General features: G+C 59.8%; 107 protein-coding genes and 1 pseudogene (2 of these 108 cut by a window edge). 60 read left to right on the top strand and 48 right to left on the bottom strand.

Annotated elements, in window-relative coordinates:
* On the bottom strand, positions 1–985 hold the 5' portion of the coding sequence (locus tag PSPTO_RS04070) for an aspartate aminotransferase family protein (protein WP_003383172.1). Its footprint begins 362 nt before the window's first position; 985 of the gene's 1,347 nt are visible here — the first part of the coding sequence; the start codon lies at positions 983–985; its stop codon lies off the left edge, out of view.
* A gap of 127 nt (positions 986–1,112) precedes the next feature.
* Here PSPTO_RS04070 and PSPTO_RS04065 point away from each other — a divergent pair, with 127 nt between their 5' ends.
* The 9 genes from PSPTO_RS04065 to PSPTO_RS04020 all read left to right on the top strand — a co-directional run bounded on the left by PSPTO_RS04065 (position 1,113) and on the right by PSPTO_RS04020 (position 11,567).
* Positions 1,113–2,033 carry a LysR family transcriptional regulator gene (locus PSPTO_RS04065; protein WP_007245546.1) on the top strand — a complete coding sequence of 307 codons (921 nt, stop codon included), beginning with the start codon at positions 1,113–1,115 and terminating at the stop codon, positions 2,031–2,033.
* Positions 2,034–2,218: 185 nt separating this feature from the next.
* Positions 2,219–3,616, top strand: a complete 1,398-nt coding sequence (locus PSPTO_RS04060) for a uracil-xanthine permease family protein (protein ID WP_011103273.1) — start codon at positions 2,219–2,221, stop codon at positions 3,614–3,616.
* 98 nt (positions 3,617–3,714) lie between these two features.
* Positions 3,715–4,371, top strand: a complete 657-nt coding sequence (locus tag PSPTO_RS04055; RefSeq protein ID WP_005770041.1) for a TetR/AcrR family transcriptional regulator — start codon at positions 3,715–3,717, stop codon at positions 4,369–4,371.
* A gap of 32 nt (positions 4,372–4,403) precedes the next feature.
* Positions 4,404–4,997 carry an IMPACT family protein gene (locus PSPTO_RS04050; RefSeq protein ID WP_007245544.1) on the top strand — a complete coding sequence of 198 codons (594 nt, stop codon included), beginning with the start codon at positions 4,404–4,406 and terminating at the stop codon, positions 4,995–4,997.
* 523 nt (positions 4,998–5,520) lie between these two features.
* Positions 5,521–7,074 (top strand): ABC transporter ATP-binding protein, encoded by a 1,554-nt coding sequence (locus PSPTO_RS04045; RefSeq protein ID WP_011103272.1) that lies wholly within the window; start codon positions 5,521–5,523, stop codon positions 7,072–7,074.
* Between the two features lie 11 nt (positions 7,075–7,085).
* Entirely contained in the window at positions 7,086–8,186 is a 1,101-nt protein-coding gene (locus PSPTO_RS04040) for an ABC transporter permease (RefSeq protein ID WP_007245542.1), read from the top strand.
* Positions 8,186–9,112 carry an ABC transporter permease gene (locus PSPTO_RS04035; protein ID WP_005770049.1) on the top strand — a complete coding sequence of 309 codons (927 nt, stop codon included), beginning with the start codon at positions 8,186–8,188 and terminating at the stop codon, positions 9,110–9,112. Before PSPTO_RS04040 ends, PSPTO_RS04035 begins: the two co-directional genes overlap by 1 nt.
* Positions 9,113–9,398: 286 nt before the next feature.
* Positions 9,399–10,088 carry an SDR family oxidoreductase gene (locus PSPTO_RS04025; RefSeq protein WP_046463381.1) on the top strand — a complete coding sequence of 230 codons (690 nt, stop codon included), beginning with the start codon at positions 9,399–9,401 and terminating at the stop codon, positions 10,086–10,088.
* 123 nt (positions 10,089–10,211) lie between these two features.
* Positions 10,212–11,567: an 8-oxoguanine deaminase gene (locus PSPTO_RS04020; protein WP_011103270.1), complete on the top strand. Its 1,356-nt coding sequence runs from the start codon at positions 10,212–10,214 to the stop codon at positions 11,565–11,567.
* A gap of 166 nt (positions 11,568–11,733) precedes the next feature.
* On the opposite strand, the gene PSPTO_RS04015 is transcribed toward PSPTO_RS04020, so the two are convergent.
* Positions 11,734–12,831, bottom strand: a complete 1,098-nt coding sequence (locus PSPTO_RS04015) for a calcium:proton antiporter (protein ID WP_007245540.1) — start codon at positions 12,829–12,831, stop codon at positions 11,734–11,736.
* Between the two features lie 246 nt (positions 12,832–13,077).
* Between PSPTO_RS04015 and PSPTO_RS04010 the strand changes: the two genes are divergently transcribed.
* From PSPTO_RS04010 to PSPTO_RS03980, 7 genes are all read left to right on the top strand, one after another.
* On the top strand, positions 13,078–13,998 hold the full coding sequence (locus tag PSPTO_RS04010; RefSeq protein WP_007245539.1) for a Fe(3+) dicitrate ABC transporter substrate-binding protein FecB: 921 nt from the start codon (positions 13,078–13,080) through the stop codon (positions 13,996–13,998).
* The gene (fecC, locus tag PSPTO_RS04005) at positions 13,999–14,988 is read left to right on the top strand and encodes an iron-dicitrate ABC transporter permease FecC (RefSeq protein WP_010202134.1); all 990 of its coding nucleotides are present in this window, start codon (positions 13,999–14,001) and stop codon (positions 14,986–14,988) included. It abuts the gene before it with no gap.
* Complete coding sequence (locus PSPTO_RS04000; RefSeq protein WP_011103269.1) at positions 14,985–15,953, top strand: iron chelate uptake ABC transporter family permease subunit; 969 nt, start codon at positions 14,985–14,987, stop codon at positions 15,951–15,953. The genes fecC and PSPTO_RS04000 overlap by 4 nt, the downstream gene beginning before the upstream one ends.
* A gap of 3 nt (positions 15,954–15,956) precedes the next feature.
* A complete protein-coding gene (gene fecE, locus PSPTO_RS03995) occupies positions 15,957–16,748 on the top strand; it encodes a Fe(3+) dicitrate ABC transporter ATP-binding protein FecE (protein WP_005770064.1) in 792 nt (263 codons plus the stop codon).
* Between the two features lie 229 nt (positions 16,749–16,977).
* Positions 16,978–18,072 carry a BMP family ABC transporter substrate-binding protein gene (locus tag PSPTO_RS03990; protein WP_005614499.1) on the top strand — a complete coding sequence of 365 codons (1,095 nt, stop codon included), beginning with the start codon at positions 16,978–16,980 and terminating at the stop codon, positions 18,070–18,072.
* A gap of 77 nt (positions 18,073–18,149) precedes the next feature.
* Positions 18,150–19,115: a 2-oxoglutarate and iron-dependent oxygenase domain-containing protein gene (locus tag PSPTO_RS03985; RefSeq protein ID WP_011103268.1), complete on the top strand. Its 966-nt coding sequence runs from the start codon at positions 18,150–18,152 to the stop codon at positions 19,113–19,115.
* A 78-nt stretch (positions 19,116–19,193) separates the two neighbouring features.
* Positions 19,194–20,147, top strand: a complete 954-nt coding sequence (locus tag PSPTO_RS03980) for an adenosine deaminase (RefSeq protein ID WP_005614495.1) — start codon at positions 19,194–19,196, stop codon at positions 20,145–20,147.
* A gap of 292 nt (positions 20,148–20,439) precedes the next feature.
* On the opposite strand, the gene PSPTO_RS03975 is transcribed toward PSPTO_RS03980, so the two are convergent.
* Both PSPTO_RS03975 and PSPTO_RS03970 read right to left on the bottom strand, forming a co-directional pair.
* Positions 20,440–21,132 (bottom strand): ArsR/SmtB family transcription factor, encoded by a 693-nt coding sequence (locus tag PSPTO_RS03975; RefSeq protein WP_005770069.1) that lies wholly within the window; start codon positions 21,130–21,132, stop codon positions 20,440–20,442.
* 436 nt (positions 21,133–21,568) lie between these two features.
* Positions 21,569–22,492 carry a LysR family transcriptional regulator gene (locus PSPTO_RS03970; protein WP_011103267.1) on the bottom strand — a complete coding sequence of 308 codons (924 nt, stop codon included), beginning with the start codon at positions 22,490–22,492 and terminating at the stop codon, positions 21,569–21,571.
* A 112-nt stretch (positions 22,493–22,604) separates the two neighbouring features.
* Between PSPTO_RS03970 and PSPTO_RS03965 the strand changes: the two genes are divergently transcribed.
* Positions 22,605–23,618 carry a zinc-binding alcohol dehydrogenase family protein gene (locus PSPTO_RS03965; protein ID WP_005770073.1) on the top strand — a complete coding sequence of 338 codons (1,014 nt, stop codon included), beginning with the start codon at positions 22,605–22,607 and terminating at the stop codon, positions 23,616–23,618.
* A 48-nt stretch (positions 23,619–23,666) separates the two neighbouring features.
* Here the strand turns inward: PSPTO_RS03965 and PSPTO_RS03960 are convergent, their stop codons facing one another.
* Entirely contained in the window at positions 23,667–24,863 is a 1,197-nt protein-coding gene (locus PSPTO_RS03960; protein ID WP_005770075.1) for a multidrug effflux MFS transporter, read from the bottom strand.
* Positions 24,864–25,009: 146 nt separating this feature from the next.
* Positions 25,010–25,207 carry a heavy-metal-associated domain-containing protein gene (locus tag PSPTO_RS03955; RefSeq protein WP_005770077.1) on the bottom strand — a complete coding sequence of 66 codons (198 nt, stop codon included), beginning with the start codon at positions 25,205–25,207 and terminating at the stop codon, positions 25,010–25,012.
* A gap of 146 nt (positions 25,208–25,353) precedes the next feature.
* On the opposite strand from PSPTO_RS03955, the gene PSPTO_RS03950 reads away from it, so the two are divergent.
* From PSPTO_RS03950 to cueR, 3 genes are all read left to right on the top strand, one after another.
* Positions 25,354–25,734: a hypothetical protein gene (locus tag PSPTO_RS03950; RefSeq protein ID WP_005770079.1), complete on the top strand. Its 381-nt coding sequence runs from the start codon at positions 25,354–25,356 to the stop codon at positions 25,732–25,734.
* A 69-nt stretch (positions 25,735–25,803) separates the two neighbouring features.
* Positions 25,804–28,002, top strand: coding sequence for a heavy metal translocating P-type ATPase (locus PSPTO_RS03945; RefSeq protein WP_005770081.1), 2,199 nt, complete (start codon positions 25,804–25,806; stop codon positions 28,000–28,002).
* The gene (gene cueR / locus PSPTO_RS03940; RefSeq protein ID WP_005770083.1) at positions 27,999–28,400 is read left to right on the top strand and encodes a Cu(I)-responsive transcriptional regulator; all 402 of its coding nucleotides are present in this window, start codon (positions 27,999–28,001) and stop codon (positions 28,398–28,400) included. The genes PSPTO_RS03945 and cueR overlap by 4 nt, the downstream gene beginning before the upstream one ends.
* A 119-nt stretch (positions 28,401–28,519) precedes the next feature.
* On the opposite strand, the gene PSPTO_RS03935 is transcribed toward cueR, so the two are convergent.
* Positions 28,520–29,416 (bottom strand): PA4780 family RIO1-like protein kinase, encoded by an 897-nt coding sequence (locus PSPTO_RS03935; RefSeq protein ID WP_005770085.1) that lies wholly within the window; start codon positions 29,414–29,416, stop codon positions 28,520–28,522.
* Positions 29,417–29,787: 371 nt separating this feature from the next.
* On the opposite strand from PSPTO_RS03935, the gene PSPTO_RS03930 reads away from it, so the two are divergent.
* Positions 29,788–30,888, top strand: coding sequence for a bile acid:sodium symporter family protein (locus PSPTO_RS03930; protein WP_046463386.1), 1,101 nt, complete (start codon positions 29,788–29,790; stop codon positions 30,886–30,888).
* 7 nt (positions 30,889–30,895) lie between these two features.
* Here PSPTO_RS03930 and PSPTO_RS03925 read toward each other — a convergent pair whose 3' ends face one another.
* From PSPTO_RS03925 to PSPTO_RS03915, 3 genes are all read right to left on the bottom strand, one after another.
* On the bottom strand, positions 30,896–32,293 hold the full coding sequence (locus tag PSPTO_RS03925; RefSeq protein ID WP_005770090.1) for a DUF726 domain-containing protein: 1,398 nt from the start codon (positions 32,291–32,293) through the stop codon (positions 30,896–30,898).
* 32 nt (positions 32,294–32,325) lie between these two features.
* Complete coding sequence (locus tag PSPTO_RS03920; protein WP_005614458.1) at positions 32,326–32,604, bottom strand: hypothetical protein; 279 nt, start codon at positions 32,602–32,604, stop codon at positions 32,326–32,328.
* A 132-nt stretch (positions 32,605–32,736) separates the two neighbouring features.
* Complete coding sequence (locus PSPTO_RS03915; protein WP_011103263.1) at positions 32,737–34,014, bottom strand: acetyl-CoA C-acetyltransferase; 1,278 nt, start codon at positions 34,012–34,014, stop codon at positions 32,737–32,739.
* Positions 34,015–34,122: 108 nt separating this feature from the next.
* On the opposite strand from PSPTO_RS03915, the gene PSPTO_RS03910 reads away from it, so the two are divergent.
* From PSPTO_RS03910 to PSPTO_RS03885, 6 genes are all read left to right on the top strand, one after another.
* A complete protein-coding gene (locus PSPTO_RS03910; RefSeq protein ID WP_011103262.1) occupies positions 34,123–35,478 on the top strand; it encodes a 3-oxoacyl-ACP reductase in 1,356 nt (451 codons plus the stop codon).
* Between the two features lie 30 nt (positions 35,479–35,508).
* Positions 35,509–36,366, top strand: a complete 858-nt coding sequence (locus tag PSPTO_RS03905; protein WP_011103261.1) for a MaoC family dehydratase — start codon at positions 35,509–35,511, stop codon at positions 36,364–36,366.
* 114 nt (positions 36,367–36,480) lie between these two features.
* Positions 36,481–36,786: a MazG-like family protein gene (locus PSPTO_RS03900; protein WP_005770099.1), complete on the top strand. Its 306-nt coding sequence runs from the start codon at positions 36,481–36,483 to the stop codon at positions 36,784–36,786.
* Positions 36,783–37,532, top strand: a complete 750-nt coding sequence (locus PSPTO_RS03895) for a methyltransferase domain-containing protein (protein ID WP_046463383.1) — start codon at positions 36,783–36,785, stop codon at positions 37,530–37,532. Before PSPTO_RS03900 ends, PSPTO_RS03895 begins: the two co-directional genes overlap by 4 nt.
* Positions 37,533–37,551: 19 nt before the next feature.
* Complete coding sequence (locus PSPTO_RS03890) at positions 37,552–38,190, top strand: DUF4136 domain-containing protein (RefSeq protein WP_011103259.1); 639 nt, start codon at positions 37,552–37,554, stop codon at positions 38,188–38,190.
* A 29-nt stretch (positions 38,191–38,219) separates the two neighbouring features.
* Positions 38,220–38,783, top strand: a complete 564-nt coding sequence (locus PSPTO_RS03885; RefSeq protein ID WP_011103258.1) for a DUF4136 domain-containing protein — start codon at positions 38,220–38,222, stop codon at positions 38,781–38,783.
* A 129-nt stretch (positions 38,784–38,912) separates the two neighbouring features.
* Here the strand turns inward: PSPTO_RS03885 and PSPTO_RS03880 are convergent, their stop codons facing one another.
* Genes PSPTO_RS03880 through PSPTO_RS03870 form a run of 3 tightly spaced genes read right to left on the bottom strand, consistent with a single transcriptional unit; the run spans position 38,913 to position 40,592 of the window.
* On the bottom strand, positions 38,913–39,503 hold the full coding sequence (locus tag PSPTO_RS03880) for an LON peptidase substrate-binding domain-containing protein (RefSeq protein ID WP_011103257.1): 591 nt from the start codon (positions 39,501–39,503) through the stop codon (positions 38,913–38,915).
* Between the two features lie 13 nt (positions 39,504–39,516).
* Complete coding sequence (locus PSPTO_RS03875) at positions 39,517–40,233, bottom strand: LrgB family protein (RefSeq protein WP_005770108.1); 717 nt, start codon at positions 40,231–40,233, stop codon at positions 39,517–39,519.
* Positions 40,230–40,592, bottom strand: coding sequence for a CidA/LrgA family protein (locus PSPTO_RS03870; RefSeq protein WP_005770109.1), 363 nt, complete (start codon positions 40,590–40,592; stop codon positions 40,230–40,232). The genes PSPTO_RS03875 and PSPTO_RS03870 overlap by 4 nt, the downstream gene beginning before the upstream one ends.
* Before the next feature lie 197 nt (positions 40,593–40,789).
* On the opposite strand from PSPTO_RS03870, the gene PSPTO_RS03865 reads away from it, so the two are divergent.
* From PSPTO_RS03865 to PSPTO_RS03855, 3 genes are all read left to right on the top strand, one after another.
* Positions 40,790–41,245, top strand: coding sequence for a MaoC family dehydratase (locus PSPTO_RS03865; RefSeq protein ID WP_005770111.1), 456 nt, complete (start codon positions 40,790–40,792; stop codon positions 41,243–41,245).
* Positions 41,246–41,385: 140 nt separating this feature from the next.
* The gene (locus PSPTO_RS03860) at positions 41,386–43,113 is read left to right on the top strand and encodes a C13 family peptidase (protein ID WP_005770114.1); all 1,728 of its coding nucleotides are present in this window, start codon (positions 41,386–41,388) and stop codon (positions 43,111–43,113) included.
* A gap of 27 nt (positions 43,114–43,140) precedes the next feature.
* Positions 43,141–43,782, top strand: a complete 642-nt coding sequence (locus PSPTO_RS03855) for an oxidoreductase (RefSeq protein WP_005770116.1) — start codon at positions 43,141–43,143, stop codon at positions 43,780–43,782.
* Positions 43,783–43,820: 38 nt separating this feature from the next.
* On the opposite strand, the gene PSPTO_RS03850 is transcribed toward PSPTO_RS03855, so the two are convergent.
* The 4 genes and pseudogenes from PSPTO_RS03850 to PSPTO_RS30625 all read right to left on the bottom strand — a co-directional run bounded on the left by PSPTO_RS03850 (position 43,821) and on the right by PSPTO_RS30625 (position 46,300).
* Positions 43,821–44,105: a YceK/YidQ family lipoprotein gene (locus tag PSPTO_RS03850; protein WP_005770118.1), complete on the bottom strand. Its 285-nt coding sequence runs from the start codon at positions 44,103–44,105 to the stop codon at positions 43,821–43,823.
* Positions 44,098–44,727, bottom strand: a complete 630-nt coding sequence (gene ubiX, locus PSPTO_RS03845; RefSeq protein ID WP_003379089.1) for a flavin prenyltransferase UbiX — start codon at positions 44,725–44,727, stop codon at positions 44,098–44,100. Before ubiX ends, PSPTO_RS03850 begins: the two co-directional genes overlap by 8 nt.
* On the bottom strand, positions 44,724–46,073 hold the full coding sequence (gene mpl, locus PSPTO_RS03840) for a UDP-N-acetylmuramate:L-alanyl-gamma-D-glutamyl-meso-diaminopimelate ligase (protein WP_005770120.1): 1,350 nt from the start codon (positions 46,071–46,073) through the stop codon (positions 44,724–44,726). Before mpl ends, ubiX begins: the two co-directional genes overlap by 4 nt.
* A gap of 28 nt (positions 46,074–46,101) precedes the next feature.
* Positions 46,102–46,300 (bottom strand): annotated as a pseudogene (locus PSPTO_RS30625) (hypothetical protein).
* Between PSPTO_RS30625 and PSPTO_RS03835 the strand changes: the two are divergent.
* From PSPTO_RS03835 to PSPTO_RS03800, 8 genes are all read left to right on the top strand, one after another.
* Entirely contained in the window at positions 46,299–47,819 is a 1,521-nt protein-coding gene (locus PSPTO_RS03835; RefSeq protein WP_011103256.1) for an acetaldehyde dehydrogenase ExaC, read from the top strand. The pseudogene PSPTO_RS30625 and the gene PSPTO_RS03835 overlap by 2 nt on opposite strands.
* A 295-nt stretch (positions 47,820–48,114) precedes the next feature.
* A complete protein-coding gene (locus tag PSPTO_RS03830; protein WP_011103255.1) occupies positions 48,115–49,509 on the top strand; it encodes an ethanolamine ammonia-lyase subunit EutB in 1,395 nt (464 codons plus the stop codon).
* On the top strand, positions 49,506–50,369 hold the full coding sequence (gene eutC / locus PSPTO_RS03825) for an ethanolamine ammonia-lyase subunit EutC (protein WP_005770129.1): 864 nt from the start codon (positions 49,506–49,508) through the stop codon (positions 50,367–50,369). Before PSPTO_RS03830 ends, eutC begins: the two co-directional genes overlap by 4 nt.
* 83 nt (positions 50,370–50,452) lie before the next feature.
* Complete coding sequence (locus tag PSPTO_RS03820; RefSeq protein ID WP_024667238.1) at positions 50,453–50,911, top strand: GNAT family N-acetyltransferase; 459 nt, start codon at positions 50,453–50,455, stop codon at positions 50,909–50,911.
* A gap of 192 nt (positions 50,912–51,103) precedes the next feature.
* The gene (locus PSPTO_RS03815) at positions 51,104–51,751 is read left to right on the top strand and encodes a DedA family protein (RefSeq protein ID WP_005770132.1); all 648 of its coding nucleotides are present in this window, start codon (positions 51,104–51,106) and stop codon (positions 51,749–51,751) included.
* Between the two features lie 3 nt (positions 51,752–51,754).
* Complete coding sequence (locus tag PSPTO_RS03810) at positions 51,755–52,564, top strand: zinc-dependent peptidase (protein ID WP_011103253.1); 810 nt, start codon at positions 51,755–51,757, stop codon at positions 52,562–52,564.
* A gap of 110 nt (positions 52,565–52,674) precedes the next feature.
* The gene (gene ppa / locus PSPTO_RS03805; protein WP_005614429.1) at positions 52,675–53,202 is read left to right on the top strand and encodes an inorganic diphosphatase; all 528 of its coding nucleotides are present in this window, start codon (positions 52,675–52,677) and stop codon (positions 53,200–53,202) included.
* A gap of 358 nt (positions 53,203–53,560) precedes the next feature.
* The gene (locus tag PSPTO_RS03800) at positions 53,561–54,292 is read left to right on the top strand and encodes a LexA family transcriptional regulator (RefSeq protein WP_005770134.1); all 732 of its coding nucleotides are present in this window, start codon (positions 53,561–53,563) and stop codon (positions 54,290–54,292) included.
* A gap of 295 nt (positions 54,293–54,587) precedes the next feature.
* Here PSPTO_RS03800 and PSPTO_RS03795 read toward each other — a convergent pair whose 3' ends face one another.
* From PSPTO_RS03795 to PSPTO_RS03790, 3 genes are read right to left on the bottom strand one after another with little or no spacing between them, the layout of a single operon-like run.
* Positions 54,588–54,869 carry a helix-turn-helix domain-containing protein gene (locus tag PSPTO_RS03795; protein ID WP_010201208.1) on the bottom strand — a complete coding sequence of 94 codons (282 nt, stop codon included), beginning with the start codon at positions 54,867–54,869 and terminating at the stop codon, positions 54,588–54,590.
* A complete protein-coding gene (locus tag PSPTO_RS29840; RefSeq protein WP_010201210.1) occupies positions 54,859–55,035 on the bottom strand; it encodes a hypothetical protein in 177 nt (58 codons plus the stop codon). The genes PSPTO_RS03795 and PSPTO_RS29840 overlap by 11 nt, the downstream gene beginning before the upstream one ends.
* On the bottom strand, positions 55,016–55,414 hold the full coding sequence (locus tag PSPTO_RS03790; RefSeq protein ID WP_011103252.1) for a hypothetical protein: 399 nt from the start codon (positions 55,412–55,414) through the stop codon (positions 55,016–55,018). Before PSPTO_RS03790 ends, PSPTO_RS29840 begins: the two co-directional genes overlap by 20 nt.
* Before the next feature lie 120 nt (positions 55,415–55,534).
* On the opposite strand from PSPTO_RS03790, the gene PSPTO_RS03785 reads away from it, so the two are divergent.
* Positions 55,535–55,777 carry a helix-turn-helix domain-containing protein gene (locus tag PSPTO_RS03785; protein ID WP_011103251.1) on the top strand — a complete coding sequence of 81 codons (243 nt, stop codon included), beginning with the start codon at positions 55,535–55,537 and terminating at the stop codon, positions 55,775–55,777.
* 23 nt (positions 55,778–55,800) lie between these two features.
* Positions 55,801–56,073, top strand: a complete 273-nt coding sequence (locus PSPTO_RS03780) for a helix-turn-helix domain-containing protein (RefSeq protein ID WP_007245505.1) — start codon at positions 55,801–55,803, stop codon at positions 56,071–56,073.
* Between the two features lie 22 nt (positions 56,074–56,095).
* Here the strand turns inward: PSPTO_RS03780 and PSPTO_RS03775 are convergent, their stop codons facing one another.
* From PSPTO_RS03775 to PSPTO_RS03720, 12 genes are all read right to left on the bottom strand, one after another.
* Positions 56,096–56,893, bottom strand: coding sequence for a hypothetical protein (locus tag PSPTO_RS03775; protein ID WP_011103250.1), 798 nt, complete (start codon positions 56,891–56,893; stop codon positions 56,096–56,098).
* A gap of 53 nt (positions 56,894–56,946) precedes the next feature.
* A complete protein-coding gene (locus PSPTO_RS03770) occupies positions 56,947–59,238 on the bottom strand; it encodes an autotransporter outer membrane beta-barrel domain-containing protein (RefSeq protein ID WP_011103249.1) in 2,292 nt (763 codons plus the stop codon).
* 178 nt (positions 59,239–59,416) lie between these two features.
* On the bottom strand, positions 59,417–60,460 hold the full coding sequence (locus PSPTO_RS03765) for a WavE lipopolysaccharide synthesis family protein (protein WP_005769052.1): 1,044 nt from the start codon (positions 60,458–60,460) through the stop codon (positions 59,417–59,419).
* A 53-nt stretch (positions 60,461–60,513) separates the two neighbouring features.
* A complete protein-coding gene (locus PSPTO_RS03760) occupies positions 60,514–61,119 on the bottom strand; it encodes a hypothetical protein (RefSeq protein WP_011103248.1) in 606 nt (201 codons plus the stop codon).
* Positions 61,116–62,891, bottom strand: a complete 1,776-nt coding sequence (locus tag PSPTO_RS03755; protein ID WP_011103247.1) for a hypothetical protein — start codon at positions 62,889–62,891, stop codon at positions 61,116–61,118. The genes PSPTO_RS03760 and PSPTO_RS03755 overlap by 4 nt, the downstream gene beginning before the upstream one ends.
* Before the next feature lie 3 nt (positions 62,892–62,894).
* On the bottom strand, positions 62,895–63,215 hold the full coding sequence (locus PSPTO_RS03750) for a hypothetical protein (protein ID WP_044391358.1): 321 nt from the start codon (positions 63,213–63,215) through the stop codon (positions 62,895–62,897).
* On the bottom strand, positions 63,212–63,943 hold the full coding sequence (locus PSPTO_RS03745) for a glycosyltransferase family 2 protein (RefSeq protein ID WP_005769045.1): 732 nt from the start codon (positions 63,941–63,943) through the stop codon (positions 63,212–63,214). Before PSPTO_RS03745 ends, PSPTO_RS03750 begins: the two co-directional genes overlap by 4 nt.
* Positions 63,940–64,578 carry an HAD family hydrolase gene (locus tag PSPTO_RS03740; protein ID WP_005769043.1) on the bottom strand — a complete coding sequence of 213 codons (639 nt, stop codon included), beginning with the start codon at positions 64,576–64,578 and terminating at the stop codon, positions 63,940–63,942. Before PSPTO_RS03740 ends, PSPTO_RS03745 begins: the two co-directional genes overlap by 4 nt.
* Positions 64,579–64,585: 7 nt before the next feature.
* Positions 64,586–65,200: a phosphatidylinositol-specific phospholipase C/glycerophosphodiester phosphodiesterase family protein gene (locus PSPTO_RS03735; protein ID WP_005769042.1), complete on the bottom strand. Its 615-nt coding sequence runs from the start codon at positions 65,198–65,200 to the stop codon at positions 64,586–64,588.
* Position 65,201: 1 nt separating this feature from the next.
* Positions 65,202–65,963 (bottom strand): glycosyltransferase family 2 protein, encoded by a 762-nt coding sequence (locus PSPTO_RS03730; protein WP_011103245.1) that lies wholly within the window; start codon positions 65,961–65,963, stop codon positions 65,202–65,204.
* An 81-nt stretch (positions 65,964–66,044) separates the two neighbouring features.
* A complete protein-coding gene (locus PSPTO_RS03725; RefSeq protein WP_007245496.1) occupies positions 66,045–66,749 on the bottom strand; it encodes an ABC transporter ATP-binding protein in 705 nt (234 codons plus the stop codon).
* Positions 66,746–67,522, bottom strand: coding sequence for an ABC transporter permease (locus PSPTO_RS03720; RefSeq protein WP_011103244.1), 777 nt, complete (start codon positions 67,520–67,522; stop codon positions 66,746–66,748). Before PSPTO_RS03720 ends, PSPTO_RS03725 begins: the two co-directional genes overlap by 4 nt.
* A 327-nt stretch (positions 67,523–67,849) precedes the next feature.
* On the opposite strand from PSPTO_RS03720, the gene yghU reads away from it, so the two are divergent.
* The 6 genes from yghU (at position 67,850) to dxs (ending at position 74,441) form a co-directional block, all read left to right on the top strand.
* Complete coding sequence (gene yghU / locus PSPTO_RS03715) at positions 67,850–68,692, top strand: glutathione-dependent disulfide-bond oxidoreductase (RefSeq protein ID WP_005769036.1); 843 nt, start codon at positions 67,850–67,852, stop codon at positions 68,690–68,692.
* Between the two features lie 201 nt (positions 68,693–68,893).
* On the top strand, positions 68,894–69,913 hold the full coding sequence (locus tag PSPTO_RS03710; RefSeq protein WP_011103242.1) for a PDDEXK nuclease domain-containing protein: 1,020 nt from the start codon (positions 68,894–68,896) through the stop codon (positions 69,911–69,913).
* Between the two features lie 69 nt (positions 69,914–69,982).
* Positions 69,983–71,149 carry a cystathionine beta-lyase gene (metC, locus tag PSPTO_RS03705; RefSeq protein WP_011103241.1) on the top strand — a complete coding sequence of 389 codons (1,167 nt, stop codon included), beginning with the start codon at positions 69,983–69,985 and terminating at the stop codon, positions 71,147–71,149.
* Between the two features lie 103 nt (positions 71,150–71,252).
* Positions 71,253–71,498 carry an exodeoxyribonuclease VII small subunit gene (locus PSPTO_RS03700; protein WP_003379121.1) on the top strand — a complete coding sequence of 82 codons (246 nt, stop codon included), beginning with the start codon at positions 71,253–71,255 and terminating at the stop codon, positions 71,496–71,498.
* Positions 71,495–72,382, top strand: a complete 888-nt coding sequence (locus PSPTO_RS03695; protein WP_007245492.1) for a (2E,6E)-farnesyl diphosphate synthase — start codon at positions 71,495–71,497, stop codon at positions 72,380–72,382. Before PSPTO_RS03700 ends, PSPTO_RS03695 begins: the two co-directional genes overlap by 4 nt.
* Before the next feature lie 163 nt (positions 72,383–72,545).
* Complete coding sequence (gene dxs, locus PSPTO_RS03690; protein ID WP_011103240.1) at positions 72,546–74,441, top strand: 1-deoxy-D-xylulose-5-phosphate synthase; 1,896 nt, start codon at positions 72,546–72,548, stop codon at positions 74,439–74,441.
* A gap of 368 nt (positions 74,442–74,809) precedes the next feature.
* Here dxs and PSPTO_RS03685 read toward each other — a convergent pair whose 3' ends face one another.
* The 9 genes from PSPTO_RS03685 to nrdR all read right to left on the bottom strand — a co-directional run bounded on the left by PSPTO_RS03685 (position 74,810) and on the right by nrdR (position 81,481).
* Positions 74,810–75,226, bottom strand: coding sequence for a hypothetical protein (locus PSPTO_RS03685; protein WP_005769026.1), 417 nt, complete (start codon positions 75,224–75,226; stop codon positions 74,810–74,812).
* The gene (gene ribA / locus PSPTO_RS03680; protein WP_003379129.1) at positions 75,223–75,840 is read right to left on the bottom strand and encodes a GTP cyclohydrolase II; all 618 of its coding nucleotides are present in this window, start codon (positions 75,838–75,840) and stop codon (positions 75,223–75,225) included. The genes PSPTO_RS03685 and ribA overlap by 4 nt, the downstream gene beginning before the upstream one ends.
* Positions 75,841–75,974: 134 nt before the next feature.
* A complete protein-coding gene (thiL, locus tag PSPTO_RS03675) occupies positions 75,975–76,940 on the bottom strand; it encodes a thiamine-phosphate kinase (RefSeq protein WP_011103239.1) in 966 nt (321 codons plus the stop codon).
* Positions 76,941–76,956: 16 nt separating this feature from the next.
* Positions 76,957–77,454 (bottom strand): transcription antitermination factor NusB, encoded by a 498-nt coding sequence (nusB, locus tag PSPTO_RS03670; RefSeq protein WP_011103238.1) that lies wholly within the window; start codon positions 77,452–77,454, stop codon positions 76,957–76,959.
* Positions 77,451–77,927, bottom strand: coding sequence for a 6,7-dimethyl-8-ribityllumazine synthase (ribE, locus tag PSPTO_RS03665; protein WP_002555427.1), 477 nt, complete (start codon positions 77,925–77,927; stop codon positions 77,451–77,453). Before ribE ends, nusB begins: the two co-directional genes overlap by 4 nt.
* Positions 77,928–78,055: 128 nt before the next feature.
* Complete coding sequence (gene ribBA / locus PSPTO_RS03660) at positions 78,056–79,147, bottom strand: bifunctional 3,4-dihydroxy-2-butanone-4-phosphate synthase/GTP cyclohydrolase II (RefSeq protein ID WP_011103237.1); 1,092 nt, start codon at positions 79,145–79,147, stop codon at positions 78,056–78,058.
* 17 nt (positions 79,148–79,164) lie between these two features.
* Positions 79,165–79,827: a riboflavin synthase gene (locus tag PSPTO_RS03655; RefSeq protein ID WP_011103236.1), complete on the bottom strand. Its 663-nt coding sequence runs from the start codon at positions 79,825–79,827 to the stop codon at positions 79,165–79,167.
* 47 nt (positions 79,828–79,874) lie between these two features.
* Positions 79,875–81,020 carry a bifunctional diaminohydroxyphosphoribosylaminopyrimidine deaminase/5-amino-6-(5-phosphoribosylamino)uracil reductase RibD gene (gene ribD / locus PSPTO_RS03650; protein WP_011103235.1) on the bottom strand — a complete coding sequence of 382 codons (1,146 nt, stop codon included), beginning with the start codon at positions 81,018–81,020 and terminating at the stop codon, positions 79,875–79,877.
* Complete coding sequence (gene nrdR, locus PSPTO_RS03645; RefSeq protein WP_003379141.1) at positions 81,017–81,481, bottom strand: transcriptional regulator NrdR; 465 nt, start codon at positions 81,479–81,481, stop codon at positions 81,017–81,019. The genes ribD and nrdR overlap by 4 nt, the downstream gene beginning before the upstream one ends.
* Positions 81,482–81,657: 176 nt before the next feature.
* Between nrdR and PSPTO_RS03640 the strand changes: the two genes are divergently transcribed.
* The 3 genes from PSPTO_RS03640 to trxA all read left to right on the top strand — a co-directional run bounded on the left by PSPTO_RS03640 (position 81,658) and on the right by trxA (position 83,802).
* On the top strand, positions 81,658–82,107 hold the full coding sequence (locus PSPTO_RS03640) for a lipoprotein (protein ID WP_003379143.1): 450 nt from the start codon (positions 81,658–81,660) through the stop codon (positions 82,105–82,107).
* Positions 82,104–82,757 (top strand): class I SAM-dependent methyltransferase, encoded by a 654-nt coding sequence (locus PSPTO_RS03635; protein ID WP_011103234.1) that lies wholly within the window; start codon positions 82,104–82,106, stop codon positions 82,755–82,757. The genes PSPTO_RS03640 and PSPTO_RS03635 overlap by 4 nt, the downstream gene beginning before the upstream one ends.
* Before the next feature lie 172 nt (positions 82,758–82,929).
* Positions 82,930–83,802: a thioredoxin gene (gene trxA, locus PSPTO_RS03630; RefSeq protein ID WP_003379146.1), complete on the top strand. Its 873-nt coding sequence runs from the start codon at positions 82,930–82,932 to the stop codon at positions 83,800–83,802.
* A 54-nt stretch (positions 83,803–83,856) separates the two neighbouring features.
* Here the strand turns inward: trxA and PSPTO_RS03625 are convergent, their stop codons facing one another.
* Both PSPTO_RS03625 and PSPTO_RS03620 read right to left on the bottom strand, forming a co-directional pair.
* Positions 83,857–84,213 (bottom strand): hypothetical protein, encoded by a 357-nt coding sequence (locus tag PSPTO_RS03625; RefSeq protein WP_005769010.1) that lies wholly within the window; start codon positions 84,211–84,213, stop codon positions 83,857–83,859.
* A 75-nt stretch (positions 84,214–84,288) separates the two neighbouring features.
* Positions 84,289–84,711: a nuclear transport factor 2 family protein gene (locus PSPTO_RS03620; protein ID WP_005614373.1), complete on the bottom strand. Its 423-nt coding sequence runs from the start codon at positions 84,709–84,711 to the stop codon at positions 84,289–84,291.
* Positions 84,712–85,014: 303 nt separating this feature from the next.
* On the opposite strand from PSPTO_RS03620, the gene PSPTO_RS03615 reads away from it, so the two are divergent.
* From PSPTO_RS03615 to PSPTO_RS03595, 5 genes are all read left to right on the top strand, one after another.
* A complete protein-coding gene (locus PSPTO_RS03615; protein WP_011103233.1) occupies positions 85,015–85,602 on the top strand; it encodes a DUF2796 domain-containing protein in 588 nt (195 codons plus the stop codon).
* 69 nt (positions 85,603–85,671) lie between these two features.
* The gene (locus tag PSPTO_RS03610) at positions 85,672–86,382 is read left to right on the top strand and encodes an ABC transporter ATP-binding protein (protein ID WP_005769006.1); all 711 of its coding nucleotides are present in this window, start codon (positions 85,672–85,674) and stop codon (positions 86,380–86,382) included.
* Between the two features lies 1 nt (position 86,383).
* On the top strand, positions 86,384–87,649 hold the full coding sequence (locus PSPTO_RS03605; protein ID WP_005769004.1) for an ABC transporter permease: 1,266 nt from the start codon (positions 86,384–86,386) through the stop codon (positions 87,647–87,649).
* A gap of 8 nt (positions 87,650–87,657) precedes the next feature.
* Complete coding sequence (locus PSPTO_RS03600) at positions 87,658–88,182, top strand: DUF3299 domain-containing protein (RefSeq protein WP_005769001.1); 525 nt, start codon at positions 87,658–87,660, stop codon at positions 88,180–88,182.
* 103 nt (positions 88,183–88,285) lie between these two features.
* Positions 88,286–88,972, top strand: coding sequence for an OmpW/AlkL family protein (locus PSPTO_RS03595; protein ID WP_005768999.1), 687 nt, complete (start codon positions 88,286–88,288; stop codon positions 88,970–88,972).
* Positions 88,973–89,142: 170 nt separating this feature from the next.
* Here PSPTO_RS03595 and PSPTO_RS03590 read toward each other — a convergent pair whose 3' ends face one another.
* The 3 genes from PSPTO_RS03590 to PSPTO_RS03580 form a co-directional block, all read right to left on the bottom strand.
* Positions 89,143–90,072 (bottom strand): NAD-dependent epimerase/dehydratase family protein, encoded by a 930-nt coding sequence (locus PSPTO_RS03590; protein WP_011103232.1) that lies wholly within the window; start codon positions 90,070–90,072, stop codon positions 89,143–89,145.
* Positions 90,065–90,949 carry a sugar nucleotide-binding protein gene (locus PSPTO_RS03585; RefSeq protein WP_032621927.1) on the bottom strand — a complete coding sequence of 295 codons (885 nt, stop codon included), beginning with the start codon at positions 90,947–90,949 and terminating at the stop codon, positions 90,065–90,067. The genes PSPTO_RS03590 and PSPTO_RS03585 overlap by 8 nt, the downstream gene beginning before the upstream one ends.
* 161 nt (positions 90,950–91,110) lie before the next feature.
* On the bottom strand, positions 91,111–93,414 hold the full coding sequence (locus PSPTO_RS03580; protein ID WP_005768994.1) for a mechanosensitive ion channel domain-containing protein: 2,304 nt from the start codon (positions 93,412–93,414) through the stop codon (positions 91,111–91,113).
* A gap of 255 nt (positions 93,415–93,669) precedes the next feature.
* Here PSPTO_RS03580 and PSPTO_RS03575 point away from each other — a divergent pair, with 255 nt between their 5' ends.
* Positions 93,670–94,488 carry an alpha/beta fold hydrolase gene (locus PSPTO_RS03575; protein ID WP_005768991.1) on the top strand — a complete coding sequence of 273 codons (819 nt, stop codon included), beginning with the start codon at positions 93,670–93,672 and terminating at the stop codon, positions 94,486–94,488.
* A 206-nt stretch (positions 94,489–94,694) separates the two neighbouring features.
* Here PSPTO_RS03575 and PSPTO_RS30620 read toward each other — a convergent pair whose 3' ends face one another.
* On the bottom strand, positions 94,695–95,189 hold the full coding sequence (locus PSPTO_RS30620) for a hypothetical protein (RefSeq protein ID WP_005768988.1): 495 nt from the start codon (positions 95,187–95,189) through the stop codon (positions 94,695–94,697).
* Here PSPTO_RS30620 and PSPTO_RS30615 point away from each other — a divergent pair.
* The 5 genes from PSPTO_RS30615 to PSPTO_RS03550 all read left to right on the top strand — a co-directional run bounded on the left by PSPTO_RS30615 (position 95,188) and on the right by PSPTO_RS03550 (position 99,263).
* A complete protein-coding gene (locus PSPTO_RS30615) occupies positions 95,188–95,460 on the top strand; it encodes an energy transducer TonB (RefSeq protein WP_310886642.1) in 273 nt (90 codons plus the stop codon). The genes PSPTO_RS30620 and PSPTO_RS30615 overlap by 2 nt on opposite strands.
* A 10-nt stretch (positions 95,461–95,470) precedes the next feature.
* Positions 95,471–96,163: a MotA/TolQ/ExbB proton channel family protein gene (locus PSPTO_RS03565; RefSeq protein ID WP_005768984.1), complete on the top strand. Its 693-nt coding sequence runs from the start codon at positions 95,471–95,473 to the stop codon at positions 96,161–96,163.
* A gap of 1 nt (position 96,164) precedes the next feature.
* A complete protein-coding gene (locus tag PSPTO_RS03560) occupies positions 96,165–96,569 on the top strand; it encodes an ExbD/TolR family protein (RefSeq protein ID WP_005768982.1) in 405 nt (134 codons plus the stop codon).
* A gap of 70 nt (positions 96,570–96,639) precedes the next feature.
* Positions 96,640–98,946 carry a TonB-dependent receptor gene (locus PSPTO_RS03555; RefSeq protein ID WP_011103229.1) on the top strand — a complete coding sequence of 769 codons (2,307 nt, stop codon included), beginning with the start codon at positions 96,640–96,642 and terminating at the stop codon, positions 98,944–98,946.
* 149 nt (positions 98,947–99,095) lie between these two features.
* Positions 99,096–99,263: a hypothetical protein gene (locus tag PSPTO_RS03550; RefSeq protein WP_162491836.1), complete on the top strand. Its 168-nt coding sequence runs from the start codon at positions 99,096–99,098 to the stop codon at positions 99,261–99,263.
* 41 nt (positions 99,264–99,304) lie between these two features.
* Here PSPTO_RS03550 and PSPTO_RS03545 read toward each other — a convergent pair whose 3' ends face one another.
* Positions 99,305–99,903, bottom strand: partial view of an IS66-like element ISPsy5 family transposase gene (locus tag PSPTO_RS03545; RefSeq protein ID WP_003409202.1) — the 3' end only. It continues 955 nt past the right edge of the window; only the last 599 of its 1,554 coding nucleotides appear in the window; its start codon lies off the right edge, out of view; its stop codon occupies positions 99,305–99,307.

Here is a 99,903-nt window from a genome sequence, read left to right as displayed (position 1 = left end):
AATAGGTATAACCGTGGGGGAATTCAACGGCGTAATCCGGCGTCGGTTGATTCATGAAGGTCTGGTAAATCTCGCTGCTGGCAATCACCGCGCCCATGGGTATCGCGCCGTTGGTGATTTGTTTGGCGATGCACATCAGGTCAGGTGTCACGCCGAAACTGTCAGCACCAAACATCGAGCCGGTGCGCCCGAAACCGGTGATGACTTCATCGAAGATCAGCAGAATATTATGTTGATCGCAAATCTCACGCAGCCGCTTGAGGTAGCCTTGCGGCGGAACGATCACGCCGGCAGAACCTGCCATCGGCTCTACGATGACTGCCGCAATGTTCGACGCATCGTGCAGTTCGATCAGTTTCAGCATTTCGTCGGCCAGCGCGATACCGCCTGCTTCAGGCATGCCCTTGGAGTACGCATTGCTGGCCAGCAGGGTATGCGGCAGGTGATCGACATCCATCAGTTGCCCGAACATCTTGCGGTTGCCGTTTACCCCACCCAGGCTGGTACCACCGACATTCACGCCATGATAGCCGCGCGCCCGACCGATCATCTTGGTCTTGGTCGCCTGCCCTTTCAGCCGCCAGTAGGCACGCACCATCTTCACTGCGGTATCTGCACACTCAGAGCCCGAGTTGGTATAGAACACGTGATTGAGATTGCCCGGCGTCAGTTCGGTAATCTTTTCTGCCAGTTGAAATGACAACGGATGCCCGAACTGAAAGCCCGGCGCGTAATCCAGCACGCCCAGTTGGCGGGAAACGGCTTCCTGAATTTCCTTGCGCGTATGCCCAGCGCCGCAGGTCCACAGACCGGAAAGCCCATCGTAGATCTTGCGGCCCTTGTCGTCTGTCAGATAGCTGCCATGCGCGGCGACGATCATGCGCGGATCGCTGTGGAAGTTGCGGTTCGCGGTGTAAGGCATCCAGTGAGCATCCAGCTTCAACTGACTTGTGACCGGCACATCAGACAATTCGAACATATTCATGGGAGCGAGCCTCGCAGGCGCTTGAGCTAACGGTGATTGCAGCCAAAGTGACACGCGGCTAAAGTTCATAAAACATGATTTTTATGATCTTTAGTTTGCAATTCGCTAAACAATGAGCAACTAAACAATGAGCATCCGCCGCTCCGACCCGTTGGCCCAGGTCAGTGATTTTGACATTCGCTTGCTGCGCATCTTCAAGAGCGTAGTCGAGGCTGGGGGCTTTTCAGCTGCAGAAAGTGCGCTTGGCATCGGCAGATCGGCGATCAGCCAGCAGATGAGCGATCTGGAACAACGCCTTGGTTTGCGTCTGTGTCAGCGGGGGCGAGCAGGGTTTTCACTGACCGATGAGGGGCGCGAGGTTTATCAGTCATCGCTGCAACTGCTCAGTGCGCTGGAGAGCTTTCGCACTGAGGTCAACGGCCTGCACCAGAACCTGCGCGGCGAGCTGAACATAGGCCTGACCGATAACCTCGTCACCCTCCCCCACATGCGCATAACCCATGCACTGTCGCGCCTTAAAGAACGTGGGCCTGGCGTGCATATCAATATCCGCATGATCGCGCCCGCCGAAGTCGAGCAAGGCGTACTCGACGGCGGCCTGCATGTTGGCGTGGTGCCGCAGGCCAGCGCGCTGCCGGGGCTGGAATATCATTCGTTGTACAGCGAGCGCTCGCTGCTTTATTGCGCGGTGGGTCATCCGTTGTTCTATGCAGAAAACACAATGCTCGACGACCAGCGTCTCGCGCTACAGGAAGCCGTTGCTCCAACCTTCCGCCTGCCGAACGATATTCAGGAGCACTACAAGGCATTGACATGCACCGCCAGTGCCTCCGACCGGGAAGGCATCGCGTTCCTCATTCTGACCGGGCGCTACATCGGCTATCTGCCGGATCATTACGCCAACGCCTGGGTGCAGGAAGGCAGGTTGCGCGCATTGAAACCGGACGCGAAATTTTACGACCTCAATCTGGTCACCGTCACCCGCAAAGGCCGACGCCCTCATTTGGTGCTCGAAGGCTTTCTGGAAGCGCTTGCTGCTACCCGATGACACATTCTTGCCAGCACCCGCCGTATTCGCCCGGTCAGGAGAGCAGCCTGAAAACGCTATCCGTCTGATATAGCAGGCAATAGAGGGGCTTACTGGGAAATAACCTGAGCAGGTGGACAGTTTTTTGCAGTGATCGTGAATACCAATGCGCCAGCACATGGCACTTCCCATTTCGAGACTTCGCCATGCAGCCCGAAACTTCTGACAACGACGACCTGATCTACGGCCTGAATGACCGTCCCAAACCGCTGACGGCCATACTGGCGGCATTCCAGCACGTGCTCGCCAGTTTCGTCGGGATAATCACGCCGCCGCTGATTATCGGATCAACCCTGGGGCTGACCGAATACCTGCCTTACCTGATCAGCATGGCGTTGATGGTGTCCGGCACCGGCACGTTCATTCAGGCGCGCAGGCCGTTCGGCATCGGTGCAGGCATGATCTGTCTGCAAGGCACCAGTTTTGCGTTTTTAGGCGCAGTGTTGTCGGCAGGCTTTCTGGTCAAGCAGCGCGGCGGTAGCCCGGAGGACATCATGGCGATGATCTTCGGCGTCTGCTTTTTCGGTGCACTGGTGCAGATAGTGCTCAGTCGTTGCATCGGTCAGTTGCGGCGTATCATCACCCCGCTGGTCACCGGGATCGTGATTACCCTGATCGGCGTGAGCCTGATCAAGGTCGGCGTGACTGACCTGGGTGGCGGCTTCAATGCACCGGACTTCGGCGCACCGCTGAACCTGGCGCTGGGGGTGTTCGTACTCGCAGTGATCATTGTGCTCAATCGCTCCAACACTCCATGGGTGCGCTTGTCGGCGATCATCATCGGCCTGGCTGTCGGCAGCCTGGCCGCATGGTTCAGCGGCAAGCTGATCCCGCAGCCGATTCACGATCTGCCGCTGATCAGCGTGCCAGTGCCGTTCCGCTTCGGTTTCAATTTTGACTGGACCGCTTTCCTGCCGGTCGCGCTGATTTATCTGATCAGCAGTATCGAAACCGTCGGCGACCTGACCGCCAACTGCATGCTGGCCCGCCAGCCGATCAGCGGGCCGAGCTATGTGGCGCGGCTCAAGGGTGGCGTGCTCGGCGACGGTGTGAGCTGCATGATTGCCGCGACTTTCAGTGCCTTTCCCAACACCACGTTCGCGCAGAACAACGGAGTGATTCAGTTGACCGGCGTTGCCAGCCGCTATGTCGGCCTGTACATCGGTGCCGTGCTGTTCATCCTCGGACTGTTTCCGCATATCGGCGCCATCGTCCAGCAGATCCCTAAACCGGTGCTGGGCGGCGCAACGCTGGTGATGTTCGGCAGCGTTGCGGCGGCAGGCGTTCGCATCCTCGCCCAGTCGCCACTGGATCGGCGTAGCATGCTGATCATCGCCACCTCATTTGGTGTCGGCCTGGGCATTGCGGCGCAGCCGGCGCTGCTGCATCAGATGCCCAAGTTGGTCCAGAACCTGTTCGATTCGGCAATCACCAGCGGCGGCATTACAGCCATTGTCATGTGCCTGCTGATTCCGGAGGGTAAAGTCGCCGTGACGACGACCCAGGCTGCGACGGAACGCAAACCCCTTGAACAACCACGATAGGTTTCCATAGCCGCACTTGCGAGATAGTCGCCGGTGCATTACCTATTCAGTCATCATCAGCTCAATCGTCGCGCCCTACGACCTGTCCGGAATAGCCCATGACCCTTGAAGTTCCAGCACACAGCGCCACCAAGCCTGCGAGCCGTATTCGTCAGAAGAACGAAGAAACGATCATCCAGGCCGCCGAAGACGAATTTGCCCGCCACGGTTTCAAGGGCACCAGCATGAACACCATTGCGCTGAAAGCCGGACTGCCGAAAGCCAACCTTCATTATTACTTCACCAACAAGCTGGGCCTGTATGTCGCGGTGCTGAGCAATATCATTGATTTGTGGGACAGCACGTTCAACAACCTCAGCGTCGACGACGACCCGGCAGAAGCGCTGGCCCGCTATATTCGCGCCAAGATGGAGTTCTCGCGCCGGCAACCGCAGGCATCACGAATCTTCGCCATGGAGATCATCAGCGGCGGCGAATGCATGAGCGAATATTTCAGCCAGGATTACCGCCTCTGGTTTCAGGGGCGGGCAGCGGTCTTTCAAGCCTGGATCGATGCCGGAAAGATGGACCCGGTCGATCCGGTGCACCTGATCTTTCTGCTGTGGGGCAGCACCCAGCACTATGCCGACTTCGCCTCGCAGATCTGTCGTGTCACCGGCCGCTCTCGCCTGACCCGGCAGGACATGGATCAGGCCAGCAACAATCTGATCCGGATCATCCTCAAAGGTTGTGGGCTGACACCGCCAGCCTTGTAGAATCGGCACCTTGACGCCAGCTGGACACACGCATGCCTTTTACCCTTGCCGGCCCTTGCGAATTTCGTGAAGAAATCCGCAAGAGCCGCTTCATCACCCTCGCCGCGCCCATCGCCAGCCCGGCCGACGCACAAGCGTTCATTGAGCAGCACAGCGACTTGAACGCCACCCACAATTGCTGGGCCTGGAAACTGGGCAGCCAGTACCGCAGCAACGACGATGGCGAACCGGGCGGCACAGCAGGCAGACCGATTCTGGCCGCCATCGAAGCGCAGGAATTCGATCAGGTGGTGGTACTGGTGATTCGCTGGTACGGCGGCATTCAACTGGGCACCGGCGGCCTGGCCCGCGCTTACGGCGGCGGCGCCAACAAATGCCTGCAGCAGGCCGAGCGTCTGCCGCTCATTCAGCGCGCTTCATTCCACCTCGAATGCAGTTTCAGTGAACTGACGCTGGTCAAGCTGCGCCTGGCGGAGCTGAACGGCCTGGTGGAAAACGAAGAATTCACCGCCAATGGTGTGCAAATGGCAATTGCCATCGGCCCTGAACATGTCGATACGCTACAACGGCAACTGGCCGATCTGAGTCGCGGCAGAATCCTTTTGCACAAGGCCGCAACGGAGTAGACAGCACAGCGGCAATTGCCCACATCTACTGTGCATCCGACTGTGGATAAGCTGAGCACACTCCACTGCGCGCCTTGCTGGACGCGGCTTTAAGAAGAATGATCATTTTTTGTACAATCTGTTGCGGAAACCGCAAAAACGGCGCAAAAACAGTCTGTTAGCGCGCTTTAGCACCTTTGGGCGCTAACCCGTGTGGCGTTATTCTTCACATTTCGGCTTGCGCACAGTAACTGTGGAATAACCTGTGGATAACAGGTGCAAGGTTCGCGCATCGGTTCACTGCATCTCCCTCGCCGCGCGCTGTACATTTTTTACTCAAATCAATAAGCCATGTTTTGCACCTTCGCGTTATCAGCGCGCCCCGAACTGGTGCTGAAATGGCAAAACCGACCCCCGCTGATGCGATCTGCAAAAGCACAAAATCCCCGTTCTGGCTTGATTCAGCGTATCGCGCCTGAAACCTGACCCATTGGCCAGGATTTTGCTTTATCCACAGGCGACCCACTTTGCCTCAGAGCCTTTCATGTCAAACCACGCGATACCTGCGCGTCTCCAGTTGCGCCATATCACCAAACGGTATCCCGGTTGCCTGGCCAACGATGCTGTCGACCTGACCATTCAGCCGGGCGAAATTCATGCCCTTCTGGGTGAGAACGGTGCTGGCAAAAGTACCCTGATGAAGATCATCTATGGCGTTACCCAGCCAGATGCCGGGTCGATCATCTGGCAAGGCCAGGCGCAGATCATGCGCAATCCGGCGCAGGCCAGAAGCCTGGGGATTGGCATGGTGTTCCAGCATTTCTCACTGTTCGAGACCTTGAGCGTGGCGCAGAACATTGCGCTGGCGATGGGCGCGGCAGCCGGCACGCCCAGGCAACTGGAGCCGCGTATTCGCGAGGTCTCGCAACGCTACGGCATGGCCGTGGAGCCCCAGCGTCTGGTGCACAGCCTGTCGATCGGCGAGCGGCAGAAAGTCGAAATCATTCGCTGCCTGATGCAGGACATTCACCTGTTGATTCTCGACGAACCCACCTCGGTCCTCACACCTCAGGAAGCCGAAGAACTGTTCGTCACCCTCCGGCATCTGGCCAGCGAAGGCTGCAGCATTCTGTTCATCAGCCATAAGCTGGGCGAAGTTCGCGCCTTGTGCCACAGCGCAACCGTGCTGCGTAACGGCAAGGTCTCCGGGCACTGTATTCCGGCCGAATGCTCCGATCTGGAGCTGGCACGATTGATGGTCGGCGATGCCGAGGGCCTGACCGCGCACTACGAAAAAGTCAGCGGCGGCGCGGCCTTTCTGCAAGTGGACAGACTGTCCTGGCACAACCCGGACCCGTTCGGCTGCTCCCTCAAAGACCTTAGCCTTGAGGTGTGCAGCGGCGAGATCGTCGGCATCGCGGGCGTGGCCGGTAACGGTCAGGATGAATTACTCGCGCTGCTGAGCGGCGAACAAACGCTGCCTCATGCGCAGGCGGCGACCCTGCGTTTCGCAAACACACCGGTCGGCCACCTGCGCCCGGATGCCCGCCGCAAGCGCGGTCTGGCGTTTGTCCCGGCCGAACGCCTGGGGCATGGCGCAGTGCCGGAATTGAGCCTGGCGGATAACGCCCTGCTCACCGCCTTCCAACAGGGGCTGGTGAGCAACGGCCTGATTCAACGCGGCAAGGCCCGTGCCCTGGCCGACGAAATCATTCGCCGCTTTGCCGTCAAGACGCCCGACGCACAGGCCCCGGCGCGCAGCCTGTCGGGCGGCAACCTGCAGAAATTCATTCTCGGTCGGGAAATTCTGCAAAACCCGAAGCTGCTGATCGCGGCGCACCCGACCTGGGGCGTGGACGTGGGGGCAGCAGCGGCGATCCACCGGGCGCTGATCGCCTTGCGCGATGCGGGGGCGGCGATTCTGGTGATTTCCGAGGACCTGGACGAGTTGTTCCAGATCAGCGACCGACTCGCTGCCTTGAGCGGCGGCCAGCTTTCCGACCTGATCCCCACTGAACAGACCAGCACCGTACAGATCGGCGGCTGGATGGCGGGACAGTTCGATCATTCTCAAACCCAGGCCCACACGCCGGGTTAACGGAGCAAAACATGCTGCTTTCTCTGGAACCGCGTGGCCAGCAATCGCGCGCCATGTTGTGGTGCTCGCCGCTGCTGGCTGCCGTCCTGACCCTGATCTGCGGCTCGCTGCTGTTCATCGGCCTGGGGCTGAACCCGTGGGTGACGCTGCACACCCTGTTGATCGCTCCGGTCAGCGATCTTTATGGGCTGTCGGAACTGATGGTCAAGACGTTGCCGATTCTACTGTGTGCACTGGGGCTAGCGGTTGCCTATCAGGCACGCATCTGGAACATCGGCGCCGAAGGCCAATTGTTGCTCGGTGCGCTGGCGGGCAGTGCCGTGGCGGTGAATATCATCGAGATGGAAAGCCGTTGGGCGCTGGTGATGGTGCTGTTGGCCGGGACGCTGGCCGGGGCGGCTTGGGCAGGCGTGACGGCATGGTTGCGTACTCAATTCAACGCCAATGAAATTCTCACCAGCATCATGCTCAACTACATCGCCCTCAACCTGCTGCTGTATTTCGTGCATGGCCCGCTGAAAGACCCTGCCGGCATGAACTTCCCGGAGTCCGCGACCTTTGGCGACGCGAGCCGTCTGCCGCTATTGATGGAAGATGGCCGCGCGCACATCGGGGTGTACTTTGCCCTGTTCGCGCTGGTCGCGGTCTGGGTGTTGCTGCAACGCAGCTTTGTCGGCTTCCAGATCAAGGTGCTGGGCCTGGACAAGCGAGCGGCTGGCTTCGTCGGCTTTCGCGAGAAACGCCTGGTGTGGCTGGCGCTGTTGATCAGTGGCGCGCTGGCCGGGCTGGCGGGTGTATCGGAAGTCGCCGGCCCGATTGGCCAACTGGTGCCGCAGGTTTCGCCGGGTTACGGCTATGCCGCAATCACCGTGGCCTTTCTCGGTCGCCTCAACCCCATCGGCATTCTGTTCTCCAGCCTGCTGATCGCCCTGCTGTATCTGGGCGGCGAAAGCGCGCAAATGACCCTGAACCTGCCGTTGGCCATCACCCAGTTGTTTCAAGGGATGATGCTGTTCTTCCTGCTCGCCTGCGATGTGCTGATCCTCTACCGGCCGCGCCTGAAACTGCACTGGGCCAAGCGCCAGATGACACCCGTCACAGGAGCCGCATGATGGATATCGACCTGCTGAGCAATATTTTCTATGCCATGGTCCGTTGTGGCACGCCGTTGCTGCTCGTCGCACTGGGCGAACTCATTTGCGAAAAAAGCGGCGTCATCAATCTGGGCCAGGAAGGCATGATGCTGTTCGGGGCGGTGATCGGTTTCATCGTTGCGCTGAGCACCGGCAATCTGTGGCTGGGCGTCTTGCTGGCGATGCTGGCGGGCATGTTGCTCTCGGCCTTGTTCGCGCTGGTGGCGCTGGTATTCAACGCCAATCAGGTCGCGACCGGTCTGGCGCTGACTATTTTTGGTGTCGGGCTTTCAAGCTTCGTGGGTGCCGCCTGGGTTGGCAAACCGCTCAGTGGTTTCGAGCCGGTGGCCATCCCCTTCCTCAGCGATATCCCGCTGATCGGCCGCATGCTGTTTGCCCAGGACCTGCTGGTCTACCTGTCTTTTGCACTGTTCGCGCTGGTGGCCTGGGCGCTGCTGAAAAGCCGCGTTGGGCTGATCATCCAGGCGGTCGGCGAAAACCCGGACGCCGCCAGTGCCATGGGCTTGCCGGTATTGCGGGTGCGAACCCTGGCGGTGTTGTTCGGCGGTGCAATGGCCGGGCTGGCCGGGGCTTACCTGTCGCTGGCCTATACACCGATGTGGGCGGAAAACATGAGCGCTGGACGTGGCTGGATCGCCCTGGCGCTGGTGGTATTTGCCAGCTGGCGAGTCTGGCGCCTGCTGCTCGGCGCCTACCTGTTCGGCCTCGCCAGCATCCTGCACCTGGTGGCACAAGGCATCGGCCTGGCGATCCCGTCCAACCTGCTGGCGATGCTGCCTTACGTGGCCACCATCATCGTCCTCGTCCTGCTCTCCCGCGACGCCCTGCGCACCCGGCTGTACGCGCCGGTTTCGCTGGGCCAGCCGTGGCGGGCGGGGCATTGAGGGGGCTTCAACTTTTGACTAGCGTGCGACGCTCTGCGTCGCATGCCGTTCTGGACGCTCTGCGTCCTATCCCTGATGAGCGGCGCGGCGCAGATCTGTGACGCGGAGTGTCACCCAAGGCGTTCCGACGCTGGAGCGTGCGCAACGATAATCCAAACTATGAACGTTTCTGGCTGACAGAGATTCCAACAGTTTATAGGCAGGAGTACGCTGCAAGGTCGAAACTGTCGAGAGGCGTGCTAGCCCTGCCATGGAATCTGTCTCTCAATCTGCCAAGGAATCCTTCATGACCACTACCAAAAAAACCGCCCTCATCATCGGTGCTTCGCGTGGCCTGGGGCTCGGGTTGGTTCAACGCCTGACTGAACAGGGCTGGCAAGTTACCGCCACCGTGCGTGATCCGCAGAACGCTGAAAACCTCAGGGCCGTTGACGGCGTGCGGATCGAGACGGTGGATATGGACGACACCGCTTCGCTGGAAGTACTGGTCCAGAAGCTGCGCGGCGAGGTGTTCGACGTGCTATTCGTCAATGCCGGGATCACCGGCCCCAAACATCAGAGCGCGGCGCAGTCGACTGCGGCCGAGCTTGGGCAATTGTTCCTGACCAACGCGGTCGCGCCGATTCGTCTGGCCGAGCGTTTCATCGGGCAGATCCGTCCGGGTACCGGCGTGCTGGCGTTCATGAGTTCGTGGCTGGGCAGCGTTGCCTGCCCGGATGGCGCAGAACTGGCGCTGTACAAAGCCAGCAAGGCGGCACTCAACTCGATGACCAACACCTTTGTCAGCCAGTTGGGTGAAAACCGTCCGACCGTGTTGTCGATGCATCCGGGTTGGGTGAAGACCGACATGGGCGGCGATAACGCGGCCATCGACGTGCTGACCAGTACCACAGGCCTTGTAGAGCAACTCAACACCTACGCAGGCAAAGGCGGGCATCACTTTATCGATTACCAAGGCAAGGCGATTGCCTGGTAACCGGCAGCTCAACTAAAATCACAGCCCTTCGCCGGGGCGCACAAGCCCCGGCCACCCTGGATCAGCAGACAGGGCAACACTGAGCTGGCTAACCCTGAACCTGTCTTTCAGAGGAGCCGGCCCGTGCCTGCGACCCGTATCTGGTTGAAAAACCCTCTTGCTGTATTTACCGCCAATGACCTGGACGCCCGTGGCGGTCTGGTCATCGAAGATGGCGTCATCACCGAACTGCTGGCTGCCGGGCAGCAACCTTCATTGCCCTGCACACAGTCGTTCGATGCTCGCGAGCATGTGTTGCTGCCAGGCTTGATCAACACCCATCACCATTTCTATCAAACCCTGACCCGCGCCTGGGCGCCGGTGGTCAATCAGCCTTTGTTCCCGTGGCTCAAGACGCTGTATCCGGTGTGGGCGCGCCTGACGCCGGAAAAACTGGCCGTGGCCAGCAAGGTTGCGTTGGCTGAGTTGCTGCTGTCGGGCTGCACGACGGCTGCCGACCACCACTACCTGTTCCCCGACGGGCTGGAACACGCCATCGATGTTCAGGTGCAAAGCGTGCGCGAACTGGGCATGCGCGCGATGCTGACGCGCGGTTCGATGAGCCTTGGCGAAGCCGATGGAGGTTTGCCACCCCAGCAAACCGTGCAACAGGGCGAGGTGATTCTGGCCGACAGCCAGCGCCTGATTGAGACGTATCACGAGCGCGACGACGGGGCGCAGATTCAAATCGCGCTGGCGCCCTGCTCGCCCTTCTCGGTCACACCGCAGATCATGGCCGAGAGCGCGGCCCTAGCAGAAAAACTCGACGTGCGCCTGCACACTCATTTGGCCGAAACCCTCGATGAAGAGGACTTCTGCCTGCAACGCTTCGGCCTGCGTACCGTGGATTACCTGGACAGCGTCGGCTGGCTCGGCCCGCGCACCTGGCTGGCCCATGGTATCCACTTCAACCCTGATGAAATCGCCCGCCTCGGCGCTGCGGGCACCGGCGTCTGTCACTGCCCCAGCTCGAACATGCGCCTGGCCTCTGGCATTTGCCCGACCCTGGACCTGATTGCTGCAGGCGCGCCGCTTGGCCTCGGCGTGGACGGCTCGGCGTCCAATGATGCCTCGAACATGATCCTCGAAACCCGCCAGGCGCTGTACCTGCAACGCCTGCGCTACGGCGCGGAAAAAATCACCCCGCAGTTGGTGCTTGGCTGGGCGACCAAAGGCTCGGCGCAGTTGTTGGGCCGCACTGATATAGGTGAACTGGCGGTGGGCAAACAGGCTGATCTGGCATTTTTCAAACTCGATGAACTGCGCTTCTCCGGCAGCCACGATCCGCTTTCAGCGCTGTTGCTGTGCGGGGCAGACCGTGCCGATCGAGTGATGGTTGGCGGTCAGTGGCGAGTGATTGACGGACAGGTTGAAGGCCTGGATATCAAGCAGCTGATTGCCGACCACAGCCAGGCTGCGCGAGAGTTGATTCAGGGCTGACAGTGCGCAGCGAGAGTTGAACGTGCCATGCCCATGCTCCGCGCTCATCGTTATAAGCAAGTCCCGACAAGCCCGAAAAACGGGGCTAAGAGCCGCATTAGACGGCTAGACATAGATCTTTGTAGGAGTGAGCCGGATTTGTGCGTCCAGAATTTCACCTGAAACCTCAAAGCCCCAGACAAGACAGCATGATAAACGTCGCGAACAGCACGAAGTGAGTCATGCCTTCGATGGCGTTGGTTTCGCCGTCATTAAGGTTGATGGCGGACACCAGCAGGGTGATGAAAATCATCACGGTCTGCACCGGGGTCATGGCCATCTGGAACGGCTGGCCACTGTAAAGCGCCATCGCTTCCATGACCGGAACGGTCAGGATCACGGTGGAGAGCGACGCACCCAACGCGATATTGACCACCGACTGCATGCGGTTGGCGAGTGCTGCGCGCAAGGCGGTCAGAATCTCCGGCGCAGCAGAAATGGCGGCGACCAGAATAGCGGTCATGACCGGTGGCGCGCCCGTGCCCTCCAGCCCCAGATCAACGGTCTTGGACATCACCTCGGCCAGCGCGCCAATTACCACGACGCCTGTGATCAACGTGGCAATGGAGCGGGTCAGGTTGACCGGCTCGGCATGCTCTTCAGTCTGATCCGAGCCCTGACGTTTTTTCTTTTCCGGGTAGCTGTAGCTGAAAAAGTAGCTGTGCGGGCCGACCTGCATACGCAGGAACAAGGTGTAGAGCAGAATCATTGCGCCGATGGTGAACGCCGAATAGATCTTCCAGTCACCCTTGGGAATGAACTCGGGCACCACCATCGACACGCCCATCGCGGTGAGGATCATCACGCTGTAGGTCCGTGCCGAATCATCGTTGTACGACTGCTCGCCGTGCTTGATGCCGCCCATCAGCGCGGCCAGGCCGAGGATGCCGTTGATGTCGAGCATCACCGCCGAGTAAATCGTGTCACGCACCAGCGTCGGCGATGGCTCGTTGCTCATCATGATCGCCAGGATCACCACTTCGACCAGCACCGCAGAGAGCGTGAGGATCATCGTGCCGTAGGGGTCACCGACCTTTTCCGCGAGCATCTCGGCGTGGTGGGCAACGCGCATCGACGCGCAGACGATGAAGCCGACCAGCGCCAGCCCGGAGACCAGTGCGACGACCTGGCCGTTGCCCAGCAACACATGCTCCAGCGGATAGGCGACAAACATGGCGATGATTGCCAGCAGCAGAAACTTTTCTTGCTTGAGCAATGCGCCCATAACTTCCTCCAAAACCTTGCGACACATCGTCGCGGATGCTCATGACCGTGCCTGTCATTGAAGCGGTTGAGAGTGCGGTGTGTGACAAAAGGTTTCAACAAATGACCTGAATGAGAACTGCACCCACGCGTAAATGACTTTTGATCCCGCCGTCACGATGTGAAATAGTGCCCGCCGTTTTCTTCGCGCCTTTTCTGGCGCGTCTGTTTTTCACGATTCAGCTTCTGTTTAGAAAGGACATTCGCCGTGCGTGCTTTTCGACTTCCGCATTTATTGGCTTGCGGCCTGCTCACGCTGCTGGCGAGCGCCGCTCAGGCTGCGCCCATCGACATCGATGACGGCCAGCACAAGGTGCATCTGCCAGACACCCCCAAGCGCGTGGTGGTACTGGAATTTTCGTTTCTCGACGGGCTTGCTTCGGTTGGCGTGACACCGGTCGGCGCCGCAGATGATGGCGACGCCAGTCGTGTACTGCCCAAGGTGCGCAAGGCCGTGGGTGAATGGCAGTCGGTGGGGCTGCGCTCGCAACCCAATATCGAAGTGATCGCACGGCTCAAGCCGGACCTGATCATCGCTGACCTCGGTCGTCATCAGGCTCTTTATAACGACCTGGCCAGCCTGGCTCCGACGCTGATGTTGCCGTCACGCGGCGAGGACTATCAGGGCAGCCTGAAATCTGCCGGGCTGATCGGCATGGCGCTGGGCAAAGGCCCGGAGATGCAGGCGCGAATCGCAGAAAACCGTCAGCACCTGAAAACCGTTGCCGAGCAGATTCCTGCCGACAGCAACGTGCTGTTCGGCGTTGCCCGTGAAGACAGTTTCTCGGTCCACGGCCCGCACTCCTACGCAGGCAGCGTGCTGCAAGCCATCGGTTTGCAAGTACCGGAAGTGCGCAACAACGCCGCGCCCACCGAGTTCGTCAGCCTGGAGCAACTGCTCGCCCTGGACCCCAACTGGTTGCTGGTCGGCCATTATCGTCGCCCGAGCATTGTCGACACCTGGAGCAAGCAGCCGCTGTGGCAGGTGCTCGGCGCTGTACGTAATAAACAGGTGGCCGAAGTCGACGGTGATAGCTGGGCGCGCAATCGCGGAATCATGGCGTCCGAGCAGATCGCTGACGATGCGCTTGCCGTACTCAAGGGCGGCAAGGCCGTGCTGAACCCTTAAATGCGCCGCTGGCTGATGGCGGGCGTGATTGCCGCGACCTGCCTGGGACTGTTCTGGGTGTCGCTGTTCGCCTTGTCGTCGTTCAGCATTCGCCAGATAGATGCCTGGAACGGGCTGTTCACGCAGGGTCGCGAGGGTGGCAATATCGCGTATATCGTCGCGCAACTGCGGGTGCCGCGTGCCTTGTGCGCAGCATTGGTGGGCGCGTGCCTCGGTGTCGCCGGGGCGTTGATGCAAGGCATCACGCGCAACCGTCTGGCCTCGCCGTCCTTGTTTGGCGTCACGGCAGGCGCGGCGTTGGGTCTGGCGCTGTTTTCCACCGGGCTGGTCGCGCTGCCCTTTGCCGGTGGCGCACTGTTGATGACCTGCATCGGCGGCGCACTGGCGTGGATTACCGTGTTCAGCCTCGGTGGCGCATGGTCGCCGACCACCGCGCAAGGGCGACTGGTGCTGGCGGGTGTCGCCGTTGCGGCGCTGTGCGCAGCATTGACTCGCCTCACGGTGATTCTGGTCGAAGCCCAGGCGCAGAGTGTCCTCAACTGGCTGGCCGGCTCACTGGCCAATGTCGGTGCCGAGCAACTGCAACTGCTCTGGCCCTGCACGCTGATCGGCCTGGTGTTGGCGATTGCCTGTGCGCCACGTCTGAACCTGATCAACCTGGGTGAAGACGCCGCCCGTTCGCTGGGCGTGCGTATCGGCGCCCTGCGGCTGCTGGTGTTTGTGGTCAGCCTGCTGCTGGTCGGTGCCAGCGTCTGTGCAGTTGGGCCGATTGCCTTTGTCGGCCTGATCGCACCAAACATCGCTCGCCAATGGCTGGGCAATGACTACCGCTGGCTGGTCCCGATCAGTGCCGGTCTGGGCGCGGCCATTGTATTGGCTTCCGACCTGATCAGCCGCGCCGTGGCGTTTCCGGTAGAGACACCGGCTGGCGTGGTGACAGCGTTGATCGGCGCGCCGTTCTTTCTGTTTCTGGCGAGGCGTGCGCTATGAACCAGCCTCGTTCCCGGCTGTTATTGCTGATCATGTTGCTGGCACTGGCGCTGTTGTTGAGCCTCAGCGCGGGTACCGTGTGGCTTAAGCCTGGCGCGGTGCTTGATCACTTGATTGCTCACGACAGCAAAGACTTTGAAGTATGGAATCATCGCCTGCCACGCGGCCTGATCGCGATCATGACCGGCTGTGCGCTCGGCCTGGCGGGCGCCATCGTGCAAGGCGTGATTCGCAACCCGCTGGCCTCGCCGGAAATCCTGGGTGTGACCCAGGGCGCGGGACTGGCGCTGACCATCGCCATTATCGGCCTGCCGCAATTGCCCGTGGCTGCGCTGCCGTTTGTGGCATGTCTGGGCGGTGCGGCGGGCGCATTGCTGCTGGCTTTGTACAACACCGGCGTGCAGTTTTCCGGGATGCGTTTTGCGCTGTCCGGGGTGGCGATTGCGGTCACTCTGTCGAGCATCACCGAGTTCCTGATCCTGTCCAATCCACTGGACATCAACACCGCGCTGCTGGCCTTGACCGGCAGTTTGTGGAGCCGCAACTGGCACCACGTCTTGCTGGCCACACCGCTTTTGCTGCTGATCCCGCTCAGTATGCTGCTGGCCAAACCACTGAACCTGATCGGCCTTGGCGATGAGGCAGCACAGAGCCTGGGCACAAGCCTGAAACGTATTCGCTGGCTGGCGATGGGCAGTGCCGTGCTGCTGACCAGCCTGGGCGTGGGCATTATCGGGCCGGTGAGTTTTGTCGGGCTGGTCGCGCCGCACATGGCTCGCCGTCTGGTTGGCGGTCATCATCAATACCTGCTGCCCGCGTCGATGGTGCTGGGCGCGCTATTGCTGGTGCTGGCCGATACGCTGGGCCGCACGCTGATCGCGCCCAGCGAGATCCCTGCCGGGATTCTCACCGCCGTGATCGGCGCTCCGTATTTTCTCTGGCTGCTGGCCCGATTCAAAGGTTGACCCATGAGCATTCTGAAGGCGCAGCACCTCGACATCGGCTACGGCGCAACGCGGATCGTGCAGGACCTGTCATTCAGCCCGCCCGCGGGGCAGGTCACGGCGTTGATCGGCCCCAACGGCTGCGGCAAATCCACGCTGCTCAAGGCGTTCGCGCGGATCCTCACCCCGCAGTCGGGCAGCCTGAGCCTGGACGGTAAAGGCTACAGCCAGCTGTCGGCCAGGGAGCTGGCCTGCAAGGTGGCGTTTTTGCCGCAAGTGCTGCCGATTCCCGAAGGCGTCAACGTGCGCCAACTGGTGGCTTACGGCCGCAGCCCGCACAACAGTTTGTGGGGGCGTTTGAGCGGGGCCGATCAGCACAGTGTCGATCAGGCGTTGCAGCGCATGGAACTGGCTACCCTGGCCGAACGCCCGCTGTCCGATTTGTCCGGCGGGCAGCGGCAGCGCGCCTGGCTGGCGATGATTCTCGCGCAGGACGCAGCCATCGTTTTGCTCGATGAACCGACCACCTACCTGGACATCAGCCATCAGGTCGAACTGCTGGACCTGATGCGCGAGCTTAGCGCTGAAGGCAAAACCGTGATTACCGTGCTCCATGACATCAATCAGGCCTGCCGCTACGCCGACCATCTGGCGGTGATGCAGGGCGGACGTCTGGTGACCTGCGGCGCGCCGGGTGATGTGCTGACCGCCGAGCTGGTGTGTCAGGTGTTCGACGTGCACGTGCAGATCATGCGCGAGCCGGTGGCCGGCACGCCGATGTGCATTGTCGAACGCAGCACCCGCTGCACCAGTTGACAGCGCTGGCGCTCACAGCTGCACCGTCGCGCTGCACTCGCGTTGCCCTTTATTCTGGCCGAAGGCCGTTGGAGCGACCGGGGCGGCGATCAGCATTGTTTTCGGACAAGTCCGCTCACACGCCTTTTGGGCAGAATCAAAGGCGCGCGGGCAGCATAGTTGTCTTGTTGGTCAGTTATTTGCATTGTCGGGGTATGCACTCCAACAAGACCGCAAGGAGCTAGACCCGATGCACCTGACCAACCCACGTCGTCCTCTGAAAAAACTGCTGTGCGCCATGGCCGCTGTCGTCGGCATCGGCTCCAGCCTGCTCGCCTCGGCAGCCGATCCGTTGAAAGTCGGATTCGTCTATATCGGCCCCATCGGCGACCACGGCTGGACCTATCAGCACGAGCAGGGCCGCAAGGCGATGGTCGCGGCGCTGGGTGACAAAGTCAGCAGCAGCTACGTGGAAAACGTCCCGGAAGGTGCAGACGCCGAGCGGGTGATTCGCAACATGGCCAAGGGCGGCTATGACCTGATTTTCAGCACCTCCTTCGGTTACATGAACCCGACCCTGAAAGTTGCCAAGCAATTCCCCAAAGTGAAATTCGAGCACGCGACGGGCTACAAGCAGGACAAGAACATGGGCACCTATCTGGCCCGCACGTATGAAGGCCGCTACGTCAGTGGTTACATCGCGGCGAAGATGACCAAGACCAAGAAGATCGGTTACGTCGCCTCCTTCCCGATCCCTGAAGTGCTGCGCGACATCGACGCCATCCAGCTGGCGCTGAACAAATACAACCCCGGCACCGAGATCAAAGTGGTGTGGGTCAACTCCTGGTTCGATCCGGGCAAGGAAGCCGATGCCGCCAACGCCCTGATCGATCAGGGTGTGGACGTGGTGTTCCAGCACACCGACAGCCCGGCACCGATCCAGACCGCCGAGCGTCGTGGCGTGTATGCCGTGGGCTACGCTTCAGACATGGCGCACTTCGGGCCCAAAGCGGTGCTGGCCTCCATCGTCAACAACTGGGGCCCGCATTACATTCAGGCCGCCGAGGGCGTGATTGCCGGCACCTGGAAGCCGCAGGATTATTGGGGCGGCCTGAAAGAAGGCACGGTCGAACTGCCGATCAGCGACGTGGTGCCTGCTGACGTGAAAGCCGAAGCGCAGAAGCTCATCGCCAGCATCGAAAGCGGCGAGTTCCACCCGTTCACCGGCCCGATCAAGGACCAGAACGGTACGATCAAAATTGCTGACGGCGTGGTCGCGACCAATGCCGAGCTGGCATCGATGAACTACTACGTCGAAGGCATCAAGGCCGAACTGCCTAAATAACCGCCTGGCGTCACGTGCCCGTTTCGGCGGGCACGCTCATCGACACGCTACACCACAATGATTTCCAGGACCGGTTAATGGACCAGCTTCCCATCATCGACATCAGCCCGCTTTACGGCACTGACACCCAAGCCTGGCAGGCTGTCGCCACGCAGATAGACAGCGCCTGTCGGGAATGGGGCTTTTTCTACATCAAGGGCCACCCGATCACTGCCGAGCGCATCGAACAGGTGCAATCGGCAGCCAAAGACTTCTTCGCCCGCGATGCTGCCGAAAAACTGCGCATCGACATCACGCAAAGCACGCACCATCGCGGCTACGGCGCCATTGCCACCGAGCAACTGGACCCTGGCCTGCCGAGCGACCTGAAAGAAACCTTCGACATGGGCCTGCACCTGGATACCAATCATCCCGACGTGCTGGCCGGCAAACCGTTACGCGGCCCCAACCGGCACCCGGCAATTCCCGGCTGGAAAGACCTGATGGAGCAGCATTACCTGGACATGCAGGCTCTGGCGCAAACCCTGCTGCGCGCCATGACCCTGGCATTGGGCATCGAGCGTGACTTCTTCGATCAGCGCTTCCAGGACCCGGTCAGCGTGCTGCGCATGATCCATTACCCGCCGCGCCATACGGCGACTTCAAGCGAGCAACAGGGCGCGGGCGCACACACTGACTACGGCTGCATCACGTTGCTGTATCAGGACACGGCGGGCGGTTTGCAGGTTCGCGATGTACGCGGCGAATGGATCGACGCGCCGCCGATCGACGGCACCTTCGTGGTCAACCTTGGCGACATGATGGCGCGCTGGAGCAATGACCGTTACCTCTCCACACCGCACCGGGTCGTCAGCCCGCTGGGCGTTGATCGCTACTCGATGCCGTTTTTTGCCGAGCCGCATCCCGATACCCGAATCGAATGCCTGCCCGGTTGCCAGAGCGAAACTCATCCGGCCCGCTACCCTGTCACGACCTGTGCCGAATTTCTGCTGTCACGCTTCGCTGACACCTACGCTTACCGTCGCGAACAGGAGGCAAGTTGAACGCTCGGTCAGGTTTTACCCTGCGCAGCGACATGCATCTGTAGAATGCACGCGATCTGCACCTGATGAGAAAAGAATATGTACGACTGGTTGAACGCCCTGCCCAAGGCAGAACTGCACTTGCACCTCGAAGGCTCGCTGGAACCCGAGCTGCTGTTCGCCCTGGCCGAACGTAACAGGATTGCCCTGCCGTGGAATGACGTCGAAGCGCTGCGCAAGGCGTATGCCTTCAATAATTTGCAGGAATTCCTCGACCTGTATTACCGCGGCGCAGATGTGTTGCGCACCGAGCAGGATTTCTACGACCTGACCTGGGCGTACCTGCTGCGCTGCAAGGAACAGAACGTTATCCACACCGAGCCGTTCTTCGACCCGCAAACCCATACCGACCGTGGCATTGCCTTTGAAGTGGTACTGGCCGGGATTACCGGGGCCTTGAAAGACGGCAAGTCGAAGCTGGGCGTCGACAGTGGTTTGATCCTGAGCTTTCTGCGTCATCTGTCCGAAGACGAAGCCGAAAAGACCCTCGACCAGGCGCTGCCGTTTCGTGATGCGTTCGTCGCCGTCGGCCTCGACAGCTCCGAGATGGGCCATCCGCCGAGCAAATTCCAGCGCGTCTTTGACCGCGCGCGCAACGAAGGCTTCCTGACCGTCGCCCACGCTGGCGAAGAAGGCCCGCCGGAATACATCTGGGAAGCCCTGGATCTGTTGAAAATCCAGCGCATCGACCACGGCGTACGCGCCATCGAAGACGAGCGGCTGATGCAGCGCATCATCGACGAACAGATCCCGCTGACCGTCTGCCCGCTGTCCAACACCAAACTGTGCGTGTTCGATGACATGGCCCAGCACAATATTCTCGACATGCTCGAGCGCGGCGTGAAAGTCACCGTGAACTCGGACGACCCGGCCTACTTCGGCGGCTACGTGACCGAAAACTTCCACGCGCTGCACACCCACCTGGGCATGACCGAAGATCAGGCACGCCGCCTGGCGCAAAACAGCCTGGATGCACGACTGGTCAAGCCCTGAAAACCCCGAAAACAGCCTCTGCTCGTATGGCGTAGGAGCGGACTTGTCCGCGAAGGGCTGCGAAGCGGCCCCAAAACAGGCCACCTTGGTTGTATCTGGTGCGCCGAGGCGGCTGGTTTTGCTGCCGGTTCCCGACAGTTCGCGGACAAGTCCGCTCCTACAGGAGATAGCGGACAAGTGAAGCGTCGCCCGGTCTGCTCCCGTGGCCTTCGCCAGAATCAAAAGCGCGCCTGTATGGAGCGCTGACCGCGTGGGAATGCAGCTCTGAACGCTTTTACGGCGCAGATGCGACTCAGGCCGCCGCCGCGATGCTGTTGATTTCCCGCTGCCCGCTGGACGAAACCTGCAGGGTGCTGGACTCTTCTGTTGTGCGCAGCCAGCCCATCTGGATGAACAGTTGTAGCAGCCCTGCCCCCAGCGCGCCCCCCAAATGCGGGCTGCGGTCGTTCCATTTGGGGCAGGCGCAGACCGTTTCGCGTTTGCGCTGCGCCAGTGCAGGTATGTAGATGCCGCGCTCGGCAAACAGGGCCACTCCCCTGCTGGTGACCTCGATGCGCTTCTCATGCCGTTCTATCCAGCCCGCCTCCAGCAGGCGCTGATACAGTTCGGCGGCTATTTCACCCCCCAGATGATCGGAGCAGACCCGCGCGCGACGTAGCGGCAAGAGCGGCATGGGTTGGGCAAAACGACGATTGATCTGATCAGCACTGGCCACCGACGCACAAGCCAGCGCTTCCACCGCAGCGCCCACCTCCGGCGCGGCCAGACGAAAGAAACGCTTGCGCCCTCGCGCCTCCTGCCTCAACAGACCACCACTGGTAAGACGTGCCAGATGCGCGCCCGCAGACGCTGCCGAAACCCCCGCCAGAATGGCCAGCTCGTCGGCAGGGCGAGCCGTACCGTCCATCAGCGCCCAGAGCATTGCGCTGCGCTTGGGGTCGGCCAGCAATGTCGCAATCTGGCTGATGCCAGGTCCGTATTCCATGTGTTCCCTCCCTGTTGAAACATTCATCTATCGCGATGACTTAATGAAAGCGATCACGCCGCCGTAAAGTTCAACGCGGCTCTTATCTGAAATGACAAGTATAAACTCTATGCCCTCTGGCCTAAGGAAGTGAAAAACTTTTCGTACAAACTGTTGTCGCGCACAGGCAGGGAACATAGCCCGACGCTGTAGCGATCAGGCCGATTGAACGGCATCCTGTTATAACGCTGAAACCGCTCTGGAATGGGGCTTTCAGCCCTCACTCCAAGCACGACCCGAAAAGACAAGCGCAATGCCTATGACAAAAATGCCAAAACCACTTCACAACAGTCAGTTTCAACTTTGTTCTGGCACCGGAATCTTTCATTTTTTAAGTAAATTTAAATACTTTATTTTCCGACACTTCCGTAAGCCGTTTCCTACTTCAAGCCGGCCATTACAACAAACCAACAGGCGACTGGCCTACAACATGTTGCTTACAACGCGACCTGAGCATTTCCAATAACAGAATGACGGGCTTGCTGAGTTGAGCACGGTGCGCGCACAGCAAGTTCAGTGGTGCACGCTCGCCCATCAAGTCAGGCATTAACACTTTCAGGTGCCCGGCCCTTACATCGGCGGCAACGTCCAGCCAGGACTTGTACGCGACACCTTCACCTGCAACGGCCCAACGACGCACCACATCAGCATCGTCGCTGACGCGGGTGCCGCTGACCGTCACGCTGATCTCGCGCTTGCCGTCCTCCAGCGTCCAGCGGTCATGGATGCGATCACCCGGCATGAACAGCAGGCAGTTATGGTGTACCAGTTGCTCGACCTGCTGCGGCTCACCATGACGCTGCAGATAACCCGGCGCTGCACAGAGCACCCGCCGGTTGTCAGGCAACACCGGCAGCGCAACCAGGCTGGAGTCCTCAGGCGCACCGTAACGCAGCGCGACATCGACAGGCTGGCGGAACAGATCGGCAATACGGTCGCCCAGCAACAGACGCACGGTCAACTGCGGATGTTGCTGCTGAAATTCGTCCAGCCAGGGCAAAAGGACGTTGCGGCCAAAGTCCGACGGTGCGGAGAGTTGCAGCACACCCTCGCAACGGTCCTGACTGCTGGCCAGCAGGCGCCGCCCTTCTTCCAGGCTGCCGAGTGCCGCGCGCGCGTATTCCAGAAACCCTTCACCTTCGGCGGTCAGGCGCAGGCTGCGGGTCGAACGCGCCAGCAAGCGCGCGCCCAGTTGCCGCTCGATACGCTTGAGGGCGGCACTGGCAACGGCCGCCGACAGGTCCATCACCCGCGCCGCAGCAGAAAGACTGCCCAGGTCTGCTGCACGCACGAACAACTGCAGGTCATCAAAACGCAGCATCAACGCCTCGTATTATCAAAATAAGATTGAAAGAGACTGCCGTTTTAGCGGGTTTTATCTTTACTGGAAATAGCCAATGATCCGTCCATCATTTTCCTTTGAGGTCACTGACATGAAAGCCATCGCGTACTACCAGTCTCTGCCGATCAGCGACGCCCAGGCATTGCAGGACATCGAACTGCCCGAGCCAGTGGCTGGCGCTCGTGATCTGCTGGTCGAGGTCAAGGCGATCTCCGTCAACCCGGTGGACACCAAGATCCGTCAGAACGTCCAGCCGGAAGACGGCGCAGCCAAGGTGTTGGGCTGGGATGTGGCGGGCGTCGTGAAAGCGGTCGGCAGTCAGGTCACACTGTTCAAGCCAGGCGACAAGGTGTTCTATGCCGGGTCCCTGACCCGACCGGGTGGCAACAGCGAGCTGCATGTGGTGGACGAGCGCATCGTCGGCCACATGCCCAAGACCCTGAGTTTTGCTCATGCGGCGGCGCTGCCGTTGACCGCGATCACGGCCTGGGAGCTGTTGTTCGAGCGCCTGCAGGTTGCGCAGCGCAAAGGCGAAGGTTCGCAAAGCCTGCTGATTGTCGGCGCGGCCGGTGGCGTGGGGTCGATCCTGACGCAACTGGCGCGACAACTGACCTCGCTGAAAGTCATCGGCACCGCGTCGCGAGCCGAAACCGAAAGCTGGGTTCGCGAACTGGGCGCGCATGAGGTACTGGACCACAGCAAGCCGTTGAGCGAAGAGCTCAAACGCGTCGGCCTTGACCAGGTGACCCATGTGGCCAGCCTGACCCAGACCGAGCAGCATCTGGACCAATTGGTCGAGGCGCTCAGGCCACAAGGCAAGCTGGGCCTGATTGATGATCCGAAGGCGCTTGACGTGTCAAAGCTCAAGCGCAAGAGCCTGTCGCTGCACTGGGAGTTCATGTACACGCGGTCGATGTTTGAAACCGAGGACATGATCGAACAACACAACCTGCTCAACCGGGTGGCCGAGCTGATTGACGCCGGTACGCTGAAAACCACGTTCGGTGAACACTTCGGCACCATCAACGCCGAAAACCTGCGTCGTGCTCACGCCATGCTGGAAAGCGGCAAGGCCAAAGGCAAGGTTGTGCTTGAAGGGTTCTGAAGCGCTGGGTGTCAGTGCACCTTGCACTGACACCACCGCTGCAACTGATCAGGCCGTCTGGGCCAGAACATCGCGCCTGGCCTGGGCACGGCGTGTCAGCACCGAAATGCTCACGGTCAGCACGCCGCACAGGCTGATCACCAGCGCCATCGGTGTGGCGGTGCCGTCATGCAGCACGCCGACCAGACTGGCCGCCACGGCGGCGACGCTGAATTGCAGGCAACCCAACAAAGCCGACGCACTGCCGGCGCGAGCCCACTGGCCATTCATGGCACAGGCAGACGCATTGGGGATGATGCAACCCAGGCTCGCCACACAAATGAACAGCGGCACCAGCAGCGGCCACAGTGCTTCGGTACGCAGCCCGGTGATCGCGAGCAAAACCAGCGCTGCCGCCAGGTAGATCCAGACCGTGCGTGACAGCAAAAACGCAGGGCCCGTCTTGCGCAGAATACGGGCGTTGATCTGCGCAACCAGAATGAAGCCCGCCGCATTCATCCCGAACAGCCAGCCATAATGCTCTGCCGGCACGCCATACAGCTTGATGAACACGAACGGCGACCCGGCGACGTAAGCGAACATACCTGCCATCGCGATGCCGCCCGTCAGGGCATGACCGATGAAAACGCGGTCTTGCAGCAGATTGACGTACTGGCGCAACGCGCCGTTCAACGGTTGGCGAGGCGTGCTGGCCGGCATGCTTTCCGGCAGCCACAGCGCAACCGCAGTCAGACAGGCAGCACTGAACAGCGCGAGGCTGGCAAAGATCGATTGCCAGCCGAAGGTGCTGACCAGTACACCGCCCAGCATCGGCGCCAGAATCGGCGCAAGCCCCATGACCAGCATCAGTTGCGAAAAGACCTTGGCGGACTCGACCGCATTGCACTTGTCGCTGACGATCGCCCGCGACAGAACCATCCCGGCACAGCCTCCCAGCGCCTGAATGAAGCGTGCACCGATCAGCCATTCGAGGCTTGGCGCAAAGGCGCAAGCCACCGACGCGAGCATGAACAGCGTCACGCCGACCAGCATCGGGATCCGCCGGCCAAAGCGGTCAGCCACTGGACCGTAAGCCAGTTGCCCCAGCGACAGCCCCAGAAAATAGGCGGCCAGGGTCAACTGCACGTGTTTTTCATCGGTGCCGAAATACGAGGCCATGGCCGGAAAGCCGGGAAGATAAAAGTCGATGGCCAGAGGGCCAAAAGCGCTCAGTGAGCCGAGGATAAGGATCGTTCGTAGATTCATCGGGTGTCCATTAACGGGTACAGAGCAACGGGCAAGTTTAACCGGCTTACCTGAAAGAGAACGACGGACGGGAGAATTAATTCAAAATTTTTCAGCATGACTTTGGATACATGAATGGGGAAATCAACTGACTTCCCCGTTTTGAATCATGCCAATTGCGCCTGATAACCTTCTTCGCCGATCAGCCCGATGATCTGCTCCGGCGACAGGCTGCTCTGTACCTTCACCTGTTTACTGGCCAGTTCGACCTGTAACTCGGCGGCAGGGTCGGCATTTTTGATCGCTTCGGTCACGGCGCGAACACAGTGCCCGCAGGTCATGCCTTGAACAGTGAATAACTGCATGCTGTCACTCCTTCAATGATGGATGGCCCTCATCTTCAACCTTGCCATCATGGCAAGGTCAAGTTTCTGTTATCGCTGCAGGGCTGGTATTCGGACTGATCGTGAGCCAAGCTGACTCATCAACGTTTACATCAGGAGTATCAGCGATGCGCTGGTCAGCAGTGAGCCTCTTCAGCATTCTCGGTTTCTTGGCTATCGCACCGGCCACTCAGGCTGCTCAGGACTACGGCATTCTGATTATTTCCCGAGAGCGGCTGGAAGTGGCGACCTCCTGCGAAATCGGCATCTACGTTCAGGACCGCCTGGCCGGAAGGCTGTTTCAGGAGGACTCGGTGTCTTTCAACCTGCCGCCCGGCGAAGTGTCCGTGCGCCTGACCACACTGCGCGGCACCGTGGGCGGCTGCGAGGGCGGGATGGAAGCTGCGCGCAACACCAAGATCCAGCTGCATGCCGGGGATATCCTCAAGTACCGCATCGCCACCGACCTGAACGGGCTGTACCTCAAGAAAGCCGACCTCAACTATTGATTCGCGCTTGACCTTGCCCATGTGGCAAGGTTGATCCTTGCAGGCATTCAGTCTCAGGGAGTGTTACAGATGCAAGACATCACCACCTTCGACCTGCCGATCAGCGGTATGACCTGTGCCAGTTGCGCAGGTCGGGTCGAGCGTGCCCTGGCCAAAGTGCCGGGGGTCAACAGTGTGACGGTCAACCTCGCCAATGAACGCGCGCACGTCAGCGTTGCGCCGCAAACCGATCCGCACACCCTGATTTCAGCCGTCACCCGCGCCGGTTATGGCGCAACACTGATTCAGGACCGGCAGGCCGACGCCGAGAAAAAAATCCAGCATCTGCACCGAGAGCGCTGGGCCTTGCTGCTGGCCATTGCGCTGGCGTTACCACTGATCGCGCCGATGCTCCTGACGCCGCTGGGCGTGCACTGGATGCTGCCCGCATGGGCGCAGTTCGCACTGGCGACACCGGTGCAGTTCATTCTGGGCGCGCGGTTTTATCTGGCCGCATGGAAAGCAGTGCGCGCGGGCGCAGGTAACATGGACCTGCTGGTCGCCATCGGCACCAGCGCGGGTTATGGCCTGAGCGTCTATCAATGGCTGCATGCCGCACCGGGCACTACGCCGCATCTGTATTTTGAAGCATCGGCGGTGGTCATCGCCTTGGTGCTGCTGGGCAAGTACCTGGAAAGCCGCGCCAAACGCCAGACCGCCAGCGCCATTCGCGCCCTGGAAGCATTGCGCCCGGACCGCGCCCTGCGGCTGATTGACGGCATTGAGCAAGACGTCGCGATCAGCGAGCTTCGGCTTGGCGACGCGGTGCTGGTCAAGCCAGGTGAACGCTTTCCAGTGGACGGCGAAGTGCTCGAGGGCCGCAGCCACGCCGACGAAGCGTTGATTACCGGTGAAAGTCTCCCGGTGGCCAAACAGCCGGGTGACAAGGTCACCGGCGGTGCAATCAATGGCGAAGGTCGCTTGCTGATTCGTACTGCCGCGCTGGGTGCGGAAACGGTGCTGGCGCGCATCATTCGTCTGGTCGAAGACGCACAGGCAGGCAAGGCACCGATCCAGAAACTGGTGGATAAAGTCAGCCAGGTGTTTGTGCCGACCGTGCTGGTTATCGCCTTCTTCACATTGGCGGGCTGGCTGCTGGTCGGTGCATCGCTGGAAGTGGCACTGATCAACGCCGTCGCGGTGCTGGTGATCGCCTGCCCCTGCTCGCTGGGCCTCGCGACGCCGACAGCGATTATGGCCGGAACGGGTGTGGCGGCGCGCTACGGCATTCTGATCAAGGACGCAGAAGCCCTGGAGCGCGCCCATGATGTGGACGCCGTGGTGTTCGACAAGACCGGCACGCTGACGTCCGGCACCCCGCGCATCACCAACATGAGCGCCGTGCTGGGCAATGAAGAGCACTTGCTGCAACTGGCGGGCGCACTGCAACGCGGCAGCGAACATCCGTTAGCCAAGGCCGTGCTGGACGTCTGCGATGAATGGCAACTGACACTCGACCCGGTCGAAAACAGCCACGCCCTGAGTGGCCGAGGGATCGCCGGCACGGTTCAGGGCCGCGAACTGGCGCTGGGCAATCGGCGCTTGCTGGACGAAAGCGGCCTGCCGATGGGCGATCTGGCCGAATCCGCACGCATCTGGGAAGCCGACGGGCGCACGCTGTCCTGGCTGATCGAGCAGGCTCCAGAGCCGAAAGTGATCGGCATGTTTGCGTTTGGGGACACGCTCAAGCCCGGCACTGATCAGGCAATAAGGGCGCTGAATGCGCGCGGCATCACCAGCCATTTGCTGACCGGCGATAACCGCGGCAGCGCGCAGATGGTTGCCAGGGCGCTGGGGATACACGACGTACACGCCGAGGTGCTGCCTGCCGACAAGGCCGATACCGTGATGCGGCTGAAAAGCAACCATGTGGTGGCCATGGTCGGTGACGGCATCAACGATGCACCGGCGCTGGCGGCGGCTGACGTGGGCATTGCGATGGGCGGCGGGACTGATGTCGCGATGCATGCCGCAGGCATTACATTGATGCGCGGCGACCCGCGACTGGTGCCGGCTGCGCTGGACATCAGCCAACGGACCTACGCGAAGATCCGCCAGAACCTGTTCTGGGCGTTCGTCTATAACCTGATCGGCATCCCGCTTGCGGCGCTGGGCTATCTCAACCCGGTACTGGCGGGCGCGGCCATGGCACTGTCCAGCGTCAGCGTGGTGGGCAACGCCCTGCTGTTGAAAACCTGGAAGCCGCGTAATCTGGAGGACAAACCATGAACATCGGCCAGGCAGCCAGGAGCAGCGGCTTGAGCGCGAAGATGATTCGCTATTACGAGTCCATCGGCCTGCTGAAAGCCGCGCATCGCAGCGACAGCGGTTATCGGTTGTACGGCGCCGAAGACCTGCACACCCTGGCGTTCATCAAACGCTCACGGGACCTGGGGTTTTCGCTGGAAGAAGTCAGCAAACTGCTGACCCTCTGGCAAGACCGCCAACGCGCCAGCGCCGACGTCAAGGCTCTGGCCCGCCAGCACATCGTCCAGCTGAACCAGAAAATCGACGAGCTGGCCAGCCTGCGCGACACGCTTGAGGAACTGGTGAAACACTGCCAGGGCAACGACCGCCCCGACTGCCCGATCCTCAAGGACCTGGCGTCGGGTGGGTGTTGTTCATAGGTATTCCCGCTGCTCAACAGAGGACGCAGAGCGTCCAGAACGGCATGACGACGCGGAACGTCGCACGATAGTTGAAGTATCGTTGCGAACGCTCCAGTGGGACTGCCTGGCGTCAGACTCTACTGCAGCCACGGCGGCGGCGGTTCTTCGGCGGATTTGCCCGGAGGTGCGTCGTCTGCGGCGCGGGCTGCCTGGCGGCGGGCTTCGTCCAGACGCGCGGCTTCGATCTCGCGCAGTACGCCGCCCACATCGGCTTCGTCCTCCGGCTCATCAAACTCACCGGTCAGCACCGTGGTGGGCGACAGCGTGCCAGCCTCGTAGTACGACCACATCTCCTTGGCGTACTTGGTGCTCCTGAGCTCCGGCGCAAAGCGACCGAAGTACAGGGCCATGTTGCCGACGTCGCGCTCCAGCATGCTGAATGCGTGGTTGTTGCCCGCCGCATCGACCGCTTGTGGCAGGTCGATGATCACCGGGCCAGACGGCGCCAGCAGCACATTGAACTCGGACAGGTCACCGTGCACCAGACCGGCACACAGCATCAGCACGATCTGCTCGATCAGGAAAGCGTGATACTCGCGCGCCTGGTCCGGCTCCAGCACCACGTCGTTCAGACGCGGCGCCGCATCGCCATACTCGTCGGCCACCAGCTCCATGAGCAGCACGCCTTCCAGGAAGTCGTACGGCTTGGGCACCCGGACACCTGCACTGGCCAGACGAAACAGCGCCGCCACTTCAGCGTTCTGCCAGGCGTCTTCGGTTTCCTTGCGCCCGAACTTCGAGCCCTTGGCCATTGCCCGGGCCTGTCGGCTGTTGCGTACCTTGCGACCTTCCTGATACTCGGCCGCCTGACGGAAACTGCGTTTGTTGGCCTCCTTGTAAACCTTGGCACACCGCAGCTCATTGCCACAGCGCACCACATAAACAGCTGCCTCTTTACCACTCATGAGCGGGCGCAGCACCTCGTCGACCAGACCGTCTTCGATCAGGGGTTCAATGCGTTTAGGAGTTTTCATCAGCTTTTATTAAGGGTCCTTTGTTGCCAGATACGCGATTGTTGCCGTTATACGGCAATCCTCCGCCAGCGAGTAGGGGTAGAGCCTTGTGGATTGAAAGGTTTTTAAGCAAAAACCACGCAACACCCCGGTTTAAAGCACCTTTCGTGCCGCACGGCAGGTGAAAGATATTCCGGGACAAAATGTACAGTCGCAGAAAAAGACAGCACCTGACGTCTTGTTAACGCCCGGCGCAACTTGCCCACAACATGAAACCCCATCGGGCAATCTCCCGAACTCAGCAACTACCCGCCTGCGCGGGATTGGTTACACTTACGCCCTGTTCCAGTGCAGAACGCACAACGACAGTGGCGCTGACTTACCCTACGGCCTTGTGTCGCCAGACGGCCATCGGGCACAGTACCCTGCTGATATTCCTGATTAAAAAGTTGTCCGAGCCTGCCATGCAATCGCTCCAACACTTCAAGCGCGTTGCCACCGACTGGTTCCTCTGGGGCATGGTCCTTGCGACGGTTCTTGCCTACTTCCTCCCCCACTTCGGTGCCACGGGCGGCAGCATGCATGCCGAATACGTCATTAACATCGGCGTGTTCGTGGTGTTCTTCCTGCACGGGGTCAACCTCTCCAGCGAGCAGATCAAAAAGGGCCTGAGCAACTGGCGCCTGCACGTGATGATTCAGGTGTTCACCTTCGTCGTGTTCCCGCTGATCTGGCTGGCGTGCAATAAGCTGCTGGGCTCGCATGTGCCTGCGCTACTGATGCTGGGCTTTTTCTATCTGTGCGCCCTGCCCTCGACCATTTCGTCTTCGGTGGCGCTGACCGCAAGCGCGGGCGGTAACGTTCCGGCGGCGATTCTCAACGCCAGCATGTCCAGCGTCATCGGGATTTTCATCACGCCGTGGCTGGTGAGCCTGCTGGTCGGCACTGGCGCAGGCGGTATCGATCTGGGCGATACGCTACTGAACCTCTGCGCCATGTTGCTGCTGCCACTGGTGCTGGGCCAACTGTTGCGTCCGCTGCTGGGCAAGTTCTTTGCGCGACACAAGAAGTACACCAACCTGATCGACAAAATGGTGATTCTGCTGCTCGTCTATGCGGCGTTCTGCAACTCGATGATCTCCGGCATGTGGCAAAGCCAGGGCAACAGCGTGATCCTCACCGCATTTATCGGCACCGCGCTGTTGCTGGCGTTGATTCTGCTGCTGACCACCAGCACCGCGCGGGCGCTCAAGTTCGATCACGCCGACAAAGTTGCTGCGGTGTTCTGCGCCACCAAGAAGTCCCTCGCGGCCGGCGCGCCGATGGCGGCCTTGATCTTCGGCAGCAATCCGGGGATGGGGCTGATTCTGCTGCCGATCATGATTTATCACCCGATGCAGTTGATCGTCTGTTCGATCATCGCCGAGAGCTACGCCAGTCGTCATCGCCAGCAGCTCTCGCAAGCCGCACTGGAAGAGGCTCGCGCCGCCTGAGCGCGGCTTACATCAGCGCGTCATCGTCCAGCATGACGCGCGCGTAAAAGACGATGGCCACGGTTGGGATCAACGCCGAATAACCTGGCCTGAGCGCCGTACCAAAATGCGTCAGCAAGCGCTGCACCGGCGCCTGGCGAATGGCACCCAATAACCCTTTGAGCCTGCCGGGGGCTTTTTCGGACTGCGCCGGCTTGAAAAACGCAGCAACGGTCAGGCGCTCGGCCAGCGTATCGACATGCGCGGCGTACACCTCCCAACTCATCGCTCTGACACTGGCGCGGGGCATCTGCACCAGCGGGTGCGCACTGTTGAACGCATGGCGAAAGAACGTTCTGAGCAGCAGTTCTTCCACCTCGACCACCGTGGCGCACTGGTGCAGCGCGTCGTCCAGGCCGTATTGCCGCGCCAGCATGCCCAGCGCTCGGGTATAGGGCACGCCTCGACGACGTGCGGCGTTGACCAGAAAATGTCCGGCGACCAGTTGGAATTCGCGCACGAATGCATAGGCACGGTCTGCTTCGGCATCGTGCAGGCGGGTCCAGCGGCTGCTGCGCAAATGCCTGATCGCCGCGTCCAGCAAGTGATCCGGCGAGCGCGCCAGCACGTCGTGCAGCAAGGCGTCCTGCAAGATCGGGTCGCGGGTCGCCACGGGCAAAACCGCGACACCCGTTTCCAACCCTTCACACCCACTGAAACCGGTCGCGATCAGCACTTCCTGCAAACGGCGCCAGTAATGGTGATGGCGATACCCCGCCATGCGCACATTTTCAAAATGCTCGACCGGCGTGCGCCCCAGGCTTTTCTCGCCCAGGTTCAGCAGCAACACGTGGTCTTCGCTGGAATAAGCGTTGATCAGCCGCCCGCTGATGCTTTGTTTGAGCTGCTCGGCCTCGGTGGCATTGAGGCGCACCGCTGCGGCCATCAGCAGCACATCACCCACGACCAGGCCGTGTTCCAGGGGTTGCTCGGCGTTTTTGAGTGCGCTGACCAACAGCCGGCCACCCAGTGAATGGCCGATCAGGTTGACGCGCTTTACCTGCGGATGATGCTCGAACAGGTAGCGGTCCAGTTGCGTCAGCAGCACCTTGCCCATGTCGCGGGCACGATTGCGGATGCGCGCGAAATGAACCACACGGTCCCCCGCCAGCGCAGCCGCACCGGCCAGCGGATGCACACGAGCGGCGGCCATCAGCAGGCCACGGGAGCGGTTATCCATCTGGGTGAAATGGCTCGACGGCCAAAAGGCGAGGATATTCACGCTGTGGCGCAAGGCTGCGGGAATGCTGCTGGCCAGCATGCGCCGGTCATCCAGATCGTGCCCTGAGGAGTAGCCATGAATGAAGACGTTGGCGACCTCGCCCGAGGTCTTGGGCAAGGTCAGAAATTTGAAATGATTTTCCACGTTGTCCTGTCACGCATGGGCGGGTTGCGCGCTCAATTTCTGACGATGAAGCGTTTGGCGATCAGCATGATCAGCCGCAGGCAAAACATGATACCGGTCACGGCGATCACCCATTTGGCAACCAGCACAAAATAACCTTCGATCTCATCGGAAACCAGCCCCACCAGCAGCCCCATGCCGAAGATCAGCAAACCGATCAGCGCCAGGCCAATGTAAGGCCGCAACCAGCGGGTTCGCGCGCCTTTATCGAACAGATAGAGCACAGTGCCGATCAGAATCAGAAGGACCGATATCCCAATGATGAGCCCCATGTTTTACCTCGACGTTACAAAAAAATCCGCTTTTGATTCTGGCCGAAGGCCGTGGTAGCGCCGTCCTGGAAGCTCTGCGTCCGATCTTGACTGCGCTGGCAGCGGATTATGCCCATGACCGCCGCCATTTGCCTAACGCTCAAGAATCGCCGTCACGCCCTGTCCGCCTGCTGCGCAGATCGAGATCAGGCCCCGTCCGCTGCCCGCCGCCGCCAGCAGTTTGGCCAGGTTGGCGACGATGCGGCCTCCGGTAGCAGCAAAGGGGTGGCCCGCGGCCAGTGAGCTGCCTTTGACGTTCATTTTGCTGCGGTCAATCGACCCAAGCGGCGCATCAAGCCCCAGGCGGGTCTTGCAGTAATCGGCGTCTTCCCAGGCCTTGAGCGTGCACAGCACTTGCGCGGCGAACGCTTCGTGGATTTCGTAGTAATCAAAATCCTGAAGCGTAAGCCCGTTGCGGGCCAGCAGACGCGGAACGGCGTAGACCGGCGCCATCAGCAAGCCTTCCGTGCCTTTGACGAAGTCCACCGCTGCTGCCTCGCCATCGCGCCAGTAAGCCAGCACCGGCAAACCACGTTCGCGAGCCCAGTCTTCACTGGCCAGCAACACCACCGACGCACCATCGGTCAGCGGTGTCGAATTGCCTGCCGACAACGTGCCTTTGGCGCTGCGCTCGAAGGCCGGTTTGAGGCTGGCCAGTTTCTCCAGCGTCAGGTCCGGGCGCAGGTTATTGTCGCGGATCAGCCCCAGGTACGGCGTCATCAGATCATCCTGCCAGCCCTCAGCGTAAGCGGCGGCCATTTTCAAATGGCTTTCCAGCGCCAGTTGATCCTGCGTTGAACGCTCGATGCCCCAAGTCTGTGCCATCAGTTCGCAATGCTGGCCCATCGACAACCCCGTGCGCGGCTCACCGTTGCGCGGCAGCTCCGGCTTGAGGTGATGCGGGCGCAACTGCAGCAACGCCTTGAACTTGTCAGCGGGGGTCTTGCAGCGGTTGACCTGCAACAGAATGGCGCGCAGCCCTTCATTGACGCCGATTGGCGCATCCGACGTAGTGTCCACGCCGCCGGCAATGCCGCACTCGATCTGCCCTAGCGCGATCTTGTTGGCCACCAGCAATGCGGCTTCCAGCCCCGTGCCGCAGGCCTGCTGAATGTCGTAAGCGGGAGTCTGCGCGGACAGCCGCGAGCCGAGCACGCATTCGCGGGTCAGGTTGAAGTCTCTGGAGTGCTTGAGCACCGCGCCCGTCGCGACTTCACCCATGCGCAGCCCGTGCAGGTTGAAGCGCTCGATCAGACCTTCAAGTGCTGCGGTGAGCATGTCCTTATTGCTGGCATTGGCGTACGGGCCATTGGAGCGGGCGAACGGAATGCGGTTACCGCCAACGATGGCGACCCGACGAGGTTGCGTCATGGAAAACTCCCTTTATGCATACGAATGGATGAGCCGTGTCGATCGCAAGAACAAACGTCATGCCACCGTGGTCCATTCCTTTGAACCCCGACTTCAGGAGAGTGTTCCATGCCGTCAGATCGCTATATTGATTTCGCCAATTCCGACATGGGTCGGCGTCTGGTGAACGCCGTCGGTCTGCCCGCCCCCACCCACCTGGAGCGCTGGCAGGCCGGGCGTTTGCGCCCGGTCGAAGGCACCCTGCTGATCAGCGCCGGGCCGCTGGGCGATCAGGTCAGGCAGTTCGCCAGCCGCCTGACCGACTCGCTTTACAGCTTCGGCAGCGAGATGCCCGGCGCAACCGCCTGGGTCGCCAATCAGGGGCCGCGCCTGAAAGCAGTGGTCTTTGACGCCAGTCAGATTCTGCGTACCGAGCAGCTCAGACAGCTCCGGGATTTCTTTCAACCGTTGCTGCGCAACCTCGACCACTGTGCACACGTGGTGATTCTTGGCCGCGCACCGGAGACGCTCGACGACCCGCTGGCGGCCAGCACGCAGCAAGCCATCGTGGGCTTCAGCCGCTCGCTGGCCAAGGAAGTGCGCAACGGTGCGACGGTCAAGCTGTTGCAGGTGGACGAAGACGCGCAGGACCAACTGGAGGGCGCATTGCGCTTTTTCCTGACCCCCAAGGCGGCATTCATCTCCGGTCAGTTTGTCCATTTGAGCGCCTGCCCGAGCAAAGTGCAGGACTGGACGCGCCCACTGGCCGGGCGCAAAGCCGTCGTGACCGGTGCCGCGCGGGGCATCGGCGCCTCGATTGCCGAAACCCTGACCCGCGATGGCGCACAGGTCATTTTGCTGGACGTGCCGCAAACCCGCAAAGAACTGGAAGCACTGGCCTCGCGGCTCGGTGGTCAGGCCCTGGCGCTAAATATCTGCGCGGCGGATGCACCTGCGCAACTGCTTGAACACCTGCCCGATGGCGTCGACATTCTGGTGCACAACGCAGGCATCACCCGCGACAAGACGCTGGCCAATATGCCGGAAGATTTCTGGGACTCGGTGCTGGCCGTCAACCTTGGCGCGCCGCAAGTGCTCACTCAGGTGCTGCTTGATGGCGGCGCGCTGAAAGACAACGCCCGAATCGTGCTCATGGCCTCGATCAGCGGCATCGCCGGTAATCGCGGGCAAACCAACTACACCACCAGCAAGGCCGGCCTGATCGGCTTTGCCAAGGCCATGGCGCCAGGGCTCAAGGCCCGCGGCATCAGCATCAACGCTGTTGCGCCGGGTTTCATCGAAACGAAAATGACCGCCCACATGCCGTTCACCTTGCGTGAAGCGGGCCGGCGCATGAGTTCGCTGGGCCAGGGCGGTACGCCACAGGATGTCGCAGAAGCGGTGGCGTGGTTCAGCCAGCCGGGCAGCGGCGCCGTCAGTGGCCAGGTTTTACGCGTATGTGGTCAAAACGTGATCGGGGCCTGAGGTCCCGCACTGAGTTCAAGGAGATGGATGATGACGGCTCATTGGCGCTACCTCAATTCGCTACAACCGCTGTCCAACCTGTTCATTCAGGCGGCGCTCAGGCGCAAGGTAACCGGCACACAGCTACCCGATCTTGGGTTGCGCAGCTGGATCGCGGTCGATAACGACAAGCTTGAAGCGTACCGCAAGGTCTGTGGGTTTGCAGACAGCAGCCTGCTGCCGCCGACTTACCCGCATGCGCTGGCTTTTACGTTGCAGATGCAATTGATGACCTCACCGGAGTTTCCCTTCCCGCTGCTGGGGCTCATTCATCTGGGCAATCAGATTCGCACCCTTCGCCCGCTCGGCGGCGTGAGCCAGTTGTACATCAGCGTGCAGGCCACCGACCTGCGCCCGCACCCCAAAGGCGCGACGTTTACCTTGCTCACGCAGGCCGAGGACGGAATGGGCCTGCTATGGGAAGAAGAAAGCACTCTGCTGTGCACCGCCGTTCATCTTGAGGACGCGCCTGTTCCAATGCCCGAAGCGTACCTGCGACCGCTCATCGAGCTGGACCGCTGGCGGGCGTCTGCACAGATCGGCCGCGAGTACGCCAAGGTGTCTGGCGACTACAACCCGATTCACCTCAGCGCCGCCAGCGCCAAGCTATTCGGCTTCCCACGCGCCATTGCCCACGGCATGTGGCTCAAGGCACGTGCGCTCGCAGCACTGGAAGATCACCTGCCCGCCTCGAACGTCCAGATCAGCGTGCAGTTCCAGAAACCGGTACGCCTGCCCGCCGATGTCACGCTGTCGGCCAGCGCCGCCGGTTCCCACGGTGAGTTTCGTGTCGAAGGCCAGGAAGGTATCGTGCACATGATCGGTAGCTGGCAACCGGCTACGGATTGATGTCATTGCGTACTGTGTCGGGAGCGCTGCTCCCCTCAACGTCTGAACAAACTGCAACGCCCACTTGCCTGGCGACCCGATCCCCCTGAAGCTATGCGTCTTCAGGAGAGCACGATGAACCTCGACGAGTTGACCCAACGCCTGCACCGCATCCGCGACCAGAACGACTGGAAGCAATTTCACAGCCCGAAAAACCTGGCCATGGCTGCCAGCGTGGAAATGGCCGAGCTGGTGGAGATATTCCAGTGGCTGCGCGAAGACCAGTCACGCGAGCTGCCTGCCGATCAGCTTGAGCATGCCGGGCAGGAAGTCGGCGATATCATCCTCTACCTGTTGCTGCTGTGCAGCGAACTGGGGCTGGACATGGAAACGGTCGTGCGCAACAAGCTGGCAGACAGCGAGCGGAGATTTGCCAAGTGAGTGATCGCCATTTCGACCAGTTGGCGACGCGCTTTGCGGAAAAGATCTACGGCGGGGCCAAAGGGGCCATTCGTCTGGCCGTGTTGCAGGCCGATCTGACCGAGACGCTGCCCAAGCGGCCGTTGCGTGTGCTGGATATCGGCGCGGGGTTGGGGCATATGTCGCTGTGGCTGGCCGAGCAAGGTCATGAGGTGACGCTGGCCGAGCCCGCCGAGCCCATGCTTGAAGGCGCACGTCAGCGTTTTGCCGACGCCGGACAGACGGCAACCTTCATTCAGGCCCCGTGGCAGACGCTGCCCGACTTACTGAGCGACACTTACGATGTGGTGCTGTGCCACGCCGTGCTGGAATGGCTGGCCGAGCCGTACTCGATTCTTCCGGTGCTGCGCAGGCTCACCCAGGACGATGGCTGGCTGTCGCTGGCGTTTTACAACCGCGATGCGCTGATTTATCGCAACTTGCTCAAGGGCCATTTCCGCAAGATGCGTAAAAACGACATGGCCGGAGAAAAGCAGAGCCTGACGCCCCAGCAACCGCTCGACCCTCGGGAACTCGCGACGCAACTTGAAGGGCTGTGGCAAGTCGAAACCCGTAGCGGCGTGCGGGTGTTTCACGATTACATGCCGCTTGAATTCCAGGCCCGGGCCGAGCTGACGGAACTGCTGGAAATGGAGCTGGCGCATCGACGTCATCCGGCGTTTGCCGGGCTGGGTCGATACCTGCACTGGATGTGCCGTCCGGTCTGACATCATTGCGGAGATCCACATGACCTACCGTGCTGCCTCGTTTGTCCTGTTGCTCGGCCTGAGCGTTATCGGGCTGAGCGCCTGCCAGAGCGATAACCCTTACGTGGCCAGCTCGCTGCCCATGCCGCCTGCGCCGCCGCAGGCAGCCAAAACGCTGGACTTGAGCGCTTATCCTGCGCCGCCACGCGACTATGGCAAGTACCGGACCTGGGGCTGGCTCAACGGCCAACTGCCGCCGGGTACAGCCTGGGTGGACTCGGCGCAAGTGGTCGAAGCGTTGAGCAATGGTCTGGATCAGCGCGGCTTGCGCCCGGCTCGTAGTAATCAGCCTGCCGACCTTTACGTAAGCGCCACTACCCGGCAGGAAACCCGGCTGCGCCAGGTGCGTGAGGATTACGATCCGTATTATGGAGGCGGCTCGGGCTATGGCCGTTACGATGGCTATCGACCCGGTTACGGCGGCTACGCCAGCGTACCGGTGGTGCGCACTTATCAGGAAAACGTGATGGTGGTGCAGATCAACCTGATTGATGCGCGCACCGGCCAGCCGGTCTGGAGCGCCAGTGCCGATGCACGCGCCAGCAACAATCTGGCAGACCGCAGCAGCGCATTGCGTCAGGCCGTGCAACAGGCGCTGAGCGCTTATCCTCCTTCTTAGCTCGTCTGTAACTCCTTCGGAGAACTGCCATGTTCCGCCGTATCGCCCTGCTGTCCTGTGCCCTGCTGCTGGCCGCCTGCCAGAGCAACTCGATCAACCGCGATTTCGATGCCAAGCGCGATTTCGCCGGCTATCGAAGCTGGAGCTGGAAAGAGCCCGGCGTGCAGTACCAGCCGGATGATCCACGGCTCAGGAGTGACCTGACCGAGCAACGCATTCGCCAGTCGATCGGCGAACAACTGGACCAGCGCGGCTTGCGCATGGCCGCGGGCGGTGCGCGTGCGGACTTGAACGTGCAGGCCTGGCTGATCGTCGAAAATCGCCAGCAGACGGTTAGCACCAACTACGGCGGCGGATGGAGCCCGTGGGGCGGCTATGGTTACTGGAGCGGGCCGATGAATACTGAAACCCGCAGTGTTGACTACAAGGTCAGCACCCTGCAGATCGACCTGTTTGACGGCAAGGACGGCAAACTGGTCTGGCGCGGCAGCACCGAGCGCATCCTCAACGACAATGCCGGCAACCCCGCTGAACGCGACCAGGCCATGCGCAGCACCGTTGCGAAAATCCTGGAGCAGTACCCGCCGCGCTGATTGAGCCTGGCCGTGATGTGGCAGCACTGACTATCGTGCCAGTGCTCCGCGGTGGCATGCATTGAGTGACGCTCCGCGTCACAGATGTTCAGTCGTGCACAATGAATGGCGTAAAGCAGAATCCCGTGCTCAAGCCTGCATATCGCCCTGCATACCATCGAGCAATTCCTGAATCGCGTCGAGGCGTTCTTCAGGGTCGTCGATTTCCAGCAGTTCGACTTTGTCTTTCTCGGTAAATGGCAGCAAATAGGCCAACTGGTTGGACAGCGAATACTGCCCCTCGGCGGACACGCCCATGTTCAAGGAGGCGACCATCGGGTGTTCGGCCAGGGCTTCCAGCAGCGCAACGAGGTCGGCGTCTTCTTCCTGTAACGGCCGTTCCTCAGGCTCTTGCAGCCATTCAACCTCGGCCACCAGCAGTTGATCGCGCTGGACCTCGGTTGCAATAACGCGGAAGCGGCGCCCACCCACAACACGAATGCCCAGCAAACCGTTGTCCTGCTGCTGAAAATCCTCGACCAGCGCTTCACAGCCGATTCGCGAGTAGCCGTCCGGCACGATGCCGACCTCACTGCCCTGGGTGATGCACACCACGCCAAACCCTTCGCCCTGCTTCATGCAGCGGCCAATCATGTCCAGATACCGGGCTTCAAACAGTTGCAGATCAAGCACACAACCCGGAAACAGCACAGCGTTCAGTGGAAACAAAGGCAACGTCATAGAAAAGCCTCCTTTAAATGGCCAGCGACATTGCCAGCGGCAGAAACAGTGCCGTTGCAACGCCCATCAGACTCATTGCCAACGCAGCAAAAGCCCCCGATTCCTCACCTTCTTGCAACGCCACGGACGTTCCCACCGCATGGGCGGTCAGGCCCAGGGCCATGCCCCGCGCCGCAGGATTGTCCACACCGGCCAGCGACAGCAGGCCCGGGCCGAAAATGGCACCGAATACACCTGTAATCAATACAAAAACCGCCGCCAGCGCCGCCACTCCGCCAATCTGCTCGGCGACCAGCATGGCGATGGGTGATGTCACCGACTTCGGTGCCATCGTCATCAAAATCATGTGATCGGCCCCAAACAGCACCCCGAGGCCCACGCACAGCCCGGTGGCAAATACTCCGCCGATCACCAGCGTAGTCAATACAGGCCAGAACAACTGCCGAATGCGCCGCATATTCAGATAAAGCGGCACGGCCAGCGCAACCGTCGCCGGCCCCAGCAGTGTGCTGAGAATCTCGGTGCTTTTGCGGTACTCGGTGTATTCCAGGTCGCAGACCAGTACCACGCCGATCACCACCACCATTGAAACCAGTACCGGCTGGAGAAACAGCCAGCGGGTTTTTTCGTAAGCGGCCATCGCCATCTGATAGGCACCGAGCGTGACCGCGATGCCGAAAAGCGGGTGATGAATCACCGACATCCATGCGCCGTGCCAGTCCAGAGTCATGACAACTCCTGGCGGCGAGCCTGACGCCTGACGAGCTTCTGCATCAGCCAGCCGACGAAGGTCAGGGAAATCATCAGCGACAGGGTCAGGGTGCCAAAGATCGCCCAGAAGTCCTGGGCAATGGCCGACGCATACACCATCACGCCGACGGCGGGCGGCACCAGTAACAGTGGCAGATAGCGCAACAGGCTGCTGGCGGCCACGCTGATTGGCTCGCTGACTTCACCGCGCAGCATCAGGTAAGCCATCAGCAGCACCAGGCCAATGATCGGCCCCGGCAATATCGATAGAAACAGATGGTTGAGCGCCGTGCCCAACAATTGGAACAGCACCAGCCATGTCAAACCCCGTAACAACATGAGGACTCCAGCAAATAAACGAATCCGGCGAATTCACCGCGCCATTATAAACACGCCGCGCCAGAGACTATGCGTGGGTATTCGCATCCATGCAGTCGCTTGACCAACCGGCAACCGTCTGCTGATCTTGAGGTTCGCCTGGCGGGGAAAGCCGCTGCGGCCAATGCTGCAAAACCAGACCTGACAAGGAGCGCGACATGCCTTTTGTACCTGTTACAGAGCTCAAGGACTACATTGGCAAGGAACCGGGATGTTCCGACTGGCTGTTAATTGACCAGGAACGCATCAACCTGTTCGCCGAAGCCACGGGTGATCATCAATTCATTCACATCGACCCGGTCAAAGCGGCGCAAACCCCGTTTGGCGCGACCATCGCCCACGGTTTTCTGTCGTTATCGCTGATCCCCAAGCTCATGGAAGGCATCATGGTGCTGCCCGAAGGGCTGAAGATGGCGGTGAACTATGGCATGGACAGCGTGCGTTTCGTGCAGCCGGTGGTGGTCAACTCGCGCGTGCGCCTCAAGGTCGAGTTGACGGAAGTAACCGAGAAGAAACCGGGCCAGTGGTTGCTCAAGGCAACCGCCACGCTTGAGATCGAAGGCCAGGCAAAACCCGCTTTTGTGGCCGAACCCCTGACCTTGTGTTTCGTGTAACACGTTTAAAACATGAAACAGTCGTAACAGACTGTTTCATCCCGCTTACTCGCTGCGGCATACTCCCCTGCAGTCGTGACCCATAACATCTGCTCAAGCAGAGCCGGGCTCGCCACTGAATCACTCTTCCGGGATCTCACATGCGCGCGCTTGCTCCATTGGCTTTGACACTCTTGATCGCAGGCTGCGGTGATGGCGAATCACTTTTGCCGCCAGACGGCCGCCTGCCCGATGGCGGACGCTACCGTGGCGACGTGGTCAACGGACTGTTGCAAGGCGAGGGGCGGATCGACTACCCCAACGGCAGGTGGTACGCCGGCCAGTTTGTAAACGGGCTGTGGCAAGGTCAGGGGGAATGGCACGCCAGCAATGGCGACGTCTATAAAGGCAGCTTCGAGCAGGGCCTGTATCAAGGCCAGGGTCGACTGACCACGCGCAATGGCGCGAGTTATGTCGGCAATTTCAAACTCGGTCTGCGTGACGGCGAAGGGACGCAAAAAGACAAGGGCGTGCTTTACCGTGGCCAGTTCAAGGCAGACCAGTACGACGGCCCCGGACGTCTGGAACTGGAAGACGGCAGCCAGCACCAGGGCATGTTCGCCAAAGGTAAGGCCAATGGTGAAGGCTCGCGCAGTGATGCCAGCGGCAATCAATACAGCGGTAACTTCGTCGACGGCCAGTTGCAGGGCACCGGCAGCTTCACCAGCGCGGAAGGCGACCAATATGTCGGCAATTTCCGCAACAGCCAGCTGGACGGCCAGGGCCGCTACGAAAACAGCGACGGCGACGTCTGGAGCGGTGAGTTCAAGGAAGGCGCACTGACCGGCAAAGGCGAGCTGATCGGCTCGGACGGCAGCCGCTATCAGGGCGACTTCGATAACTGGCGCTTCATGGGCCAGGGTCAGTTGCAACTGGCTGATGGCAGTCGTTACGTCGGCCAGTTCGCCGATGACACCTATCAGGGCAACGGCGTACTGACCGCCCCGGATGGCAAGGAACAGCGCGGCATCTGGGCCAATGGTCAGCGGGTACGTGACGCCAAGGGCAAATTGCTGCCCGACGTGCTTGAAGCCGGGTTGCTTGCGCAGGGCACTTTGCTGGACAAGGCGCTCGCCGCCGTGCCTGCATCGACACCGGCTACCGAACTGTACACGCTGGTGGTGGCCGGCGACGGCAAGCAGAGCGTGTTCATGCGCGAAGCGGACTACGTCAGCAATTTGCTGAAATCGCGTTTTGGCGCCATTGGCCAGGTCGGCCTGGTCAATCATCGCGATCACATGGATGACCGGCCGATGGCCACCCGCGAAACCATCACCCGCGCAGTGCAGACCCTTGCACAGCGCACCGGCCCGGAAGACCTGGTGTTCATTTACCTGACCAGCCACGGCACCCAGGACCATGAACTGGTACTCGACCAACCGCGCCTGTCGCTGGCTGATCTGCCTGCTGACGCGCTGGCTGCCGCCCTCGCCCCGCTGAAAAATCGCGATAAGGTCGTGGTCATTTCGGCCTGTTATTCCGGCGGCTTCATTCCGGACCTCAAGGACGAGCGCACCCTGGTCATGACCGCCTCCCGCGCCGACCGGGTGTCCTTCGGTTGCTCGGAAGAAGCCGACTTCACTTATTTTGGCGATGCACTATTTGCCAAGGCATTGGTCGAAACCGATGACCTGCAACAAGCATTCAATGAAGCAAAAGCCTATGTCGCCCAACGTGAGACCGAAGACAATTTCGAAGCCTCCGAGCCGCAGATATGGGCACCAAAAGGAGTTCTGGCGCGCTGGCAGCAATTGCGCAAAAGCCAGGCCGAACGCGCTTTGAATACGGCGTTGAACCGCACGGAAGCGAAGACCTCGACTAGCCGCTAGGCTTATCAGTACCAAGGGAGAACGGTAATGTATTTGACGCCGCAACATATTCTGCTCGCCGGGGCCACCGGCCTTACCGGTGAGCATTTGCTTGATCGCCTGCTTAACGAGCCGACTGTCAGCCGAGTATTGGCACCGACGCGCAGGCCACTGGCGGAACACCCTCACCTGGAAAACCCGGTCGGCGAACTGACCACCTTGCTGCCCTTGCTGGGTGGCCGTGTGGACATCGCCTTCTGCTGCCTTGGCACCACCATCAAACAGGCCGGCTCGCAGGATGCTTTCAAGGCGGTCGATCTGGACCTGGTGCTGGCGTTCGCCACTCGCGCCCTTGAGCTGGGTGCGCGTCATTTGCTGGTGATCAGTGCAATTGGTGCTGACCCGAAATCGAGCACGTTCTACAACCGCATCAAAGGCGAGATGGAACAGGCCCTGCGCGCGCAAGACTGGCCGCAACTGACCATCGCCCGCCCGTCACTGCTGGTGGGCAGCCGTACAGAAACCCGCTGGGTCGAACAACTGGCCGCGCCTATTGCCAAGCTGCTCCCCGGCAAATACGGCGCAATCGAAGCCTGCCAACTCGCCCGCGCCATGTGGCGCCTGGCGCTGGAAGAGCAGAATGGTGTGCGGATTGTCGAGTCGGATGAGCTGCGTAAGCTGGGGAAATAGAGCGTTGCCACGATAGTCGTCTTATGACGATCAATCCCCTAAAGCCCGCCTGTCGCCCGAACGCCCACCCCAGCCGCCGTCAGCAACGACAGCGGCAAAAGCAAGGTGTCGAGCAGCGCGCTGCCTGGCAGGTCCAGGCCCGGATAGCCTGGTGCTTCTGCACCGAACCGGTCCGCGGCGCAGCAACCGCCCTGTAATGCATACAGGTTCAGCCGTGTGCCGGCATACACCACGGGCGCGCCAGGCTTGGCGGCATCGAGCGTGCGTGCAGTGGCGCAACCGGTCAGTGCCAGCGCAACTGATATCAATATCAGCTTATTCATCGCCGCCCACATGATGCTCACCCCAACGCGGCAGCATGTCCTGAGGGATGTTCAGCAGGTTGAGGATCCGCGCGACGATAAAGTCCACGAGGTCGTCAATGGTCTGCGGCTGGTGATAAAAGCCGGGAGACGCTGGCAGAATCACCGCGCCCATGTTCGACAGCTTGAGCATGTGCTCCAGATGAATGCTGGAATACGGTGCCTCGCGGGGCACCAGGATCAACTGCCGACGCTCTTTCAAGGTGACGTCGGCGGCGCGCTCGATCAGATTGTTACAGGCACCAGTCGCAATCGCCGACAACGAACCGGTGGAACACGGCACCACCACCATCGCACTGGGCGCACCAGAGCCCGAGGCCACCGGCGACATCCAGTCGTCGCGGCCGTAGACGCGAATCTGCCCGGCCGACGCGCCGGTGTATTCGGTCAGGAAGGCCTGCATCATCATCGCCTTGGGCGGCAGGCGCACGTCGGTCTCGGTGGCCATCACCAGTTGCGCAGCCTTGGAGATAAGGAAGTGCACTTCACGGTCCTCACGCACCAGACAATCCAGCAAACGCAGGCCATATTGCGCACCTGACGCACCGGTCATCGCAACTGTGACGCGCTCCGGGCCGCTCATTGCAACGCCTCCGCGAGCTTGCCATGCAGGCCGCCAAAACCGCCGTTACTCATGATGACAATGTGCGTACCGGGCTGCGCCTGGCTTTTGACCTGGGCGATGATTGCCTCAAGGGAATCACAGACCAACGCAGGCACAGTGCCTCCGGCGACTGTTGCAGCCAGGTCCCAACCCAGATTGGGTGGCGCGTACCAGACCACCTGATCAGCCTGCTGCACACTTTCCGGCAGACCGTCGCGGTGCGCGCCCAGCTTCATGGAGTTGGAACGCGGCTCGATCACGGCAATGATCGGTGCATCACCAACCTTTTTGCGCAGGCCATCCAGCGTGGTGGCAATCGCGGTCGGGTGATGAGCGAAGTCGTCATAAATAGTGATGCCGTGCACGTCGGCGACCTTTTCCATACGGCGCTTGACGCTTTTGAACGCGCTCAATGCCTGCACGCCCAGCAGCGGAACAACACCGACGTGACGGGCTGCAGCGAGGGTCGCCAGCGCATTGGCGACGTTGTGCAGGCCAGTCATGTCCCATTCGACCGCGCCCTGCAGCTCGCCCTCGAACAGCACTTCAAAACGCGAACCGTCTTCACTCAACAACCGTGCCTGCCACTGACCGCCCTCGCCTGTGGTTTGCACCGGTGTCCAGCAGCCCATCTTGATGACGCGTGACAGCGCAGGCTCGGTGGTCGGATGAATCACCAGGCCTTCGCTCGGAATGGTGCGCACCAGATGGTGAAACTGGCGCTCGATGGCGGGCAGATCGGGGAAAATGTCGGCGTGATCGAACTCAAGGTTGTTGAGGATCGCAGTACGCGGGCGGTAATGAACGAACTTGGAGCGCTTGTCGAAGAAGGCACTGTCGTATTCGTCGGCTTCCACCACAAAGAACGGGGTTTCCCCCAGGCGCGCCGACACCGCGAAATTCTGCGGGATACCGCCGATCAGAAAGCCAGGGCTCATGCCCGCGTGCTCCAACACCCAGGCCAGCATGCTGCTGGTGGTGGTCTTGCCGTGCGTGCCGGCTACCGCCAGTACCCAGCGACCCTGCAACACGTGGTCTGCCAGCCATTGCGGGCCAGACACATATGGCAAACCTTTATTCAGGACATATTCAACCGACGGATTGCCACGCGACAGTGCGTTGCCGACCACCACCAGATCCGGCGCCGGAACCAGCTGCACAGGGTCGTAACCCTGAGTCAGCTCGATACCCTGGGCCTGGAGCTGGGTACTCATCGGCGGGTAGACGTTGGCGTCGGAGCCGGTGACCCGATGCCCCAACTCTTTGGCGAGTACCGCCAGCGAACCCATGAACGTGCCGCAGATACCAAGGATATGAATGTGCATGACCAACCTCTCAGAACATCCACGCAGGTTAACGTAGGGGCGGTGAAATGGCACCCTGAGTTTGTACGCTGCATTGCGTGCACGGGGCATTTCAATGCGCGGCAGATAAGCCTAAAGTCCTGATCACGGCCGGTTGCAAATAGCCTAATCTTGAATGCTTGCTGCCCACTACCCGACTGCAGAATCGACACAGACTCCCTCACAACAAGAACCAGGAGACATACCATGCGTTACGCTCATCCCGGTACCGAAGGCGCTATCGTCAACTTCAAGGAACGCTACGGTAACTACATTGGCGGCGAGTTCGTCGCTCCGGTCAAAGGTCAGTATTTCACCAACACCTCGCCCGTCAACGGCAAGCCCATCGCCGAATTCCCGCGCTCCACCGCCGAAGACATCGACAAGGCACTCGACGCTGCCCACGCAGCCGCCGCAGCCTGGGGCTCGACCTCGGTGCAGGCGCGCTCGCTGGTGCTGCTGAAAATCGCCGATCGTATCGAAGCCAATCTGGAAGTCCTGGCCATCACCGAGACCTGGGACAACGGCAAGGCGATTCGCGAAACCCTCAACGCTGACATCCCGCTGGCCGCTGACCACTTCCGCTACTTCGCTGGCGTGCTGCGCGCCCAGGAAGGCAGCGCCGCCGAGATCGACGGCAACACCGTGGCGTATCACATTCACGAGCCGCTGGGCGTGGTCGGGCAGATCATCCCGTGGAACTTCCCGATCCTGATGGCCGCCTGGAAACTCGCCCCCGCACTGGCTGCCGGTAACTGCATCGTACTCAAACCTGCCGAGCAGACCCCACTGGGCATCAGCGTGCTGATCGAACTGATCGGCGACCTGTTGCCTGCGGGCGTGCTGAACATCGTCCAGGGTTATGGCCGCGAAGCCGGCGAAGCGCTGGCCAGCAGCAAGCGCATTGCCAAGATTGCCTTTACCGGCTCGACGCCGGTGGGCTCGCACATCATGAAGCTGGCGGCAGACAACATCATTCCATCCACCGTTGAGCTGGGCGGCAAGTCGCCGAACATCTTCTTTGAAGACATCATGAGCGCCGAGCCGGAATTCATCGACAAAGCTGCCGAAGGCCTGGTGCTGGCGTTTTTTAATCAGGGCGAAGTCTGTACCTGCCCGTCGCGCGCGCTGGTGCAGGAGTCGATCTATCCACAGTTCATGGAGGCAGTGCTGCGCAAGGTCGAAAAAATCAAGCGTGGTGACCCTCTGGACACTGACACCATGGTCGGCGCTCAGGCCTCCGAGCAACAATTCGACAAGATTCTCTCGTACCTGGAAATCGCCAAGGGCGAAGGCGCCGAGCTGCTGACAGGCGGCAAGGTCGAGAAGCTGGAAGGCGATCTTTCGACGGGCTATTACATCCAGCCGACGCTGCTCAAAGGCAACAACAAGATGCGCGTCTTCCAGGAAGAAATCTTCGGCCCGGTGGTCAGCGTCACGACCTTCAAGGACGAAGCGCAAGCCGTGGCGATTGCCAATGACACCGAGTTCGGCCTGGGCGCAGGCCTGTGGACTCGCGACATCAACCGCGCCTACCGCGTAGGCCGGGCAATCAAGGCCGGGCGCGTCTGGACCAACTGCTACCACCTGTACCCGGCACACGCCGCATTCGGTGGCTACAAGAAATCCGGCGTCGGCCGCGAAACCCACAAAATTGCCCTTGAGCACTACCAACAGACCAAAAACCTGCTGGTGAGCTACGACACTAACCCGCTGGGTTTTTTCTAGGCCGGTTGATTGCCCGATTATCGTTACCACGCTCCAGCGTGGTAACGCCGCACTGGACGCTCTGCGCGATCAATCACACCACGCACCAACCCTGTGCATCACGCCCCGGCTTAACGCTGCGGCGTGATGCATCCTGCCCCTGACTAATCCGCTTACGCCTGCAAACTCGCACTCCCGGCCGGGATGGAGTATTAATTGCTTGCATCGCTTCCCACAGTCGTTTGAACCGGGACGTCACCGGTTCAACCGAAAGACTACGTCCAACGCGAACAGCGCGACGTCATGGAGAACCTGTATGGCGAGCTTTTCCCATTCTGTCGGTGCGCAGACGTACCGCTTCGACAGCCTCAAAGAAGTCATGGCCAAGGCCAGCCCCGCGCGTTCCGGTGATTATCTGGCCGAAGTCGCGGCGCAAAATGATGCCGAGCGGGTTGCCGCGCAAATGGCGCTGGCCAATATTCCCCTTAAGCATTTTCTTGAAGAAGCTCTGATCCCTTACGAACAGGACGAAGTCACCCGCCTGATCATCGACACCCACGACAAACTGACCTTCGCGCCGGTCAGCCACCTGACCGTCGGCGGTTTTCGTGACTGGTTGCTCAGCGATCAGGCCGACGAAACCAGCCTGCGCGCGCTGGCGCCGGGCCTGACGCCCGAGATGGCGGCTGCCGTTTCAAAAATCATGCGCGTGCAGGATCTGATCCTGGTGGCGCAGAAGATCCGCGTCGTCACCCGCTTTCGCAACACCATGGGCCTGCGTGGCCGGCTGTCTACCCGTTTGCAACCTAATCACCCGACTGACGACCCATCCGGGATTGCCGCCAGCGTGCTGGACGGCCTGCTGTACGGCAACGGCGATGCCATGATCGGCATCAACCCGGCTACCGACAGCACCTCAAGCATCGTCGCGCTGCTGGAGATGCTCGACGCCATCATCCAGCGCTATGACATCCCGACCCAGTCCTGCGTGCTGACCCACGTCACCACCTCCATCGAGGTGATCAACCGTGGCGTGCCGGTCGATCTGGTCTTCCAGTCGATCACCGGTACGGAAGCCGCCAACGCCAGCTTCGGCATCAACCTCAAGCTGCTGCAGGAAGGCTATGAAGCAGGGCTGAGCCTGAACCGCGGTACCCTCGGGCAAAACCTGATGTATTTCGAGACCGGTCAGGGCAGCGCGCTCTCGGCCAACGCCCATCACGGCGTCGACCAACAGACCTGCGAAACCCGCGCCTACGCCGTCGCCCGGCATTTCAACCCGTTTCTGGTCAATACCGTGGTCGGTTTCATCGGCCCGGAGTACCTGTACAACGGCAAGCAGATCATTCGCGCCGGCCTGGAGGATCATTTCTGCGGCAAGTTGCTGGGCGTGCCGATGGGCTGCGACATCTGTTACACCAACCACGCCGAAGCCGATCAGGACGACATGGACACCCTGCTGACACTGCTGGGCGTCGCCGGCATCAATTTCATCATGGGCATCCCCGGCTCCGACGACATCATGCTCAACTACCAGACCACCTCGTTCCACGACGCGCTATACGCCCGCCAGAGCCTGGGCCTGCGTCCGGCACCGGAATACGAAGCCTGGCTGGAGAAAATGGGCATCTTCACTCAGACAGACGGCCGCGTTCGCTTCGGTGACAGCCTGCCGCCTGCCTTTCGTCAGGCACTGGCGCACCTCGCATGAGTGATCAGCCGATGAACGAAGTACAAGACAACGCCGCGCCCGCCAATCCGTGGCTGGAACTGCGCCGCCTGACGCCCGCTCGCATCGCGCTGGGGCGCACCGGCACAAGCCTGCCAACCTGCGCGCAGCTCGACTTTCAAGCAGCGCATGCCCAGGCGCGTGATGCTGTGCACCTGGCGTTCGATCATGCAGCGATCAGCGCGCAACTGGCCGAAAAAGGCCGGGAAACCATACTGCTGCACAGCGCTGCTGCCGACCGCGACAGTTACCTGCAACGCCCGGACCTGGGCCGTCGCCTGAATGACGAGTCTGCACAGACATTGCGCGATTACGCCGCAGCTCATCCGGGCGGGCTGGACCTGGCCGTGGTGGTGGCTGACGGGCTGTCGGCACTCGCCGTCCATCGCCACGCCGTGCCTTTCCTCACCCGCCTGGAAGAACAGGCCAGCGCCGAGGGCTGGACCCTGTCGCCAGTGCTGATGGTCGAGCAAGGCCGTGTGGCGGTGGCGGACGAAATCGGCGAGCTGCTCGGCGCGAAAATGGTGGTGATCCTGATCGGCGAACGGCCTGGCCTGAGCTCCCCTGACAGCCTGGGCCTGTATTTCACCTACGCGCCAAAAGTCGGACTGAACGACGCACATCGCAACTGCATATCCAACGTGCGGCTGGAGGGCCTGAGTTACGCAATGGCCGCCCATCGCCTGCTGTACCTGATGCGCGAAGCCTGCAAACGGCAGATTTCCGGGGTCAGCCTCAAGGACGAAGCACAATTGAATACCCTGGAGTCCGATGACTCTGCCGAAAATTCAGACAGGAAAATCGGCAATTTCCTGCTCGACGGCCCCGCAGTCCCACATTAGATTGTGCTTTCTAAAGCTGCCGGGCAGGATCGCGTAATCCTCCCGGCACACTGCATTAGCCCATAGGGAAGTTGAGGCCAACCATGCGGATCATCAAAGCGACTCTCGAACACCTGGACATACTCTGCCCGATGTTCATCAAATACCGCGAGTTCTACGGCCAAGCACCGTTCCCGGACTCTTCACGGGACTTTCTCGAAAAACGCCTGCGTCGTGACGAATCGGTGATCTACCTGGCGCTGGCCAATGATGACGAAAGCAGGTTGCTGGGTTTTTGCCAGCTCTATCCAAGCTACTCGTCGCTGTCGCTCAAGCGTGTATGGATTCTCAACGACATCTACGTTGCTGAAGACGCTCGCCGCCAACTGGTCGCCGATCATCTGATGAAACAAGCGAAGAAAATGGCCAAGCAAACCCATGCAGTCCGCCTGCGTGTGTCCACCAGCAGCAACAACGATGTGGCGCAGAAGGTCTACGAGTCTATTGGTTTCAAAGAAGACACGCAGTTCAAAAACTACGTGCTGCCGATCAGCTCAGACTGATCACCCGCCTGATCGAGCGCGGCAGCAGCGCCGCGTTCGGCTACGATAAGGCGCCCCGGTCGTCACTCGGTCAAGCCCGCCGCTTATTCCAAAAACCCCTTCTGCGCATTCTGCTTCTATAATGCCGCGCATACCGAAAAGTCGTTTCTTCCGCATGCGACCCCGGACAGGGTTCTCGCCTCAGGTGCTTCAATGGAATTCAACCCGCTCGACCTTATCCTGCATCTCGACGTCTATCTCGACCTGCTGGTGACCAACTACGGCACATGGGTCTACGCGATCCTGTTTCTGGTGATTTTCTGCGAGACCGGGCTGGTGATCATGCCTTTCCTGCCGGGCGATTCGCTGTTGTTCATCGCCGGGGCCGTGGCTGCCGGTGGCGGTATGGACCCGGTATTGCTGGCCGGGCTGCTGATGCTGGCGGCAATTCTCGGTGACAGCACCAACTACGTCATCGGTCGTACCGCCGGGGAAAAACTGTTCAGCAACCCCAACTCGCGCATCTTCCGCCGCGACTACCTGCTGCGCACCCAGGATTTCTACCAGCGCCACGGCGGCAAGACCGTCACGCTGGCGCGCTTTCTGCCGATCATCCGCACATTCGCGCCGTTCGTGGCCGGTGTCGGCCGAATGTCCTATCCGCGCTTCGTGGGGTTCAGCGTGCTGGGCTCGGTGCTGTGGGTCGGCAGTCTGGTCGCGCTGGGCTTCTTCTTCGGCAACGTGCCGTTCATCAAGCAAAACCTGACCCTGCTGGTGCTCGCCATCATCCTGATTTCGCTGGTGCCGATGGTCATTGGCGTGGTGCGCAGCCGCAGCGCCCCGCCGGTAGATGCACGCTAAACCATGTGGTCATTGCGCAATTGGCGCAGGCGACGAACCCTCGCCAGGCATCCGGTTGCTGAAGAACTGTGGCAGCAGGTGCGCAAGCGTCTGCCGATCCTCGATGGCTTAAGTACCGAGCAGGACGCACACCTGCGCGACGCCTGCGTGCTGTTTCTGAACGACAAACACCTGAGCGCGCTGCCGGGTGTAGAGCTGGACGACGAACAAAGGCTGTTTCTCGCCGCGCAAGCGCAATTGCCGCTGCTCAGCCTGGGCGAACTGAACTGGTATCAGGGCTTTCACGAGATCGTGCTGTACCCCGACGACTTCGTCAGCCCGCAGCGCCATCGCGATGCAAGTGGCGTGGAACATGAGTGGGATGGCGAACACAGCGGCGAGGCATGGCTGCAAGGCCCGGTGATTCTGGCCTGGCCGGGCGTGCTGAGCAGCGGCGACTGGGACGGCTACAACCTGGTCATCCACGAACTGGCGCACAAGCTCGACATGCTCAACGGCGACGCCAACGGCCTGCCACCGCTGCACAGCGACATGCGGGTGACCGACTGGGCCAGCGTCATGCAAAGCGCATTCGACGACCTCAACCGGCAGCTGGATCAGGACCCGGATGCACAAACCGTCATCGACCCCTATGCCGCACAAGACCCTGGCGAGTTTTTCGCCGTGACCAGCGAGTACTTCTTCAGCGCACCCGACCTGCTGCACGAAAGCTACCCGGCGGTCTACGCACAACTTCAGGCGTTCTACCGTCAGGACACCCTCGCGCGGCTAAATGCGTTGCGTCATCAGGACCCGGCTTATCGGGACCACTGACCGCTACCGAGGCCATGCGTAGCAACCAAAACAGAATATGCCTATAATCCGGACCACTTTAGGGCGGCTCGCGCCGCAATCTGTCTGTTCAACCAGGGGGGCAATGCCCAATGAGCTACAGCAAGATTCCGGCCGGTAAAGACCTGCCGAACGACATCTACGTCGCGATCGAAATCCCGGCCAACCATGCGCCGATCAAGTACGAAATCGACAAAGACACCGATTGCCTGTTCGTTGACCGTTTCATGGCCACCCCGATGTTCTACCCGGCCAACTACGGTTTCATCCCTAACACCCTGGCTGACGACGGCGACCCGCTGGACGTGCTGGTGGTCACCCCTTACCCGGTTACCCCAGGCTCGGTCATCCGCGCACGCCCGGTCGGCATTCTGCACATGACTGACGACGGCGGCGGCGATGCCAAAGTCATCGCAGTACCCCACGACAAGCTGTCCCAGCTGTATGTCGACGTGAAAGAGTACACCGACCTGCCAGCCCTGCTGCTTGAGCAGATCAAGCACTTCTTCGAGAACTACAAGGATCTCGAGAAAGGCAAATGGGTGAAGATCGAAGGTTGGGGCAACGCTGACGCTGCCCGTGCCGAGATCATGAAATCGGTAGAAGCGTTCAAAGGCTGATCATCGATTTCGCGTTTCCGGGCACCTGATGCCAGGGCCCGGAAACACGCTTTACCTCTCCTGCGCTGCGCCCTGCGCGTCAAATCTGCTCCCGACACACCCTCATACGTATTTTTCTGCAGACCGCACGTTTAAAAACGCGCTCGGCTTTTCACCTGCCCGTAAACAGTCCGTTAATGCCCGTATAGCCTGGGTAAACGCCAGATACGTCGTTTAGTCGAAAAAGCGTTATTACGGAATCTGCCTACACGCTATTCATTCCATCCGTAGTCCAGATAGCCACCACTCTCTTGGGATAACGTCGATCTCAACACCTCGTTCATTTAAACGCCCAAGCGACGCCCGTAGAATTTGCGCCATGAATACATCAGGCGATCGACTCCGCATCCTCCTTCGAGAGTGCCACCTCACCGCGACTGACTTTGCCGCCAACCGCAAAATCACGCCGCAACACGTCAATAACTGGTTCAAACGCGGCGTACCCATGGCGCGGATTGACGAGGTGGCTGAACTATTAACCGTCAACGCCCGTTGGCTGCGCAGCGGCGACGGGCCCAAACACCCCAATGAATCGGCCAATGAAAACACCGGTGACGACAAACGGATGGCCATCCAGCAAACAAGAAACGTACTGCGCGGCGACGTGGAAATTCAGATCTACATGGAAGTCGAATCCCCCCACGGCGTCGGTAAAACCGTGCTGTCCGAAGCCCCCGGACAAAAAATCCGCCTGCCCCTGCAAGTGTTGCAAACCATGGGCATCGACCCGAAAAATTGCATGTGCGTCGCCATGGTCGGCAACAGCATGGCCGACAAAATCCAGGACGGCTCGATCCTCGGCGTCGATCGAGAACTGACCCAAGTCATCGACGGCGAAATCTACGCCCTCGAACACGGCGGCATCCTGCGCGTGCGCTACCTCTACCGCCTCCCCAACGGCGGCCTGCGCCTGCGCAGCCACAACGACGCCGAATACCCGGACGAAGTATTCAGCGGCGAGGACATTGCCAGGGAAAAGATCCGGATTCTAGGATGGATATTCTGGTGGTCGACACTGAACAGCCGGCGCAATGCGATGCTGTTGTTGTGACGGGGTTCGGGAGGTATCCGGGCTGGGCATAAGTGGTGAGGTTTAGTATCCTGCGCACCATCCAGAGCACACGGCGCTGTTGAGCGGTGCGTTGCTTGAACGGGGCATATGATCCGTTTGCCCTGTTGTCTATTCGCGCTTCGTTGAGGGCGCATCTGTTGAAGGCGATTGCGGTTTATCAAAAATAGATAGGAATCGCCTACGAGAAGCCGGCCACAAGCCGGCTTTTTAATGTCCATCGCGGCTTAATGATTGACCCTGATGGCGTGTACCACAACAACCGACACTACCCGCATTAAATGCCTTGCAGGTCGCGAAGCGCCTCAGGATGCTGGCTGGCAACCCGCAGCAATGTCTGTGCCGCGCCGTTAGGCTGCCGACGACCCTGTTCCCAATCCTGAAGAGTACGCAAGCTGACACCCAAGAGTTGAGCAAACGCATTCTGGGAAACACCGGCTTTAGCTCGGGCCTCAGCAGCCGACAGCGTCACTTCTGTAGTGCGCGCGGCCTTGCCATTTTTCATTTGGCGTACTGAATCCAGCAAGTCCTTCTGAAACTGTTCCATTTCATTGTCCATGACTGATCTCATCTTTCAATTGACTCAGGAACGCGATCGGCAGATTGTCGAATTTCGCGTTGGTGTAAGCAATCAATAGCCAGATATAGCCTTCTGAAAGCGCGTTGTAGTAGATGACTCGCGTGCCGCCACGCTTGCCCATGCAGTCACAGGTCAACATGGTCATAACATGGAACCAAAGCTTCGGAAAAGCCGCACGTCAGACACTCAATCACTTCCCCCCCCAACCGCCGCCTCCGCGCATCCAGCGCTCGGCGCAGCGAAACATCCGCATATTCCATGAAAAGCCCCGCCAGACGATTCAGCGCAGCCTCTTCCTCTTCGCCGCCCACGACAGAATCAAAGCCCAGCGCTCGCTTGTTCTGGTCGGGCAGCTCTTCCCAACTGATCATGAGGTAGGCGTACATCGCGCTGACGATCTGGAGTTTGGTTGGATAATCAGGTGCCGTAGAGCATGCGACACACTGCTTGCATCGACTTCGCGTATGCGGCAACCCCAAATAACGATGTCTACGACTGAGCAACTGCGACTTTCTGGTTTTCATTTGGCCTCCTTGAGCGCGTGCGTGCATCCTTGAGAAAGCATTTTAAATGAAAAACCCATTTTGGGATAATCCCAAATCAGGTTTATTTAGGTAGCCGGAATATTCAGACGGCGCGCCTACGTGAAAACCATCCATAACGCTCGCTACCAAGCGCTGCTTGATCTTTTGCTGGAAGCGCGCAGTGCGGCTGGCATAACGCAAAAAGAATTGGCAGCCCGGCTCGGCCGACCGCAGTCTTTTGTATCAAAAACAGAGAACGCCGAACGCAGGCTCGATGTGATTGAGTTCATGGATTTCTGTCGGGGGATCGGGACTGATCCGTACGCGTTGCTCAGCAAGCTGGAGGCTATGACTCCATCATGATTGATCTTCACTGCATTGGCGCAATGGATCTGAGCAAAGCAATCGGAGCGGCGCTAAAGGAAGCGCGCGAAGCAAAAGGTCTTACGCAGGAAGATTTTGTCGGTGTCAGTGGCCGGACTTATCTGTCCGAGATAGAACGAGGGTTGAAGAGCCCTACGCTTGAAAAACTCGATCAGCTTGCAACCAGAATCGGTATTCACCCGTTGGAGTTGCTGGTTTCCTGTTATGCCAAGCAGGCGTCGATGAGCCCTCAATCTCTACTGGATATGTTGAATGATCGCTTGGGCAAAACATGAATGACTTTTTTGACGAAAGGACTCATTTACACCCTGCAAACTCAAGCCCTCTCCACACCTTCCACGCCTCTTCCCATCCAGTTTCATGGGTCGCACCCGCAACGATAATCAGCTGGCTGCAAGCTGTGTTGCCCAGTAGCCGGTTATAACGCTCCGCTAATTCAGTGGGTATCATTTCGTCACCTGCTCCTGAAAAGTGACGCTGAGGTATAAGCGCCAAGCGCTGGGTGTAATCCAGTGGGTCCAGTGACCCGCTGAGCGGCGAAAGGCTTTTTGTTTTTGTCCATTGTGTCGGGTCTAGGTTGCCCGCGAGGGTCTGAACACCAGTCACGTCATCCCGCTGCGCAGCGAGCAACAGTGCCAGGGTAGCGCCACCGGAATAGCCGATTAACTCAAACTCACGGTTACCGTAGCGGTGCTTCAATTGGTCCAGCGCCTGGCTGATGCAGGAGACGACTTCAAGAGAGAAGCGTCGATGGGTCCAGAGTGCAGGGTTACACGCTGCGACCTTGATGAACTGGCAGGGTCGCGCCAGGTAAGCATTGGGCGTCGGATCGTTGATTGCCAGGCTCGGTACGAGCAGTTTCCGTGGGCTTGGATCAAGACTGGGCTGGGTTGCCGTGGCCCAGCCGTGACCGTCGCCTTCCAGATATACCCGCAGGCGAGCGGCCCTGAAGGTCTCTGGCGGCAATAGCGCGATCAGCGGAAAAGGCTGTCCCGGCAGGATCTGCATCTGCCGGTGGTGCTCGTCCGCCAATTGTTGCAATGAGGCGCTTGGCGACTGACAACCCGAGATGAAGGCGCTGACCAGCAGCGCCATCAAAACCCCATGAATACCGACCCGGCGTTGTTCGCAAGGACGAAACCAATCCATCAGAAGTCGTAACGCACTTTTGCCGAAAACACGTCGGCATCGAAGCCGGACTTTCCGATGTAGTCGTAGTTGACGCCCAATGTAACTGCGCCCAGTTTGTAATCGGCACCTACACCGGCTTCGTAGCTGTCACGCACCGCTTTGGCGCCAGTTGTCACGAACGGCGTGCTGCCGAGCAAAAAGGTCGATGTACTCTGAGCCTCGTCGGCGGCGAAGTCATGGTAAGCCATCAGCTTGGCCTGCGGCTCCAGCGTGCCGGCACCCAAGCTGAAACTGCCAGCCACACGCATACCTGCGCCCAACTCAATCGCCTCATAACGCTGGTCTTCTACTTTCAGCGCAGCCGAAGAACCTTTTTCGCGGTAGCCATCAATGTTTACCTGGCTGTAACGCGCGGCAAGACGTGGCTCGATCAGTACTTGCGGGCTGACGTGGTAGGTGTAGCCGCCCACCAGATTCAGACCCAGCAGGTCACTGTCGTAATCGGCCTTGGCACGCGTACCTGCGATGCTGCGCTTGCTCTGGTTGTCGTTGAAGCCGTAAGTCAGGCTCGTATCAACGAAATAGTTGCCCTTTTCAAACCCGCCGTACAGCGTAAAGGCATGGCTATCAACGTTGGTTTTGTTGCCACTTTTGCCATTCACATCGGTGTTGATGAAGCTGTAGGCCAGTCCCAGCGTCAGGTTTTCATTGACCTTGCCGTCAGCACCTACTGCGATTCCGTTGCTGTAGGCGTTGTAGCCGGCAATGCCGTCACGCCGGTCTTGAGTGGCGTCGCTGTAGAGTGACTGGACCCAGACACCCGCATCTTTGAAGCCTTCGCCAGAGGATGCACCGCGTATAGAACTGGTGCGGCTGCCCGTCACATTGCTGATCAGGCTCTGGCTGGTGGTGGCGGCGCTTCTGGCCCCACCGCTGACTTCCGGGGCCAACTCCGAAGCCAGTTTGGCAACTTGACCTCCATCCGCGTTCAACAAGAGTTGTTTGAACGAGTCGCTGTCATTCAATCTGCTGACGATGCTGTCACCGCTCAAGGTGACCAGTGTTGCCTGTTCATTAACTGAGCCGCCGTTATCAGCAACTACCTGGGCGACCTCTTCCCGGCCTTTACCGGTGACTACAGCCACCACGTTTTTGCCATCGACGGTATAGCTGTCGATTTTAAGTAGCGCGGAGGTACTGACCACATCGAGCTTGCCGGCAGAATCGACCGCTGTGCCATCTTTGCCCAGCAATTCGATCTTACCTGCCTCGATAAGCTTGTAAGTCGTGCCGTTGGCGTTGAAGTCGTCACCCTTTGCCGCCAGCTTTACTTGCGCGCCCTGCTCGAACTGAGTAGTGCCGGTCACTTTCAGCACAGCAGTTTTAGTATCAGTGGCATTGCTCAGATTCAGGCCGAGCGCAGAGTTGCCGTCGACATAGAGGTCGCCGTTAATGCTGGTGTGCGTGGACTCAAAGGTCATGGTAGTGGGGCTGCTGGAGGTGCCGCCAACGTAAACCTCGCCGCCCGTCTTGAGACGAATATTGTAGCCATCGGTATGGCTGTCAGTACCTGCGAAAGAGGTATCCCCTTCCAGCTCGATATTGCTCAGGTCTATCAGGTTGCCGACCACAACGCTGCCTTTTCTCAGGATCAGCTCGACCGGTCGGTTGCTTTTTGAAGCGTCGACGGCCCTGTCTGCAGAAATGATCGAGCCGGTGTTGTAGATGTTGAAGTCGCCCCGCTCGATAAACCAGGGTTGGGCATTGCTAATGCTGTATCGGGTAGTACCGATCGCAATAGCAGCGCCATCCCCACGAATCGTCCCCGCATTGGTTATATAAGCATTGGAGCCCGTGATCGTGGCACCGTCGATGCGAAGGCCTTTAGACCCCGTGCCCGTGGCGGTAATGCTGCCATGGTTTTCGAAAACAGCCAGACTCGTCGCGACATCCAGAGCAGTTGCCCCTGTGCTCGTCACATCAATCAGGCGCCGGTTGATAACGCTGCCGACAATTCTGCCGCCTTGGAGACTGACGCCTTTGGCTTCTTCACCACCGGCAAGGTTGCCGGAGTTGTTGATGTTCGCGTTGAAGATCAGATCCTTGTCAACCGTCGAACCGCTGAGTTTGATCGCGTCTTTAACCGTACTGCCGGTATAGGCGCCGTTGATTTCAAGATTGCCAGTATGGGCCTGACGCTCGCTGTTGTAGCCAGCATTGGTCAGTTGGACAGTTTCAGCAAAAGCAGGGATAGCAGTTGCAGCCACAGCCATGGCGAGAAGGGTCTTGCGAAAAATCACAGCGGTCACGATTCATTCCTTATGTTGGGGGCGCTTCCATGCGTAGCGGGAACCTGCTGCGGCAAAAATGGCGATTGGCCACATAGAAGAGCGCGGCGAGAATAAAGTAACAGCCTTGAAATAACATCAAATCTTATCGGTACAGTCATGCCTCGTTAAACTGTACAGGTGTTCGGGCTTATGATGCCTAAACCCGATAAGACCCCACATGCTCCAGCTTCCTGCTCTTTCGCCAGTACGAGCGTACGACTCTTGCCATCGCAGGCGAGAGGCTGAACAGGGCGATGGTCGCGAACGATATCCACCAGCCGGGGCGCAAGCAGTTGAGTACGTATTGGTTGAGCCAGATGCGCGCTATTCTCGACCGGTAGGCGCCAGGCCCAAGGCGCCTTAGTTGCTCGATGTCATCTGCTGTATAGAGCGTTTTCAGCACGTAGCTGTTTGCGGTAAAGCGCTCAGGGAAATCGACTCCGGCTTCGTGGTGGTTCAATACCCTGAAATTGCACCCCAAAACGTTATCCCACAGTTTCAGATTACTGAGGCCCACCTGACAGGGTTTTGCAAGTCGAGCGTCAATACCGCGCCTGCGCATGAGGCCAAGCATGAGTGCCTGTTCGCTCACTATGCGCGCGGATGTATAGCCGATGAAGTTTCCGAACGGGTTGCGAGACGGCGTGTTGTTGAAGAGCTCTTCTCTTTTGAACAACGGCTGTACCCACATGGCGAGCATGGCGTCACGTGTGCCGAACTGGACCAGGTCCGATATGTGAAACAGCATCGGCATTTGTTCAGGGTCGCGAATGTAAAGCGTCGTGGTGGTAATAGGCGTGTCGAACAATCGGGGCTCGACGGGCTCGTTGTCATCTGGCCGGCCGATGACAGCAAGTGCAGCGCTGGTCAGGTTGTGGTCAGCGCGCATCTTCATGATGTACGGCCGTGCTGCTGCCTGAATCCCGCCCAGCGTTGATCGCAGCATGCGATTGACGTTGATTTGATTGCCGGCATCGTCGACGAAAGCACCTGGATCATCCGACAGGATGATCTGATCAGCCTCCACTGCAGAAACATCTTCGTTGCACCAGGTTGAAACGATGATTTCAGCGTGCGGCAAATGCGTTCTTATCGACGCGATGCAGGCGAAGATGTTCCGCTTGGGGCTTAAGTTTCGATAGAGAGGGCCCTGGATAACCACGCTGATCTTTGTGGAATCAACGGCCGTAAGATGAGGCATGTTTTTAACCTTGTAATGTAAGACGACCGCTAACAACGGTAAGAACAGATCAGTCAGATGGATCGTGCAGCACGCCGAAATATGCGAAGAAAAAGATGTCGCGCTCGACGCAAGACACCCACCAGCAATGGCAGGCTGATCAGTACCTTCTCAAGACGCGTAACCATGAATAACCGTCCGATCTGAGCGGAGCGGACCGAAGCGGTTGTGCTTACCGGCAAATTGTTGAATGACTCATTGAGCGTTCGCGAGTAGATGCCCAGATGCATGGCAGGCACCATGATCACAATGTTCCGGTGTCGCAGCCTTGGGCTCAGGTAGTTATAGCGAGCAATTTTCCGGATGAAATCCATGCAGGTAGCCGAGTCGTGCTGCCCAAAATCAATCAGCACCCAGTCGCTCTCCACCGTGTCCATATGACGGGCAACTGTGTTGGCCACGACGCCGCTCACACCGTTCTCGTGAAGAAAATCTTCCAGGCTGAACTGGACATGATCTGTCGATAGATCACTGACGGGCAGTTTGGCCAGGTTGTAGCGGTCGTCAATGACAAGCACAGGAACGGTTTTTCTAGGCTCGTGTTTAATATGGGACAACTGACAGATCAACTCATGACTGGCAGGCGTGGGGCTCAAATGAGACACGACGAATATCTTCATCTGGAACCCCTGGCATAGGACGTGAAGGGCGTGGAGTTGTAGATGGCCTTCACCGCAGCCCACGCGCTTTCAAAATAGAAGATTTTCCCGTTGTTTCTGTAAGCACCCAGCGCCGAAATCAAAATGCCGGGGAGCGAAAGCAGGTTGTGGTGAAAGTAATCATCCTGCTGACGAACAAACCATGTCTGCGTGCTGCGTTGACGCAACATGTTGCGCACTTCGCAACTATGAGTGATCAGTGTCTGTTTGGCCTGGATAGGGTCTGTCAGGAAACAGCTGACCAGAAACGCATGCCGGATACTTGGCAACTGATCACACAGCACCAGCCCCTCGAAGTCGGCGATAAACGCTCGGACCGTCTCAATGTCGTTTTTGAACGTGGACTGCTGAACCACGCGATCAATCAGTTCAATCCAGGCGCGGACGGTGATGCGATCAAGACCGGTTGGAATGATCACCGCCGACGGATTGGCCAGGTATTTGTCGCCAAACTGCCGCAATCGAGTCAACGCGGCCTCGACGGACAGATTGAAAAGAGGCATCTTTTCAAGCAAGGACAAATAGCAGGGGCCGGACATTTCAAGGCATCCGTTAACTGATTCGACCGGAGCCTTGCCACCCAGCAATGCTCGGGAGGTCACGGACTGGGTGATACCGTACGGGTTAATGCGGTTCGGAATACCCGCTCTGGAAGCCCTTAGTGCGTGCTCGATGTCTTCGTATTCGACCCAGTGGAGAGACTCGTCCAGAGGGCAGCCATTCCATACCTCCTTACGGCAAATATAGAGACTGCCTGTCGGGTAACTGGCATCGTTGTTATAACGCATCGGGCTGGCAAAACAGAATCCAGTCCGGTCGACTTCCGAGAATACTGACGGTGCAATAGCTTGCGCATTACCGTTGGTGCGGTGCAGCCCTAACAGCCCCTGCGCGACCTCGTCCATGGCCATGCCGTAATCCGAATAGCGCTGCGGATGCATGCTGATTCGATTGTCAAAGAACATGCTTTGCAGCGTCATCAGCGGATAGCGCGGACCGAAGCGATGTACGACTTCTCCGAAATTCCGGGGTAGGAAAACGCGGTCGTGCAGGATCACCAGGTTGCTGTATCGGGCCTCCTGCGCCAGGCGGTTTTTCTTTCTGCAGATCTGCACGGGCGGCGCAGTAATATCCTCCCCAATGATGCGAACCTTTTCGAAATAAGCGAAGTTGCTACCGGGTGTGCCGCACAGCAGTATCTCCTTGTGCGGAATCTCAATTTCCAGAATGCGCTTCACTACCGCATTGAGAACGGTAGCGTCGCCTGAACCGACAGGAATGCCGAAGGTCCAGCTATCGAGATCGTCATTCGACTCGGCAGCCAGCCTGGACACTTTCTCGTAGGTGACCGAGTTGCTCGAACGCGCAATAGCCTTGAGTGATCCGGCGAAGTATTCACGGTCCAGGTAACACTCGATCGGAGTGTCTTCGATGACGGTGATCTTCTCGCCGACATTCAGAAAATGCGCGCCGTCCCACAGCAGCAGCGGCGCGAGGGGTGAATCACTCTGCACGCCATAAAAGCAGTACGAACCATGATCATGTATTTGCGTACACCGTTGCGCCGCATGCAGCTTGCTGATTTCCATATCAGGCTTGCGCACAGGGTGCTTGCGAAACGAGACTAGGCTTGAGCACTCGTGGGGCAATAACAGGTCCGCCGGCAGAGTACGCAGCACATTCGCCGACGCATAACCAAGACCTGGATGGTGTTGAAGATGAATGGTTTTCATGCGTCAGACCACGTACTTGTCATCGAGCGCACCCGGCAACTTGACGACCACGGTGGTCGCATCGGTAAGCGCCTCGAAAGCCGTGATATCCCCAGGCTCGAGAACGATGATGTCGCCGGCCTTCCAGACTTTATCGCGCATGATGACTGACCCGCAGAGCAACACAGTTATCTCTGTGGCAACCTTGTGATAGTGAGCCACTTCCATGTCGCCGGACTTGTAATGCTTGATGCCCACCTCACAAGACTCGGTCTTGAACGCAGACGGTTCAAACCCGCCCACGAACCAGCCTTTGACCATGTCTCCCAGCTTCGCCGTTTTCATCGAATGTCCGCCATTTCAAACGCGTGAAGCTGGTTCTGGGTTTTCAAGGGGCGGTACTGACGGGGTTCAATCCGGTAGGCACCAATCTTCTTGTGTAACAGCACCAGTTCATTGAGGGCTGGGGCGATGTAGAAGTGGTCATTGACCCTGGCGTCCTTGCGAATCATCTCCTTGGCGGCGGAGACAAACAGCGAACCGGATTTGAACCAGTACATGCCTGCAATGGCGTGAGGACTGATCGGATTCTTTTCGGCGGCCTCGATAACGCGCTGGTCGCTGTCCAGGCGTGCAAATGAATAACGAGGGTGCAGAGAGTTGAAGATGACGACACCGGCGTCCTCGTTCGCTTCCCGAAAAACACGCAGCACCTCTCGCAGTTCTATGTCGAGAAAATCACTGACGCTGAGGATCAGCAGCTCATCATCGTTATCGATTTGCCCGCTCGCCAGAAGCGCGGTGCAGGCAGCGCCTTGGGTGATGTTGTGAACGGGAAGAACGCTGGCAGAAGGATGCATCTGCTGGACCATGTTGCGCAGGTGCAAACCGATGACGTCGTCATTCGAGAACGTGCAGATAATCCTGCGCGGCTCAAGCGCGGCACAATTATCGATCAGCGTATGGATCAACGGCTTGCCGTTGTACTCGCACAAGTATTCGGGGTACTCGCCATCGCCGGGCTGCGCTTCGCTCTTTTTGCCTGACAGAAGAATGATGTTCATTTTGCTCACAGGCTGGCCACCTTGTCGGCGTTGATCTGTTCGACTCGGTCAAGGATGTTGTTGAGGTTTGCATCGCAGGTTTGCGCAACAACCAGAACATGGGCACCCGAGGCTCTGGCGGCCTTGATGCCATTTTCGTTGTCTTCGACGATCAGGCACTCTTCGGGCTTCATGCCAAGCTGCTTGATGGCTTTGGTGTAGATGTCGGGCGCGGGCTTTGCGTGTGCCACGTCTTCGTTGGAAAGTTGCAGGTCGAGGTATTTATCAAGATCTGCCCTGCCCATCATGATCTCCACGGTGTTGCGAATGGAGTTGGACGCAACGGCCAGCTTGTAGCCCAGGGTTTTCAGCGATGACAACGCGTATTGATGCACAAATGTCGGTTTGCACTGGGCGTGGACAATCTCCATGGTGTATTGCTGTTTCATCTCGTTGATGAAGGTGTGCAAGGCAACCGGCAGGTCACGTTCGACACTCAACATGTCGAGTTTTCGCGAAGTGGGCAGACCGTCATAAGCCGTCAGGTGCTCGTGGCGACTGATGGTGTAGCCGAACAGACTGAGTGCTTTGTTCAGTGCATCGTAGTGCCACTCCTTGGCTTCGATGAGGACACCATCCATATCGAAAATCACTGCCTTGATCATGATTGCCTCACTTGAAGAAAATGGCTGCGTCTACGGGAGTATCAGTGCACAGCGTCAAACGGTTCTCCGACCTGAACTCAAGCAACTGTTGCCACAGCGCCATGCAGTCGCGGCCGTGTAGTTCCGGTGAAACCACACAGACCTGCTTGTCTTGTGACAAAAGATCACCAATAACCTGATTGGAAAACCACTCGCTGTCGAAACCATCAAGCCACACGCCTGTGGCCCTTTCGAGCCAGGCGGGTGAAGGTTCAACGTCGCTGAGGCGGGAATAGGTGATGACCTCTTCGATGAGGTAACTGCGCATGTCCGGAACAGCCATGTCGAAGACGAACCAGTTGGTGTGGCCGTAACGGGCAAACGTCTTCTTGAGCGCCAGCGCCATGCCATCGGCCTTCACATTGATGGCCAGAGGCAGGTTGCGACCCGCCATGATGTCGAGCAGACCGTCGAGCGTCAGTTCGCCGCCCACGGGCATGTCATGAGAAATCACGAGTTGACCCGCCACATCACGGACGTCGGTTTCGGTACCGAAACCGAAATCGAATGATCGATGGAAGGCTTGCGTCAGGTTGCGCTCGGGCTTGTGCAACCAGTAACCGCGATGGCTGATGATTTGCATGTCAGTTCCCGACGCCCGAGGCTGCCTGCCGGCTTAAAGGCAGTGACAGAAACAGGTTCAGATCGACGGGTATGCCAAGGCCATACATGCCATGACCTTCAGCGCCAATGCTGTAATGAATGACCTTTGCGCCTTGCTCGATCAGCTCGTTGTAGGCCGGCGCGACGTAGAACTCGCCGTTGACGCGAAGATCTTTCAGGACCATCGCTTCGATGGCTGATACCAGCTGGCCGCCACTGCGAAAGTTGTAGATGCCGACAGTGGCTTCGTCCGAGATGACTTCCTTTTCAACCACGCGATTGATGTGGCCTTGTGAATCGAACCCCACGAATGACCACTTCGGATCGCTGGCTTTCATGGTCATGATCAGGCCAGCGGCATCGCATTCGTTCATTGCATGCAGATAGGCATTGATGTCTACGTCAACGTACTGGTCGCTGTTGGCAATCATCACTTGCTGGTCATAATTGATCAGGTGCCTTGCTGCGTAAACAGTGCAGGCCGCACCACCGGTCAAACCGCCAAGTTCGACGATGCCGCAACCGGGTGCCCAGGCATTCAGTTTTTCTCTGAGCCCGTAAGCCGCGACCTGTTCCGCCTGACAGATAAAGATGAATCTGTGCGGGCAGTCAGGTGTCAGGTTATCAATCACAACCTTGATCATCGGCACACCATGCACAGGGATCAATGGCTTGGGGTCTGTGTAGCCTGCAACGGCAAAGCGACTCCCGGCTCCGGCCATTGGAACGATAATTTGCAGCATGGAAATTCCTGTGTGAAATAGTGTTTACCCAGTTGATGTAAACCTGACGCCTTGAACTTTTAAACTTCAAAAAAAGACTTACTAATAGCAACCATGTTCAATCATCCGACCACGCTCAAGTTTCAAATATCGCTGACAAAATGCTCTGCCTTCTTCTACGGCGTGAGTCACCAGAATCAAGGCCATGCCGTCATCCTGCAGGCTGCGAATTCGTTCGTGACATTTGAGCTTGAATTCTTCATCACCCACAGCAAGTACCTCATCAGCCAGTAACGTCTGCGGTTCCACATGGACAGCAACCGAAAACCCCAGCCGCATGTACATGCCCGATGAATAGTTCTTCACCGGTGTATCAATGAAATTCCCCAGACCGGAGAAATCGACAATCTCGTTGAAGCGCGAACGTATTTCCTTGTTGCTCAAGCCGAACAGACTGGCGTTCAGGTAAATATTTTCTTCGCCGGTCAGTTCGGGATGAAAGCCAACGCCAATTTCAATCAACGGCGCTACACGGCCAACGGTAGTCAAACGCCCGCTGGTAGGAATAAGGATTCTTGAGACAAGCTGCAAAAGCGTGCTTTTGCCAGAACCGTTGTGGCCCACAAGCGCCAGCGACTCGCCCTTGTGCAGGGTGAACGACACGTCGCTTACCGCCATGAAGTGCTCGGCGTACTCCCGGTGTCGGGCGTCAAACAGTCCTAGAAACTTTTTCTTCAGACCGCCTCTGTTATGGCGCAGGACGAACTGCTTGGTGAGGTTTTCGGCCTTGATGACGACGCTGCTCATAAGTACTCCACCGCACGGTCTACTCGTCTGAATATGGCGAGGCCGGCTACAAGCGACGTGGCGCCCAGCACTACGCAGAGGACCAGTTCACGGGTATCCGGAATGACCCCGGCATGCAGAATGCTGCTGAAACTTTTGAAATACAGGGCTACCGGGTTGTAGGCCGCGATACTGGCAATACCCTCGGGCAGCGAAGAGGTGACCCACACGATTGGCGTGAACCAGAACAGCAAGGGTAAAAACACATCGATGAAATGCTTGGCATCACGCACGGTTATCTGGATGACGCTGAGCGCCAGACCCAAGCCCATGATCAATGCCATGAATGCGATCAATACAATCGGGTAAAAAAACAGTGCCCGGGTAAACACACCGCCGAGCATGGCAAACAATGATGCGTACACGATCATGCAGCCTGCCCAGAACACAATAATCGTGAGCGCCCCGGAGACGGGCAGCAAGATGCGTGGGAAGCGTAATTTGCGAATGAGATTGCCGTTATTGATGAGCCACTCCCCACTCTGCGAAACTATTTGCGCCAGCAGCATCCAGTGGACGACGCCGGTCACCAGATGAAGTGCGAAACGGTCCTGACTGCTGGGCAAAATGTAGGTAAACACCATGTAATACGTGAGTGTCACAACCAAAGGATTACCCAGTGACCATACAAAACCCAGCGTCGCGCCCATATAGCGGATTTTTATTTCTTTGTAGACGAGATTGATGACCAGATCGCGCCATTTGATAACGCCTGCGATACAAGATAACGGCATACGGATATCCGGTTATTAATAATTTGGCCTGGGCAAACGACCTATGACAATCAAGCGCTAACATGGATAACCTTCAGGCCTCCTGATGCGCACACATACTCCCTTGTTTTGCCGATCTACAGCTATAGGACGCCGCCTTAGTTGCTGTAGGAATATTCCACAGACTACAGACGGCAATCTAATGCTGCCTTGGCTGCCTCGTTACGATGGGCGCTGTGCACGACCAGAATCGCAAGGCACTTCCCTCCCCGCGCATTGATCTATAACGTCAATGGTCATTTCAACGCGACCGGTCCTGCGATCGTCCCTGAACAAGCGAGGCTCTTCATGACGCAATCTCCTTACACCCCACCAAAAGTCTGGCAGCCGGAAACGCCAACGGGTGGCGCGTTTGCCAGCATCAACCGGCCTGTCGCCGGTCCCACGCATGAGAAGGAGCTGCCGGTCGGCAAGCATCCGCTGCAGCTTTATTCACTGGCCACGCCCAATGGGGTGAAGGTCACGATCATGCTGGAAGAGTTGCTGGCGCTGGGGCACAGCGGGGCGGAATACGATGCCTGGCTGATCCGCATATCCGAGGGCGATCAGTTTTCCAGCGGATTTGTCGAGATCAATCCCAACTCCAAGATCCCGGCTTTACTGGACCGAAGCCATGAAACGCCTGTGCGGGTCTTCGAGTCCGGGTCAATCCTGCTGTACCTGGCGGAGAAGTTTTCCAGCTTTCTGCCCGCAGACCTGGCAGGCCGCACAGAAACCCTCAACTGGCTGTTCTGGCAAATGGGCGCTGCGCCTTATCTGGGCGGCGGGTTCGGGCATTTCTATGCTTACGCGCCCGAGAAACTCGAATACCCCATCAACCGTTTCGCGATGGAGGCCAAGCGTCAACTCGATGTGCTGGACCGTCGCCTTGCGCAGCACCGCTACCTGGCCGGCGATACCTATACGATTGCCGATATCGCGGTGTGGCCATGGTATGGCGCGCTGGTGCGCAACAAGGTTTACTCGGCTGCCGAGTTCCTGTCAGTGCACGAATACCCGAACCTGATCCGCTGGACGGAAGAGATCGCAGCACGCCCGGCTGTCATCAAAGGCCAGAAGGTCAATCGCACCTGGGGCGAAGAAGCGGATCAGGTTCCGGAGCGACATGAGGCCTCTGATCTGGATAAATGAGGCGCAAGTCAAGGTCGGCGCGAAGAGAAACCTGATGTCACAAACCCGGCGCAAATGCCGGGTCTGGCAGGTGTGATCTGCACGTAAAGTAGCCGGCCTACTGACTTCCAAAGGACGCGCTCACATGAACCAGGGAACTACCCGCCCGGCCCCTCTCTTGCAACCAGCAACCCGATTGCCACATCGCGGAGTACTGGCAGCATGAATACTCCCAACGTACCGCAGGCACCCGCAAGTGATCGCTTCGATGAAGTGCTCGCCATGATTCAGGGCGCTCGACAGCAGGCAGCGCAGGCGGTCAACACGCGTCTGATCGAGCTGTACTGGCAAGTCGGCGCCTACATCAGTCGCAAGATTGAAAACGCTGAATGGGGCGATGCAGTGGTCAGCCAGCTTGCCGAGCACCTGGCTACCACCCAACCGGGGCTGCGCGGGTTTACACGTCGAAATCTGTTTCGCATGCGCCAGTTTTTCGAGGCTTACCGGGGCGATGAGAAAGTGTCAGCAGTGCTGACACAATTGCCGTGGACTCATCACTTGATCATTTTCAGTCAAAGCAAGCGACCCGAAGAACGTGAGTTTTACTTGCGTATGGCTATCAGGGAAAAATGGTCCAGCCGCGAACTGGAACGCCAATTCAAAACCGCCTTGTTCGAACGCACTGTCACCCAGCCAGCCAAAGCCTCGGCCATGCTCAAGGAAACCCGGCCGGCCGCACTGGAGGTGTTTCGTGATGCCTACATGGTGGAGTTTCTGGAGCTGTCTGCCGGACATGCCGAGGCGGACCTGCATCGCGGCTTGCTGCAACGCCTGAGGGATTTTCTGATCGAACTGGGTCGTGACTTCTGCTTTGTCGGCTCCGAGTACCCGGTGCAGGTGGGTGGCCAGGATTTCGCCCTGGACCTGCTGTTTTTCCATCGTGGCCTCAACTGCCTTGTTGCCATCGAACTCAAGGTCGGACGCTTTGAGCCTGAGTACCTGGGCAAACTGAACTTCTATCTGGAAGCACTGGACCAGACCGAGCGCAAACCCCATGAAAGCCCCGCCATTGGCGTGCTGTTGTGCGCCAGCAAAAACGATGAAGTGGTCGAGTACGCGCTGAACCGCTCGTTGTCACCGGCACTGATTGCCGAATACCAGACCCGACTGCCGGACAGGCAATTGCTACAGGCCAAACTGCACGAGTTTTACGCACTGGACATAGCGAAGAACGATCAGTAATACCTGCCAACCGCACGGATGCATTACGCTTGGTGCAATCAATAACGCCAGCACTTACCGGAGCCTCAGATGCCGCACAGCAAAGACCCTCGCGCCCACACTGCCCTGTCGCAACGTGGTCGCAGCGCCAGTAGCGGCCCGGGGCTTGCGGTCAATCCGCCGGTTGTGCGCCTCAGCACGGTAGTGTTCGACAGCCTGGAAAGCTTGCGCGAAGCCGAGGTTCGCACGGCCGGGCCGGAGCGTTCGCTGACTTACGGGGCCAATGGCAACCCGACTGCGTTTGCCTTGCAGGACCTGATCTCTGAGCTTGAAGGCGCGCACGGCACGTGTCTTTACCCGACCGGGCTTGCCGCCGTCGCACAGATGTTTCAATCCTTTCTGCGCCCCGGCGATCACGTACTGCTCACCGAATCGGTCTATGGACCTGTCCGGCGTCTGGCGAACACGATGTTGAAGGCTTTCGATATTCAGTTCGACTTCTATGCCGCCGATGGCAGTGACGTGGAATCGATGATCAAAACCAACACGCGGATGATCTACGCCGAAGTACCGGGCTCGCTGACCTTCGAGATGTGCGACCTGCCCGCCCTGGCGCAGTTGTGCAAAGCGAAGAGCATGCTATTGGCGGTGGATAACTCCTGGGGTTCCGGGGTTTTATACAAGCCGCTGGAGCTGGGCGCGGACATCTCGCTGATGGCCCTGACCAAATACATGGCCGGGCACTCGGATGTGATGATGGGCAGTGTCAGTACCACCCAAACTCACTGGCAAACCCTCAAGACCATGAACACCGCTGTCGGCAACACCGTCAGCCCGGATGACGCCTATCTGGTGCTACGCGGGGCGCGCAGTCTGGCGGCACGCATGGCCATGCACGAACGCCACGCGATGCAGGTCGCGCAATGGCTGCAGGATCAGCCTGAAGTCGCGCGCGTTCTGTATCCCGCGCTGCCGAGCGATCCGGGGCACGCCCTCTGGAAACGCGATTTCCATGGTTGCAACGGCTTGCTCAGTTTCGAGTTCAAAACGGCTGATCGGCAGGTGCTGGATCGTTTTACAGGTGCCTTGACGCTGTTTGGCATCGGTTATTCCTGGGGCGGTTTTGAAAGCCTGGTCACGGAAATCGAGCAGCATGGTCCAGACCGCGGTATGGGGCCTATGCTGCGGCTGCAGGTTGGCCTTGAAAGCCCGGATGATCTGATCGCCGACTTGCAGAACGGGTTTGCTGCGGGTTGAGTCACTTTGCTCGCTACGACAACGAACATCCATCGCCGTCATTTGCCCCAAGGCCGCCGCTCTGCTAGTGTCGCGCGGTTTAACCTCTACCGGAAATGCCCCCATGGCCCGCAAGAAAGCTGCACTGGATTTCGAACAGTCTCTCGCTGATCTGCAAGCGCTGGTAGAGCGACTGGAGAATGGTGAGCTGTCGCTGGAAGACTCGTTGACCGCCTTCGAGCAAGGCGTGCGCCTGACGCGTGACTGCCAGAGCGCCCTCACCCAGGCTGAACAAAAGGTTCAAGTGTTGCTGGAACGCGACGGTGAACTGACCGAAGAGCCGTTCGACGACGCGGAACTCCCCGAATGATCGCGAGCTATCAAGCGCAAAGCCAGACTCGCGTCAATGCAGCACTCGAAGGCTTGTTTCAGGCACCGAGCCCTGAGCTGAGCCGCCTCTACGAGGCCATGCGTTACAGCGTGATGAACGGTGGCAAACGTGTGCGCCCGCTGCTGGCCTACGCCGCCTGTGAAGCACTGGGCGGCGTGGCCGAAGATGCCAATGGCGCGGCCTGTGCGGTCGAGCTGATCCATGCTTACTCACTGGTGCACGACGATTTGCCGGCGATGGACGATGACGACCTGCGTCGCGGCCAGCCGACCACCCATAAGGCGTTCGATGAGGCCTGCGCGATCCTCGCCGGTGACGGCCTGCAAAGCCTCGCTTTCACCGCCTTGCTCGCCCCGCACCTGAGCTCGCGTAACGCCGCAACCCGATTGCAGATGGTCAGCACACTGGCCGCTGCCGCAGGTCCGGCCGGAATGGTGGGCGGACAGGCCATCGATCTGGGTTCGGTAGGACTAAAGCTGGATCAGGCTGCGCTGGAATACATGCACCGTCACAAGACCGGCGCGTTGATCGAAGCCAGTGTTCGGCTCGGAGCCCTGGCCAGCGGTCAGGCCGATCAGGCGCGGCTCGATGCCCTGCAGGTCTATGCACGTGCGGTCGGTCTGGCCTTTCAGGTTCAAGACGACATTCTCGACGTCGAAAGCGATACCGCGACCCTCGGCAAGCGCCAGGGTGCCGACATCGCCCGCGACAAACCGACCTACCCCGCACTGCTGGGCCTGGACGCGGCCAAGGGCTATGCCCTGGAATTGCGCGATCAGGCGCTCGCTGCGCTGAGTCTTTTCGACACCACGGCAGAGCCGTTGCGCGAGTTGGCGCGGTACATCGTCGAGCGCCGTCACTGATCGCTATTTGCCGGGACTGAAATACGATGAATCAACGACGGTTCATCAGGTCTGAATCATCAAGCTTGTCAGTCGACGGACCTTCCGCCGACTCACTTCATGGGCAGCGTGCGATGCATAAGGTAAACTGCCGCCTCTTTACTTATAAATAACGATTCGCCTGATGCCCACGACGTTCAAAGAGATCCCCCGCGAGCGCCCGGTCACGCCGTTGCTCGACCAGGCTGACACCCCACACGGCTTACGCCGTCTGGGTGAAGCCGAGCTCGAAACCCTGGCCGATGAACTGCGCCTGGAGCTGCTGTACTCCGTTGGCCAGACCGGAGGGCATTTCGGTGCCGGTCTTGGGGTCATCGAGCTGACCATCGCGCTGCATTACGTGTTTGACACCCCGGACGACCGTCTGGTGTGGGACGTGGGTCATCAAGCCTATCCGCACAAGATTCTCACCGGCCGTCGCGCGCGCATGTCCACCCTGCGCCAGAAGGACGGTGTTGCCGCCTTTCCGCGCCGCAGCGAGAGCGAGTACGACACGTTTGGCGTTGGCCACTCCAGCACCTCGATCAGCGCGGCGCTGGGTATGGCGATTGCTTCGCGTCTGCAAGGCAGTGAGCGCAAATCGATTGCCGTGATCGGCGACGGTGCGCTGACCGCCGGCATGGCATTCGAGGCGTTGAACCACGCGCCGGAAGTCGCGGCGAACATGCTGGTGATCCTCAACGACAACGACATGTCGATATCGCGCAATGTCGGCGGGCTGTCGAACTATCTGGCCAAGATTCTTTCCAGCCGTACCTACACCAGCATGCGCGAAGGCAGCAAGAAAGTGCTTTCGCGGCTGCCGGGCGCGTGGGAAATCGCACGGCGTACCGAAGAATACGCAAAGGGCATGCTGGTCCCCGGCACGCTGTTCGAAGAGCTGGGCTGGAATTACATCGGCCCTATCGACGGCCATGACCTGCCAACCCTGATTGCCACGCTGCGCAACATGCGTGACCTGAAAGGCCCGCAATTCCTGCACGTGGTGACCAAGAAGGGCAAGGGTTTTGCGCCCGCCGAAGTCGACCCGATCGGCTATCACGCCATTACCAAGCTTGAACCCCTGAATGCACCTGTCAGCGTTCAGAAAAAAGTCAGCTCACCGAAATACTCCGGTGTGTTCGGCCAGTGGATCTGCGACATGGCCGAGGCCGACTCGCGTCTGGTGGGTATCACGCCGGCCATGAAGGAAGGTTCGGACCTGGTGGACTTCAGCGAGCGCTTTCCCGAGCGCTACTTCGATGTGGCCATTGCCGAGCAACACGCCGTCACCCTCGCAGCCGGTATGGCCTGTGAAGGCAGCAAGCCGGTGGTGGCGATCTATTCGACGTTCCTGCAGCGCGGCTACGATCAGTTGGTGCATGACGTTGCGGTGCAGAACCTCGACGTGCTGTTCGCCATTGACCGTGCCGGGCTTGTGGGCGAAGACGGCCCGACCCACGCGGGCAGCTTTGATCTGTCTTACCTGCGCTGCATCCCCGGCATTGTGGTGATGACGCCGAGTGACGAAAACGAATTGCGCAAATTGCTCAGCACCGGCTATCTGCACACCGGGCCTGCCGCTGTGCGCTACCCGCGCGGCACCGGGCCGAATGCTGTGATCGAGGCCAATCTGGACCCGGTCGAAATTGGCAAAGGCGTTGTGCGCCGTCAAGGTCAGGGGGTTGCGATTCTGGTGTTTGGCGTGCAACTGGCCGAGGCTCTGGTGGTCGCTGAGAAACTGGACGCGACCGTCATCGACATGCGTTTCGTCAAACCACTGGACGAGGCGTTGGTACGCGAAACAGCTGCCAGTCATGAACTGCTGGTCACGCTGGAAGAAAACGCGGTGATGGGTGGTGCGGGTGCGGCAGTCAGCGAGTTTCTGGCCCGCGCGAACATCCTCAAGTCCGTGCTGCACCTGGGCTTGCCGGACGTTTATGTCGAGCACGCCAAACCGGCGCAGATGCTGGCTGAATGCGGGCTGGATGCTGAAGGGATCGAAGCGGCGATCAATGAGCGGTTAGCGCTGATTGGCTGACAGTTACACAAGTCCGCTTCCGACTCAGACCGTGAAGCGGACCGGGCGACGCCTCGCTTGTCCACAAACTCCCGGACTTTTACGCGACCTGTCAGACTTTTATGGGGCCTGTCGGAATCTGTAGGAGCGGACTTGTCCGCGAACTGTCGGTAACCGACAGCAAAACCTGCCGCCTCGGTTTGCCAGACAGAGCCGAGTTGGCCGGTTTTTGGGGCTGCTTTGCAGCCCATCGCAGCCGTCGTAACCTCCTGAAGCTCCCACGCCCTCCGGGCAGAAGCCCAAATCTTCACGCACCTCAAAACCTGTAAAATGCTCGCAGAGTGGCTTATGTGGGAGCGGACCGGGCGCTACAGCACCGGCACCCTTAGTCAGCTGGCTGCCGGAATCCGGTACAGGTAAAGCAGCACCACACTGGAAAATGCCAACAGGCAAACCGGCAGCGGGTGCAGGCCGAACAGTACAGCGATGGCGGCGATCCAGGCGGGAAGCCCGGCCGCCAGAAAGGCGAAACGGCGAACCGCAGCAAGTTTGATCCAGGCGGCGGGCTCTTCCGGCGTGTCGAGCGCAGCCTGAGTGGCCGCCAATGCACGTTTGTAGGCACCGAATGGCTTCAGGCTGACAAACATCGAGCCTATCCCGGCGATGAACAACGGTATCGCCAACACAGGGATAAGCGGCTCACTGGAGCCGAAAAACACACAAACCACCAACAAGGGTGCCAAGGTCAGGCCCAGTTGGCGCCACCAGGCCATTTCCAGCTTTTGGCGCACCTCGCTGCGTGTCACGCGGGGCCGACCTCGCTTTGGTGTTCGTTACCCATCATGTGCCCCAACTTGCCGGCCTTGGTCGCCAGATAAAGGCGATTGTGCGGGTTTTGCCCAGTGTGCAGCGGCACACGCTCGGCGACATTGATGCCCATGTCGGTCAGCGCTTTGACTTTACGCGGGTTGTTGGTCATCAAGCGCAGCGACTGCACACCCAGATGCTGAAGCATCGGCAGGCAGATGGCGTAGTCGCGCTGGTCGGCGGCAAAACCAAGACGCTCGTTGGCTTCGACCGTATCGGCCCCGCCGTCCTGCAGCTCGTAGGCGCGGATCTTGTTCATCAGGCCGATGCCGCGCCCTTCCTGACGCAGATACAGCAATACGCCGCGCCCCTCGGTAGCAATGGCGCGCATGGCGGCTTCCAGTTGAGAGCCGCAATCGCAACGCTGACTGAACAGTGCATCACCGGTCAGGCATTCGGAGTGCACCCGGCCAAGAACCGGAGCGCCATCCGCTACATCGCCCAGGCTCAGGACAACGTGTTCACGGCCGGTTGCTGACTCGATAAAGCCGTGCATGGCAAATTCTGCAAAGGGTGTGGGCAGTTTGGAAGCGGCGACAAATACGACGGGCACCGTGTGCTCCTGATCAGTATGAAGACTGGAAATTCGCAAGATTTGCATTGTAACAGCAGGTTCCTACAGACGCTCAGGCTGAATTCTCGGGCATTTAGATCATAAAGTTCGATAGATAGACCTGACACACCCCGTCACTGTGGGCCGCCAAAATGCTGGTAGCCACGGGTATCGGGGGTGATGTCGGCTCCGGCATGGTCGATCAGAACCACGTCATTTCCAGCCTCGACCCGGCCGATCACATGCACCGGCCAGCCGGCGTCGAGCAACCCAGCCAGATGTTCTGGCGGCAGCGTAAAGGCCAGCACGTAATCATCACCGCCGCTAAGCGCCGCCTGTTGCGCGGCCTGCAGGTCGAACAACGCGAGCAGGTGCGGCGACATTGGCAGCCCGTCGCGCTCGATCAACAGACGTACCCCCGAAGCACGGGCGATGTGCCCGCAGTCCGCGAGCAAGCCATCGGAGATATCCAGCGCCGACGTCGCCTTGCCGCGCAATGCCTGACCCAGCGCCAATTGCGGTTGTGGCGACCAGTAGCGCGCCAGCAACGGTTCGGCAATCGAAGCCTCGGCGCTGCGTTGATTCAACACCAGGGGCAACGCAGCTGCACCATCGCCCAGCGCACCGCCGACACATAACAGGTCACCTACGCGAGCGCCGCTACGTGTCAACGCAAGCCCTGAGGGTACAGCACCGAACACGGTCAGGGTCAGGCTCAACGGACCGCGCGTGGTGTCACCACCGATCAGGCGCAACGAACAGCCTTGCGCCATCAGGCTCAAACCGTGAGCAAAGCGCTGCAACCAGTCGGCATCGACATGCGGCAAGGTCAGGGCAAGGGTGAATGCAACGGGACGAGCGCCCATGGCCGCCAGATCACTGGCAGAGACGGCCAATGCACGCTGACCAAGCAGAAAGGGGTCGCAGACGGCCGGAAAATGCACATCGGCCACCAGCGTATCGGTCGAGATCGCCAACTGCTCACCGGGCGGTAACGCCAGCAGCGCGCAATCGTCGCCGATCCCCAATACAACCTCTTCACCCGCCTGCGCACAGGGCGCGGCGGCGAAGTAATTGCGGATCAGCTCGAACTCTCCCATGAAGGTCAGGCGCTGATCAGCGCTTGTGAGCCTTCACTTCGACTTCACGCAGGCGCGGTGCAAGCTTGTCCAGCACGCCATTGACGAACTTGTGGCCGTCAGTGGAGCCGTAGACTTTGGCCAGTTCGATGCCTTCGTTGATCACAACGCGGTAAGGCACGTCGATGCGCTTGAGCAGTTCGAAGGTGGACAGGCGCAATATCGCCAGCTCAATCGGATCGAGTTCTTCGATGGTCAGATCAAGGCAAGGCGTCAGAGCAGTGTCGATCTCGGTCTGGTTGATTGCCACGCCGTGCAGCAGCTCACGGAAGTAAGTGCCGTCAACGTTACTGAAGTCATTATCGACACGGAACTGGGCTTCGATTTCGTTCAGCGCGTGGCCAGCCATGTGCCGTTGGTACAGGGCCTGAGTTGCCATCTGACGCGCTTCGCGACGTTTGGCGCTCTTGCCCTTGGCGATTTCCGGCGATTTGGCGTCGCGCGGGTTGAACTGGTCGGTGTCGTCGGAAATCACTTGGCCTCCAACTGCGACAGCAGGCTGACCATTTCGATGGCGGACAGGGCAGCTTCAGCGCCCTTGTTGCCGGCCTTGGTGCCGGAGCGCTCGATGGCCTGCTCGATGGAATCGACAGTCAATACGCCGAAAGCGACCGGAACGCCGAATTCCATGGAAACCTGGGACAAGCCTTTGACGCACTCGCCTGCCACGTATTCGAAGTGCGGAGTACCGCCACGGATCACTGCACCCAGTGCAACGATGGCCGCGAACTCGCTGCGTTGAGCAACTTTCTGCACGACCAGTGGAATCTCGAACGCACCCGGCGCACGGATGATGGTGATATCGCTTTCGCTCACGCCGTGGCGTACCAGCGCATCAACGGCACCGCTAACCAGGCTTTCCACGACGAAGCTGTTGAAACGGCCAACCACCAAGGCGTAGCGGCCTTGGGGGGCGATGAAGGTACCTTCGATGGTCTTCAAGGTCATTCGGTGAGTCTCGTATTAAAGAGCAAGCCCGCCTTGGGGCGGACTTTGAGGGATATTAGGCCACGAATCACAACTGTCAGGCCAAAAGCTGCGAAAACCGTCTTTCGCACGCCTCGACCTGCCGGTATTTATTCGGAGGGCACGTATTCTACAACTTCCAGATCGAAACCGGATATCGCATTGAACTTCATTGGCGAACTCATCAGGCGCATTTTGCGCACACCGAGGTCACGAAGGATCTGCGAACCGGCACCCACCGTGCTGTAAGTGGTCGGCGTCTTGATCGGTTGCTGCCCTGCGGTTTCGCGGATATGAGCCAGCAATACATCGCCATCCAGGGGGTGACCAAGCAACAGCACAACACCGCTGCCCGCCTCGCTAACCGCACGCATGGCGGCGCGCAGGCTCCAGCGGCCGGGCTGTTTGACCATCAGCAGGTCGCGCAACGGGTCCATATTGTGGACGCGTACGAGGGTCGGCTCTTCTGCGCAGATCTTGCCCAGGGTCAGCGCCAGATGCACATCGCCCTCGACCGAATCACGGTAGGTCACCAGGTTGAAACTGCCCAGTTCGCTGTCCATCGGCTGCTCGGCAATCCGCTGAACGGTACGTTCGTGGATCATCCGGTAGTGGATCAAGTCGGCGATGGTGCCGATCTTGATGTCGTGTTGCAGGGTAAATTCTTCAAGTTCGGCGCGACGCGACATGGTGCCGTCGTCGTTCATGACTTCGCAGATCAGCCCCGTCGGCTCGAACCCGGCCATGCGCGCCAGATCGCACGCCGCTTCGGTATGCCCGGCGCGAGCCAGAGTGCCACCGGCCTGAGCCATCAGCGGGAAGATGTGCCCCGGGCTGACGATGTCTTCGGCTTTGGCTTCTTTGGCAGCGGCGGCCTGCACGGTACGCGCACGGTCGGCTGCGGAAATACCGGTGGTCACGCCTTCGGCAGCTTCGATGGAGACGGTGAACTTGGTGCCGAAACCGGAGCCGTTGCGCGGCGCCATCAGCGGCAGCTTGAGGGTTTCGCAGCGCTCGCGGGTCATCGGCATGCAGATCAGGCCACGGGCGAAACGCGCCATGAAGTTGATGTGCTCAGGCTTGACGCATTCGGCGGCCATGATCAGGTCGCCTTCGTTCTCGCGGTCTTCGTCATCCATGAGGATGACCATCTTGCCCTGGCGGATGTCTTCAACCAGTTCTTCGATATTATTGAGCGCCACGCGGCACCCTCCTTGATTCAGGATTTGAGGTAGCCGGTCTCGGCCAGAAAGCTTTCGGTGATCGTGCCGTGACCCGGTTCTGCTGCCTTGTCGCCCAGCAACAGACGCTCCAGATAGCGCGCCAGCAGGTCCACTTCCAGGTTGACCTTACGGCCAGGCAGGTAGTCGGCCATGATGGTTTCGCTGAGGGTGTGCGGCACGATGGTCAGTTCGAACTCGGCGCCATTGACCGAGTTGACCGTCAGGCTGGTGCCGTCAACGGTGATCGAGCCTTTATGGGCGATGTATTTGGCCAGCTCGCGCGGCGCACGCACCGTAAACTGGATGGCGCGGGCGTTATCGGCACGGGCGACGATTTCACCGACGCCGTCGACATGGCCGCTGACCAGGTGACCGCCAAGACGCGTGGTCGGCGTCAGGGCTTTTTCCAGATTGACCCGGCTGCCGCTCTTCAAATCGACAAAGGCAGTCACGGTCAGGGTTTCACGACTGACGTCAGCCCAGAAGCCGTCGCCGGGCAATTCGACAGCGGTCAGGCATACGCCATTGACGGCAATGCTGTCGCCGAGTTTGACGTCGCTCAGGTCGAGCTTGCCGGTTTCCACGTAAACGCGGACGTCGCCACCCTTGGGAGTCAGGGCGCGGATGCTGCCGATGGATTCGATGATGCCAGTAAACATGGGTCCTCCGGGAGAACAAGGGCTACGCGCTAGGCGAAAGCGAAGAATTATACGCCGGGTGCACTGACAGGGAGAGCAATGACTCGCCAGTCATTGCCGACGGCTCGCATTTCAATGATGTTCAGCTCCAGCGCTTCACTCATCTGCGCCAGGGGCAGATCGAGCAGCGGCCGGGCCGACGAACCGAGAAACTTGCCTGCAATGAATAGCTGAAATTCGTCGACCAGCCCGAGACGCGTGAAGGCACCGGCCAGACGCGGACCGGCTTCGACCAGCACCTCGTTGACGCCCCGCGCGCCCAGTTCGCCCATCAACCTGCGCAGGTCAACATGACCGGCGCTGTCGGCCAGCGCCAGCATCTCGTGACCGTCTTCCTGATAACGACCCCGCGCCGACGCCGCGGCGCAGGTCACGACCAGCGCACTGCCCGCCTGAAAGAACGGCGTATCCAATGGCACGCGCAGCCGTCCGTCGATCAATACGCGCAGGGGCGGACACGCAGCCGCCAGCGCAGTGAGTTCGGCATTGAGCCCCAGCTCGTCAGGGCGCACGGTCAGGCGTGCCTTGTCGGCCAGCACCGTATCGGCACCGGTCAGCACCACGCTCGATTGGGCGCGCAGGCGCTGAACCGCAGAACGCGCCTCGGGGCCGGTGATCCACTGGCTTTCACCGCTGGCCATGGCCGTTCTGCCATCCAGGCTCATGGCCATCTTGACCCGCACATAGGGCCGTCCGGTTTCCATGCGCTTGATAAAACCTTTGTTCAGCGCTCGCGCCTCGCCTTCCAGTACGCCGCACTGAACGCTGATACCGGCAGTCATCAGGCGCAAAAGCCCGCTGCCGGCCACTTGCGGATTGGGGTCCTGCATTGCCGCAACGACCCGCGCCAGCCCGGCGCTGATCAGTGCATCGGCGCACGGCGGGGTGCGTCCCTGATGGCTGCACGGTTCAAGTGTGACGTAGGCGGTTGCGCCCCGGGCAAGCTCCCCGGCCTCGCGCAGCGCGTGCACTTCGGCGTGCGGCTCGCCAGCCCGCGCATGCCAGCCCTGACCGACAATCTGGCCGTCACGCACGATCACGCAACCGACTCGCGGGTTGGGGTGTGTCGAATAAAGGCCCTTGCGCGCCAGTTCCAGCGCATGGGCCATGTAATGAACGTCGAGGGCTGCCTGTTCAGTCAACACTGCACTCATTCCTTACCCGGCTCGCGGGCCAGACGGTCGATTTCTTCACGAAACTCGTTGAGGTCCTGAAAGCGGCGATACACGGACGCGAAGCGAATATAGGCCACTTCATCCAGCTTTTGCAGCTCGCCCATGACCAGCTCGCCGACCACCAGCGACTTGACCTCGCGCTCACCCGTGGCCCGTAGCTTGTGCTTGATGTGGGCCAGTGCAGCTTCAAGGCGTTCGACACTCACCGGGCGCTTTTCAAGGGCGCGCTGCATGCCGGCGCGCAGCTTTTCTTCGTCGAACGGCTGGCGACTGCCGTCCTGCTTGATCAGGCGCGGCAAGACCAGCTCGGCGGTTTCAAACGTCGTGAAGCGCTCGCCGCAGGCCAGGCATTCGCGGCGGCGGCGTACTTGCTCGCCTTCGGCGACGAGGCGGGAGTCGATGACTTTGGTGTCATTGGCACCGCAGAAGGGACAGTGCATGGTGGCTGGCAACGAAAGAATGAGGAGCGCCATGTTAGCGCATCCTGCTGGCAAGACAAGGCTGGGGGTTTACGGTATATAGACGCGCATTAAAGCGATGTGAAATTGCCCCGGCTCGGTAATACTGCACGCTTGGCGTGACACAGCCTTTCGATTTTTGTCTTGTGGAGCTCTTGATGACGTTACGCCCCCTTTTTTTACTCGGCCTCATCGGTTTGCTGGCCGCATGCAGCAGCAATGACGCCCCGAAACCTGTCGCCGCGCCGCCCGTGGCGCCAGCGATCAAGCTGCCGGCCGGGCCGGGTCCGTTGCTGCCTTATCAGCGTGAGCTCAGCGGGCAATTGCTGGGCGTCCCGGCCGGTGCCGAGGTCGAACTGGCGATGCTGGTGATCGACGATCGCGGTCGTCCGCAAAAACTGCTGACCAGCACCCTGCTCAAGGGCAACGGCCAGTCGCTGCCGTTTCAGTTGCGCTTCAACCCTGAAGCCTTTCCGGTGGGCGGACGCGTAGAATTGCGCGGCCGCGCGAGCAAATCAGGACAGTTGATTCTGCACCTGCCATCAATGCGCATCGAACAGGCCACCACTCAGGCACTGGGGCAATTGCAGTTCGTCAAGGCGCCATGATCGCCCCGCAACATCTGCAACACGCGTTGAGCGAACTGCTTGGCGACGCCCGGCTGGTTGTCACTGCGCTGCCGGGCACAGAGCTGAAGCTGTGGCTGATCGACGAGGCCAACATGGACCGCGCCTTCAGCCCGGATGAAACGCGCCGTATTCTGGAAGATCCACCGTACTGGAGCTTCTGCTGGGCGAGTGGCCTGGCCCTGGCGCGTTTTCTGGCTGAAAACCCGCACTGGGTGGCTGGCAAGCGGGTACTGGACTTCGGTGCGGGCTCGGGTGTGGCGGGCATTGCTGCGCTCAGGGCCGGGGCGCTTGAAGTGGTTGCCTGTGATCTCGATCCACTGGCGCTCGCTGCCTGCCGGGCCAATGCCGAACTCAATCAGGTGCCATTTAGCTACTCGACGGATTTCTTTGCCGAGGCGGACCGCTTCGATCTGATTCTGGTCGCCGACGTGCTCTACGACCGCGCCAACCTGCCGCTGCTGGACCAGTTTCTCTCCCGAGGCCGCGAGGCATTGGTGGCAGACTCCCGCGTGCGCGACTTCAAGCACGCTGCCTACCAGCGTGTGACGATACTGCATGCGCACACCCTGCCGGACCTGGCCGAGCCGCACGAGTTTCGCGACGTGAGTGTGTATCACGCGGCGCGGTGAGCGCTGAATAACAGTCCAGAATCGCTCAGCCAAACGGTTTCTGCAGAATCAAAAGCAGATGTGTGGACAGTGCCAAGCGTAGGGTAAGGATGATGCCCCACCGCCGACGCCGCTTTCAGCATTGCCCTGCGGGCTTTATAGTTGGCGGCATTCAGATTCTTCGAGACGTGCAATGAGCCAGGAAACTGCTTACATCTTCGACGCAACCAGCGCGAACTTTGACCAACAGGTGATCGACAAATCATTCGATCAGCCTGTCCTCGTTGATTTCTGGGCCGAGTGGTGTGCGCCCTGCAAGGTCCTGATGCCGCTGTTGCAGCAGATCACCGAAAGCTATCAGGGCGAGTTGCTGCTGGCCAAGGTCAATTGCGACGCCGAGCCGGATGTTGTCTCCCGCTTCGGTATTCGCAGCCTGCCGACCGTGGTGCTTTTCAAGGACGGCCAGCCGGTGGATGGCTTTGCCGGTGCGCAGCCCGAGTCGGAAATCCGTAAGATTCTTGAACAACATGTCGTCATGCCACCGCCCCCGGCGGCTGACCCGCTCAAGCAGGCGCAGGCATTGTTTGCCGAAAGCCGATTCTCCGAGGCCGAGGCGGTTCTCAAGCAACTGCTGGGCGAAGACAACACTAACGCAGCCGCGCTGATTCTGTATGCGCGCTGCCTGGCCGAGCGTGGCGAGTTGAGTGAAGCCCGCGCTGTGCTCGATGCAGTTACCGGCGATGCACATAAAGCCGAACTGGCCGGTGCCAAGGCGCAACTGACTTTTCTGGCTGAAGCCGCCACCCTGCCGGATGCTGCCGAGCTGAAAAGCCGTCTGGCGCAAAACCCTCAGGATGACGAAGCCGCGCATCAACTGGCGATTCAGCAGTTGTCGCGTCAACAGTACGAAGCCGCACTTGATGGCCTGCTCAAGCTGTTCATCCGCAACCGCAACTACGCCGAAGGCCTGCCGCACAAGACGCTGCTGCAAGTGTTCGACCTGCTGGGCAATGACCATCCATTGGTGACGGCGTATCGCCGCAAGCTGTTTGCTGCGCTGTATTAAGGCTGTTCGACACAGGCGACGCACGGTTTCCTGTGGCTGAACAACCAGGTCAGATCAGGTCGCTTCTACCCAGCTGTAAAGCGGCGCATCCCCGCCGCTCTCGACCTTCACGTTCGCAGAGTGACGCAAACGCACCAACAAATGCTTGCCAGCCGCGGTGCTGCCGGCCAGCCCCTCCAGTTGCCCCAGCAGATCCGGCCCACTCATTTGCCCGGCTTTTTGCAGCATTTCCCGAGCGACCAGCCACAGTCGGTCATCCGGGTTGATCGGCTTGCTCTCGGCAGCGGTCGGTGCCGCCAGGTCAGGCGCTACCGCCTTGAGCTGCGCGCCCAGTTGGGCCCAGTCGCCTTCGTCCAGTTCAAGGGTCAAGTCCACCGGCCATTGGCCTACGGTTCCACGAATACGCAACATGATGTGTACCTGCTGACAGTCAGGCACACATGCTCCCACAGGCTGGCGCGCATTCCCATGCACAACCGCAAGGGCTCAGCCGTAAAGCCACTGATTGATGACCGGTTCTTTGCCGTTCATGAAATTGCCGAGTGCGCGCACGTCGTAGACGTTTTCCCAGTGCTCGATAATTTTGCCGTCACGAAATCGCCACAGGCCGCAAAACGGCATGATGATTCTGCGCCCCTCGCAGCGGGCGCGCAGGTCGCCCACCACCGAGCCGAAATGGTCGTTGGCAATGATGTCGTGGACATCCATGTAGAGCGTCTGACGCGTGCGTCTGAGCAGATTGATCTCGTGGGAAAGCACCGCGTCCTTGCCGATGGCTATGGACAGGCCACCACCAGCGCCCTGATCCGCCTTATGCAGGACGATGTCAGTGTCGGCAAACTCGGTGATACGTGTCGGATCCTTGTACACCGCACGCAGTATTTCCCTGTTCGAATGGAGTTTGTTCATGGATATCGTCCTTGATAATGCACTCGACCGACGTCGAACGCCTGTGCGGGCTGGCGATGAAAATCCTCCCGACGCATCCGGCGCAGGTGTAGCGATTTTCATCTTCCAGAGTAGGACTTGATGACGCAACGTGTGAGACTACTTCTGCATAAGCGCGGGTCGAGGTATTCCAGAGAGCACCACACGCTGCCGGCCTAAAGCGACTCAATCATCCAGGCGCGGCACAAAAAACACGTCCACCCTCACCGGCACTTGTTATAAGATCACATAACAGATACCCGCCCATAACTTCCGGAGTTCGCTATGCGCCGCCTGCTACTCGCCCTGCCTTTCGCCCTGTTGCCACTTGTTGCTGCGCACGCTGCTGAAGAACACGACCACGATCACGGCGACGAACACGGCAGCCTGGGTGCCCACGAGCATGGCGTCGGGCGTCTGGATGTGGTGCTGGAAGGCAAGACGCTGGAGTTTGAGTTCGACAGCCCGGCCATGAACATCGTCGGTTTCGAGCACGCTGCAACCTCGGCAGAAGACAAAGACAAGGTCGCCAAGGCCCGCGAGTTGCTGCTCAAGCCCAATGCACTGTTCAGCATCGCCGATGCGGCAAACTGCTCGGCTACGTCGGTGAAACTGGAAAGCCCTCTGTTTGGCGACAAGGATGACGATCACGACGAGCACGCCAAGGCTGGCGATGCAGAACACCATGAACACAGTGAAATTCACGGCCACTACAAATTCGTTTGCGACGCACCGGCCGTTCTGAAAAATCTCGACCTGTCGCAGATATTCAAAACCTTCCCCGCCACCAAAAAGCTTCAGGTACAACTGATTTCGCCAGGCGGCCAGTCGGGCGCAGAAGTGATCGCAGCCAACCCAACGCTGAAATTCTGATCGCACCCTGCGGCACAACGACCGGGCCTGGCCCGGTCTTTTAATTTCCAACCGAGCGTGAGTCAGCCCATGCCCCAAGCACTGATCGAGCTGTCTGACCTGAGTTTCAACTGGCCAGGTCACCCTCAATTGCTGGACATCCCGGGCTTTCGCCTCGAAACCGGCGAAACCCTGTTCCTCAAAGGCCCCAGCGGCAGCGGTAAAACCACGTTGCTGGGCCTGCTCGGCGGCGTGCAGCAACCTGTCAGCGGCAGCATTCGCCTGTTGAATCAGGAGCTGTCGAGCCTGTCGTCGGCGGCGCGTGATCGCTTTCGTGTCGACCACACCGGTTACATTTTTCAGCAGTTCAATCTGTTGCCGTTTCTGTCGGTGCGGGAAAACATCGAGCTGCCCTGCCACTTTTCCAGCGTCCGCGCCGAACGTGCCAGGCAACGTCACGGCAGTGTCGAAAAAGCTACCACCACCCTGCTCGCCCATCTGGGCCTGAAAGACCCGGCGATGCTCGCCCGCCGCGCCGATTCGCTGTCCATCGGTCAGCAGCAGCGCGTCGCCGCCGCACGGGCACTGATCGGCCAGCCTGAACTGGTGATTGCCGACGAGCCGACATCCGCGCTGGACGCAGACTCGCGCGAGGCGTTCATTCGTCTGCTGTTCGCCGAATGTCGCGAGGCCGGGGCCAGCCTGTTGTTCGTTAGCCATGACCAGAGCCTGGCTCCGCTGTTTGATCGCAACCTGTCGCTAAGCGACCTGAATCGCGCCGCCGTCGCTGTGGAGATCTGAGATGTATCTGTTTCGTCTGGCGCTCGCCAGCCTGGCCAACCGCCGCTTTACTGCGTTTCTCACTGCCTTCGCCATCGCCCTTTCAGTCTGCCTGTTACTGGCCGTGGAGCGGGTGCGCACCGAAGCCCGCGCCAGCTTCGCCAGCACCATCAGCGGCACCGACCTGATCGTCGGCGCGCGCTCCGGTTCGCTCAATCTGTTGCTGTATTCGGTGTTCCGCATCGGTAACGCCACCAACAACATTCGCTGGGACAGCTTCGAGCACTTTGCCCAAAGCCAACAGGTCAAATGGGCGATACCGGTTTCGTTGGGCGACTCGCACCGTGGCTACCGGGTGATGGGCACCAACGAGTCGTACTTCGAGCATTATCAGTTTGGCCGCCAGCAGCACCTGCAAATGGCTGAAGGCCGTGAGTTTCAGACCGATCCTTTTGAGGTTGTCCTTGGCTCGGAAGTCGCCAGAGCGCTGCATTACAAGCTCGGCGACAAACTGGTACTGGCGCACGGCGTTGCGGCGATCAGCCTGGTCAAGCACGACGACAAGCCGTTTACCGTGGTGGGCATCCTCAAGCCTACCGCCACGCCGGTGGATCGCACACTGCACATCAGCCTGGGCGGCATGGAAGCCATCCATATCGATTGGCACAACGGCGCGCCGGCCCGGGGCAACGAACGCATTTCAGCCGATCAGGCGCGCAACATGGACCTGACGCCCACCGCGATTACCGCGTTCATGCTGGGCCTGAACAGCAAGATTTCAACGTTCAGCCTGCAACGCGAGATCAACGAGTACCGCGGCGAGCCGATGCTGGCGATTCTGCCGGGCGTGGCCTTGCAGGAACTGTGGAGCCTGATGGGCACCGCTGAAAAGGCGCTGTTCGTGATTTCGCTGTTCGTGGTGCTGACCGGGCTGATCGGCATGCTGACCGCGATCCTCACCAGCCTTAACGAACGACGTCGGGAAATGGCCATCCTGCGCTCGGTCGGCGCGCGGCCCTGGCATATCGCAAGCCTGCTTATACTGGAGGCCTTCGCCCTGGCACTGGCCGGGGTGGTCAGTGGCCTTGCGCTGCTCTATATCGGCATTTTCGCGGCCCACGACTACGTGCTCGAGAACTACGGCTTATACCTGTCGTCTATGCCACCTGGCCAATATGAATGGACTTTACTGGGTGGCATTCTCGGTTGCGCGCTGTTGATGGGAACCGTGCCAGCCTGGCGAGCCTACAGGCAGTCACTGGCCGATGGACTGTCGATTCGTTTATGAGGACCTTCATGATGCGGCGCATGCTACTCACTTTGCTGCTCTCGGTTACCACTCAGGTGTGGGCCGCCGAGCCGCGTGAACTGACCTGGAATGACATGATTCCGCCCGATGCACCCGTGGTGAAGCCGGTAACGGCGCCCATACACGATATGTCCAAGCTATCCGATGCACTGGCCATGGAGGCAGCGCCTGCGGCCCATCAACTGGCACCGCATGCGCCGGTGGTCAAGGCACTGGATGGCAAACTGGTGCGTTTACCGGGCTACATCGTGCCGCTTGAGGTCAGTGAGGAAGGCAGAGTGACGGAGTTTTTGCTGGTGCCGTATTTCGGCGCCTGCATCCATGTGCCGCCGCCGCCAGCGAACCAGATCGTGCATGTCACGAGTGAGCTGGGCGTGAAGGTCGATGAGCTGTATCAGCCGTACTGGATCGAAGGACCGATGCAGGCCAAGTCGTCGACCAGCGAACTGGCAGAAGCGGGTTATCAGATGCAGGCAGACAAGATTCTTGTCTACGAGTTGCCGGATTCATAAGGATGACGGGGTTCCCAGCGATTTCATTGAGCTGAGTCAAAGTCGCCGCTCGACAGCGCTTTAACATTCTGCCCATAAATTTTGACTGATCCCTGGAGCCTCCATGAACAAGCATCTGCTACGCGCATCTCTTGCCGCGCTTGCCCTCACAGCCCCGCTCGCGGCGAACGCCTACGAGAAAGGCGACTTCATCGTTCGCGCCGGTGCCGCCCACGTCCAGCCCAACGAAGACAGCGGTGAAGTCCGCCTGGACGGTGCCAAGGTTTCCGGCACCAAATCGACGCTGGATGGCGATACTCAGCTGGGCCTGACCTTCGCTTACATGCTCACCAACCATATCGGCATCGAGCTGCTGGCTGCCACGCCGTTCAACCACACCGTATCCGTCAAGGGCCTGGGCCCCGGGCTTGACGGCAAGCTGGCCGATGTCAAACATCTGCCGCCAACCCTGTCGCTGCAATACTACCCGATGGAGCCTTCGTCCAGATTCCAGCCGTATGCGGGCGTGGGCATCAACTACACCACCTTCTTCGACAATGACCTGACCAGCGATCGCAAGAGTCAAGGTTTCAGCAACCTCAAACTCAAGGACTCGGTCGGCCTGGCCGCCCAGTTGGGCATGGACTACATGATCACCGACAACGTACTGGTCAACGCCTCGGTCTGGTACGTGGATATCAACACCGAAGCGACAGTGGACGGCCCTTCTGCTTTGGCAGTCGGCCAGACCAAGGTCGATGTTGACATCGACCCGTGGGTGTACATGGTCGGTGTGGGTTACAAGTTCTGATCTGCACACTTTCAAACGCCACACACAAAGGCACCCTTATCGGGTGCCTTTGTTTTTTGTGGACGTTAATAGTTCATTTCGAAGTAACGGAGTATCGTCTTCGCGGACGAGTCCGCTCCTACATCGAGAGATCGCGGATAGGCGACGCATCGCCCGGTCCGTTCCTGCATTCACTGCCCTATCAGCAACTCAAGCCCGCGCTTCAAGGGAGTGACTTCATCGAGGGTGAAGTGTTCCAGCAGTCGCCGATTACTGGCGCGGGAGTGTTTGATGTCTCCCGAACGTGGCGCCTGGTAGGTGACTTGCGGCTGTTTGCCAACCACGTGCGACAGTGCCGACAACAGTTCATTGAGCGAGGTGGTGTTGTTCAATCCGACGTTGATCGCGCCTTCGATGGCGCTGTCTCGTGACAGAGCCTGCAACAGCAGCTTGAGCAGATCGCCCACGTAGAAGAAATCGCGTGTCTGCTCGCCATCGCCAAACACGAGGATCGGCAAGCCGTTCTGGAGGCGCTCGGCAAAGATGCTGATGACGCCGGAATACGGCGACGACGGGTCCTGGCGCGGGCCGAAGATGTTGAAGAAGCGAAAGATCACCGGCTCCAGGCCATGCTGGCGGCGGTAGAAGTCCAGGTAGAACTCGCTGGCCAGTTTGTCCGAAGCATAAGGGGTCAGCGGTGCTTTGGTGGTGTCTTCGGTGATCGCTTCGCCTTCGCCATTGTTGCCGTAAACCGCTGCGCTGGACGCGAAGATCACCCGCTTGATACCCGCCTCGCGCATCGCTTCGCAGACATTCAGCGTGCCGATGAAATTGCTTTGATGGGTGCGCACCGGGTCATCGACTGACGCCTGCACCGAGGCCACCGCCGCCAGATGAACGACCGCCTTGCAGCCCTGCGCCACACGCTTGACCAGTTCGGCATCGGCCACATCGCCTTCGATCAGTTCAACCCGTGGATTGTCCAGCGGCAGGTTGCTGCGCTTGCCCGCCGAAAGGTTGTCGAGGATGCGCACGCTGTGCCCGCTGGCGAGCAATGCGTCGGTCAGGTGCGAGCCGATGAAACCCGCACCTCCAGTGATCAGAACAGGAGCGTCAGACATGTCGATAATACCGATCCAGCAGGCTTGGCAAGCCGGCCCGCCAGGCGCGGGGCTTGATGCCGAAAGTGTGGAGAATTTTCTTGCAGGCGAGCACCGCGTGTTGCGGTTCTTCGGCTGCGTCGGGACGCGCGGCATGCGCCTGCGCGGTAGGCGACTCGATAGCCAGCGGGTGTAGCAGGCGCGCTTCGGTGAGTACCGCCTGACCCAGTGCCAGCGGCGTGGTCGCCTCATGCCCGGCGTAGTGGTAAGTACCCCACAACGGCGCTTCGCAATCGAGTTGCTTGATCACCGAAATGATCACCCGCGCGGCGTCGTCGACCGGTGTCGGGTTGCCACGTCGGTCATCGGCCAGCAGCAATTCGCCGGGTTCTTTGGCACGCGACAGAAAGCGGCCCAGTACACCGTCGGCGCTGTCATCCAGCAGCCAGCCGAAACGTACCAGCACATGTTGCGGGCAGGTCGCGCGCACGCTTTGTTCGATACGCCACAGCGCCTGGCCGCGCAAACCCAACGGCACGGGCTCGTCTTTTTCGCTGTAGGCGGTCGCCCGCGAGCCGTCGAACACTCGATAGCTGGAAGGCTGGAACAGCGTAATGTTGTGGTGCTGACACAGTTCGGCCAGGCGCTCGACAGAGCGTTCCTGGTGGGTCAGACGCGCTTCGCTGACACTCTCCGCCTGAAACCAGTCGAAGTAGTAAGCAAGGTTGATCAGGGCATCGGGACGGGTGTCGTCAAGCAGTTGCGTGAGGCTCGCCGCATCCCAGCCGTCTTGCGGTGGACGTGGTGCAAGGAAACCAATGTTTTCCTCGGCACCCAGACGAATCAGCGCCTGCCCGAGGGCATTCCCGCCGCCCAACAGCATAAGGCGCATTCGCATAGAGTCAGCAGGCTCGGTGTCAGATAATCAAACGAACAATCAAAAACGCCTGCAAACATAACACGTTGGCTGCCAACCCCCAACAGTTGCGCAGCCTGGCCGGTTAATGATGCCAAAACAAGGCGTTACAGCGCCTCCCTTATGGCCGACACCTTCAGTTATTAAGCCGCAGGCCCTGGCGCGCCGCCACCCTTGGGCAGACCCAGCGGTGCCGGTGCTGGCGCAGAAGGTGTGGCAGCAGCAGGGTCCGACGGTGCAGGAGGCCCTTCGGGTTCGGTGCCCGCTTGCGGATTGTTGAATCCCGGCCCCATGACCACCTGTGGATAAGTTTGCGAGAAACGCACGTTCGGGTTTTTATCCACAAGCCGCTTGAGGCGCTCGTTGAAGGCGCGCCCCACTGCGTACTGACCACCGGAAGAGGTCCGAAATTGCGCCGTTAACACCATGCCGTTGAGGTTCATGCTGTCTACGCCGAACACCTCCAGCGGCCCCTGCAGGTTGTGCTTGAGCAGAATGTCATCACTGATCGACTGCCCGGTTTCGCGGATCAGCGCCAGCGCATCGTCGATATCGGAGTCGTAGGTGAACTGCACCGAGAAGAACGCGTAAGCGAATTGTCGCGACTGGTTGGTGACCGCCTTGATCTGCCCGAACGGCACCGAGTGAACGAAGCCCTTGCCGTCCCGCAGGCGTACGGTGCGGATGGTCAGGCTTTCAACCGAGCCGGAATGGCCGGTGCTGAGCACCACCCAGTCGCCCACCGAGAACGTGTCTTCGATGATGATGAACAGGCCGGTGATGACGTCCTGCACCAGTTGTTGCGAGCCAAAACCGATGGCCAGACCGACCACCCCGGCACCCGCCAGCAGCGGCGCGACATTGATGCCCAGATTGGCCATGGTGGTGATCGCGCAGATCACCACCAGAATGATTTTAACGGCGTTGCGCAGCAGCGGCAGAATGGTCTTGATGCGCGTGCTCGGCTGGCGGCCGCTGCGATGGTTGACCGGCGGTTTGAGGGCTTCCTGAATCGCGGTGTCGAGCACCACCCACAGCAACCAGGTGACCACGAATATCAGGCCGATGCTGCTCAACGAGTCGCTGATCACCCGGCCCAGAGTATTGCGCTGGGCAAACTCGAACATCGAGAAGCCCCAGATACGCCCCAACACCTCAATGAACGTGATGGCCAGCGCAATGCGCACCACCGCATACAGCAGGCTCAGCAGGCGCGCCTTGTACACATGGCCGCCGCGCCCCAGAGATTCGTTCGGTTTGAACAGGTGCTGGAAGACCGTACTCAAAAACACCGTGGCGATCAGCAGAATGGTCGTGAACAACGCGCAACGCAGCGCTTCCTGACTGTCTTCAGCGGCACCGATGAGGTTGATCGCCGAGACCAGAATCATCAGCAGAATCGGCAGGTGCCACAGATTGGAGAATATCTTCAGCGACTGTTGCAGTGCAGGTCGTTGCAAGCGGCTGCCCAACGAGCGGTTACGGATCAGGTGCGCGACCGGGCGACGTACCTTGATGATCAGCATGCAGAACACCACCGAGGCGAACAGCCCGGTGAACACTGCAACGCTGGTGGTAACGTTACTGCCCAGTTGACGGGCGATCTGCGGGCTGGTCAGTGCATCGCTCAGCGCCGCCAGAAAGCCGACCACAAACAAGGGCCTTGGCGCGTAGCGGCGGATCATGCGCACCGCAGCGCGCTTGTGCCCGGAGTTGAACATCACGATCACGCAGAGCAGCACCGAGGTGGACACGATGCCGCTGCTGGTCGCGTAGGCAAAACACAGCGCCAGCGCACGGCCGACCGATGCCGGCATGAAGTGACTGACATACAGGGTCAAAGGCAGGCAGATGATCGCCGGCAATGTGAACGGCAAGACGTATTTGAGCAGCGCCTGGCTGCGCTCGCGAACATGGATAAAGTTGGTCCGGCACAGGCGAACGGCGAGGAAGCGTCCGAGGGTCGTCAGTACCGCGAACGAGCCGATCCACACAAACGACAGGGCGAGAAAGTCGCCCACGACACTCCACCCAGAGCGCGTCGTGCGTTTGTTGACCAGTTTTTCCAGTTCATCGGCTGCGCGGTCGGCGCGCAATCGCCAGGCGTCGAACAGGTTGTCATCCAGATTGAGCTTTTCCTGGACGTCATCGATGCTGGAGCTGATAGCCCCAAGCAAACCGCCTTGCACCAGAAGCTCGGCGGCCGGATCGGCTGCAGCAGGGTCGGCAGCAGCGTCTGATTTGGCATCGGTTTTTTCGGCGGACTTTTCATCCGGCTTGGCCGCTGCTTTGTCAGCAGCCTTGCCATCGGCCTTGTCGGCCGCCTTGTCATCGGCTGGCACCGCGGCGCCCATGGGCAGTGCAGGAACATCGGCCGCTTGAAGATTGAAACTGCCTGCCAATAACAACAGACCCGACAGGATCAGGATTTTCAGCTGAGACGCCACGCAGTTCTCCTTAAATGGACATGTCCGGGGGCTTTAGTCCCAAGGAACTGATTCCCGTTTGCCCGGCAAGTTCGGTTGTGGAAGGGAAATACGGTGAGCCAATGTTTCAAAAGCCGCCGTGGCACCGTGCATTTAGTCTTCCCGGCTGAACTATGCAAAGGGCTGAATGCCGGAATTATCGGGAGCTGCCAAATGCTCCGATGAGTCAGCCCGCAATGGCGCTGCCCGATCAATCCGACATCGAGAGGAATCTGCATGAGCACGTTCACCACACAAGATGGCACCGAGATCTATTACAAGGACTGGGGCACAGGCACGCCGGTACTGTTCAGTCACGGCTGGCCGCTGGATGCGGACATGTGGGAATACCAGATGGAATACCTCAGCAGCCGCGGCTACCGCACCATCGCGTATGACCGTCGCGGCTTCGGTCGGTCCAGCCAGCCGTGGACGGGCTATGACTACGACACCTTCGCCGACGACCTGGCCGCATTGATCGAGCACCTTGACCTGCGCGACGTGACACTGGTCGGTTTCTCGATGGGCGGCGGCGACGTGACGCGCTACATCGCCAAATACGGCAGCGAGCGGGTCGCCAAACTGGCCTTGCTGGGCTCGGTGACTCCGTTTTTCCTCAAGACCGAAGACAACCCGGAAGGTGTCGACAAGTCAGTCTTCGAGGGGATCAAGGACGGTTTGCTGAAAGACCGTGCGCAGTTCATCAGCGACTTCGCCAACACGTTTTATGGCATCAACCATGGCCAGAAAGTCTCCGAGGGCGTACTGACCCAGACGCTGAATATTGCCCTGCTTGCCTCGCTAAAAGGCACGCTGGATTGCGTCACTGCGTTCTCGGCAACGGACTTGCGTGATGACATGGCGAAAATCGATGTGCCGACCCTGGTGATCCACGGTGATGACGATCAGGTGGTGCCCTTCGAGGCCTCGGGCAAACGCGCTGCCGAACTGATCAAGGGTGCCAGACTGAACGTCTATCCAGGCGCACCGCATGGCTTTGCCGTGACTCACGCGCAGCAGTTGAACGAGGATTTGCTGGCGTTTGTCGCGAGCTGACACAGCCACTGTAGAAATCCCCTCGCCCGCCTCCATCGATAGAAAAACCCTGACCAAGCGGCAGTGGTCATAATTAATACACACACTGAGTATTAATATCGGCACCAGTTGAAACGAGCCCGTCGCCAACGCGCCGGGCTCGTACTCTTTCGCTGGTGAGCTGAACTCATGTCAACGCTGATCCTGCCCCGCCGACTACCGCCGCGTCAGTTACGCCACTGGCCAGAACAGCCAAACGGCGGCTGCCCGGTCGCCCCGTCTTCGCTGCGCGTGCCGCAACAGAACCCGGCGCAACCACGAGCATGGCCGCAAAACGCACTGGCGATCATGGTTGCGCTCGGTTTGCATGCTGCACTGGCGTATTGGCTGACAGCCGAGCACCGACAGGCGCCCGAACCCACGCCGCCAATGCCGATCACTGTGCAATGGGTGCCGCCGCCAGCCCCCGTGCCAGCCACGCAGCCCGTTTCACAACCGACGCCACAGCCTGCGGCCGAACCACAGCAGCAGGCTCCCGCGCCTGCTGCGCCTAACCCCACAGCATTGCCCAGGCCCAAAACGCAGGCGAAAACGGCCGCAGCAAAACCCGCCGCACCGACGCATTCCGCGGCACCTTCTACAGCACCGACGACACCTGCGCCCGCGCCAGCACCGTCGCCAGCTGCAGCACCTGCGCCAGCACAGACCACCACTGCGCCCATAGGCCGGGCCGGTTACCTGAACAACCCGCCCCCGGTCTACCCGCCCGCCGCTGCGCGCAGGCACCAGGAAGGCACGACATTGCTGCGCGTTCATGTGCTGCCCAGCGGACGTACCGATCAGGTGCAAGTGCTGCAAAGCAGTGGCGTCCCGGCGCTGGACGAAGCCGCGCAGGCCGCTGTCCGGCAATGGACTTTTATTCCCGCCAAACGCGGCGAAACCCCGGTTGAAGGCTGGGTCAACGTGCCCCTGGCTTTCAAACTCGCACCCTGAGGCTTACGTCATGAACACTGCTTATTCCGTACTCATCACTCAATCTTCGATGACGTTGCTGGTGATTTTCTCGCTGGTGACCTGGGCGCTGCTGCTCGGCAAAACTCTTCAGCACTGGCGACTGAGCCGTCAGAACCGGCGCTACTCGACGCAATTCTGGGCCGCCCGCGACCTGAAAAATGCGCTGCACCTGCCGCACAGTGAAGGCAGCCTGGCACGCCTGACCGACGCAGGCGCGCAGGCCCTCGCAACGCCGCACGACTCGCCGGACCTGGGCCACAGCTGGAATCGTCAGGACCTGCTGGAGCGCAGCCTGCGCCAGCAGATCCACAAGGAGCGTCGTCGCCTGGAGAGCGGCATGATCCTGCTGGCCTCGATCGGCAGCACAGCGCCTTTTATCGGTCTGTTCGGCACCGTCTTCGGAATCATTCACGCACTCACAGCGATCAGCCAGGCCAAGTCAGCGAGCATTGCGGTGGTTGCAGGGCCCATCGGTGAAGCCTTGGTGGCGACCGGCGTCGGTATCGCCGTCGCCGTGCCCGCCGTGCTGGCCTACAACTTTTTCGGACGACGCATGAAGCTGGTGATCGCCGACCTGGAGGAGTTCGCCGTGGACTTTCTCAACCTCTCGCAGCGCAACGCCTTCCGGTTGCAACCCGAGGGTCGCGACAAGGCAGCACCTAACCTGAAAGGAGTGAGCTGAGATGTCCTTCTCCACCTCCCATGACGACGATGCAATCAGCGACATCAACATCACGCCGCTGGTAGACGTAATGCTGGTGCTGCTGGTGACGTTCATCGTCACCGCGCCGTTGCTCAACAACTCCATCCCGCTGGACCTGCCGCAAACCGTCGCCACCACCTCACTGGACCAGGCAAGCCCCACAGTGGTGAGCGTCGACGCCAGCGGTGGTGTGTTCATTGACAGCCAGGCGGTGGCAATGGAGCAACTGCCGGACGCGCTGCAAGCCCTGCACGACCAAGACCCGGACGTCGCCGTCAGCCTGCGTGCTGATCAGGCGACCCGCTACGGCCGCGTCGCCCAAGTGCTGGCCGATGTGCAGAAAGCCGGCATCAGTCGCCTGTCGGTGATCACCGAAAGCCCCTGAACAACACTCGACGCTAAACACATGACCCGCCGCAAGCGCGGCCCCCTGACGCCTCCAGGAAACCCTTTTCATGAGCATTCGATCGATACCGCGCGCCTCCCGATTCCCCGTGACGCGTCTCGCGCTGCTGATTTCATTGAACTCACTGTGCCTGATCAGCCCGTTCATTCAGGCCGACGACAACGTGCCGGCACCTGTAACGCCGCCCGCCAGCGACGATGCCGCAGCCATGACGCTGGGCACCGTTTCGGTCATCGGTCAGGGCGAAACACGCCAGGTACAGCGCGTGACACAAAAGGATGTGAAGGCTTACTCCGCAGGCACCAGCCCGATGAAAATCCTGCAACGCCTGCCGGGCGTCAACTTCCAGTCTGGCGACCCGCTGGGCCGCGAAGAAGGCGGCCAGCGCATCAGCCTGCGCGGCTTTGACATGCACCACCTGGGCTACACACTGGACGGCGTGACGCTGGGCAACATGAGCTTCGGCAACTTCAACGGCCTGAGCATTACCCGGGCGATCATCGCGGAAAACATCGCAGCCAGTGAAGTAGCGCCCGGCATCGGCTCGCTGGGGACAGCGTCGAACAGCGACCTGGGCGGCACCCTCCAGTTCACCAGTTCCAACCCGGACAAGGCGTTCGGCGCACGGCTGTCACAGACTCTGGGCAGCTACGACACTTCACGCACGTTCATGCGTGTCGACACGGGCGAATACAACGGCCTGTCGGCCTACGTGTCTGGAGAGAAATACGACGCCGATGCCTGGAAAGGCCACAACAACCCGCAAAAATCCGACGCCGTGAACGCCAAGATCAACTACAACTTCGGCGACAACCGCGTGAGCTTTTTTCACAGCACCTCGTCCCACGACGAAGCCAACCTGCCGTCGCTGTCGCCAAGCATCATCCAGCGGCTAGGCTACAACTGGAGCTACTACACGCCGGACTGGACGCGCGCGGTCAACGCGGCCAATGGCATTTATACCGGCGGCGTGACCAGCGCAGGCGATGCAACCTACAACGCCAGCAGCCTGCGCGATGACGAACTGGACATCCTCAACGGCAACTTCTCGCTGACCGATGACCTGGTGCTGGACGCCACGGTCTATCACCACCACGACTCGGGCCGGGGCAACTCCTATTATCCGTTTGTCTACACCAGCGGCGCTACCACCGTGCCCAGCAACGCAATTCGCAGCACGGTTTACGGCATCGACCGAACCGGCTTTCAGAGTTCGCTGACCTACTTCCTGGGCCAGCACGAAATTCAGGCCGGGTTCTGGATTCAATCGAACAAGAACGACATTGCCCGTTATCTGTTCGATACCACCAATGCGACGCCGCAAAACCATATCGTCAAAACCAACGGCCTGCCGCTGGCGGCCACCGTGCTGGACCAGAGTTACAACGACCTGACACGACAGTTCTACCTGCGTGACACCTACACCCTCCTTGATGACCGGCTCAAACTTGAGTTCGGCGCAAAAAATACCGTGACCACCTCGACAGCCAAAGGCAAAGGTGGCGGTTATGCCAGCGGCTCGCTGGAAGCGCGTGACAGATTTCTGCCGCAGGTCGGCGCGACCTACAAACTCAACGACAGCGATGAAGTGTTCACCTCTTACTCGGAAAACATGGCGGCTTTTCCGAGTGGCGGTTACAGCCCGTTCTTCACCACACAGACTGCAGTCGATGCGCAGAACGGCTTCAAGGACCTGAAACCCGAAACCTCGAAAACCGTCGAACTGGGCCTGCGCCGCAGCACCAAGCTGTATTCGGCCTCCGCCGCGGTCTACAACACCAGGTTCGACAACCGCCTGGTGGCGATCACCAACTGCACCGGCATCGTCATCTGCCAGAACGGCGTGGCCAACGTCGGCTCGGTGACCAGTCGAGGCCTGGAGCTGTCATTGGGCCTGACGCCCAATGAAAACTGGCGCTGGTCCAACTCGATGTCCTACAACCACAGCACTTACGACGATGACTACGCCAGTGGCGGCAGCACCGTGCAGGTGAAAGGCAAGACCGTCGTCGATACACCGAAACTCATGTATTCGAGCAGCCTGGACTGGAACTGGGAACACTGGAACGCTGGCCTGCAAGGCAACTACATCAGCAAGCGCTATTACACCTACACCAATGACTCCAGCGTCAGTGGCTACTGGCTGGCGAACGCCAACCTCGGTTACGACTGCGGCAAACTCGGCGCCCTGAAAGACACCACCGTCTCGCTGAACATGGTCAACCTGTTTGACAAACGCTACATCTCCACCCTCAACACAGACGCCAGTGCGGCTGCCGATCCGTCAGGCAATTTGCAGATTCTGCAGGTAGGCACGCCGCGCAGCGCGTTTGTGACGTTGGGGGTGAAGCTTTGATATTTTGCTGACTGTGGGGAGCCTTGCTCGCGAAGGCAATCTTCCAGTCGATGCACGGTAAGCGTTGGTTGCCAGCCCTCATGGCGACGAACAGCGCATCGTGCTGCATACTCCGCACCTACCAAGCGCCGACCTTATCTGGACATCACATGACACCCAACGCAGAACTCTACAACCCGTCCACCGAATACGCCGACAAGCTGATTTCACGCATCGGGCAAACCCCCTCGTGGATCGCCAAACGCATCGGCGTGACAGACAAGCGCATTCGCTACATTCTTGATGGTGAGAGGACGGTAAAGGGCGAGACTACGTAAGCGATCCACCAACCACACCTACCATCAGATGCGGCTTCCGTTTATCTTGGCATTTCCGGTGAGCAGTTCCACGGCAGCAACGCCTCATAGTCGGCCACCGACTGCGCAAGTGGCAACCTCTCCAGTACGTGGCGCAGCCACGTATAGGGCTCCTGGCCGTTGACCTTGGCGGTCTCGACCAAGCTATAGATCTGTGCACTGGCGGTGGCGCCTTTAGGCGTGTCGCTGAACAGCCAGGCTTTGCGCCCAATAACAAACGGCTTTATTGCGCGCTCTGCCGGGTTGTTGTCGATCGGTAAAAAGCCGGCTTCCACGTAACGCTTCAGCCGACTCCAGTTATTCGCCAGATAACCAACTGCCTTGCCCAGCACGCTTTGCGGCGTCACGTGGGACTGAGTTTTATCCAGCCAGCTTTTCAACTGAGCCAAGATTGGCAGGCTTTTCTCCTGCCGACCGGTAAAGCGCTGTTCGTCGCTGCCGTCTTTCAATTCGCGCTCGATACCGTACAGCTTATTGATCATCGTCAGCGCGATATCGGCACGCCCGGTCTTGCCCTTAGGTTGCACTTTTTGTGCTTCGACAAATTTGCGCCGCGCATGGGCCATACACGCCAAGCGCTCCACGCCCGGTTGTAACGCCA

It is taken from the genome of Pseudomonas syringae pv. tomato str. DC3000, from assembly GCF_000007805.1.
In the GTDB taxonomy this organism is placed as follows: Bacteria; Pseudomonadota; Gammaproteobacteria; order Pseudomonadales; family Pseudomonadaceae; genus Aquipseudomonas; species Aquipseudomonas avellanae.
The sequence above is the reverse complement of the archived record's forward strand: the minus strand, read 5'-3'. Positions and strand labels throughout refer to the sequence as shown.

Bases quoted from the DNA above. Each gene is read 5' to 3' on its own strand.
- PSPTO_RS04065 (WP_007245546.1), top strand. From the start codon at position 1,113: ATGAGCATCCGCCGCTCCGACCCGTTGGCCCAGGTCAGTGATTTTGAC.
- PSPTO_RS04060 (WP_011103273.1), top strand. From the start codon at position 2,219: ATGCAGCCCGAAACTTCTGACAACGACGACCTGATCTACGGCCTGAAT.
- PSPTO_RS04055 (WP_005770041.1), top strand. From the start codon at position 3,715: ATGACCCTTGAAGTTCCAGCACACAGCGCCACCAAGCCTGCGAGCCGT.
- PSPTO_RS04050 (WP_007245544.1), top strand. From the start codon at position 4,404: ATGCCTTTTACCCTTGCCGGCCCTTGCGAATTTCGTGAAGAAATCCGC.
- PSPTO_RS04045 (WP_011103272.1), top strand. From the start codon at position 5,521: ATGTCAAACCACGCGATACCTGCGCGTCTCCAGTTGCGCCATATCACC.
- PSPTO_RS04040 (WP_007245542.1), top strand. From the start codon at position 7,086: ATGCTGCTTTCTCTGGAACCGCGTGGCCAGCAATCGCGCGCCATGTTG.
- PSPTO_RS04035 (WP_005770049.1), top strand. From the start codon at position 8,186: ATGGATATCGACCTGCTGAGCAATATTTTCTATGCCATGGTCCGTTGT.
- PSPTO_RS04025 (WP_046463381.1), top strand. From the start codon at position 9,399: ATGACCACTACCAAAAAAACCGCCCTCATCATCGGTGCTTCGCGTGGC.
- PSPTO_RS04015 (WP_007245540.1), bottom strand. From the start codon at position 12,831: ATGGGCGCATTGCTCAAGCAAGAAAAGTTTCTGCTGCTGGCAATCATC.
- fecC (WP_010202134.1), top strand. From the start codon at position 13,999: ATGCGCCGCTGGCTGATGGCGGGCGTGATTGCCGCGACCTGCCTGGGA.
- PSPTO_RS04000 (WP_011103269.1), top strand. From the start codon at position 14,985: ATGAACCAGCCTCGTTCCCGGCTGTTATTGCTGATCATGTTGCTGGCA.
- fecE (WP_005770064.1), top strand. From the start codon at position 15,957: ATGAGCATTCTGAAGGCGCAGCACCTCGACATCGGCTACGGCGCAACG.
- PSPTO_RS03990 (WP_005614499.1), top strand. From the start codon at position 16,978: ATGCACCTGACCAACCCACGTCGTCCTCTGAAAAAACTGCTGTGCGCC.
- PSPTO_RS03985 (WP_011103268.1), top strand. From the start codon at position 18,150: ATGGACCAGCTTCCCATCATCGACATCAGCCCGCTTTACGGCACTGAC.
- PSPTO_RS03980 (WP_005614495.1), top strand. From the start codon at position 19,194: ATGTACGACTGGTTGAACGCCCTGCCCAAGGCAGAACTGCACTTGCAC.
- PSPTO_RS03975 (WP_005770069.1), bottom strand. From the start codon at position 21,132: ATGGAATACGGACCTGGCATCAGCCAGATTGCGACATTGCTGGCCGAC.
- PSPTO_RS03970 (WP_011103267.1), bottom strand. From the start codon at position 22,492: ATGCTGCGTTTTGATGACCTGCAGTTGTTCGTGCGTGCAGCAGACCTG.
- PSPTO_RS03965 (WP_005770073.1), top strand. From the start codon at position 22,605: ATGAAAGCCATCGCGTACTACCAGTCTCTGCCGATCAGCGACGCCCAG.
- PSPTO_RS03960 (WP_005770075.1), bottom strand. From the start codon at position 24,863: ATGAATCTACGAACGATCCTTATCCTCGGCTCACTGAGCGCTTTTGGC.
- PSPTO_RS03955 (WP_005770077.1), bottom strand. From the start codon at position 25,207: ATGCAGTTATTCACTGTTCAAGGCATGACCTGCGGGCACTGTGTTCGC.
- PSPTO_RS03950 (WP_005770079.1), top strand. From the start codon at position 25,354: ATGCGCTGGTCAGCAGTGAGCCTCTTCAGCATTCTCGGTTTCTTGGCT.
- PSPTO_RS03945 (WP_005770081.1), top strand. From the start codon at position 25,804: ATGCAAGACATCACCACCTTCGACCTGCCGATCAGCGGTATGACCTGT.
- cueR (WP_005770083.1), top strand. From the start codon at position 27,999: ATGAACATCGGCCAGGCAGCCAGGAGCAGCGGCTTGAGCGCGAAGATG.
- PSPTO_RS03935 (WP_005770085.1), bottom strand. From the start codon at position 29,416: ATGAAAACTCCTAAACGCATTGAACCCCTGATCGAAGACGGTCTGGTC.
- PSPTO_RS03920 (WP_005614458.1), bottom strand. From the start codon at position 32,604: ATGGGGCTCATCATTGGGATATCGGTCCTTCTGATTCTGATCGGCACT.
- PSPTO_RS03915 (WP_011103263.1), bottom strand. From the start codon at position 34,014: ATGACGCAACCTCGTCGGGTCGCCATCGTTGGCGGTAACCGCATTCCG.
- PSPTO_RS03910 (WP_011103262.1), top strand. From the start codon at position 34,123: ATGCCGTCAGATCGCTATATTGATTTCGCCAATTCCGACATGGGTCGG.
- PSPTO_RS03905 (WP_011103261.1), top strand. From the start codon at position 35,509: ATGACGGCTCATTGGCGCTACCTCAATTCGCTACAACCGCTGTCCAAC.
- PSPTO_RS03900 (WP_005770099.1), top strand. From the start codon at position 36,481: ATGAACCTCGACGAGTTGACCCAACGCCTGCACCGCATCCGCGACCAG.
- PSPTO_RS03890 (WP_011103259.1), top strand. From the start codon at position 37,552: ATGACCTACCGTGCTGCCTCGTTTGTCCTGTTGCTCGGCCTGAGCGTT.
- PSPTO_RS03885 (WP_011103258.1), top strand. From the start codon at position 38,220: ATGTTCCGCCGTATCGCCCTGCTGTCCTGTGCCCTGCTGCTGGCCGCC.
- PSPTO_RS03880 (WP_011103257.1), bottom strand. From the start codon at position 39,503: ATGACGTTGCCTTTGTTTCCACTGAACGCTGTGCTGTTTCCGGGTTGT.
- PSPTO_RS03875 (WP_005770108.1), bottom strand. From the start codon at position 40,233: ATGACTCTGGACTGGCACGGCGCATGGATGTCGGTGATTCATCACCCG.
- PSPTO_RS03870 (WP_005770109.1), bottom strand. From the start codon at position 40,592: ATGTTGTTACGGGGTTTGACATGGCTGGTGCTGTTCCAATTGTTGGGC.
- PSPTO_RS03865 (WP_005770111.1), top strand. From the start codon at position 40,790: ATGCCTTTTGTACCTGTTACAGAGCTCAAGGACTACATTGGCAAGGAA.
- PSPTO_RS03860 (WP_005770114.1), top strand. From the start codon at position 41,386: ATGCGCGCGCTTGCTCCATTGGCTTTGACACTCTTGATCGCAGGCTGC.
- PSPTO_RS03855 (WP_005770116.1), top strand. From the start codon at position 43,141: ATGTATTTGACGCCGCAACATATTCTGCTCGCCGGGGCCACCGGCCTT.
- PSPTO_RS03850 (WP_005770118.1), bottom strand. From the start codon at position 44,105: ATGAATAAGCTGATATTGATATCAGTTGCGCTGGCACTGACCGGTTGC.
- ubiX (WP_003379089.1), bottom strand. From the start codon at position 44,727: ATGAGCGGCCCGGAGCGCGTCACAGTTGCGATGACCGGTGCGTCAGGT.
- mpl (WP_005770120.1), bottom strand. From the start codon at position 46,073: ATGCACATTCATATCCTTGGTATCTGCGGCACGTTCATGGGTTCGCTG.
- PSPTO_RS03835 (WP_011103256.1), top strand. From the start codon at position 46,299: ATGCGTTACGCTCATCCCGGTACCGAAGGCGCTATCGTCAACTTCAAG.
- PSPTO_RS03830 (WP_011103255.1), top strand. From the start codon at position 48,115: ATGGCGAGCTTTTCCCATTCTGTCGGTGCGCAGACGTACCGCTTCGAC.
- eutC (WP_005770129.1), top strand. From the start codon at position 49,506: ATGAGTGATCAGCCGATGAACGAAGTACAAGACAACGCCGCGCCCGCC.
- PSPTO_RS03820 (WP_024667238.1), top strand. From the start codon at position 50,453: ATGCGGATCATCAAAGCGACTCTCGAACACCTGGACATACTCTGCCCG.
- PSPTO_RS03815 (WP_005770132.1), top strand. From the start codon at position 51,104: ATGGAATTCAACCCGCTCGACCTTATCCTGCATCTCGACGTCTATCTC.
- PSPTO_RS03810 (WP_011103253.1), top strand. From the start codon at position 51,755: ATGTGGTCATTGCGCAATTGGCGCAGGCGACGAACCCTCGCCAGGCAT.
- ppa (WP_005614429.1), top strand. From the start codon at position 52,675: ATGAGCTACAGCAAGATTCCGGCCGGTAAAGACCTGCCGAACGACATC.
- PSPTO_RS03800 (WP_005770134.1), top strand. From the start codon at position 53,561: ATGAATACATCAGGCGATCGACTCCGCATCCTCCTTCGAGAGTGCCAC.
- PSPTO_RS03795 (WP_010201208.1), bottom strand. From the start codon at position 54,869: ATGGACAATGAAATGGAACAGTTTCAGAAGGACTTGCTGGATTCAGTA.
- PSPTO_RS29840 (WP_010201210.1), bottom strand. From the start codon at position 55,035: ATGACCATGTTGACCTGTGACTGCATGGGCAAGCGTGGCGGCACGCGA.
- PSPTO_RS03790 (WP_011103252.1), bottom strand. From the start codon at position 55,414: ATGAAAACCAGAAAGTCGCAGTTGCTCAGTCGTAGACATCGTTATTTG.
- PSPTO_RS03780 (WP_007245505.1), top strand. From the start codon at position 55,801: ATGGATCTGAGCAAAGCAATCGGAGCGGCGCTAAAGGAAGCGCGCGAA.
- PSPTO_RS03775 (WP_011103250.1), bottom strand. From the start codon at position 56,893: ATGGCGCTGCTGGTCAGCGCCTTCATCTCGGGTTGTCAGTCGCCAAGC.
- PSPTO_RS03765 (WP_005769052.1), bottom strand. From the start codon at position 60,460: ATGCCTCATCTTACGGCCGTTGATTCCACAAAGATCAGCGTGGTTATC.
- PSPTO_RS03760 (WP_011103248.1), bottom strand. From the start codon at position 61,119: ATGAAGATATTCGTCGTGTCTCATTTGAGCCCCACGCCTGCCAGTCAT.
- PSPTO_RS03755 (WP_011103247.1), bottom strand. From the start codon at position 62,891: ATGAAAACCATTCATCTTCAACACCATCCAGGTCTTGGTTATGCGTCG.
- PSPTO_RS03750 (WP_044391358.1), bottom strand. From the start codon at position 63,215: ATGAAAACGGCGAAGCTGGGAGACATGGTCAAAGGCTGGTTCGTGGGC.
- PSPTO_RS03740 (WP_005769043.1), bottom strand. From the start codon at position 64,578: ATGATCAAGGCAGTGATTTTCGATATGGATGGTGTCCTCATCGAAGCC.
- PSPTO_RS03735 (WP_005769042.1), bottom strand. From the start codon at position 65,200: ATGCAAATCATCAGCCATCGCGGTTACTGGTTGCACAAGCCCGAGCGC.
- PSPTO_RS03730 (WP_011103245.1), bottom strand. From the start codon at position 65,963: ATGCTGCAAATTATCGTTCCAATGGCCGGAGCCGGGAGTCGCTTTGCC.
- PSPTO_RS03725 (WP_007245496.1), bottom strand. From the start codon at position 66,749: ATGAGCAGCGTCGTCATCAAGGCCGAAAACCTCACCAAGCAGTTCGTC.
- PSPTO_RS03720 (WP_011103244.1), bottom strand. From the start codon at position 67,522: ATGCCGTTATCTTGTATCGCAGGCGTTATCAAATGGCGCGATCTGGTC.
- yghU (WP_005769036.1), top strand. From the start codon at position 67,850: ATGACGCAATCTCCTTACACCCCACCAAAAGTCTGGCAGCCGGAAACG.
- PSPTO_RS03710 (WP_011103242.1), top strand. From the start codon at position 68,894: ATGAATACTCCCAACGTACCGCAGGCACCCGCAAGTGATCGCTTCGAT.
- metC (WP_011103241.1), top strand. From the start codon at position 69,983: ATGCCGCACAGCAAAGACCCTCGCGCCCACACTGCCCTGTCGCAACGT.
- PSPTO_RS03700 (WP_003379121.1), top strand. From the start codon at position 71,253: ATGGCCCGCAAGAAAGCTGCACTGGATTTCGAACAGTCTCTCGCTGAT.
- PSPTO_RS03695 (WP_007245492.1), top strand. From the start codon at position 71,495: ATGATCGCGAGCTATCAAGCGCAAAGCCAGACTCGCGTCAATGCAGCA.
- dxs (WP_011103240.1), top strand. From the start codon at position 72,546: ATGCCCACGACGTTCAAAGAGATCCCCCGCGAGCGCCCGGTCACGCCG.
- thiL (WP_011103239.1), bottom strand. From the start codon at position 76,940: ATGGGAGAGTTCGAGCTGATCCGCAATTACTTCGCCGCCGCGCCCTGT.
- ribE (WP_002555427.1), bottom strand. From the start codon at position 77,927: ATGACCTTGAAGACCATCGAAGGTACCTTCATCGCCCCCCAAGGCCGC.
- PSPTO_RS03655 (WP_011103236.1), bottom strand. From the start codon at position 79,827: ATGTTTACTGGCATCATCGAATCCATCGGCAGCATCCGCGCCCTGACT.
- ribD (WP_011103235.1), bottom strand. From the start codon at position 81,020: ATGAGTGCAGTGTTGACTGAACAGGCAGCCCTCGACGTTCATTACATG.
- nrdR (WP_003379141.1), bottom strand. From the start codon at position 81,481: ATGCACTGTCCCTTCTGCGGTGCCAATGACACCAAAGTCATCGACTCC.
- PSPTO_RS03640 (WP_003379143.1), top strand. From the start codon at position 81,658: ATGACGTTACGCCCCCTTTTTTTACTCGGCCTCATCGGTTTGCTGGCC.
- PSPTO_RS03635 (WP_011103234.1), top strand. From the start codon at position 82,104: ATGATCGCCCCGCAACATCTGCAACACGCGTTGAGCGAACTGCTTGGC.
- trxA (WP_003379146.1), top strand. From the start codon at position 82,930: ATGAGCCAGGAAACTGCTTACATCTTCGACGCAACCAGCGCGAACTTT.
- PSPTO_RS03625 (WP_005769010.1), bottom strand. From the start codon at position 84,213: ATGTTGCGTATTCGTGGAACCGTAGGCCAATGGCCGGTGGACTTGACC.
- PSPTO_RS03620 (WP_005614373.1), bottom strand. From the start codon at position 84,711: ATGAACAAACTCCATTCGAACAGGGAAATACTGCGTGCGGTGTACAAG.
- PSPTO_RS03615 (WP_011103233.1), top strand. From the start codon at position 85,015: ATGCGCCGCCTGCTACTCGCCCTGCCTTTCGCCCTGTTGCCACTTGTT.
- PSPTO_RS03610 (WP_005769006.1), top strand. From the start codon at position 85,672: ATGCCCCAAGCACTGATCGAGCTGTCTGACCTGAGTTTCAACTGGCCA.
- PSPTO_RS03605 (WP_005769004.1), top strand. From the start codon at position 86,384: ATGTATCTGTTTCGTCTGGCGCTCGCCAGCCTGGCCAACCGCCGCTTT.
- PSPTO_RS03600 (WP_005769001.1), top strand. From the start codon at position 87,658: ATGATGCGGCGCATGCTACTCACTTTGCTGCTCTCGGTTACCACTCAG.
- PSPTO_RS03595 (WP_005768999.1), top strand. From the start codon at position 88,286: ATGAACAAGCATCTGCTACGCGCATCTCTTGCCGCGCTTGCCCTCACA.
- PSPTO_RS03590 (WP_011103232.1), bottom strand. From the start codon at position 90,072: ATGTCTGACGCTCCTGTTCTGATCACTGGAGGTGCGGGTTTCATCGGC.
- PSPTO_RS03585 (WP_032621927.1), bottom strand. From the start codon at position 90,949: ATGCGAATGCGCCTTATGCTGTTGGGCGGCGGGAATGCCCTCGGGCAG.
- PSPTO_RS03575 (WP_005768991.1), top strand. From the start codon at position 93,670: ATGAGCACGTTCACCACACAAGATGGCACCGAGATCTATTACAAGGAC.
- PSPTO_RS30620 (WP_005768988.1), bottom strand. From the start codon at position 95,189: ATGGGCGCAGTGGTGGTCTGTGCTGGCGCAGGTGCTGCAGCTGGCGAC.
- PSPTO_RS03565 (WP_005768984.1), top strand. From the start codon at position 95,471: ATGAACACTGCTTATTCCGTACTCATCACTCAATCTTCGATGACGTTG.
- PSPTO_RS03560 (WP_005768982.1), top strand. From the start codon at position 96,165: ATGTCCTTCTCCACCTCCCATGACGACGATGCAATCAGCGACATCAAC.
- PSPTO_RS03555 (WP_011103229.1), top strand. From the start codon at position 96,640: ATGAGCATTCGATCGATACCGCGCGCCTCCCGATTCCCCGTGACGCGT.
- PSPTO_RS03550 (WP_162491836.1), top strand. From the start codon at position 99,096: ATGACACCCAACGCAGAACTCTACAACCCGTCCACCGAATACGCCGAC.